Annotated in this window: 68 protein-coding genes and 2 pseudogenes; 26 read left to right on the top strand and 44 right to left on the bottom strand. The window is 55.4% G+C overall.

Going from position 1 to position 89138, the window contains the following annotated elements:
* Positions 1-713: hypothetical protein (locus JAO32_RS13610; protein WP_334241272.1), on the top strand; the 713-nt coding region annotated here is incomplete at its 5' end.
* Between the two features lie 348 nt (positions 714-1061).
* Here JAO32_RS13610 and JAO32_RS13615 read toward each other — a convergent pair.
* Complete coding sequence (locus JAO32_RS13615; RefSeq protein ID WP_334241275.1) at positions 1062-1739, bottom strand: GntR family transcriptional regulator; 678 nt, start codon at positions 1737-1739, stop codon at positions 1062-1064.
* Positions 1740-1789: 50 nt separating this feature from the next.
* Complete coding sequence (locus JAO32_RS13620) at positions 1790-3964, bottom strand: M28 family peptidase (RefSeq protein ID WP_334241277.1); 2175 nt, start codon at positions 3962-3964, stop codon at positions 1790-1792.
* A 244-nt stretch (positions 3965-4208) separates the two neighbouring features.
* On the opposite strand from JAO32_RS13620, the gene JAO32_RS13625 reads away from it, so the two are divergent.
* The 3 genes from JAO32_RS13625 to JAO32_RS13635 all read left to right on the top strand — a co-directional run bounded on the left by JAO32_RS13625 (position 4209) and on the right by JAO32_RS13635 (position 10654).
* Positions 4209-7277, top strand: coding sequence for a TonB-dependent receptor (locus JAO32_RS13625; RefSeq protein ID WP_334241279.1), 3069 nt, complete (start codon positions 4209-4211; stop codon positions 7275-7277).
* Between the two features lie 90 nt (positions 7278-7367).
* Entirely contained in the window at positions 7368-8858 is a 1491-nt protein-coding gene (locus JAO32_RS13630) for a M28 family metallopeptidase (protein ID WP_334241281.1), read from the top strand.
* A gap of 11 nt (positions 8859-8869) precedes the next feature.
* Complete coding sequence (locus tag JAO32_RS13635; RefSeq protein ID WP_334241283.1) at positions 8870-10654, top strand: amidase; 1785 nt, start codon at positions 8870-8872, stop codon at positions 10652-10654.
* A 177-nt stretch (positions 10655-10831) separates the two neighbouring features.
* On the opposite strand, the gene JAO32_RS13640 is transcribed toward JAO32_RS13635, so the two are convergent.
* Entirely contained in the window at positions 10832-11914 is a 1083-nt protein-coding gene (locus JAO32_RS13640) for a LacI family DNA-binding transcriptional regulator (protein ID WP_334241285.1), read from the bottom strand.
* Positions 11915-12313: 399 nt separating this feature from the next.
* On the opposite strand from JAO32_RS13640, the gene JAO32_RS13645 reads away from it, so the two are divergent.
* The 4 genes and pseudogenes from JAO32_RS13645 to JAO32_RS13660 all read left to right on the top strand — a co-directional run bounded on the left by JAO32_RS13645 (position 12314) and on the right by JAO32_RS13660 (position 20043).
* On the top strand, positions 12314-15574 hold the full coding sequence (locus tag JAO32_RS13645) for a TonB-dependent receptor (protein ID WP_334241287.1): 3261 nt from the start codon (positions 12314-12316) through the stop codon (positions 15572-15574).
* A 98-nt stretch (positions 15575-15672) separates the two neighbouring features.
* Positions 15673-16743 (top strand): GRP family sugar transporter, encoded by a 1071-nt coding sequence (locus tag JAO32_RS13650; RefSeq protein WP_334241290.1) that lies wholly within the window; start codon positions 15673-15675, stop codon positions 16741-16743.
* 103 nt (positions 16744-16846) lie between these two features.
* Positions 16847-17727: pseudogene (locus tag JAO32_RS13655) on the top strand (ribokinase).
* An 87-nt stretch (positions 17728-17814) separates the two neighbouring features.
* The gene (locus tag JAO32_RS13660) at positions 17815-20043 is read left to right on the top strand and encodes a formylglycine-generating enzyme family protein (RefSeq protein ID WP_334241295.1); all 2229 of its coding nucleotides are present in this window, start codon (positions 17815-17817) and stop codon (positions 20041-20043) included.
* A 636-nt stretch (positions 20044-20679) separates the two neighbouring features.
* Here JAO32_RS13660 and JAO32_RS13665 read toward each other — a convergent pair.
* The 11 genes from JAO32_RS13665 to JAO32_RS13715 form a co-directional block, all read right to left on the bottom strand.
* Positions 20680-22368 (bottom strand): ParB/RepB/Spo0J family partition protein, encoded by a 1689-nt coding sequence (locus tag JAO32_RS13665; protein WP_334241297.1) that lies wholly within the window; start codon positions 22366-22368, stop codon positions 20680-20682.
* A gap of 83 nt (positions 22369-22451) precedes the next feature.
* The gene (locus tag JAO32_RS13670) at positions 22452-22871 is read right to left on the bottom strand and encodes a DUF6908 domain-containing protein (RefSeq protein WP_334241299.1); all 420 of its coding nucleotides are present in this window, start codon (positions 22869-22871) and stop codon (positions 22452-22454) included.
* Complete coding sequence (locus JAO32_RS13675; protein ID WP_334241301.1) at positions 22871-23767, bottom strand: ArdC family protein; 897 nt, start codon at positions 23765-23767, stop codon at positions 22871-22873. Before JAO32_RS13675 ends, JAO32_RS13670 begins: the two co-directional genes overlap by 1 nt.
* A 749-nt stretch (positions 23768-24516) precedes the next feature.
* Entirely contained in the window at positions 24517-25212 is a 696-nt protein-coding gene (locus tag JAO32_RS13680; protein ID WP_334241303.1) for a hypothetical protein, read from the bottom strand.
* A 267-nt stretch (positions 25213-25479) separates the two neighbouring features.
* Positions 25480-27399: an alpha/beta hydrolase family protein gene (locus JAO32_RS13685; RefSeq protein WP_334241304.1), complete on the bottom strand. Its 1920-nt coding sequence runs from the start codon at positions 27397-27399 to the stop codon at positions 25480-25482.
* Positions 27396-28292: a tetratricopeptide repeat protein gene (locus JAO32_RS13690; RefSeq protein WP_334241306.1), complete on the bottom strand. Its 897-nt coding sequence runs from the start codon at positions 28290-28292 to the stop codon at positions 27396-27398. Before JAO32_RS13690 ends, JAO32_RS13685 begins: the two co-directional genes overlap by 4 nt.
* A gap of 113 nt (positions 28293-28405) precedes the next feature.
* A complete protein-coding gene (locus tag JAO32_RS13695; protein ID WP_334241308.1) occupies positions 28406-29566 on the bottom strand; it encodes an O-antigen ligase family protein in 1161 nt (386 codons plus the stop codon).
* Between the two features lie 109 nt (positions 29567-29675).
* Positions 29676-30692 (bottom strand): tetratricopeptide repeat protein, encoded by a 1017-nt coding sequence (locus JAO32_RS13700; RefSeq protein WP_334241309.1) that lies wholly within the window; start codon positions 30690-30692, stop codon positions 29676-29678.
* Between the two features lie 37 nt (positions 30693-30729).
* Positions 30730-31686, bottom strand: coding sequence for a DsbA family protein (locus JAO32_RS13705; protein WP_334241311.1), 957 nt, complete (start codon positions 31684-31686; stop codon positions 30730-30732).
* 1342 nt (positions 31687-33028) lie between these two features.
* Positions 33029-33718 (bottom strand): hypothetical protein, encoded by a 690-nt coding sequence (locus JAO32_RS13710; RefSeq protein ID WP_334241313.1) that lies wholly within the window; start codon positions 33716-33718, stop codon positions 33029-33031.
* 1354 nt (positions 33719-35072) lie between these two features.
* The gene (locus JAO32_RS13715; protein WP_334241315.1) at positions 35073-35720 is read right to left on the bottom strand and encodes an SOS response-associated peptidase; all 648 of its coding nucleotides are present in this window, start codon (positions 35718-35720) and stop codon (positions 35073-35075) included.
* Between the two features lie 609 nt (positions 35721-36329).
* Between JAO32_RS13715 and JAO32_RS13720 the strand changes: the two genes are divergently transcribed.
* From JAO32_RS13720 to JAO32_RS13755, 8 genes are all read left to right on the top strand, one after another.
* Complete coding sequence (locus JAO32_RS13720) at positions 36330-37262, top strand: recombinase RecA (protein WP_334241317.1); 933 nt, start codon at positions 36330-36332, stop codon at positions 37260-37262.
* Complete coding sequence (locus tag JAO32_RS13725) at positions 37259-38770, top strand: DNA polymerase Y family protein (protein ID WP_334241319.1); 1512 nt, start codon at positions 37259-37261, stop codon at positions 38768-38770. The genes JAO32_RS13720 and JAO32_RS13725 overlap by 4 nt, the downstream gene beginning before the upstream one ends.
* Positions 38763-41996, top strand: coding sequence for a DNA polymerase III subunit alpha (locus tag JAO32_RS13730; RefSeq protein ID WP_334241322.1), 3234 nt, complete (start codon positions 38763-38765; stop codon positions 41994-41996). Before JAO32_RS13725 ends, JAO32_RS13730 begins: the two co-directional genes overlap by 8 nt.
* Positions 41983-42276 carry a hypothetical protein gene (locus JAO32_RS13735; RefSeq protein WP_334241323.1) on the top strand — a complete coding sequence of 98 codons (294 nt, stop codon included), beginning with the start codon at positions 41983-41985 and terminating at the stop codon, positions 42274-42276. Before JAO32_RS13730 ends, JAO32_RS13735 begins: the two co-directional genes overlap by 14 nt.
* A gap of 457 nt (positions 42277-42733) precedes the next feature.
* Positions 42734-43420 carry a hypothetical protein gene (locus JAO32_RS13740; protein ID WP_334241325.1) on the top strand — a complete coding sequence of 229 codons (687 nt, stop codon included), beginning with the start codon at positions 42734-42736 and terminating at the stop codon, positions 43418-43420.
* A 202-nt stretch (positions 43421-43622) separates the two neighbouring features.
* A complete protein-coding gene (locus tag JAO32_RS13745) occupies positions 43623-44645 on the top strand; it encodes a hypothetical protein (RefSeq protein ID WP_334241327.1) in 1023 nt (340 codons plus the stop codon).
* Between the two features lie 411 nt (positions 44646-45056).
* Positions 45057-47639: an ATP-binding protein gene (locus tag JAO32_RS13750; RefSeq protein WP_334241329.1), complete on the top strand. Its 2583-nt coding sequence runs from the start codon at positions 45057-45059 to the stop codon at positions 47637-47639.
* Complete coding sequence (locus tag JAO32_RS13755) at positions 47629-48834, top strand: hypothetical protein (protein WP_334241331.1); 1206 nt, start codon at positions 47629-47631, stop codon at positions 48832-48834. Before JAO32_RS13750 ends, JAO32_RS13755 begins: the two co-directional genes overlap by 11 nt.
* Here JAO32_RS13755 and mobF read toward each other — a convergent pair.
* The 18 genes from mobF to JAO32_RS13845 form a co-directional block, all read right to left on the bottom strand.
* The gene (gene mobF, locus JAO32_RS13760) at positions 48820-51522 is read right to left on the bottom strand and encodes a MobF family relaxase (protein WP_334241333.1); all 2703 of its coding nucleotides are present in this window, start codon (positions 51520-51522) and stop codon (positions 48820-48822) included. The two genes, JAO32_RS13755 and mobF, sit on opposite strands and share 15 nt — an antisense overlap.
* A 2-nt stretch (positions 51523-51524) precedes the next feature.
* A complete protein-coding gene (locus JAO32_RS13765; RefSeq protein ID WP_334241337.1) occupies positions 51525-53459 on the bottom strand; it encodes a type IV secretion system DNA-binding domain-containing protein in 1935 nt (644 codons plus the stop codon).
* A 2-nt stretch (positions 53460-53461) separates the two neighbouring features.
* Positions 53462-53740 (bottom strand): hypothetical protein, encoded by a 279-nt coding sequence (locus tag JAO32_RS13770; protein WP_334241339.1) that lies wholly within the window; start codon positions 53738-53740, stop codon positions 53462-53464.
* A 295-nt stretch (positions 53741-54035) separates the two neighbouring features.
* Positions 54036-54362 carry a hypothetical protein gene (locus tag JAO32_RS13775; protein ID WP_334241341.1) on the bottom strand — a complete coding sequence of 109 codons (327 nt, stop codon included), beginning with the start codon at positions 54360-54362 and terminating at the stop codon, positions 54036-54038.
* 24 nt (positions 54363-54386) lie between these two features.
* The gene (locus tag JAO32_RS13780) at positions 54387-55334 is read right to left on the bottom strand and encodes a RepB family DNA primase (RefSeq protein ID WP_334241342.1); all 948 of its coding nucleotides are present in this window, start codon (positions 55332-55334) and stop codon (positions 54387-54389) included.
* A gap of 102 nt (positions 55335-55436) precedes the next feature.
* Positions 55437-55832, bottom strand: a complete 396-nt coding sequence (locus JAO32_RS13785) for a single-stranded DNA-binding protein (RefSeq protein WP_334241344.1) — start codon at positions 55830-55832, stop codon at positions 55437-55439.
* Between the two features lie 500 nt (positions 55833-56332).
* On the bottom strand, positions 56333-57301 hold the full coding sequence (locus JAO32_RS13790; RefSeq protein WP_334241346.1) for a CpaF family protein: 969 nt from the start codon (positions 57299-57301) through the stop codon (positions 56333-56335).
* Positions 57298-58092, bottom strand: coding sequence for a VirB8/TrbF family protein (locus tag JAO32_RS13795; protein ID WP_334241348.1), 795 nt, complete (start codon positions 58090-58092; stop codon positions 57298-57300). The genes JAO32_RS13790 and JAO32_RS13795 overlap by 4 nt, the downstream gene beginning before the upstream one ends.
* On the bottom strand, positions 58067-58285 hold the full coding sequence (locus JAO32_RS13800) for a hypothetical protein (RefSeq protein WP_334241349.1): 219 nt from the start codon (positions 58283-58285) through the stop codon (positions 58067-58069). The genes JAO32_RS13795 and JAO32_RS13800 overlap by 26 nt, the downstream gene beginning before the upstream one ends.
* Complete coding sequence (locus tag JAO32_RS13805) at positions 58282-59202, bottom strand: hypothetical protein (RefSeq protein WP_334241351.1); 921 nt, start codon at positions 59200-59202, stop codon at positions 58282-58284. The genes JAO32_RS13800 and JAO32_RS13805 overlap by 4 nt, the downstream gene beginning before the upstream one ends.
* A gap of 273 nt (positions 59203-59475) precedes the next feature.
* Positions 59476-60261: a hypothetical protein gene (locus JAO32_RS13810; protein ID WP_334241353.1), complete on the bottom strand. Its 786-nt coding sequence runs from the start codon at positions 60259-60261 to the stop codon at positions 59476-59478.
* A gap of 217 nt (positions 60262-60478) precedes the next feature.
* Positions 60479-60712, bottom strand: a complete 234-nt coding sequence (locus tag JAO32_RS13815) for a hypothetical protein (protein ID WP_334241355.1) — start codon at positions 60710-60712, stop codon at positions 60479-60481.
* 15 nt (positions 60713-60727) lie between these two features.
* Positions 60728-61978, bottom strand: a complete 1251-nt coding sequence (locus JAO32_RS13820; RefSeq protein ID WP_334241357.1) for a TrbI/VirB10 family protein — start codon at positions 61976-61978, stop codon at positions 60728-60730.
* 2 nt (positions 61979-61980) lie between these two features.
* Positions 61981-62814 (bottom strand): TrbG/VirB9 family P-type conjugative transfer protein, encoded by an 834-nt coding sequence (locus tag JAO32_RS13825; RefSeq protein ID WP_334241360.1) that lies wholly within the window; start codon positions 62812-62814, stop codon positions 61981-61983.
* Between the two features lie 23 nt (positions 62815-62837).
* A complete protein-coding gene (locus tag JAO32_RS13830; RefSeq protein ID WP_334241362.1) occupies positions 62838-65207 on the bottom strand; it encodes a VirB4 family type IV secretion system protein in 2370 nt (789 codons plus the stop codon).
* Positions 65188-65451 carry a VirB3 family type IV secretion system protein gene (locus JAO32_RS13835; RefSeq protein WP_334241364.1) on the bottom strand — a complete coding sequence of 88 codons (264 nt, stop codon included), beginning with the start codon at positions 65449-65451 and terminating at the stop codon, positions 65188-65190. Before JAO32_RS13835 ends, JAO32_RS13830 begins: the two co-directional genes overlap by 20 nt.
* A 14-nt stretch (positions 65452-65465) precedes the next feature.
* Positions 65466-65753, bottom strand: coding sequence for a hypothetical protein (locus JAO32_RS13840; RefSeq protein WP_334241366.1), 288 nt, complete (start codon positions 65751-65753; stop codon positions 65466-65468).
* Between the two features lie 209 nt (positions 65754-65962).
* On the bottom strand, positions 65963-66979 hold the full coding sequence (locus JAO32_RS13845; protein WP_334241368.1) for a LysR family transcriptional regulator: 1017 nt from the start codon (positions 66977-66979) through the stop codon (positions 65963-65965).
* Positions 66980-67652: 673 nt separating this feature from the next.
* On the opposite strand from JAO32_RS13845, the gene JAO32_RS13850 reads away from it, so the two are divergent.
* Positions 67653-69185 (top strand): recombinase family protein, encoded by a 1533-nt coding sequence (locus tag JAO32_RS13850; RefSeq protein ID WP_334241370.1) that lies wholly within the window; start codon positions 67653-67655, stop codon positions 69183-69185.
* On the opposite strand, the pseudogene JAO32_RS13855 reads toward JAO32_RS13850, so the two are convergent.
* Positions 69148-70236, bottom strand: a pseudogene (locus JAO32_RS13855) (YifB family Mg chelatase-like AAA ATPase); the annotation flags it as partial. The gene JAO32_RS13850 and the pseudogene JAO32_RS13855 overlap by 38 nt on opposite strands.
* A gap of 207 nt (positions 70237-70443) precedes the next feature.
* On the opposite strand from JAO32_RS13855, the gene JAO32_RS13860 reads away from it, so the two are divergent.
* From JAO32_RS13860 to JAO32_RS13875, 4 genes are all read left to right on the top strand, one after another.
* Positions 70444-71589: an acyltransferase family protein gene (locus JAO32_RS13860; protein ID WP_334241372.1), complete on the top strand. Its 1146-nt coding sequence runs from the start codon at positions 70444-70446 to the stop codon at positions 71587-71589.
* Positions 71590-71662: 73 nt separating this feature from the next.
* On the top strand, positions 71663-72577 hold the full coding sequence (locus JAO32_RS13865; protein ID WP_334241374.1) for a HEAT repeat domain-containing protein: 915 nt from the start codon (positions 71663-71665) through the stop codon (positions 72575-72577).
* Positions 72578-72634: 57 nt separating this feature from the next.
* Positions 72635-74065, top strand: coding sequence for an L-serine ammonia-lyase (locus tag JAO32_RS13870; protein WP_334241376.1), 1431 nt, complete (start codon positions 72635-72637; stop codon positions 74063-74065).
* A gap of 440 nt (positions 74066-74505) precedes the next feature.
* Positions 74506-75228 (top strand): RsmE family RNA methyltransferase, encoded by a 723-nt coding sequence (locus JAO32_RS13875; protein ID WP_334241378.1) that lies wholly within the window; start codon positions 74506-74508, stop codon positions 75226-75228.
* Between the two features lie 9 nt (positions 75229-75237).
* On the opposite strand, the gene JAO32_RS13880 is transcribed toward JAO32_RS13875, so the two are convergent.
* The 7 genes from JAO32_RS13880 to JAO32_RS13910 all read right to left on the bottom strand — a co-directional run bounded on the left by JAO32_RS13880 (position 75238) and on the right by JAO32_RS13910 (position 80346).
* A complete protein-coding gene (locus JAO32_RS13880) occupies positions 75238-75441 on the bottom strand; it encodes a hypothetical protein (protein ID WP_334241380.1) in 204 nt (67 codons plus the stop codon).
* Between the two features lie 2 nt (positions 75442-75443).
* Entirely contained in the window at positions 75444-76595 is a 1152-nt protein-coding gene (gene dnaJ / locus JAO32_RS13885; protein ID WP_334241382.1) for a molecular chaperone DnaJ, read from the bottom strand.
* 37 nt (positions 76596-76632) lie between these two features.
* Positions 76633-77202, bottom strand: coding sequence for a nucleotide exchange factor GrpE (locus tag JAO32_RS13890; RefSeq protein WP_334241383.1), 570 nt, complete (start codon positions 77200-77202; stop codon positions 76633-76635).
* A gap of 71 nt (positions 77203-77273) precedes the next feature.
* On the bottom strand, positions 77274-78353 hold the full coding sequence (gene hrcA / locus JAO32_RS13895; protein WP_334241385.1) for a heat-inducible transcriptional repressor HrcA: 1080 nt from the start codon (positions 78351-78353) through the stop codon (positions 77274-77276).
* A gap of 38 nt (positions 78354-78391) precedes the next feature.
* Positions 78392-78958 (bottom strand): AAA family ATPase, encoded by a 567-nt coding sequence (locus JAO32_RS13900; RefSeq protein WP_334241388.1) that lies wholly within the window; start codon positions 78956-78958, stop codon positions 78392-78394.
* A 7-nt stretch (positions 78959-78965) separates the two neighbouring features.
* A complete protein-coding gene (locus tag JAO32_RS13905) occupies positions 78966-79799 on the bottom strand; it encodes an Mrp/NBP35 family ATP-binding protein (protein WP_334241390.1) in 834 nt (277 codons plus the stop codon).
* Between the two features lie 28 nt (positions 79800-79827).
* Complete coding sequence (locus tag JAO32_RS13910; RefSeq protein ID WP_334241391.1) at positions 79828-80346, bottom strand: acyl-CoA thioesterase; 519 nt, start codon at positions 80344-80346, stop codon at positions 79828-79830.
* Between the two features lie 57 nt (positions 80347-80403).
* Between JAO32_RS13910 and JAO32_RS13915 the strand changes: the two genes are divergently transcribed.
* From JAO32_RS13915 to JAO32_RS13930, 4 genes are all read left to right on the top strand, one after another.
* Positions 80404-80721: a tetratricopeptide repeat protein gene (locus JAO32_RS13915; protein ID WP_334241394.1), complete on the top strand. Its 318-nt coding sequence runs from the start codon at positions 80404-80406 to the stop codon at positions 80719-80721.
* Between the two features lie 76 nt (positions 80722-80797).
* Positions 80798-81451 carry an MgtC/SapB family protein gene (locus JAO32_RS13920; protein ID WP_334241396.1) on the top strand — a complete coding sequence of 218 codons (654 nt, stop codon included), beginning with the start codon at positions 80798-80800 and terminating at the stop codon, positions 81449-81451.
* A gap of 143 nt (positions 81452-81594) precedes the next feature.
* Positions 81595-83133, top strand: coding sequence for a magnesium chelatase (locus JAO32_RS13925; RefSeq protein ID WP_334241398.1), 1539 nt, complete (start codon positions 81595-81597; stop codon positions 83131-83133).
* 82 nt (positions 83134-83215) lie between these two features.
* Positions 83216-84466, top strand: coding sequence for a vWA domain-containing protein (locus tag JAO32_RS13930; protein WP_334241399.1), 1251 nt, complete (start codon positions 83216-83218; stop codon positions 84464-84466).
* On the opposite strand, the gene JAO32_RS13935 is transcribed toward JAO32_RS13930, so the two are convergent.
* The 4 genes from JAO32_RS13935 to JAO32_RS13950 all read right to left on the bottom strand — a co-directional run bounded on the left by JAO32_RS13935 (position 84463) and on the right by JAO32_RS13950 (position 87881).
* A complete protein-coding gene (locus JAO32_RS13935) occupies positions 84463-85023 on the bottom strand; it encodes an NUDIX hydrolase (RefSeq protein ID WP_334241401.1) in 561 nt (186 codons plus the stop codon). The genes JAO32_RS13930 and JAO32_RS13935 overlap by 4 nt on opposite strands.
* A 286-nt stretch (positions 85024-85309) precedes the next feature.
* Positions 85310-86410, bottom strand: a complete 1101-nt coding sequence (locus tag JAO32_RS13940; RefSeq protein ID WP_334241404.1) for a M23 family metallopeptidase — start codon at positions 86408-86410, stop codon at positions 85310-85312.
* 136 nt (positions 86411-86546) lie between these two features.
* Positions 86547-87101 carry a hypothetical protein gene (locus JAO32_RS13945; protein ID WP_334241406.1) on the bottom strand — a complete coding sequence of 185 codons (555 nt, stop codon included), beginning with the start codon at positions 87099-87101 and terminating at the stop codon, positions 86547-86549.
* Positions 87102-87455: 354 nt separating this feature from the next.
* A complete protein-coding gene (locus JAO32_RS13950; protein WP_334241408.1) occupies positions 87456-87881 on the bottom strand; it encodes an ester cyclase in 426 nt (141 codons plus the stop codon).
* Positions 87882-88159: 278 nt separating this feature from the next.
* Here JAO32_RS13950 and JAO32_RS13955 point away from each other — a divergent pair.
* On the top strand, positions 88160-89138 hold a 979-nt coding region (locus JAO32_RS13955; protein ID WP_443082599.1), incomplete at its 3' end, for a S10 family serine carboxypeptidase-like protein.

The raw sequence follows: 89138 nt of genomic DNA on the forward strand, positions 1-89138 counted from the left end.
TGCTTGCAGACGTCAGCTATGTGTTGCGCCTTCTGGGCGACCGTCCAGTTACGCTGGACGCATATGCCGACCGCACATATATGAAGGGCCTAATCCCGGAGAACGCTTCGCGCGGTGAGTTGAGTCTGCTCCACTATCTGCAGGACGCCCAAATTACATCCATGACAGATGCACGTGCCGCCTCGATGCTGACGCAGCTTGCCGGGTCGCTTCACGACAAACTCGTGTTTCGTTCTGCCAAGGAAGTAACCGGGGCGACGATGCTGACGGGCAACTTTATCATCGTAGGCGCAAAGAACTCGAACCCATGGGTGGAACTATACGAACCGCGGATGAACTTCAGGTTCGTCGAGAGTGGCATCCATGGATCGAGATACATTGATAATCGGATACCCAGACCGGGCGAGCAAGCTTTCTACGCGGTACATGAACCTACCGGATACTCCGGCGAAGACTATGCCACCATCTCCGTCTTGCCCAATGTGAACGATCAAGGTTCGACTTTGCTCGTGCAAGGACTTCGACGCGAAGGCACGGAAGCAGCAATCCAGTTTTTGAATAGTGCAAGTCGTCGTGATTCCCTCGAAGCAAAGCTGCGAGCAGCGAACAGGGGCAGGCTGCCAAAGTATTTCGAAGCCTTGATCCAATCACATGCGGTCGCGGGTTCCGCCACTTCCATTGACTGTATAGCCGTACATCCACTGCACCCGTAAGCCAGTTTTGCCGGAACGTCTACTAGGTCCCGCACGATGGCAGTTCGAGGTTTTCCTTCCTCACTGAGCCACATTGACACCAGTTCTGCTGAATTTTTCCAGCCAAGTATTTGGGCAATACTGACCCATCGAATTTCGAACGAGGGCCTTACGATCAACGCCGATACCAGACCATTCTTGCGCCACATCGCTATCGTCGCGCCTAGGAGCAGGGCTGCTCGATCGGTGTCCTTACCGCACAACTTGCATCCGTGCGTGATCAAGTTGATGCGTGCGATCTCTTCGGGTTCGTAGCGAAGATTAGGCGCTGGCTTGTCTCCTCTCTTCGCCGCTTCCTCACGACCCGTCCTACGATAAGTCACCAGGTCTCGTCTGCGTGGACTTCCATGATGCGAGCAAGGTATCGCGAACGAAATGGATATGAGCACATGTCTCACTCCTTGCCAATTCGCGGTCACCACTCGAGATTGCTTCGACGATTTTCTGATGAGCTGATGGAGTATCCGAAGAGGATAGCTGATAGGTCTGATAGCGACACAACAGCAGCTTATCCTGCAAGTTGTTGTAGACGCGTGACAGTTCCTGGTTGCCAATTGCAGCGACGATTGTCTGATGGAAGAAAATGTCTTCGTCAATGTATTTGGTTTTGTCGCCGGCTTGTAGTAATGCATGTGTCCGCTCTACGCTGTGGCGAAGGGTCTCTATCAACTCCGGAGTGGCAACCACCATCGTCGCAGCGAAACTCTCCAGAGCTTCGCGAAGTTGATACAAATCGGCGATTTCTGTATCAGAGAAGGTGTGAACATATGCCCCACGACGCGGCTCAATCCGAACAAGGCCTTCGCTTTGGAGCGAGTTGAGTGCCTCCCGCACAGGTGACTTGCTAATACCAAGTTGTTCTGCAAAAAATGTTTCCGTCAAACGAATCGCTTCGCCTGGATTTTTCGCAAGAATATAGCGTTTGATACTCTCGTGGGCCTGTTCAGTAAGGCTGAGTGAGGTCTGCAATTTTTTCAATGATGACATCGGGATCTTTCGTGCGTTTCCGTTTTCCGGACAAATCCGCCGCTCAAAAACTACCACTCCTTCGCAAGATTCGTAACGATGTCAGTCAATGCTTCCAAATCTCGCATATCGATCACTTCTCCTGGTGAATGCGCGTATCGAAGCGGCCAGCTTAAAGCAACGTCAATTGCTCCATATCGGACAAACGCTGCCCCGTCGTTGCCTCCGCCTGTAACGCCGTACTGCACAGGAACGTTGTGCTTAACTGCGATTCCCTGCACGCGCTGTACAGCACTCCATGGGGCGATATTTGAGTTATCGATGGCGCGGATCACAAAGCCTTCACCCAGCTTTCCTTCCGCGAAACGTCGTGATTCCAAAGGTGAGTCGGACGAAACAAAGGTATCGATTGCGAATACTGTAGCGGGAATGCGCCCCTTGTCATTTGCTTCCCTGGCGAATGCTCCAGCTCCAAGGAGGCCGAGTTCCTCCTGCGTGGACCACACGAACGTCACATCTCTGTGAAAGTCTTTTCCAAGGGCCCATAGAGCTTCCACCATGGCACTGCAACCCACGCGATCATCAAGGCTCCTGACCGAAACGCGCCCATCCTGAAGAGTCCGCAACCGTTTGGGAATCGTAACGAAATCGCCCACTTCGATGCCCATCGCCGAAGCTTCGGCGGCAGAGTCCGCTCCTACGTTCAACGTTGCTGCAATTCGAAAATCTGCAGGAAAGTGGAAGCTCGTAGAGTCAAATCCGTCTGGAAGCGCAACAACAGCTTCCAACATACCGGAATGGGTATGCACCAGTGCAGGATGGCCCCAGAAGAACGCAGGAGCTCCGCCGCCTTTGTTATCAAGTTGCAGGGTGCCGTTTGCATCGATGCTCTCGACCCGGAAACCCAGTTCGTCCGTATGTGCCATGAAAACCATGGATGGTTTATCCCGGTTGCCAAAACGGACAATCAGATTTCCTGCCGAATCGGTCTCCGGTTTTACCCACGGTGGGAGCAGCTGCTCCACGGCCTCGCGCGGCAACTTCTCAACTTCGCTAACGCCATAGGTTTCGGTCAACACTTTGAGTACAGCCGCGGTGTCCGGCTTCGTTGTTGCCTTTGACACAGGTGGATACGCTATTGCCTGAACAGGCGATGGTGACCGCACGGAAGCATCTGTGCCCAGCGCGTGGAGCAAGGTTGTCAACAGCTTTGTGAGATCACGATCATCCAACATTTCTCCAGCGGTCAGCGGGTACTGAATCGGCACTCCAAGATGAATCGACTTAGGTGGAAGCGTTATCGCCGAACCGTAGCCACGAATCAGGAACGGAGCAGCGGGGACATCACGTAAGGACGAGGTATGAAACCATTCAGCATCGGGGGATGCCACCTGACTGAAACGCAGGATGCCCGAGCCAAGAGCAGGTGCAGCCATCACCGATGAGGCAACGTCTTTTCGACCGCGGCCCAGGTAAATGACCTCTTCCGGCTGCGTCATCTGTAAGACCCGCGTAAGTCCTCGTGAACCGGCATACTGCTGCGTTACAAACGCAATGGTCGTGGTACCAATGCCGGGATTCTTTTCCAGGCTCTTCGCCAGTTGAAGCAAGACGGCCGCTCCAAATCGATCACCTATCGCGGTTCCCGCCCAACGGTGCGGACCGACACGCAGTAACGCACGATCGGCGGCCAGAGGGCTAAGTACATCCACGCCACTCTTCTTCACAGCCGCCTCAGACTTTGCCCCGATATCGACATAGAAGTTGTCGATATCATCTGGATCGGGAACATTGTGACGTCCGGGTGTGAGATGGATTGATAGTCCCGCGACCACACCCGGCACAGTTCCACCATCTCTTGCTGTAATGAGCATCTGTTGGGCGTTATGCATCTCGTTATAGTGCGGTGGCATACCAGTCTGTGGTAACCGCTGCACACGCAGATATCCATCAGCTTCAATCCTGCTCACCACATAGCCAGGTTCATCGATAGGAGTTGCGATGAGCCGATGCGGCGCGCCCGTCCCAAACGTCACCACAACGTTGCCCAGACTGTCTCGATGGGGATGTGCATCCTTCAATGCCACTGCTAGCCGCTCGGACAGAGCCGACTCGTAGCCGCTCACGGCCACTATGTTTGTAAGCCATGCAAGGTTCTCCGTTGGCGATGCTATCTGCGCCTTCATCGCCGCGGAGATGCTGCCTACGACGATGGAAGAAACGAGGAGCGAGCGGATCGATAACATAGGCCCTCCCTAAACGCTTCAATTTTGGATGAATGCGTGGATAATATCTGATATATTACGGCTCATCCGCACCGCAAATGAATTTGCCCATAAGGGTGACTCGTTTTGAAGCCGCACGTTCTAGGCCGACTTCGACACCCTGACCTAAATGCACCACCAATAATCCGTTGGTGGAAACGGACACCTGACGTCGCCGGAGGCATTCAATGCCCGGACCGACGCCTTGTTTCACTTAGGAGGCACTATGAAGCACCGCAATTCCCTTCTCGCACTGGCAGCCATCGCAGCGGTTCCTACACTTGTTTTTGCCCAATCGACGGCTACGCTTTCCGGCACGGTCAAAGATCCATCCGGTGCCGCATTGCCTGGCGCGCAGATTGTCATTCGCAATCTTGGAACGGGAGTGGAACGCTCTCTGACGAGCGATGCCGCTGGCCAATATGTGGCTCCCTCGCTTCCTCCCGGAGACTATTCTGTTCGCGCTACCGCGACTGGATTCAGTGCGTTCACGGTACAGCGGCTAACACTGGCAGTGGATGCACACGCAAATCTTGATGTTCCCCTGTCCGTCTCCTCCACGGGTGAAGTAGTGCAGGTAGAAAGTTCCGCTCCGCTGATCGACTCCGAGTCCATCACTGTCGGTCAGGTAATCGATCGGCAGACTGTGCAGGAAGTGCCCCTGAATGGTCGCCACTTCCTTGATCTAACGGTACTCACTCCGGGCGGTGTTACGGCTCCCGCAAATGGTTCGCTCACGGCACCCAGCCGTGGCTTGGGTGCGAACTCGTTTGTCACCGCTGGAAACCGCGAAGACTCCGTAAACTTCCAGATCAACGGCGTGAACCTGAATGACATGGTGCAGAACCAGATCACGTTCCAGCCCTCGATCAACACCACCTCTGAGTTCAAGATCAACAATCAGACCTTCTCTGCTGAATACGGCCGCTCTTCGGGTTCTGTGGTCAACGTCAGTACCCGCTCCGGCACCAATGCGTTTCACGGCGAGGCATTCGACTACATCCGCAACGAAGCGCTGGATGCACGCAATTACTTCAGCCCCAAGGGCACGCGTATGCCTTCGCTGAAGCGCCATAACTTCGGTGCTGCACTGGGTGGACCAATCTGGAAGGACCACACATTCTTCTTCGCCAGCTACGAAGGTCTGCGCCAGTCACAGGGATTGGCCCTGAACAGCGGTGTACTTACCGCTGCTCAGCGTGCCGGGGTCACGGATCCCGTCGCGAAACGCCTCCTTGCTTATATTCCGCTGGCGAATGACAGCACCGGAGCCCGCTTCATCGGCACTGCAGCCGGACCAGTTCAGACGGACCAGGGAACCATCGATATCAGCCACACCTTTAGCCCTATCGATACCATCCATGGCTTCTATGCGCTGCAGAAGGACGTCCGCACAGAACCCACGCTGCAGGGCAATACCATTCCAGGGTTCGGAGATAATCGCGCCGCCACACGACAGATCCTGACGCTGAACGAAACCCACGTATTCTCGCCCAGATTGGTGAACGAGGCTCGCCTTGGCTTCAACCGCATTTCAATCTCGTTCAATCCCAACGTCACGACGGACCCGACAACACTTGGTTTGGGCACTGGAACAACTGGCCCCAACGGTATCCCTCAGATCACCATCACAGGTCCTGGCCTTAACTTTGGCGGACCGTCGGGATTCCCCCAGGGGCGTTTTGACACCCTCGGCATTTTCTCGGATACAGCCACCTATACCCTGGGCAAGCATTCCATCAAATTTGGTGGAGAATTCCGTCGCTTTCTGAACGTGAATTTCTCGCAGGATACAGGCACCATCGGATTCAACACGGTTGCCAACTTCCAGACGGGCAGTGCGAACAGCTTCAGCATCACGCCCACACGTACATCCAACCGCATTTATGTAAATGCCGTAGGTGCGTTCGTTCAGGATTCCTGGAAAATCACGCCGAATCTCACTGCAGAGTTGGGTCTTCGCTACGAGTGGAACGGTTCTCCTGTGGATGGTTCAAACCGTCTGGTTGTGTTTGACACTACCAGCGCCTCCCTTTTCCGCGTAGGAACAAATGGCTATGGCAATAGTCCATACACACAGAATCACAACATCGAACCGCGCCTTGGCTTTGCCTATGATGTGTTCGGCACAAATAAGACTGTGTTACGCGGCGCATACGGCTTCATGGCAGATCAGCCGGAAACCAACGCTGTCAGCGGCCTCAACGGCAACCCACCATTCGCGAATCGCGTTACGTATAGCAACGCTACGACGACGATCCCTCTGTCCAGCCTGTACGCTTCCGCTGGTGCGGCTGGCATCGGTATCTCCGGTGTGCAACGCAATCTGCGCAATGCCTACACTGAGACCTTTAACTTGAACGTGCAGCAGGAACTGCCCTTTGGAGTGGCTGCGTCCATTGGCTACTATGGCTCCGTCGGCAAGCATCTCCGCACGCCACTGAACATCAACCAGCCAAATGCAGCGGGTGTCCGTCCGTTCCTTGCCGTCTCCACGAACAGCCCCATCTCGCCCGGCGCGAACATCAGCAATGTAAATATCACGCAGGTTTCTTCCATTGGCATGTCAAACTACAACGCCATGTGGCTGACGTTGCGTAAGGCGTTCCGGAATGGCCTGAACTTCAACTTCAATTACAACTACTCGAAGTCGATGGACACAGGTTCGCTGAGCGGCACCGTACTTCAGGATGCAACACGCCCGTATCTGAATTATGGCCCGTCGGATTATGACACTGCGAACCGCATCTCCTTCAACGCGATCTACTTACTGCCGTTCAAAGGCAACCGCCTTGTTGAAGGTTGGCAGCTCTCCGGTATTTCGCAATGGCAGACGGGCAATCCCCTGAACGTCACTACCACGTCGACATTTACTGGTACCGCAAATGTCCTGCATCCCAACCTGCTCACGCCCGTACAGTACGGCAAGGTTCGGAGTTCCGCTTCTACGGTACAGTGGTTTACGCCGTCCGTCTGCGCTGCTTCCGCAACCGCAGGTTGCACCTTCCAGATCCCGACGACTGGATTTGGCAACCTGAGCCGCAATGCGCTACGTGGCCCCGGCTTCGCTGATACAGACTTCTCCATCGAGAAAAACACTTCAATCACGGAGCGCGTAAAGTTCCAGGTGCGTGCGGATGCTTTCGACATCTTCAATCACGCAAGCTTCGGCAATCCGGGAACCTCTGCAGTCGCAGGTTCCACCAGCTTCGGTGTCATCTCCTCAACTCGTTTCCCGGTCGGAGATCTTGGCTCGTCACGTCAGCTTCAGATCATCGGCAAGATCATTTTCTAATCCACCAATCACTTAGGAGACACTGCGGCGCTCGACGGTAGAGCGCCGCAATTCGTTTATCCCATCTGGTCTTACGTCTTCAGGAGCCTCATGAACTACGTTCGTTCTTCCCTTGCGCTTGCGTTAGTCCTCATTCCATCTACATTTCGGTTGACCGCTCAGTCTGTCCACACTCCGGTGAGCGGCCGCGTGGACTACACGTCGGTGGGAACCCCGCTCCATACGCCACCTGCTGATCCCGAAATTCGTGCTGCACTGAAGCAGGTCTCCGCAGATCACATCAAAGCGAACATCAGCCACCTGGTGGACTTTCATAACCGTTCGACCATCTCTTCGACAGAAACGGATCTCAAACCGGGGACAGGTGTGTTTGCCGCTGCGGAATGGATCAAGTCACAGTTCGAGGCTTACAGCAAGGACTGCGGTGGATGTCTGCAGGTGCAGTACGACGAGTTCGTTGAACAGCCACAGCCTGGTTTCAACAACAGCAAGCCACGCATCATCAAACCGACCCCTCTGCGCAATGTGTATGCCATCCTCAAGGGCACAGACCCCGTCGCAAGCAAGCGTATGTACCTTGTCACAGGCCATTACGACACACGCGAAACGGACGTAATGAACACGCACGACTTCGCACCCGGTGCGAATGACGATTCCAGCGGCACTGCCGTATCGCTGGAAGCCGCGCGTGTGCTGAGCAAGTATAAATTTCCGGCCACAATTGTCTTTGTGACAGTTGCCGGAGAGGAGCAAGGCCTGAATGGTTCTGGCCATCTGGCAAAGCTGGCAAAGGAACAGGGCTGGCAGTTGGAAGGCGTACTCAATAACGATATCGTTGGCGGCGATACCACCCCGGGCGATACGTTGCAAAGTAAGACACGCGTCCGTGTTTTTTCCCAGGGCATCCTACCGTCCGCTCCCATTGAACAAATCCGTGCAGCGTTGAGCATTGGCGCAGAGAATGAAACGCCATCTCGCCAGCTTGCACGTGCGGTGATGGAAGTAGACCGTACCTACCTGGCTACGTCTGCACCGAAGCCACTGCACAGCGTGATGGAGCTTCGGCTGGATCGATTCCTGCGCGGTGGTGATCACCGTTCGTTCAGCGATCAGGGCTTTGCAGCGGTTCGCTTTACCGAGTGGCGCGAAAACTTTGACCATCAGCACCAGCACGTCCGTACGGAGAATGGGAAAGAATACGGCGATCTTCTCAAGTTCGATGACTTCAATTACATCGCTCAGGTCGCTCGTTTAAATATGGCAACACTTGCAACATTGGCGAAATCGCCGGGCATTCCACAATCGGTCCAGGTCGTCACGTCTAACCTGGATAACGATACGATTCTCACATGGGAGCCGCCCCTCAGCAGCACAGGCACACCGAGCTATCAAATCGTTTGGCGCGAGACCTCAGCAACAGACTGGCAATACGGCGTGGACGCCGCGAAGTTTCCCGGAACCACTCCTAACTCTGTGCGCCTGCCCGTCTCAAAGGACAACGTCTTCTTCGGTGTCCGCGCATGCACTGGTTCCTACTGCAGCCCGGCGGTAGCGCCGGTAGTTGCCCCCAGACAACGCTGACGGAGACAGACATGGACATGAGAACACGTCGCGCATTTCTCGTGCAGGGCGCGGCATCGGCATTTGCAATGGCCTTGCATGCACAGGGCCCACAAAGTACACCAACACCAGGCGCGCCTCCTGCATTTGGCACGGCGCCCGCTGTTGGCCCGAGCATCTCGCCTGCCGATTTTGAACACGCAGAGAAGCTTCTACAAGTAACACTAACGCCCGCCGAACGCACCGAGGCTGCTGGCAACTGGCAGAACAGCATGGCGGCTCTGGTAGAACGCCGCACGGGCCCACGAAAGGTGCCTTTATCGGATGGCCTGGCCCCCGCAACTACATGGCAGCCGACGTCCATAACTCATGCGCAGTTCTCCGGTCCTTCCACGCAGGTCTTCGGCCATGTGGCTGTTTCCCTGCCAACAAATGATGAGGCAATTGCGTTCGCACCGGTGACACACCTTTCTCACTGGATCAAGAGCCGCATGCTGACATCAGAGCGGCTGACCAGAATTTATCTTGCTCGCCTCAAGCGATACGATCCGCAACTCCGTTGCGTCATCACACTCACGGAAGAACATGCACTGCAACAAGCACGTGCTGCTGACACAGAGATTGCTGAGGGCAAGTACCGAGGCGTGCTGCACGGCATTCCCTATGGTGCAAAGGATTTGCTCGACACAGCTGGAATCGCCACCACGTACGGTGCCGAGCCATATCGGAACCGTGTACCGCAGAAAGACAGTGCTGTCATTCACAAGTTGAACGAAGCGGGAGCAGTGCTGGTGGCAAAGCTATCACTAGGCGCGCTGGCGTTAAACGACATCTGGTTCGGTGGCCAGACCATGAATCCTTGGCTGCTGGAAGAAGGTGCATCCGGTTCCAGCGCAGGTCCTGGAGCAGCCGTAGCTGCGGGCCTGGTGGGGTTTGCCATTGGCAGTGAGACGGAAGGCTCTATCGTCTCTCCATCCATGCGCTGCGGTGTCACCGGCCTTCGCCCCACGTACGGTCGCGTGCCACGCACAGGTGCTATGACGTTGGCTTGGTCACTCGATAAACTCGGCCCAATGGCACGCGGTGTTGAAGACACAATGATGGTGCTTCAGGCAATCTCAGGGCAGGATTCTGGCGATGTTGCAAGTGTCGATGCACCTCTGCTGTTTGACGCATCGCAGAATGTCAAAGGACTGCGCCTCGGCTATGTCCCTAAATGGATGAAAGAATCGCCCGCAACGGACGTGGACCGTAATGCTTTGGAGGTAGCAAAGCAGATTGGCATGCTCCCAGTAGAGGTGAATCTGCCGGACTGGCCATACGACAATCTCAATACCATTCTGTTTGCAGAAGCTGCTGCGGCTTTCGAAGAACTTACTCTAACCAACGCTGACGACCAACTCAAGATGCAGGTGCCGGACGCCTGGCCAAACAGCTTCCGCCAGGCACGCTTTCTTTCCGCGGTGGACTTCGTACAGGCAGACCGCATGCGTCGCGCCGTAGCCATGGAGATGGAACGCATCATGGGGCAGGTTGATCTCATCCTTGTACCGTCACTGCGAGACGAGATGCTTACCATCACCAACTTCACCGGGCATCCGTCATTGACACTTCGTGCAGGGTTTGTGCACGTCAATCAGGCACGTAGCGACTGGGCTCCCGATCCTAAACATCCTCCACAGGTATTCACCCCAGGTCGACGCGTCCCACACGGGGTGACGCTCATCGGTAAATTATTCGCAGAAGGCACTATAGTTCAAGCTGGCATCAGTCTTGAAAAAGCTCTGGGCATTATGTCAGAACATCCTCAACTATGACGCAAAGCTGACTTGCGCACACTTCCGGTAGCTATTGCGTCAACCTTTGCCGCTCGTTTGGAGAACAAGACCGGCGTGGCTACCACAGCAAGCAGTAGCAATCCAAGCTCTGCCAGCAAATCTGCATCTTCTGAATCTCACGCAAATCATCAGCAGGACGCCACCGATCACATTGGCTCAATTGAAGGTTGGGGATGCAGCTTGTTTCCCTTTGCTTCTGCGTCTTGCCGTCGATGAGCTTATTTGAAATGTCTGCGACGGGGGCGCCACCGAATGTCTCAACTTCAGCAATGTCTCAAGAACAATATGCTTTGCAGGACTATCGTCGCCTTGTCGACGATCAAGCAATAAGCGCGCTGCAGTCGTACCAAGTTGATAGCCTGACTGAGACACCGAAGAAAGAGACGGATTCGTTGTTTCACCCAGATCCAGATCATCAAAGCCGATGATTGAAACATCCTCCGGGCAACGGAGACCTGAGTCTCGAACAGCAAGCAAAACGCCTAAGGCGATCATGTCATTGCCAGCAAAGATCGCTGTCGGACGGGGAATCAGACGCAACAAAACTTGAGTCTTCGAGTAGCCTCCCTGCTTGTCGAAGCTCGTCTCCTGAGCATATTCCGGAGCAAGTGGAAGTTTCGCTTCTTTCATGGCTCGCCTGAAGCCTTCGAGACGTTCCTTAGCGTTTGTGAGGTGCAAGGGCCCTGTGATCGTTGCGAGCTGGGTATGTCCCAGCTGAATCAAATGGCGGGTTGCGTTATATGCACCGGTTTTGTTATCTGCGGTAACACTGTCACCGCTCCAATGCTTGGGAAGTCGATCAATGCACACGACACCGGTTCCCGCCTTTCGATATGACTCGGCCTGCGCTGTAAGCTCACTGAAGTTCGATGGGATAACAATGAGACCGGCAGGCAGATATGTGCGCAATTCGTTTAGATGGACAGTCTCTTTGGCGTGATCGTTATCGGTGTTGCAGAGAATCAGACGATATCCGTTTGAAAACGCCACGTCTTCGGCACCGCGAACAACCGAAGGGAAAAATGGATTCGTGATATCAGGGATAATCATCCCAATCATGTTGGTCGTATCGCGCCTTAAGCCGCGCGCTAACTGGCTGGGCTGGTAACCCGCTGCTTGCACTGCCTCAAGTACCCGGGTGCGCTTCGGCTCTCGCACTTTAGCGGAATTATTGAGCACATTTGAAACAGTGCCCAAAGAAACACCCGCCCTCTTAGCGATCTCATGCATGTTGGCCATTGGCGCTTTTCTCCGTTAAACCCTAAAAGTCTACTTGAAAGAGCCGCCATCCAAAACTCTGACAAGGCCTCAACTTGAAACATTTCATCCATCTTCACGTTGCTCCATGCCGATTTTACCCATGCTCCCACGACGACTTTATACCGTAAACAAGCTGCATCTAGAACTATCTGAAATAACGGCATTGACAATGACACCTATCAGGTAGTAGCTTCGCGCCTGTCTTTTTGAAAGCTTTCAAACTTGCCGCGGAATACCGCGCCTTTGGCTTTCAAAGGGAAATTGCAGCGTCCAGGAGGTTGCACAATGCATTTGCTACGAAATCGGCGGACACCGCCCACATCAGTCCTCGCTGTACCTCTATTCGCCATCGCCACAACTTGTGTAGGAAATTGTGCGATGGCCCAGGCAACGAATGCTCAAATTGGGGGACGCGTTATGGATCAAACTGGCGCCGTGGTCCCCAATACAACCATCGTTGTCCTGAATGTGGGAACTGGCTTGGAACGCACAGTCGCAGCCTCATCTCTAGGTGAATACACCATCCCTTCCCTTCCGGTGGGCACGTATAAATTGACGGCCACTTCGGCAGGATTCAAGAGCTACGCTCAATCGGGTATCACTCTTGAAAACGGACAGAGTGCCCGACTCGACGTCACTTTGGAAGTTGGAAGTGCGAACGCAACCGTCGAAGTCACATCGTCCGTGGTGCAGGTAGATACGAGTTCCGCGGCTATTCGCACTGAGATCGATAGCACCCAAATCAAAGAGCTTCCGCTCAATACACGTAATACGCTACAACTCATCACGCTTGTACCTGGTGTGGGCAGCGCTTCCCTGCCCGCCGCCGTGATAAATCAGCGTAACGGGCCAACGTTCAGCGTAAATGGGAGCCGCGTGAACGGAAGCCAAGTCTCACTGGACGGCGCGATCTTAGTAACTGGCCTCTATAACCGCCCCGCGAATCTTACGAATCCTGACTCCATTGGCGAATTTTCGCTGCTCACGAATAGCTATGGCGCAGAATTTGGACACGCATCGGGAGGAGCATTTGTAGCGGTCAGCAAAGCAGGAACCAATACATTCCATGGGTCAGCGTGGGAATTCCTGCGTAACGATGCGCTCAATGCAAGAAACTGGTTCGCACCCGCTCCAGCGGCGAAACCGATATTGAAACAAAACCAATTCGGAGTTGCGGGCGGCGGGCGAATCTTGAAAGACAAAGCCTTCTTCTTCGGAACCTATGAGGGATTGCGGATCCATCAGGTCACTCTCGAAAATCTTGCCACGATAACACCTGCTCAACGCAGTGGAGACTTCAGCTCTGTTGCGACGCAGCTTCACGATCCTTACAACACGACATGCAACACGAGCGGTAATTTGCCGGGTACTGGAACCACTGCATGTAATTACACCGCCGCCAATGGATATCCGGGGAGAAATCTAATTCCTCAGAATGAGTGGGACACAATGTCGGTGAACTTCATGAACACCTACATCCCCGCTCCAACTCTGCAGCCTTCTGGACTATGGGCCTATACGGACCAAGTTCCAACACCGACGAGCGGCGATCAATATACCGTCAGGGGAGATTATCGGCTAACGAGAAACGATCAAATGTATGTTCGTTACTTCCACATGGCTACTTCTGCCGTAACTGGACCACCATACTCTTCCATCATTTCTTCAAAGTACTACGACAACTTTACGAACACTAACTGGGGAACTACGGTTAGAGACACGCACACATTCACACCTAACCTGATTGGTGATTTCGGATTCTCAGATACAAATCTCAACACCGTCGGGACTCCCGAGGGACTCATCGTGACGGGTTCGCAGATGGGAGCCAAATACAACACCGGCGGATACAACGTATCACCGCAAGTATCAGTATCTGGCGTGACAAGCTTTGGTTCTGGCAATCCGTGGTATGAAAACACAGCGTTAAAGCAAGCCGATGCCAAGCTTTCATGGGTAAAGGGCAGACATCTATGGCAGTTTGGTGCGATGGGTCTTCGTGAAGCGGAACACATCGAATGGACCAGCACAAACTCTGCAGGCAACCCGACCTTCAGCGGCGTGCAGACGGGAAACAACTGGGCTGATTATCTAATTGGTAAGCCCATCAGCTTCGGACAGTACACGCCCTATTACGGCAACGAGCATTCGGTGGAATCAGGATTCTATGGCCAAGATACCTACAAGGTATCATCTCGACTGACACTGAATCTTGGCTTGCGGTGGGATCTCTTCTATCCCTGGGTCGAGTTTAACCACAACTCTCCTACCGTCACGTTTGATCCCAGCTTCCATTCCACACGATTCCCCACCGCGCCTCCGGGACTTGCATTTCCTGGCGATCCGGGGATTCCGCCTGGAACCATCTTCATGGACAAGGGTGACTTCGCTCCACGGCTTGGGTTTGCCTACGACGTCTTCGGTGATGGAAAGACATCAGTGCGTGGCGGCTATGGCATCTTTTATAACGCGCCCGGAGCCATCACGATGGCTAATGAAATTGAGGCTCCTCCATTCGAGACACAGCTGATATTTACACCAAACACTTTCACCGATCCCTACGGGGGGACGGGCTACACGAATCCATTCCCGTATCCCTACCTTAACCCCGGACCAAATCCACTTTGGCCGTTTCCGGCGCAGTTTTACTCGCCTGATCCACACATCAAGAATGCGTTCACGCAGCAGTACAACTTCAACGTGCAACGTGAATTTCCGAAAGACCTGATGGTGCAGGTTGGCTATGTAGGAAGCCATGGGGATCGGTTGTGGAATGGAAACCAGGCAAATGCAGCGCCGTACTCAGCAGGTGGAACGGCAGCGAACGCGCAGTCGCGGCGTCCCTTCTTGCCGCAGTATTATGCCGGCATTACACGAATCTCCAATTTGGGATCCTCCAACTACAACTCTCTGCAAGTGACCGCACGAAAGCGTTTCTCAGAGGGTTACACCATGCAATTCGCGTACACCTTCGCGAAGTCGCTCGATTCGGGATCTGTTGCGGATGCTGATGGTGGAACCGCACAAAATCCAGCCAGCCCCATTCTAGGTGAGTATGCCAGGTCCGACTTCAATCAAAAGCATCTGCTACGCGTGAACGGCGTGTGGAATCTCCCGAAATTTGAGACCTTGGGCGTTGCGAAGTATGTCGTGGGTGGGTGGATGCTCTCAGGAATTGTCGCCTACAGCAGTGGAACTCCCTTCTCTGTGAGCACTGGCTCCTCGGCACCATGGCTAGGCGGGGGCCGAGACATGGGAGCTCTACGCCTAAACGCAACGGGCATCAATCCCTGCGCAGGGTGCGGCGGAAAAGATTCGTGGGCGCGAACCGGATATTTCAATACCGCCGCCTACGCTTCACCACTCCTCGCTCCCTATACGTACGGTACCTTTGGGAATAGCGGACGCAATAGTCTCACGGGACCCTCGTTATTTGATACCGACATGAGCCTTGCGAAGAACTTTTCATTCTTGCCCCGCGAAGGCTCGAAGATTCAGTTCCGTGCGGACATCTTCAATCTGTTCAATAACGTGTCCTTTAATAATCCAACAACTTCGTTAGCCTCGTCTGTCTTCGGAAAGATCACTTCCGCGGGAAATGCCAGACAGATTCAGCTTGCGTTACGGTTAGATTTCTAATCTCTAACCATTCCTGAGTGCTAGAAGGAATGACGTTTGAAACTGGCTCGTAAGATCACAGGCAGCAGCCGTCGCAAGCTGCTGCTTAATGAAAGCAATTGAAAGCCAGTTGTAGCCGGATCATCCTACCCGGCAGCAGGATCGACTTACTCGTCTCATTAAAAAGGACACGTTCAATGTATCAGCCTGAAACATACGGTATTGCACTTCTTTTCATGATCCTCAGCATGCTGTGCTGGGGATCATGGGCAAATTCGATGAAGCTTTGCCCTGGCTACAGATTCCAGCTCTTTTACTGGGACTACGTGATTGGCCTGATTGCGGGAGCAATCGTGTGGGGCGCAACGCTCGGAAGTCATGGAGCAGCAGGACGTCCGTTTTTCGCAGATATTGCTCACTCCGGGCAGTATCCGATTCTTCTCGCTATGACGGGCGGTGCGATCTTCAATATTGCTAATTTGTTGCTGGTGGCGGCGATCGATATCGCAGGACTGGCGGTGGCGTTTCCTGTTGGCATTGGTCTTGCGCTGATTGTGGGTGCAGTAAGTACCTACATCATTTCGCCTAAGGGAAATCCTGTACTTCTGTTTGCTGGTATCGCACTGGTGACAGCGGCCATCGTGTTCGATGCAATCGCTTATCGGCTTCGCGAAACTAAGCACGCGGCCATGAGCCGTCGCGGCATCATCATTAGTTTGATAGCCGGACTCTTGATGGGCACCTTCTATCCCTTCGTTTCAAAAGCTATGACGATCGAAGATGGTCCCGGACCTTATGCAGCGCTCTTCTTCTTCGCGCTTGGTGTAGCGATTTGCGCTATCCCCGTGAACTATTTCTTCATGCGCTTTCCTCTTGATGGCCGCGAGCCCGCGCCGATGCGGGGTTATTGGGAGGCGAGCGGTTCGTGGCACGTTTGGGGTGTGCTGGGAGGAGCTATCTGGTGCACAGGCGCAATGGCGAATTTTGTAGCCTCGCGCGCCAACATCGTAGGTCCCACTGTTTCTTATTCCATTGGTCAAGGCGCCACCATGATCTCTGCCTGCTGGGGCGTATTTGTCTGGCATGAATTCCGTGCTGCTCCGGCCCGTTCAAGAATCATTTTGAGATGGATGTTTGTGTTTTTCCTGTGCGGCTTAACGGCGGTCGCCTGCGCTCCGCTGTTTTCGTAGAAACCTTCATCGCTATTTTTTGAGGAGAAACGCAATGTCCGCGCAAAAACCTATTGTTGTGGTCGGCAGTATCAATACCGACCTAGTCGCAGTGACAAAGAGAATGCCCACTACCGGAGAGACGGTCATTGCATACGACTTCCAAACCCACCCTGGTGGCAAAGGCGCAAACCAAGCCGTTGCCGTGGCACGTCTCGGATATCCGGTGCGTCTGATAGGGCGGTTGGGGAACGATGCATTCGGTGGAGAGCTACGAACCGAGCTACAAACTGCGGGTGTTGACATAACAGGCGTCTCAACGAGCAATGGCGTTTCCGGCGTTGCAATCATCGTTGTCTCAGAGAGCGGAGACAACAGCATTCTGGTAGCGCCGGGTGCAAATTACAAAGTCACACCTGAGGATCTTGACGCAAACATCTCTATCCTCAGAGACGCAGGCATGGTTCTTACTCAGCTTGAAGTACCGCTTGAAACGGTAGAACATCTGGCACACATTTGCGCGAAAGAGAATGTGCCCTTAGTTCTTGACCCTGCCCCCGCGATGGAACTGCCACCAGGACTCTTCAAGCACATCGCGTGGCTGACTCCCAATCAGACGGAAGCAGCCTTCTACCTGGGGAATCAAAATTCTGAATCCAATCCACCTTCGCCTGCGAAGACGGCAGACATGTTTCTATCCAAGGGTTGTCGCGGAGTGGTGCTGAAGATGGGAGCAGATGGAAGCTACATGGCCACGCAGGATGGACTCAACAGGTTGGTTCCTGCGTGGCGGCCAAAGCAATCGACACCACAGCCGCAGGTGATGCCTTCAATGCAGGCTTTGCCACAGCGCTCATGTTAGGAAAATCTCCCTTGGAAAGTGCGAGTTTTGCAGCTGCCGTTGCTGCTATCTCGGTAACGCGCAGAGGAGCTCAGCCCTCAATGCCCAGCATGAAAGAAGTAGAGGCATTTCTGGAAGCATCAAGTGACCAGGTACGTCGTTAGTTTTTGGGTTACGCCGGACTTAGCGATTTCCTTATTCGCATCGGCCTATAAAGATTCTGAACCTATCCGAACGAAAGGAACTACGACATGAAAGCTCAACTTAGAACGATGTGGAGTGCTGCAACCCTTTCTCTTCTTGCTGTTCTCTGCACTGCCCAGGCCAATGCGCAGTTTGGAAATCCTCAAGGCCAGCTCATTCTTGCGCCACAATGTTTGACGACCGGTCCCATCATGAGGCCAGGGGCTACGGCATGTACTCCATCAACGCATCGGGATTGGCTTGCCGATAACATTCATTGGCGCACGGAACGCCGCATTCGTATCGGATACGATGGGTCACGTTATGCCCAGCCTCAACTTCAATGGGCACAACATAGCTTTATTCAGCCCCAAATGATGGTGCATGATCGCTATTTGTACGACCCTGTAACGGGGAAATACACCGTGGATCGTTATCTGGATGATCTTGAGAAGCGGTACGGCGGCATCGATGCCGTCCTCGTCTGGGCGGTCTATCCGAATGTAGGCATCGACGATCGGAACCAACATGACATCACACGCACGATGCCCGGCGGTGTGGAAGGTTTGAAACAAATGGTGGCAGACTTTCACAAGCGTGGTGTGAAGGTGCTGTTTCCCATGATGATGTGGGACCAGGGGACAAGAGACCCGGGAACAGACTGGCCAACGGCCTTTGCGCAGTTCCTGAAAGAGATTGACGCCGACGGCGTAAATGGTGATACGCAGGATGGTGTCCCGCTGGCTTTCTCGCTCGCTGCTGAGAAGGCTGGCCACCCATTAGCGTTTGAGCCGGAAAGCGGTCCCAGCGACGAAGCTCTTGCATGGAATGTTCTCACCTGGGGCCAGTACCAATACACATTTGCGCCTGGAGTGGACAGATATCGGTGGCTTGAACCGCGTCATCAGGTGAACATCCAAGGCCGATGGGATCGCGATAAAACCAATGCTCTTCAATACGCATTCTTCAACGGCGAAGGCTGGGAGAGTTGGGAGAACGTCTGGGGCATCTGGAACGGTGTGACTCCACGAGATGCAGAAGCGACGCGCCGTGTAGCGACGATCGAACGCGCAGTGGCTCCATTCTTTGCAAGCGAGGGATGGGAGCCCTACTATCCGACGTTGCGTTATGGTGTCTTCGCGAGCCGTTGGCCGCTAGCAGACCAGACAGTGTGGACCATCGTGAACCGCAATGAATACAACGTTGACGGAAATCAAATGACCATACCTCACAAGCAAGGCTTGCGTTACTTCGACCTCTATCACGGCGTCGAACTCAAGCCTGAAATCGAGGGCGAGCAGGCAGTGCTCACGTTTTCAACCGAAGCCCACGGCTATGGAGCGATTGCCACTACCAATGGAGAGCCGGACCCCAAGCTGAAAGAGCTGATGGGAAGGATGAAGGAGATGACCGCCAAACCTCTTTCCAGCTACTCGCACGAGTGGCACTTCCTGCCGCAACAGATGGTAGAGACCGCATCTTCAACACGCGCTACATCCGCACCCCAGGGGATGGTTCGCGTCGAAGGTGCTGATTACCAGTTCCGCGTACAGGGAATCGAGATTGAAGGAAGCGACGATGTTGGAGTCGATGTTCAGTATGGATGGGAAGATAGCCCCCGCCGTTTTCATGAGCACCCTATCCAGATCAAGCCGTTCTTCATGGATAAGTATCCGGTGACCAATGCTGAATTTAAGAAGTTCTTGGAGGCGACACATTATCAACCGAAGGACAGCCTCAACTTTTTGAAGGATTGGAAGAACGGCTCTTATCCAGAAGGCTGGGCGAACAAACCGGTTACGTGGGTATCGATAGAGGATGCTCGTGAATATGCAAAGTGGGCCGGCAAGCGGCTGCCGCATGAGTGGGAATGGCAGTACGCCGCACAAGGTAATGATGGCCGCACGTTTCCCTGGGGGAACTGCGATTGGCTCGGAGGATCACGCGGAGGCGGAGGTTCACTTGGCTGCCCTGCAGATAGCAAGTCCCTGGCGCCCGTTCAAGACAGCGGTCGCGTGCTACCCCCTCCCAGTGACGTCGATGCACATCCCAAGGGAGCAAGCCCTTTCGGCGTGATGGATATGGTGGGAAATGTATGGCAGTGGACTGACGAATATCGGGATGATCACACCCGTGCCGCTATTATTCGTGGCGGGAGTCACTATCGCCCAGCGGGTTCGCTCTGGTATTTCCCGGAAGCATACAGGAACGATCAGCATGGCAAGCTGCTGTTGATGGCTCCGAGTATCGACCGCTCCGGCACGCTTGGCTTCCGATGCGTGAAAGATACACAATGAAATAGGTACGAGCAGATCTTATTTCTTATGGTTAGTGCAAGACGATGCTCCGTGGATATGCAGGTGCATGTCCACGGAGTGAGCCGCTTAAGCGATCTTGTATCTACAGCTGCTCTTCAGAAGAAGAGTCGAGGAGGATAAACACTCCCCAGAGATAACCGACGATGCCAACAAAACTGTCTCAGTTGCCGCGTCATCAGATATCAGTTTCTGCACAGCTCCGGGGTCGAGCAGCGCGTGCAGTGCGCCAGAGATGTCTTGCACGGACGCTGGGCGATCTCAGAGCGCGTGGCAACAGGTGACTTGTGACGAACGGTGAGTTCCTGACGAGTGGACATGATGTTCCTTTCTGTTGGGCGGAGAACTTTAAAGTTACGAGCGGGAGAACGGCTTACGTGCAGGATGCGGCCCTCACGTACTGAACCGGCCACGAGATCTCGCGGTGGAGCTGATGCAAGGGGAAGGTGCAGGAGGGGGAACGTCTTCTGCCGCGCAGCCCGGCGAGCGCAGGCCGGAGACCAAGCGGGATGAGAGTCCGGGAGAAACCGAAGAGGGTTCTCCCGGCGCGCCGCGCGGGCAAAAGAAAGGCCACCCCGGACAGATGCCGGGATGGCCACGAATAGAAGCAGTAACGCGTTAGGCAGCGGCTTTCTTTGTCGTCCTGCGTTTGCCGTTGGAGGTTGTAGCGATTGCGGCTCCCTTCTGCTCCTTCGCCGTGGAGCGCACCGGCTTGGCTGGTGTGGGAACAAACATCGCCGCAGCCTTCTCCAGCCAGTCGATCTGTTCTCCCAACGGCAGCGACCGATGCTCGGAGAGGATCAGCCGCAGGAGGAATGCGGTCAACTTCTCATCCACGCAAAGGCCGAGCGCCTCGGTGAGCAGTTCGTCCAAAGTCTTCCCGTCGTCTCCGTCTTCCGGCGTATAGAACTCCGCGGCCTCTTCGAACAGACCATAGGGTGCGTCGTTAAGAAGGATTTGCAGGAGGAGGCGCAGCTGGTCGCCAGTGAAGACCAGCGGAGCATGTTCGACGATCTTCTCCAAGGTGGTCTTACGGGCCTGCCGCGCCTTCTCACGCTGCCGGGTTTCCGCCTCGCACTGCTTCTGCTGGCGTTCGAACTCTTCCTGCCGTTCCACACGCCGCCGCTCCTGTTCCGCGGCATAGGCCTGCTGCTGTTGTTCGTTGGCAGCTTCCCGTGCCTCCCGTTCTTCGTCCGTCTCATCGACGTCCGGCGGGATGGTAACCGGCGCGGGATGCTCGGCCTGTTCCCGCGCGACACGTGCAGCCGTAGCAGGATCATGCACCGGACAGTCGTCGTCGGTGCAGATCATGACGGTCTTCCCGGCATCGCGACCATAGACGATCAGAGCGGTACGGGTGGTGTTGCAGGGCAAGTCGGCATCGGGGTTATCGGGGATGTCCAACAGGCGATAGCTGTTCTTGGAGAGTGCGCCGGGAGCCTGTTCCTGTGGTGGACGCCAGAGGGTTTCGATCTGGACGAGACCGGGACGATCCACCAACACAGCGGCAATGTGCGCTGAGACCTTGGACTGGTAGCAGGCACCATCAAAGCACTGGTCGCCTTGCACGTCTGGGAAGAGACAGGTGTTGAAGCCACTGCGTTTGGGACAGGCCAGACACGCACCGGCCTCCGGGTTGAGGGTGGGGTCTTCCCGATCAAAGGGCGCATCGGCAAGGTCGAGAAAGAGATTGGTTTCGATCCACGCGTCCAGATGCTTCACCGGTAAGAGGTGCGCCTCCTTATCTTGCCAGTCCTTGCGCCAGCAGTTCTCAAAGGCATCGGCCTGATGCTCCTGCGGCAGACGAGCGATGGTGTTGGCATGACTCGCGGTAATGCGTTCTTCCAGAAACGCCGTGGCGACTTCGGGGATGAGCTTCAGCAGGGAGAGACGCGCATAGACATGGCTCTCACTCTTGCCGGTCTTGGCAGCGACGGCGGCAACATCATAGCCGGGCATCTCCAACAAGCGCCGGAAGCCTTGCGCTTCTTCATAGGGATGCACATCGACACGCTGGGCATTCTCGACAACCTGCCACTCGATGGCCTGGGTGTCGGTGAGTTCCTTGATGTGTGCGGGGATGGTGCACTGTTCCGCGAGGAGCGAACTGCGGAAGCGGCGCGCACCGGCCACGAGTTCGAAGCGGCCATTCCTGGGACGGACGACAACGGGCTGGATAAGACCATGTTCCCGGATGGAAGCGGCGAGTTCTTCGAGCTTGATCGGGTCGAAGGTCTGACGCGGGTTGGTCGTGGACTCATCAATGAGGTCGAGGGCGATGTATTGATACGGGCTGCTGTTCTGCATGATGCGGCTCCTTGGATGTTGGGCATGAGGGGTCGATGGCGCAGACACGCACAGTTCCGCGCCGTGGGCGGAGAAGTCTGCGGTTACCTGCGAACGTGTCGGGCCGGATCGAACGCATCGACGAAGCCCTGATGACGGAGGTTGGTGTCCCACGTCTTCGCAAACGGCTCGTGCTGCCTGTGCAGTGCGAAGACACAGAGGTAGTGATCGTCGACGATACGACGACTCCACTGCTCGATGCCGACGTAGTCGTTGCGCCAGTAGAAGGGATCGAGTCGGGCCACACCACCGGCGAAGCCAAGCTCAAACAGCATCTCTGGATCACGCATGGCGTCGCCATGCTGTTCGCCATAGTGGGCAACGGAGAGAGCCATCAGACCGAGCGGGCCGGATTCATCGGTGGCTTCGATCACTAACGGCAGATAGGGCGGGTTGTCGATGTGAAGGTGAAGGCCGTGGTGCCAACCTCCGGCCTTGGTGAGGATGTCAAGGAGGGTCTGCATTACGCGGCCTCCTCGAAGGAACGGGTTCCCTCCTCCGTCACCACCGGTTCCAGTGCAGAGAGGATGAGACTGGACGCCTGCTGAACGACTTCGAGCGATTCGGCCAACAGGGATGCGTTGCCCTGATAGAGGTGGATATAGTCCGCCGATGCGGACTCATTCACCAGACCAACCGCCTTCCCCACGGCGAAGGCGATGGCCTCGGCTTCCATCTCGCGAATGGTGCGGGTGATCGCGGTACGCCGTTCGGTCTGATGCAACAGTTCATGAGCCGTCTCATGCACCAAGGTTGCGAACTCTTCGGCTTTCGACTGTCCGGGTAGAAGGGCGATGCGACCGCCATAGCTGGTGCCCAGCGCGGGTGCAATCCGATCGGTGTAGGTGACCGCAATTCCCTTCCCTTTGAGAAATGCAATCAGGTGCGCGATGTTCTTGCCGGGATCACCGGAGACTTCGTGCAGGCTGGGCAGGTCGACGCCTTCGGTCTGCGAGATATCGAAGACGTAGAGGTTACGGAAGCCAAGGATGACGCGTTCATTCTGCGTGGTGATGTCCTTCTCGGCTTCACTGTCCTTCTTGCGACGCACACCGACGATGGGGCCAAGGATGCGGATGCCTCTCGCACCTGCTTTGACGGAACGGCCAAGGTTCTTCCACGTCCAGAAGCCAGCCACGCGGGTGGCGGTGGGCATCTGGCGTGCGATCTCCAGCACGTTTCCAAAGCTGTAGTTATGGAAGCGGCTCATGGCCGTGAGGTAGTTGGTGAGCGCTTCGGAGTGTCCGTCTTCCAACCGCTCAATCAGCAGCTTGACGTTGGCGGCGATCAACTCCTGTTTGGTGGTCGGCTTCTTGCTGTCGATGGTAGTGAGGTTGTTCGTGGTGGCTATGTTGCTCATGATGTCTTCGCTCCTTGGCTTTTGCTGTTGCAGTTCCGCGTAGAAACGCGGCATGCATATGCCGAACGCCCACGTGGCGAACGGCGGGGCGGCAAGGCGCAAGGGGAGGGGTATCTCCCACCCTTGCAGAGCAGCGAAGCGGAACGGAAAGGGCGAAGCGCAGCGGAGGTCTGCACAAGCGCGAGCGCGGAAGACTGCGGGACACCCCTTGCGCCGCGCCAGGGCGGAGCCCTCAGTCGGTACCGGGGACATGGTTTTCATCCAGTACCGGAGACAGGATGTATAGATGTGGGAGGAGTAGCTCTTCAGCGAGGAACGAGACGCAAGAAGATGCGTTTATGACTTTGGAAAAAGGTCGCATCGATCAGCAACGCATGCAGTGTTTATCGAGCTAGCAGAAGGACGAGATGTCGCTCACAGACTTATGTCACGAGTACGGCATCACCCGCCCAATCGGATACAAGTGGATTAAGAGTTACAACGAATTCGGGCAGAGCATTCCGCAGATAGTGCGTGCAAGTGTTGACAGACTGTTACGGGAGCCTCGTTTTGCAAGCCGCGGGGCAGAGCTTGGACGCAACCGTGAGATCTCAGCACGGAACCCGGGAAGCCTGCAACGCAGTTGAGACGGCCATGCATCCGTCCTTATAAGCCGGCTTCGTGTCTTTGATTCGCAAGAGACCCGAAGAGCGTTTATCGGCACAAACGTCCTGATCCGCGATGCACTTAAGGAGGCAAACCGCGGTAGCCTAGATGCTGCCTTGATCCGAGAGAGAACCCGCGGGCTTCAGTTGCTGAACAAGAGTGACAATGGCACCCCAGCCTCCGAGCAAAATGAGCCAGAACGCCACCGTAGGCCAACGATGACGATTTTGAACGTACAGATTCCAGTAGGAGTGCTGATCTTGGTGAACGGTGTCCTGTTGACTTATGAAGTCACCCGCAACGTTTGTGTCCGATGTCTGAATGGACTCATCCCTTGTATCCAACACGAAGTTCCTAACGTGACCGGTGCCTTGTGGCTGGAACTGCGACTTCGAGTCTAAATAAGTGCCGATGAATCGCCCGTCGCGTAACTCCAGGTCGATGATTCCGCGAACGTACCCACGACCGATCCAAGGAATATCTGTGTCCACTCCCGGAGCATGAACATAGCCAGAGTAGGTGTTCAGGCTTCCGACCACATAGCCGTTCGGTAGAGTGACGTAAGGGTCAGGGCTGTAGCCAACGCTCTGATGAGCGATGTGATTCGAGATGTAGCTGTGGGTGATAAATGTCGCGACTAGCCATCCTAAAGCTAGAAATGGCGCTATCGCATTAAATATGCGATAGCGTCTGGCAGCATGGGTTGAATCGGGGAAAGAGCGCTTTGTGAGCCGAAACAGGATGATAGAGAGAGCAATGCTACCGATCGCGAGAATGAGTCCCCACGTTAGAAATGTCATCACAACTGCGAATCCGGCCATCGTAGCATTCTATTTGTTGGCACCCAATTGGCCACGCTAGGAATTCAGTCTCTATAGCTACCGATAAGTCTGCGTATCGTAAGGAATCAATTCATCTGGATGAGCGACTCGGCGATTTGGCACTCATCGAGATCACAACTGACTACAAGAGCGTTTCCCGTTACTAATCCTGTCTGCAACACTTGGGCGAGTACTCGGTGAGCGCATTGCTCGGTTGGCACTAAAGCCATCCGCAAGACTCTCGCTTCAGTACGTCGGGCGGCGATTCTGTGATCCGTTGCCTAAGACAGCGGCCGTTGCGAAGAACGAAAGCATCTCCTTCACGGAGTCGGGCCTCACAAACAATCCATTACCAGGCAGCCAGACGGTTTCGACCTTTACTTGCGACCGAGCGGCTTCCCGCTCCAACAAAAGCGCCGCTTCGGCAGGAGAGTGTGCATCAGTTCTCCCTTGCACCACTCGAAGCGGGATCTTCTTTAATTCGGCTAGACGCAGAAGCGCATTAGCAGCGTCTCTTCTGGAGAAGGTACGAGCGACGTTCATTCCTGTACCAGGCGCAATCGTGCTGATCGCTGCGTACTCGGATGGGTGCTCTTCAGCGAGGAGAATAGCGCTTCTTCCGCCCGCACATTCTCCTGCAAGGTAGACCTTCTCTGGGCCGAGTCCGAACTGAGTCAGAACTGCAGTCCGTACATCTTCAGAATCTGCCTCGGCGGCTGAGGATGGTATCTGTAATCCGCGGTTATAGGGGAATGCCAATGCGAGATGGTATTCCTCACCAAATGATAAGTACTTTTCCAGGGCTCCAGAGGTTGCGGGATAGCTTTCAAAGAAGGGCTTGTCGGATGTGTTGTAAGGCTGAACGATAACCAGGGGAGGTCGATGACTTCGCCCACCTGAAGGGAGAAACAAAAAATAATACTGACGGCTGCCGTTTAAGCGCGATTGAAATGCCATTAAGAACTTCAGTGGGGGGGCATCAGGCAAGCGAGAACCAGGCCGAATGTCATGAAGAGCAAATTCGAACTGCTCCATAAACGACAAGATGACTTTTTCTTTGTCCAGCCGCAGAAAAGCGCCATCCTCTTGGATAAGCTTTATGAGTTCTGTCAGAGAATCACACGGCAAGGGTGCATTCGGGCGCGAACAGAGTCGTCGGTAGTCGTCCACTGCGTCCTTCGGATCACCAAGATAAAACATTTCGCGTGCTCGGGCGATACTCGAACCGACAGAGATGTAGTAGAGACCCGGCGGTCCACTGATTGGAATCGGTGAACGAAAATCTTTCTCAGCTAGCTCGCCTTCACGCACTACATTGCCCGTGATATCCCGGATAACGTATTGCTGTGAGTTCTCTCCGAAGAGACGAAGAGCAGGATTAACGGTGATACCTGCAGTGCGCGGTACAAGTATTCGCGTGAGGACGTCGAACATGCCGCCATGATCGCGGATGAAATTTCTAGCGCCTGTCGGCGTAGTCACCCATACCGCAAAGTCATTTCGTTTTGGAAACCAGAATGCTTTGATCAATACGTGATTTAAGCCGCGTTTGAGAGGAACGAGCACATTGCCGTTCGTGTACCAATCGGCACCTACTGATCCCGAATATGACTGATATGCGACAGCGCCGTTGACTCGGAGTTGAACCGGACTATTCGCACCTATAAGCAGGACGACTTTCTGTTCCAACGCTGAATCTATATCGACATGCGCATATACGACCTTAAATTCATGATGTGTCCCCCAGAACAGAAGTTGCGAGCTCACATCTGCCACGCCGAACTCCACATTCTGGTTGAGGGTGACTTCTGGCGCAGGGATGGTTTCCGGTTCTTTCGATATATCTCTGGTCAGGTCTATGGAGATGTTTGTTGTCTGCATTGGTAGCCGCTCGTCTGTTTCACTACCACCTAGAGGCCGCAGAAAATCCTTATTGAAGATTTGAGCTTCCATATCAGGCAGATATTTCCAACGATTCGCAGGATCGAGATAAGGGCCAGATATTCTCCACTGGGTCACTGGTAACACATCACTATCTTCAACTCTGCCAAGATGGATTGTCGGCGGAAGATTGTGTTCTGCTGTAACCCCAACCAGATACCACAAACCACCACCCACGGCCAATAGCAGTGTCAAAGCTATTAACCTGCCTTTGTTCACGGTCACTCGTCCTCCTCTCTTGCGGGTTCTCTCAAATACGAAAGAAGATTGGAGGGCATCAGATCGTTAGTGATGACAGGAAATTCGCGGTACTGTGCGGGCAGTCTTCTGGCATGGGGAGAGACAAATTCATCAACCCAATGAATTGATCCGTGGACGATCCTTAGTTCCTGCCCAAGAAGGTAGCGCGCCTTCTTTCGTTCGCCCACTGACGCCTCTAGACGTGCTTGCTTCAGATCCGCCTCAGAAAGCGTCTCCCATGCACCCCCCAAGTTAGGAAGCTCACTAAGGCTTGCAACTGCAAGCTCTCGCGCATGATCGACATTTCCAAGAGAAAGTTGAATTCTGGCGAGCCGCGCCTTCACCAGGGGATTTGAGGCGGTCTGCGATAGTTCTTGTATAGCTAGACGCACCGACTCCAACGCTAGTTCATGATCTCGTTCGGATAGATCGAGATAAAACTTGGATTCAATACTGCGAGGCATCAACGAAATGAATCTTCCATATGACTTGGCTGCTGAATCCCGATCGCTCCTCTCTTCGAAGATTCCTAGTGATGCACGGTAGATCGGATCTTCTGGTTCTAGAGCGATAGCTCGTTGAAGGGCCTGTATGGCCTTGGCATCATCGCCTTGGATCTTGTACGCCCAGGCGAGATTGTGCCAGCAAGCGTCTTCTAATGGGTCAATTCGGACCGCGGTTTCCAATAGAGAGACAACTGGAACTAAGCCGTTCGACGCTGCAGCTGAACGACTTTCAAAAACGTCTTCGAGCCACTCCTGATCGCTTTTTTGAGATATCCATACAGCGCGCGTGGCATAGATCTGGACGTCGCGAGGAGATCGAGTCATCACCTCTTCGAACTTTGGATCGAACGCGCGAGCATCTTCTTGCCCCATGCCAACTTTCCTTTCAAGGCTTTCACTCATTTCATGTCGAAAAGCTTGCGGAATGAAGCATGCCACGGAGAGCACCAGCCCTAAACGACAGAGTCTTGCATTGGCCCAGCATCTCATCCGCACTTCTCGTTCGCTCTAAAAGACATCCAGATCGCCGCAAGATCACATATCCTTCGATGTTCCGTGATCGCAGACTGCGTCAGCAGGAAGATGAAAATGGCCCCGAACGCTGCTATGTCCTCAAGAGCGCGACCTGAAACGTCACGCTTCAGACTCGGGAGAACCAGTGCGGCAACCAGCGCCGCAATCGCAATTCCGATGAGTCCTTGTTCAGCAATGAGTTCGACCAAGGAGTTGAATGCGGCAGGCGAATACCGGTCGGGGTTATCGCGGCGATCGCCTCTATCTGCATGGGTGAAATTTCCAATGCCTACTCCTGTTAATGGTCGGCTCTTGAAGATATTGATTCCATCAAAGACCATCTCATTTCGCCCTTTAGCGCTCCGAACCTGAGAGACGTTCTGATAGATTTCGACGGTCCTTAGGACGGGCTGCGGAAACCAAAGAGCAACTAAGAGAGTTGTGGTCAGAAGGATCGGTTTTTCGGAAGACATAGATGCGTCGCGGAGGGGCTGTCTCACTCGATAGAACTCCACAACCAAGAGCGGAAGGAGCGCTATATACATTCCCCTTTGAAAGCTTAGGAGGCAGCAGGAAGCATTGAGAGCAATTGCGGTAACGAGCAGGATTTGGCCATAAACGCCCTTCACTGATCTTCGGGACGTTAGAGCGAAGATCACGGAGATCAAGAAATACAGACTCCTTGCGCCTGAATAGGACGGGATCGAGAACAACTGAACCTGTCTCTTGAAAAGGGTTAAGTCGGAGAAACCCAATACTCTCCACGATCCATACCTAGAGGCGAAAGTGCTGAGACTGGACAGCGCGACCGTACTATTGACCAGATTTACTGCATTCAGAAAATTCTGGGTGAAATCGAGTCGGATACTCCGGACCAGATGGTAGAGCAGAACCGACTCCAGAATTGCCAACACGGACAACAGGCTCGTAGGTCGATATTGGCTGACAGCATACGAGAAAATCGCTGCGACGACCACGAGACCACTGGCCACATCCCACATGCACGACCGGCGTCCATGGGGTGGATCCCATAGAGTCAGCACTGCCACGCCCGTGACGAGGGCCGTTAAAGTCACTGAGAATGGCGCAACTTCGCTGAGGGCAACGATGCACAGCAGGGGAATGACAGCCAAGCTCCAGAGTGCGGACAATTCACGTCGAAACGCCTGGAATTGGTTGAACCAGACTCCACTTCCCAGTCGAGGCATGCATTCCCGAAGCGTCATCGCAATCCAGTTCCGCTTAGTAAAGGCGCCTAGCCTTCTTGAAGAAATCGTCTAGGTGATCAGCCCAGTGGTCAGCTTGGGCGAGTTCTCCTGCATCCATTTGAGCTCTCATGACCCCGCTCGCAGCCCTTGCGGGCTCGTAGCCGATTCTGGCGGCAAGTGATTCCCAGACGAGGGCTGCAGACCGGTCTCGCGTTACACCAGTTCCCCACCAGTACATTTCTCCCAACGCTTTCATGGCGGGCGCATAACGCTTCAGTGCTGCACGGTGAAAGAAAATTGCAGCAAGAGGGATATTCTTGGCAGTACCAACACCTTCTTGATACATCCAGCCCAATCGCCATTGGGCTTTGGTATTGCCCAACTCTGCGGCTTTCTCGTATAGCGCGAAGGCCGTAACAGGGGCTTTGGTTTGATTTCTTCCGACGAGAAATTCATCAGCATACCGGACTTGAGCACGGTCATCTCCCAACGCTACTGCGCGTTCGTGCCAACTCCGAGCTAGGTTGAGGTCGACACCTACTCCCTCGCCCTCGTGATACATCGCCGATAACCATTCGGCCGCCTGAGGATTGCCTTTTTGGGCGGCCTCGCGCATCAGAGCGGCGGCTTTCACTAAGTCTCGGGGGCCACCCCATCCGCGGTAGAAAGCAAGGGCTCGATAGGCCATAGCTGTTGTGTCGCCGGCTTCCGACGCTTCGCTAAGCGTCGCAATCCCCTTGTTCACGTCCCGTCTAACTCCTGCTCCAACAAGATATTGAAATGCGATTAGCGTCCGGGCCTCGCTAGAGCCTTGCCCCTCGGCTTTGCTCAGCCAGAAAAATGCCGCCTTCCGATCCTCATCCACGATCGAGCCTGAAAGATACGCTTTGCCCACGTACAACTCGGCTTCCGTACTGCCTGCTTTCGCGAACGAAAGCTGTCGTTGAAACGTCGAATCCCAAGTAGGATATTGCGACGACGCAACGTGGGCATAGAAGAAGGTCACTCCAAACATCACGCGTAGAACGAGGCCTCGAGCTGATCGTTTCATGGAAATCCCCAATATCCTTGCTACTACATCCTTGCTACTACATCCGTGCCGGGTGGGCGTCTGGTTTCATTGAATGGTTGATCAGATCTACGTAGATGCTCTGATCTCTTGCTCCGACGATACGGTTGCCATTAATGAACACCGCTGGCGTTCCGCTGACACCATATTCCTGCCCCAGCTTGATGTCTTGGTCAACCGCATAAGACATTTGGTGGCGTTCCACACACACACGAATCTCTTTTACATCCGCTTTCGTATGAGCCTGCAGATACTTCAACGCGTCCTCCTGCGTTGCATCTGAGACCGTGGTCGAGGACGCGAAAAGATAATCGTGCAGAGCCCAAAAAGCAGTGTTTCCTTGTAGACCCGTACAGGCGGCCAACTCCGCCTCTCGGCGAGCGAATTTATGCATCGGAAGTGGAAACTCCCGGAATACGAGATGCACGTTGCCGACCTCTTTGGGAAGCACGTCTTCTTGCAGTGTCTTCGCCAGCCGCTTACAGAAGGGACACTGAAAATCTGAGAACTCAACTATCGTCACTGGAGCTTTGGAACTTCCCCAGGAGGGTCTGTCGTCCGCGATCAGTTTTCCCATATCGACAACCGAATCAGATTGCCCCAGAACATCATCTTTTTTGTGTGTGGCCCCGGCAAGATTCGACAGGTCCAGTGCTTGCGTAAAGAGATATCTGCCGTCGTTCGATACGAGGTAGATTGACGGCTTATCACCTTTTCCTGTTAAGGCCGCTATTCGCTGGACGCAAGTACCAGGGAGGAAGCCAGCGCGGAAAACACCCAACTCTCTGCTCTCCGCGATTCCCAGACGGGCGCGGAGGTACGTCGTAATTTTAGAGAGCTCTCCATCATCAATGACCTTGCATCTCGAATCAGGGTGGACATGCTGAAACCAAACTACTGTACCGATTGCGGCCAACAGAGGAATCGCCAAAAGGTACATCCGCGTGAAGGTGACCTGAAATTTACCTAGGATCATCGGATTCGTCTCCTTCTACACCGAATGATCTTCTCCTTCGGATATTGACGACTGCCGGCAGGATCACTGCAAGCGAAATTCCCGTGGGGAGATAGCGTTGGAATATGGGGGTATGCGGTAGGCCGAAGTTGGCCCCTTCGCACAGACCATCGTCAGGATCCCAGGTACCGCCACATAGTCCGCAATCGAATGTGCTGCAACTTGGATCGCAAGAATCACACTCTGGCTGACAACTTGGAGAGTCCGGAGAACAGGTGCAAAGGTCATATCCCGAACACGTGTCACTGGAACACGGATTCTGTGCACAGGAGTCGCAGGTGCTCGTATCCCATACTCCATCTCCGACGCAGATGGCACTCCCACACGGAGGTGTTCCGTCGCACTGAGCTGTTGAAACTGTGGGGCACGTTAGGGTGCCGTTGTAGCAAGTGGACTCAGAACCGTCCGAACAGAGATAGCTGGATCCGCTACACGCGCACTGGTATTGGCCTGTTGTTTGATCGCAGTAGCAACTATCATTCGCAGGCGCACCCACACAATTCGGGTCTTGGGATGGATCGCCCCCTGCATCTGAGCCTTCTCCAAGGGCGGTGCCGTTGCTGACCCCACCGGCACCGGGTGTCTTCACTGCATTGCTATCGCACGATGTCAGCGTCGCAGGCAACTTAGATGTGTACTGGCCGGATCCTCGATCGTTTGTGCCACACTGGCCCACCATCATCGAGGGCTGTCCCGAGAAAGTACACGCATTCTCTTTGCCGTTGCTATCTAGATTAGGAATGTCACCTACGCCAAGATGATGAAGTAGCTCGTGCTCGGAGGCTCCTTTGAAATATGTCTGGACAGAGCCATCTTGTGCACTTCTGTCGTATTGCAGTACACCATTCGAAACGAAATTGAAGTTCCAGAAAGTGTTCCCACCGGCAATCGTCGTTGAGTTAGCGCCGTTTATTTGCGTATAGCCGTTGACGCTATTGGCTTCTTTGTTGCCACTGTTTGCAGGGTCGAGATAGAACGAGATTAGATTTTGCGTTAGGGCTTCATTTGTCGGGGGCGGAGCACTGCTGAGGCTCAAAACAATGTCGTGGCTCTTCAGGCCATCTGCTCCGTTCAGATCGGCAATGGCAGCAGATACCGCTTGTCTTTCAGTGTCATTGAAGTTCGGGTCGAGTTCCACAGTAATTCGGGAGTGGTCGGGCCACTTCACCGTTGCTCCACTGTTGGTCCCGAGGCTCGGAGGAGTCGTGCAGCCTTGGGCATGAACGATCCGGGCGGCAACACCCACCAAGCAGAACAGTACAAATAAGAATGAAACAGTATGTCTCATGACTGCGTCTCTCTTCTATTGCTGGTGGTGAGTGCTGAGCTGTTTGATTTTCGCAATGAAGTCCGCTGTCGTTCCTGAATGGCGGATCGCGCTATTTCTGGACGAGAGAATCTTTGTTGGATTGCTAACGTCGATCGCATCGTCAGCGCCGACTTTGTACTCCGAGCTTCCCCGCAGGCGATGAAGAAAAAATACGTACTCCTTTCCTCGCTCAATCGGAAGCGCGTCCGGGTCCATCGCAATGACTGAGACGCCGGAGTCGTGGATTACTCCGCCCGGATGGACGATACGCAAGTGATCACCGTCGGCAATCGGTCTGTCCTGTTTCATGACGTCATCGACTTGAACGACAAACGCGCTGTAGACGAAAGATCCGTCTGCGGTGAGAGCACAAGACCGTTGCAGCACGTGGCCGACGACGACTGCGTCCGAGTTCGCGATGGAATCACGCACCTGAGCATCGCGATCCGTAGGAGTTGCCCCCTCTAAATGAGTGCTTCTCTCCTTCCGTACGATAGTTATCTGCTTTTGGTTCGTCCTCTTCGCGGCAAGAATCAGGTCCGAGATCTTGCCCATCGATGCGTAGGAGCCAAACGCCAACGCTTCAGCAGGCGGTGCTTGTGCATTTGCAGGAAAACCTAAAGTAAATACCTCTGTCGCCGAGAAAAGGAGGAGAACGAGGGTGATCGTATTGACAGGGCGCATAGAGACTCCGGCGTAAATCGAAAATTCTAGTTTGAAGGACGTCGTTGCCAGATTCGCAATCCCATATCCGAACCTGGAAAGCCAACGATGAGTATTCATATTGCCTAGCTGTTCAGTTATCGAGTCGGGGCAAGCGTAGTAACGGTGCCAATTTGAGGCAACCGCCGGGAACGCCACGAGCAAATCGTTTCAGAGAATGAGACACGAGAGCGAAGGGAAACAAAAAACAGACTTCGACATGTTCTTTGCAGTTTGACTTCGCTGGTTGACTGAAAGTGTCAAACAGTCCTCGTTGAGGGAAAGTCTCTTTAGCACTCACAATCACATACTAAGGAACCCATTTTTCATCGGCTATCTACCTCCGTTAATGGGAGATAGGCGCCGCTCGCCTTTGGCGATACATATAGCCTCTCGCGTAGGCCTATTTTCCCAGCGGCAGCCGACCTCTGACCACTGTTTAGCGGTCTCCTTGTGAATACTCGAAAAGCTTGGGAACCCTTTTCACACGGTGCTTCGGCGATTTGCAATATACCCTTTCATGTTTCACATCGTGAGAATCAGTTTCGCAACGGGGAACGGTCCTGTCACGAAACTCACCGACCATTTTCGAGCCGCGTAAACAATCATCTTGCCCATGGGAAGATCACGTGGGTCCGCAGTCATGCCATGGCACGCACGCTATTACAGATACAATCCGCTCATAAGCGGGAAGGGAAAATACAGCGATGTACATGATGTACATTCTGTAACTGCCTTTAAGCTGACGAAGGCATCGGTCTCCGCGAGACTTACGACGCGACCATTGGTGTCCACAGCACGTCGAAGAACTTCAGTGACAATCGGTCGGGACCGCCTTTCTCACAGGCGGATATCGCTTGGGCTTGGTCGTACACAAGAAGAGACCGCGATCAAAACCCAGCAACTGCCTAGCTTACTGATTCACTTTGCGCGTACGCCGGATCAATCAAAACTACGCTGGCTGGTCGACAGCTTAGCCGAAGGTTCCAATCTCCCCAAGCTAGATGGGTTTTAGTAACGCAGCACCTTGCGCAACTTATCTTCGTTCAAACCATGCGCGCTTGTATGGAATCGCAGCAGGAAAACCTTTCCGGTTGGTTGCGAGCATTGACTGACCCGAGCATGAGTAAGGCACTCAACTGCATGTACGAGAAACAAAAAAACAAATAGACGTGAATATCATGGACGCGCGCTGCGGAATAGTCTCGCAAACGAGAAGAAGCCAAAGAGAAACAGCAGAAAGAAAACGTCTCCTAAGAAATCCGCAACAAAGAAGGCTGCCTAGACGGAGTCAGTTCCAAATAGCGTAGGTTCAGAACCGACTTCGATACGATGCTCACTGGCTGTCAAAAAGGCTCACTTGCCGGTTGCTTATGGGAGTTGCGTCGACGAGCTTGGCTTTCATCTTCGAGGCGGGCAAGATGCGTAGGAGATGGATGGGTGGACGCGCACACGGAGCGAGATACTCATCGTAATCGCGCGGCTCAAGAAAGGTGGTCATGCGATCGTGGATTGGCGCCATCAATTCATTTGGCTCGCCGGTAAGGACGGCGAAGGTCTTCTCCCATTGCTCCGTCTTCGGGTTCTTCCAAAGCTTCCAAACTGCTGCCATGCCGAACGGTTGTTGGCCTGGAATAGTGAATTCATACTTCGGCTTCTTCTTACCCTTTTCGACCACCTGCCACTCATAGATGGCGTCGCCCGGCAAGATACAGCGCCCAGTCTGAAACGCATCTTTCCAGAACTTCGCATGGTCAATGCCTTCCGAACGTGCATTGAATAGCAAGCGATCTGGCAGCTTAAACGCCCAACGCATCAATTCCAGTTGGCGCTCCCCTGCATCGTTCGTATAGATGACAGGCTGCATGGATTGGGGACGCAGGTCGTCTCCTTCGTCAAAGACCGTCTCATCAAGACCGGCTGTGACCTTGAAGACTTTGGCAACGCGCTGCTTGTCCGAACCACGTTTGAACCGTCCACACATAACTAGGTCCCTCTGACGACTTTCTTTGGATCTTTGTCGTCTCGCATCGCGACGAACTTCGTGTGCCTCAGATGGCCCGCTCCCTTCCATTCAAGAAGCCGATGCGAGCGACAACTTCCGGGCAAAGTCAGATGCACTCTTTCATTTTCTCCGCAGTGAGACCCTGTCCCCATCCCATCGACCAGCCTGCTTCTCGGGCAAGTTCGCAAACGGGCATTTCGTTATTGTGAGCTCTTTGATCTTCCGAAGACCTCACGAAGGGTGGCCGAGGAAGAAGCCGGCGCGGACCCTCGCTGAATAGCGAAGCTCTTGCCTGCGTAGAAACTGCCAGAACGGCCCGTGAACTGTGGCAAGCAGGGCGTGCTGGCTACCGACATTCGAAAGTCTCTTGGAAAGTAATTTTCCTCATTTGTTTGTGAGAGATAAGTCGTATCTGCACAGAAAACTGTGCGACCACCTGTTGACACGCCCGGAGGCAGATAGGCGAATATAAGGCGAATAAGCTTTGCCATGCCATCCGCCTCCACAATCCGAATTCAGGTCGAATCCGCGCTCGCGCACAAGATTCCGTCAGCATTGACGCCTCCTGTCCGAATGGTGCGTCCCGTTATGCAGACCGGGATTGGCCCATTGGATGAGTTGGTTCAAGGCGGCTTTCCGGTCGGTGCGATGACCGAGCTGGTGGGAGAGACTTGTTCGGGAAGGATGTCCCTTGCCCTCTCGTTCCTCTCGCGTGTGACGGCAGCGGAAAAGGTCTGCGCGTGGGTCGACGCGTCCAACACCTTCAATCCGACAGCGGCAGCGGCGGTGGGAGTCGATCTCCGCCGCCTTCTATGGGTGCGCTGCGGCGCGACCGAGATAGTCTCCGAACAGGAGGCGCGAAAGTTTACCCTCCCCTCCGCCTGCTTCATGCCAAGACCGGTTACTAAGGGTCTTCACGGTGGAGGGCATGGCACCCACCCGCGGGACGAGGTCAAGGGTCTCTCTGCGGCCGTCGGCAAGTTCCTCAGCGATGAGACGATCAAAGCACGATGCGCAGAACCGATCTCGAAGCCTCGGCGCATCCAGGCGAGCTTCGAATCAAATCTCATGTCGTCGTCAACAAAGGTCCGTACGGCAAAGCGGACTCGATCCTACGACGCCGTAGAGCAAGCGCTACGCAGCGCGGACCTCCTCATCCAGACGGGCGGCTTCAGCGCCATCATTCTCGATTTCGGAGAAATCGCAAGCGAGATTGTCTCGCGCATCGACCTGTCGACTTGGCACCGCTACCGTGTGGCTGCGGAGCAGACACAGGCGAGCATCGTTCTGCTGTCCCAATACGCCTGCGCGAAGAGTAGCTCGGAACTGCAACTGCGCCTGTCGCAACTCGAAGATACCTGCGAAGAGCGAACAGTCTTCACTGGACTGAGTGCGCACGTGGAAGTGCTGCGCCAGCGATTCACGCAGACGCCGAGCAATGTCGTGCCGATGCGGAAGCCTCCGCAAAGCGTGCGCGAAGCAAGGTGGAGTCACCGTGCCAGTTGGGTGGGACCACTATGAGCCACCCGGTAGAACTCTACGCGTGTATCTACGTCCGGGAGCTTCCGGCACAGGCCTTACTGCGCTTGCGACCCGAGCTGCACGACAAGCCGTGCGTGGTGATGGAAGGTGAGCCACCTGCGGAGATGGTGTGCGCGTTGAACACGCGAGCCCGCCTTCTCGGTTTCCGTCGCGGCATGACGAAGGTGGAAGTCGAGACCTTTGAGAACGTCATAGCGTTGCAGCGATCGCCAAAGACTGAAGCAATGGTCAGCAGGATTCTTCTGGAATGCGCAGGCGCTTTCTCTCCGCGCATTGAAGATCGAAGCACCAACGGGCTATTCGTGTGCGGGGTGGATGTTGCGGGAACAGAATCACTGTTCGGTCTACCCTTGATGCTTGCAAAGCAAATACGACAACGCATTCGCTCCGTAGGCATTGTCGCTGCCGTCACGATCAGCGCGAACCTGCATACGTCGGTCTGCCTGGCACGCGGTCTAAGTGGCGGTGTGGCGTTACGAGTTGTGCCCCGTGGCGAGGAGGCGAAGGCTCTGGCCTCCTTGCCAGTGACAGTTCTCGATGTTACCCAAGCGCAGTCAGAGACCTTCTCGACGTGGGGTATTCGTTCCGTTGGCGCGATTGCGGCGTTGCCAGAGCGTGCCCTCATCGCTCGTCTAGGGCAGGATGCAAAGCGATTGTTACAACTCGCGCAAGGCAAGCATCCCCATCTGCTGCAGCCCATCGATGTGCCGTTCGTCCTCGAAGAGCAAGCCGAGCTCGATTCGCCTCTGGATGATCTTGATTCCCTGCTCTTCGGTGTTTCCACGATGCTGGAACAACTGATCCTCCGTGCGCGGTCACGCGTGTTCGCGCTGGCGTCGGTCACGATCACTTTGCGTCTGGATGGCGGTGGTACACATGCGCGCACCGTAAATCCTCGCGTCCCCACGAACGATAAAAAGCTCTGGCTGAAGCTGCTCCATCTCGATCTCCAGAATCATCCCCCGCAGGCTTCCATCCTTGCCGTTCATCTTCAGGCCGAACCGGGCGAAACGAGCAAGGTGCAGCTCGGACTCTTCTCACCGCAACTGCCTGAGCCCGGCAAGCTCGATGTTGTGCTGGCGAAGATCACGGCCATTGTTGGCGAAGGCAATGTCGGCATGGCGGTGCTCGACGATACGCGACGGTTAGGCGATTTCCATATGGAGCCATTTGCGATCACGACTGCTGAGCCGCCTCTGCCGAACGAAAACTCTACATTGTGTCTCAGGCTTCTTCGCCCCCCAGAGCGAACACGTGTCGAGTTGCGGTGCGGCCAGCCGTGCGCTATCCACTTCCGTTCCCGTTGCTACATGGTGGACCGACTCTATGGGCCCTGGCTGAAGGGCGGCGATTGGTGGAATGAGTCGATCTGGGGCAATGAGCAATGGGACGTGATCGGGAAGACGACAGACGGCTCGTTGCTGGTCTGCCGGCTCTCTCATGACTTCATCCTGAAAGACTGGTGCATCGTGGGGCTCTATGACTGATCGTTATATCGAGCTCCACGCCAATAGCGCGTTCTCCTTTCTGGAAGGCGGTTCCCAGCCGGAAAAGCTCGCGGAACGGGCGTTTGAAATCGGGATGCCCGCACTCGCGCTGATGGATCGCAATGGCTTCTATGGCTCCGCGCGGTTTCATAAGACCGCGTCTGAGAATGGCATCAAGGCACACGTCGGCGCGGAAGTCTCAGTCACCGGTCTGGGCTATCGACTCGCTCCCCCAGTGTGGTTACCCCATCAACATCTCGCGGAACCTGCTCGTCTTCCTCTCTTATGTGAGAACCAGGAGGGATATCAGAACCTCTGCCAGATGATTACTCGTTTCAAGATGCGCGAGGCCACGAAGCAGGAAGGCTCGGCGAAGCTCGCGGATATCGAAGAATTCAGTCGTGGCCTTGTCTGCCTCACTGGCGGCGACGAAGGTCCACTCGCTGCGGCACTGATGCGCGGTGGCGAGGCAGCAGGCCGCGAGATTGTGGAGCGGTTGGTACGCATCTTTGGTCCCCAAAATGTCTTCGTCGAACTGCAACGTCACCGGGAGCGGGCCGAAGAGTGGCGCAACCAGGCGGCCATCCGTATCGCTCAATCCCTACAGTTGCCGCTGTTGGCGACAAACGGAGTGCGCTACGCCACGAAGTATGACCGGGAAATTGCCGACCTGTTCACCGCAGTGCGGAACCATACGAGACTGGACGACGCGGGGCGTCTGCTCGCACTCAACAATCAAAGACATCTGCGACCAGCGGGCACGATGGCGGCATTGTTCCGTGATGTGCCAGGTTCCATCGCCAATACCGTCGAGTTGTCCTCGCGCTTGAACTTTCAACTCTGCGATCTTGGGTACGAGTTTCCACGTTATCCGGTGCCGGATGGGGAAACGATGGACAGTTTCCTTGCCAAGCGCGTGGAGGAAGGGGTACGACGGCGCTACGGACCAAAGCAAGATGCGGGACTTCTCGAACGAGCAAAGAAGCAAGTGCAACATGAACTGCAATTGATTGCAAAGCTTGGCTTCGCGGGATACTTCCTCATCGTCTGGGACATCGTCGAGTTTTGCAAACGACAAGGCATCCTCATCCAAGGTAGAGGAAGTGCCGCGAATTCGGCTGTCTGTTATGCATTGGAGATTACGGCGATTGATCCTGTTGGGATGGAACTGCTCTTTGAGCGCTTCCTGTCCGAGAGTCGCGGCAAATGCGAGTGGCCGGATATTGATCTCGATCTGCCTTCCGAAGAGAAGCGCGAACAAGCGATCCAGTATGTGTACCAGCGCTATGGAGAGTTGGGCGCAGCCATGACCGCCAATGTCATTACCTATCGCGGGAAGTCTGCGGCACGCGAAGTCGGGAAAGCACTCGGTTTCGATCCTAATTCGTTGCAGCGTCTCTCAGGCCTGGTTGCGAACTACGAATGGAAAGGCCCTAACGATACCATGGCCCGTTCCTTCCAGAACGCAGGCTTTGATGTGCAGCATCCGCGCATCGCGAAGTACCTGGAGCTGTGCATGCGCGTGCAGGATCTTCCGCGCCATCTGGGCCAGCACTCCGGGGGCATGGTGATTTGCCAGGGTGCGCTCGACAAAGTCGTTCCGCTGGAACGTGCCTCGATGCCAGGACGCACTGTTGTGCAGTGGGACAAGGAAGACTGCGCGAATCTGCACATCATCAAGGTAGACCTGCTCGGCCTTGGCATGATGGCCGTGCTGAAAGATTGCCTCACGCTCGTGCCCCAGCACTACGGCGAGTCAATCGACCTCGCCCAACTCCCGGAAGATCAAGAGGTCTACCGGACGTTGCAGCGTGCGGACACCATCGGTATGTTCCAGGTCGAGAGCCGCGCGCAGATGGCCTCATTACCCCGGAATCGCCCGGAGAAGTTCTATGACTTGGTGGTACAAGTAGCCATCATCCGGCCGGGGCCCATCGTCGGCAAGATGATGCACCCATACATGCGTCGTCGCCAAAAGCAGGAAGACGTCATCTATCCTCATCCATCGTTGGAATCGACGTTGAAACGGACTCTGGGTGTGCCGCTCTTCCAGGAGCAACTGTTGCGCATGGCGATGGTCGTCGCCAACTTCTCAGGTTCCGAAGCCGACGAGCTTCGGCGGGCCGTGGGGATGCGTCGTTCCTGGGAGCGCATGAAAAATCTCGAAGGCAGACTTCGCGCCGGCATGACTGCGAACGATCTGGATGCGGAGACGCAAGAGACCATCATTCAGAACATCAGCTCGTTTGCTCTGTACGGCTTTCCAGAAAGCCACGCCGCCAGCTTCGCGCTGATCGCATATGCATCTGCGTACATCAAGGTAAAGTACCTCGCGGCATTTACTTGCGCCATGCTGAATAACCAACCGATGGGCTTCTACAGCCCGTCTGTCATTATCGAAGACGCGCGACGCCACGGCCTTCGCGTTAAGCCCATCGACGTGCAGGTGTCGGAATGGTCGTGCTCTGTTGAGCGCGAGGAAGACTTCTCTCTTTCGCTGCGGCTCGGTCTCGGGTATGTACGTGGCCTGAGAAAGCAAAGTGCAGAAGCGATCGTCTCGTCTCGTACCGAAGGCAGATTCCATTCCGTCGATGATCTCGTGTTGAGAGTTCCCAACCTCAATCGTAAGGAGCTGGCGCTGCTTGCGAACGTGGGCGCGCTGAATAGCCTCAACGGTGTCGCGCACCGCAGGGATGCTCTCTGGCAGGTAGAACGGGCGGGCAAGCTGGAGGGGCCGCTGCTGATGCAACAGAGCGATTGGCTGCGTGAAGACTCTGCTGATTCGCCATTGCTCTTAATGACTCCAGAGGAACGGCTTGTGGCGGACTATGCAGTCAGCAGCGTGACGACCGGTCCACATCCCATGTGGTTTCGACGGAAGGAACTGGATCGCAGAGGCTATCTGCGGGCGGCAGACCTCGCAAAGCGAGCAGATGGCTCGTATGTCAAAACTGCCGGGCTTGCTATCGTCAAGCAGCGACCGGGCACAGCTTCAGGCGTGGTCTTCCTTTCCGTATCCGACGAAACAGGTGTCTTCAATGTCTTCGTGTCTCCAGAGTTTTTCGAGAAACACCGTCTTGCGGTCACAAGGTCCAAGTTCGTCGAGGTGGAGGGGCCACTGCAGAAACAAGGCCCAATCATCCATGTGATGGCATCTTCATTCCGCGAATTTCAGCATGAAAGAGGGGCGGGCAGCCTCCAGGTGACATCCCATGACTTCCACTAAGAACGGATCACAGGTGGGAGGCTATCGCTCTGAGGTCGACCAGCAGAAACTTGGTCCGGCGCTCGTCATAGCTTCCAGTTTGATTTTGGCGATTCGGACTGCTCGTTGGCCGACCACGCACAGCGACGGCCTGGCCAACATGGAATGGGAGAAAGAAGTGGAGCATAGTGTTCGCATCGGTCGGCTGGTGCTTTCTCACCTCACCGCTCGATATCCTGACTTCTTTCAGTCCAAACAGGTGCCTTGGTACGTAGCGACAGATGAGGATTGCCCGAACTGAACACGACGATGCACGATGCCGATACAGTGGCGTCGGATGACCGAAGAGCTAGCCAAAGAAGCCGAGCTGCTCATCACCTGGGCTATGGTGACAAATGCCCGTATGTCCCAAGGCCCCGACGCGATGATTGGCCATTGTGCGACCCTAAAGGCTTGCCCGTCGCAGAAGGCAGAGCGATTCGGGATGAAATCAAAGCCAAAGCCAAATTGATTGCGTCGGAGTAACTGGCCTGACGACGATCCCGCCCTTTGAGTTCCAAACCACGTTGTACACCACCCGCTGAGACTCCTCTGCAGGATTCTTTTGCGCCAAACAGATCAGGAGTTTCGTAACAGTCACGAACAGACCCACCGGAGGAGGAGCAAAGACGCGAATGCAGCCGAAACGCGGAACGAGAATTCCTCCCGGAAGTCGGCGACAATAGTGCTCAAACACTAGGTGATCGACTGGATCGAGAATGACGCTGACGAAGAAATTCTTACGACGCTACAGCAATCTGCCTTCTCTCATACACCTGCTCACGAAGCAGTCTCTTACCTTCCTGGACCCTGGGAACTGGGACGACAAGAACGATTCGCTGTATATGCGGCTCTACAAGGAAAACAAGAAGCTAGGTACGCTGCTCGCGGTGTGCTTCTCCCAACAAACCGAGACATACCACCATTGGAGCGTGTTCGCATCAGGTTCCAGTGGGGTCTGCATTAGCTTCAGAAAAGAAGAACTGCTCTCTAACCTGAATCAGTGGGAAGGTATTCGTGGCCGCAGAGTCACATACATTCCACTTGACCAGTTAAATGAGACACCCAAAAAGGTTCGCGACCTGCCGTTTATGAAACGAGCACCGTTCAAACCGGAATCAGAATATCGAGTGATCTATGAAGAGCGAGACAAATCTAGGTCCTACGTCAACATCGAAGTTCCGCTGGACTGCATCGATCGTATCTATCTGAGTCCGTGGATGCCTCGATCTATTGCGGATTCTGTCAAATCCGCCCTCAAAAGCATCGACGCAGCCGCAGATATCGAGATTGTCAGGTCAACCTTGATCGACAACGATCGATGGGCAAAATTCGGTAAGTCTGTCGTCGGTGAGATCGAAACATCCTCGCACCGTCCGACAAGAAAAAAGAGTGAGAACCCTTGATCTTGGCTATTCAGATACTACGAGTACGGCGATGCTAGAGAAAATGTGGTTCGCCGTCATGGGCAGATGACGTTTTCAAAGTGTTTATGCGGACTACGATAATTCACTTGGACATTTTGCCTTTTGGCAATACCGCAACTCGACGTGATCGGAAGCGGATTCAAGCTCACGACCTAAGCAATCGACAGAAGAGAAGAAAACGATGAGCGCCATCACGTTTGACGAATTGAAGAAATTGCCATATCTCGATGTGACTGCCCTAGACGGTAGAACTGTAAACCTGATGCCTCTTTGGGACGGAACAAGTTGGCGTATGTGGTTTAACACTCCCGTAGGGCTTATCGAAGGCAAGATCGTAGACACAACCGAAGGTGATTATGTCGCAAAATCTGCGGCCAAACCATCAGATCTGTTCATCCCCTTCGTACATATCATGTGGCAAAAAGCAAGTTGGCATGAGATTTGTCCGCTTATTAGTGCGATACGTGATGACTTCCACAATATGGGGACATCTGTCACGAAGCTCAAGCATTTCCATCAGTCCAAGGAACGGTTAGGAGATCGAGGAACTCATAGGTTTGCATTAACCGAACTCGAATATCTTGTGACGCTATGCCGCACAACATTTGACCTTTTGCAGGAGATGATTGCCTGGATTTGGAAGACGAAGATTCAACTGCATGACGAAAAGGCTGAAGCATTCCGCCGCGGCCATCCCCTCCGCAAGACTTTCTCTTATATGGTGCTGAACGAAAATGAAAAGCCGCGAAGTGCTGCTGAGATCGAAGAAAAGTTCGGTCTTCCCACGCCGATGGCTGAACAATATGCAAGCATCGCACCCTTCTTTTCAGAACTGAGGAGGACCAGGGACAAGATCGTACACAGCGGAGGCGCTTTTGGGATGATCTTTGACACGGAGCGGGGCTTCTGTGTTGATCCGAAAAGCTCACCATTCAGCACATTCGAGGGGTGGCGCGAAGAACACTTCTACAACGAAAACATAGCTTCGGTCTTGCCGTGGCTCGCAGATATGGTTTTGAAGACGATTGACGCTTGCAATAGCTTGGTGGGCACCTTTGTTTCGGTCGTGCAGCTTCCGCCCGATATCGCGCCTGGATATGGGGTCTTTGTTCGTGGCTATCACAATGAGACGTTTGTGGAACTGCTCTCCATTCATTCCGGAGGTTCTGCTTGGTGGGACGACCCTCTTCCCAACAAGAACTGATCGGTGCTGTTTGTGAATGCGCGATAGCGATTCTTTCACTGCGGGTCGAAGATGCTGACTTGCGCATTACAGATCGGGATTTTTATGGTCGTGCACGGATGAATGGCCGCGACCAGTTCGTTCGGATCGCTGCTGGGAATAGCGAACGTCCTTTCCTGCTCATAGGTCTTTGATTGTTCCGGAGTTTCTACACCGCTGCATACCAAAGGGGCCGTCCGGGGATTGTAATTCCATACTTAGGCTTCTTCTGCCTTTGCAGGCACCTCCTTTGACTTCATTCGCTTGAGGAGAACCAAATCTCACATCTCTAGGGCATCAGCGCACAAACACAGCGATTCAGCCGATCAACGTCGATTATGCTAACCTACAAAGCCGTCTAAAATGTTGTTGTCACGAATCAGAGCGAGCGAGATGCCATCTTCCAACCAAACGTCCGACACGAATGGCCACATTAGCGGTACGGCAACCATCGAACACTCCTCTGTCGCGGATACAGGAAGCGCGGTTCTATCTGCCAAGCTGGAAGGGCTTCCGAAGCTCACGGACGTTCAGGTTTTGATTTCCAACGAGATCGTTCATCTGCTTTCTGATCAGCTCTATCAATCACCTTTGAAGGCAATAGAAGAGTTGGTGGTCAATTCCTGGGATGCTGAGGCAGAGACATGCCGTCTCTATGTACCTAGCAGTGATCAACTTAAGGCAGGCACCGAAGAACAGATGGCGATCTTCGACACTGGAGTGGGAATGACTTCCTCCCAGATGAGAGATCTTTGGCACATCGGAAACAGTAAGAAGCGCCTCAGTGAAACGAACAGCACCAGCGCGCGGAAACAGATTGGAAAGTTCGGTATCGGCAAGCTGGCGACCTTTACGGTGGGGTCGCAGTTAACTTACGTCTCTAAGTCATCTGAAGGCATTTGCAGCGCGAGCTTAGATTTCAGCCTCTTTTCGTCGCAGCCTGATGCTGCGCCGACTCCTGTCAACATAGTGATACGCAGGATAGATAACTGGGATGGTCTTGCAGGGAGCGAGCAGTTCGCTGACCTTATTAAGAAATGCGGAATCACAAGCCAAGATTTTAGCAAGCCGACATGGACCTTGGCCATCATAGAGAAGTTGAAGCCTAAAGCGGCCGACATCACACTGGGGCGTTTGAGATGGGTCTTGTCAACGGCCATGCCCATGAGCACCGGCTTCCATCTGTATCTGAATGGAACTGAAATTGAGAGTTCGAAAGACGGCTACAAGAGCCTAGTCGACTTCGATCTGAAGGATCTACCTCCTGAACGCCTTAAGTCCCTAAATGAGAAGACTGGTGACAATTTCCGCATTGATGGCGATTTGATCGTTTCGGACACACTGAAGCTAGGAGTGAGGGGGCATGTCCGGGTAACCGAGAGAACACTTCCGGGAAAGAGTGACGACCTGCTTCGAAGCCACGGCTTTTTCGTTCGAGTTAGAGGGCGGCTGATAAACGAAGAAGAACCGTTCTTCGGGATGGTTCACCTGCACCACGGTACAGAAAATCGCTTCAACGCTCAGATTTTTGCGGATGACCTCGACGAGGTCATTACGGCGCCGCGTGAAGGCGTAGGACGATCTGTGCTCAAGGAAAAGTTCGAAACACTCCTTCAAGAGATCTTCCTCTATGCCCGCAGCGAGTACGACAAGGCCCTCGATGAGGAAGAGGACGAGGAGACAAACAAGAAAGAGGTTGATCGATCCTTCGTGAGCCCAAATCTTCTGGAGAAGCCAGTGGCCGCCGCACTATTGCGAAGCTCACAAAGCCCCGGAGCTGACGCAGACGGTTCTTGGTTCTACACAGAATTGCCGTCCGAAGACAGGCTCTCTGAGGTGATCGAGCAACTTTACACAGCACCGCGTTCTGGCTTCTCTTATAACTATTCTGGCTCCGGGGCGAATTCTCGGTTGGTCAAGTTCGACCCTGCACAGTCGACTTACACGATCAATGCCGATCATCCATTCGTAGCTGCTCATGTTGATGATCCGCGAGCCAAAATTCTCCTAGAAGACATTCTGACCGCCGAAACGATGCTGGAGACGCAACTAAGAACTTTCGGCGTATCGCCACAAATCATTGGAGAGGTACTCGAAGAGAGAAATAAGCTGCTAATCAGTTTGGTGAAAGACCATCCTTTCTCTCACAACGGAATTGCTCAGTCATTGATAGATTCTTCCGCGGACGAACATGATCTTGAGCTCGCGCTCGTCGCAGCCGCCCGCGCTCTGGGATTCGTGGCCAAACACATTTCAGGCTCGGACGAACCCGATGGAATCGCGAGATACATCGCGTATCCGGGCAGATCGAGCGCAATAACCCTGGAGGCAAAGTCTTCCGCTAAAGTCCCTAGTCTTTCTGCCATCGATTTTGCCGGATTGGCGCGCCACCGGACAGATCACAAAGCGGATGGTGTGTTGCTAGTAGCACCGTCGTATCCTGGCTCAACCCGCGAAGAAGATGCAGCAGCAGCGAAAACCGCCACCGAGTTGAAGATCTCTTGCTGGACTGTCTCGCAACTCGCGCAAGTCGTAAAGGCTGCCGAATCGAGGCACTTTAACGCTCAGACCGTCATAGAAATCGTGATGACTGCATTCTCCCCCAACAGTGTCAAAAAAGCGATCGATGATCTTTTCGCTAAACCCGCATGGAATATGCAAGCGCTATGCGCTGCAATAATTGATCAACTTGAAGAGATTTCGTCGTTGCTTCCCGATATGGAGCGTACAGTAGAGACCATCGCTCCAGGAATCGCACGACGGGCAGAGTTCACTGGTATTTTAATGGACGCAATCGTCAAGGCTTCTTTAGACTTAGCGTCTGCCAGTCAGGGGGCTCTGCGTTTTGACGGAAAGTCATACGTTATTTTGGCATCCTTCGATGAGTTGCGTCGTAGAAGTTCTGCACTCTTAGGTGACAATATCCGTCCTCTGCGATCAAGCACGTTCAGAACAGAGGTCAAAGATGAAGCCTAGCTCCATCTCTAGCGGCCGCTTTTCGGTTCACCCATTTCCCGCCAGAATGGCTCCGGAGCTTGCTTTCGACAGTCTGAAACGGCTCAATCACAAATCAGTAATCCTTGATCCGATGTCCGGCTCGGGCACCGTCTTGCGGCAAGCAAACGATTTGGGGTTATCGGCAATCGGATTCGACATGGACCCGTTAGCGGTTCTCATGTCCAAGGTTTGGACGACGCCTGTTTCGTTGGAACGGGTCATTGACCTCGGGACATTTGTCCTCAATGAGGCGAAGCAACTCAGAGATCGTGACGTCCATCTTGATTGGATGGATGACGATCCGGAGACGAAAGCTTTCGTTGAATTTTGGTTCGGAACAAAGCAGTTGAACCAATTGCGGAAGCTGGCATACGTACTTTCTTGCGTCCGACTAGCGAATCCGCGTAAACAGCGTGCAGAACGAAATGTTCTTAGCCTTGCGCTCAGCCGAATCATCATAACCAAAGAACAGTGCGCCTCATTGGCGCGAGACACATCGCACTCTAGACCGCATAGAGTGGCTACCTCTTCTGACTACTGCTGCTTTGAAGGATTCGAGAGATCCATCAAAAATCTGTGCTCAAGATTACAGAAAGCTCCGCCGAGCGGTGGAACGAAAGTTGCGCTTGGAGATGCTCGAAAACTTCGACTCGAAGACCGCTCGGTAGATGCGGTCGTAACGTCTCCGCCTTACCTGAATGCCATTGACTATATGAGAGGTCATCGCTTGTCTCTTGTTTGGCTCGGCTATCGGTTATCGACGCTTCGAGATATTCGTTCGAATACTCTCGGCGCAGAGCGAGCCTCAGGTGCTGCTCATGTCGATGTCGTTGCTTCGCGAATGGCGATGGGCGAAGTTGGTATGCTTCCGTCTCGATATCAACGGATGATCGATCGTTACATCAGCGATGTACATGGGACTGTTGGCGAGATTGCACGAGTCCTAGCTAAAGGGGGGACGGCAACCATGGTGGTCGGAAACTCGTGCCTGCGGGGCATCTATATCAGCAATTCAGGATTGGTAAGACACGCAGCGATTGAAGCTGGTATGTCATGCAAGAGTCAGAGAGAGCGGCTGTTGCCTGAGTCCAGTCGATATCTACCGACCAACGGTGATGGCTCTCTTAGCAAACGCATGCGAACTGAAACTGTCCTGACACTAGTTTCCCAGTGAAGTAATCTGATCGAGTGCGAGCGCAGAAGTCTTCGAGACTTGTTGGCTAAGGCCTTCGTATATCGCTGCCACGTTGTTAGTGAATACCTGCGCGTCGTGCGAAGCGCGGGAGACTGACACATATCCAAACCGTCCGTTGATCAACTCGGGGTGCACGTCTGTATCTATGTTGACTAGAACACGTGCGGAGGTTACTCCCTGAGCACTGTGCGATGTCATTGCGTAGCCATGATCGAAATGCCGCATGGTGGTTGCGTCTAAAGAAACCTCCTTGCCATTATCCATTCGAACCGAGAGCTGCTTGTTAGCTCGTATCTGCTCTATCGTGCCAAGGTCGCGATTGACCACCCCCAGCTCACGATTCGTGGCCGTGAACTGCAGCCGATCGCCCACTGCAAACTGGCGTTCGATCTCACGGTAGGCACTGATTCCGTGTAGTCGAGCGGGGTTATAAGTCACCTGTTCGCCGTCCGATTTTTCTACGGTTAGCAGATTGTCTTTGGGATTGACAGACGTGACTATGGCGTAGCTGTGTCTATCGATACCAAGGTCTTTGCTGCCACGTGTGTAATACACTACATCTTCCACGGCGTAACGTGCTGCCCAGGTGCGATCAGCTCCGGTCATATCGGAGCGCGGCACGAGCACACGCAAGGTTTGTTCCTCGATCTGCACGATGCCGGTTGCTTGCAGCTCCATGCGCACAGCCTGATTGATCTCGCGGCGTGAAGCATTGTCGGGCGAGACGACGATCGTGTCTTCGGGGCTGGCGGCATAGTTGCGGGCGATCGCCGTAATGCGCCGCTGAGGGTCGGAAATCTCCCTCACCCGCCCTTGCCGCTCCAAGAGGGCGACGCCTTCGGCCACCTCACCTCGCGACAAGTGCTCGACCGCGCGCAGGAGTTCGGGATCTTTTTGCCGGACGATCTGATCCAATTCGGTAGTGCGCATCCCGGCCTGCACCAACTGCTCGAAGGGCTTTCCGGCCTCAACGCCCTGGTGCTGGCGCGTATCTCCGATAAGGAGCACACGATCTTCTGGACTCATCTTTTGGAGAAAGTCTCGCATCTGCTTGGTGCTTGCAAGACTTGATTCATCGATCATGTAGAGATGCCGCGTGTAGGCGGGAGCATACGAACGCACAAGGAAACCTTGCAGCGTATCGGCAGAGATGCCGGCGTCGCGAAGCTGCTGTGCGGCACGAGATGTGGGCGTGAATCCTTCGACGACATATCCCTCCTGTTCGGCACCTTCGCGGATACTCCGGAGCACACTGGTTTTCCCCGAGCCAGCCCGGCCCTGTAACCCTTGTACAGTGTCGCGCGAAGTCAGCACCTCTTCGATGGCGCGACGTTGTGTGGTATTCAATTGTTCGTTCGATTGCGTCAGCCGGACTGCGTTCTGAATCGACGTGATGGGCGCGGCTCTATTCTGTCCTTGTTCCATACGCCGGATCACTTCGCGTTCTGCCTGAATCGTCTCGGTGGTTGTTAGCAGCCGGCCCGTAGCGTGCTTCAGTCTCGGCAGAGCTTGGAACTCGCCCGATGCAATGCGGGCGTCGAAGCTGACGCGTACTTCGGCATAGGTGGTTTCGCTCATGCCACGTCGCAATGCATCGCGGTACAGGTCACGTTCGTCCGTGACCGCTTCGCGCTCAAAGCTGCGGTCGCGAGCATAAGTGACCGCCTGGTGAGCCATCCGTTGGGAGCCCTTGTGGTCACTTCTGTGACCGTGTACCAGGGCGCGCTCCCGCGCTTCCGCAACAACTCTGTCAGCCTGATTACCGAACTCAGCGGCGATCTGCCGATGTGCGGCCAACACCTCGGCGGGCGAGTGAATCTCTTTCCGGTCACGGGTGGAGTGCGCAGCGATCTGTGCGGCTTCCGGTCCCTGATAGCCGGTCTTTTCCAGATGTTCTCGTATCTGCTGGCTTCGTGGACTTGAGGCGTCAAGATATTCCTGGCTGAACCCTTTTATCTCTGGTGCTCCACTGCGGCCAGCTTCGATTTCGTAGCCGAGATTGCGGAGACGAAACGTCAATTCCGACTGATAGACAGCGGTCGCAAACTGCTGCGACTCGAACAGGCCACGCTCCTGCAAAGCGCGCGTCTGTCCGTTCTCCCGCTCGGTGACATTGAAGATGACGGTATGGGTATGAAGCTGGGGCGCAGCATAACCGTCGACGGGACGGGCGGTGTCATGCTCGAACTTCGCGGCGATGAACTGGCCGGTAGTCTCCGCTGGACTGTTGCCGCCGATCCGAGCCTGCGTGTATCGCTCCAGCTCATTCAGCGCGATATTCACTGCCTGCCGATGGGCGTCCCGTACTCGGTCATCGCCGCCTACCAGTGCGGTGAGTGATACTGACTTCGGCGCAGAAAAGGTTGCGTCCCAACCGGCGCGATGCTCGACGGGTGCAACCGTCTTCCCATCCGCGCCCTCGTATTCCTGGACGAGGCGGTGACGTACAAGCTGCTCGCCAGTGATCGGATTCTGCCCGTCTGCGAGTCGTGCAAAGTGCTCCTCCTCGACGCCTCCGACCAGCCCAAACCTATCGGCCAGCTTGCCATGCCATTCGCCCAGGGCTCGGTCATCCTGTTTCCAGTAGTTCTGCTCGGCGGACGTGAATTCTTTCGCGTGGTACGTCTGGGCCTGTGATGCCGACAGCGGTTTAGAGATAGTGAGCATGGTCAGTCACCCAGAGAGAACCCGGTTTCGATCGGCTCATCTTCGCCGACGTTGGTGCTGGCAAGAGGCATCGTCGTTGTAGCCTTCGCAGGCTTCTTCGCAAGCGTGGTCGGTTCGAATGTAAGGTCGTCATCTTCTAGCGGACGTGGGACGAACGCTGGCTGCGTAGCTGGGATATTCCAGTGGTCGAAGGCGAAGCGGGCGACGTGGTTTCCGAGTTTGAGGAAAGCATGCCGGTCTGGCAAGCCTGCCACCTCGGAATCCAACACCAGCGGTTCGACCTGACGTTCCACGCTGAAGTTATTGCCCGCGCGGAGGCCCGTAGAGTGCGTTTCGCGTAGACGCTCGATTTCAATTTTGCCGATGGCGTTCGAGACCCATTCTGCAGCTTTCGGCTCCGTAGTTCGCAGGAAAATCTTGGTCGTCGGTTGCGACAGCATCACCTCAGCCAAGTGGCCGTAGATCATTTCGAGCTGGGCTTTGCCCTGGAAGCCGAGCACCAGAGGGTTCCTCGATTTCCGGTTCTCGGTGATGGCTGTATGTAGCTGCGGCAACCGTTGTAGGCTGGCCAATTCGTCCAGTACAAACCACACCGGATGCTGATTCTCCTTCGGTTCATTCAAGAGACGCAAGACGAGCAAGTCGATCCATAGACTGTGCAGTGGCCGCAGGGCCTCACGTTCACTGGGCTTCGAGGTAAGGAAGATCCAGCCCTTGCGATCTTCCGCCCATTCGGTCGCACTCCAGCGGTTATGCGCAGTCTCCTTGCTGGGCAGCATTCGCAGGCTGTCCGCAATGAGTCCCAGTGACGCCAGGACGCCGTTGCGCTGCTGTTGCGCACCCTTGGCAATCATCATGGCCATCTCCGTGTTCTGGACACGACGGTCGATCTCGTCGGGGTTTGCCATCCACTCGACCAGCTCCTGCGGGCTGGGGCCGAAAGTCAGCAGATGGGCAAAGATCTTCTGCGGCGTCTCGGTAAAGAACTCGCCCTTCTTGTCGGTCGTCGGCTGGTAGAGCGAAGCAGCAATGGCCTTCGCTTCAGCCCGGCGACGCAGTTCCTCGGACGGTCCCCAATATGGGCATCGAGCGTCCAGAGGATTAAGGATGGTGTCGTTTTTAGGATCGTAAAACCGTTGCACGAACTCGCAGGCGGGGTCGTACACGATGGCGGAATGGCCGCGTTCTCTGATTTGGACGAGGAGCTGCATGATGAGTCGAGTTTTACCCGTGCCGGTATCGCCCATCAGTTCGATGTGCTGGCCTTCGGCCAGCTGGGGAATGCGCATGAGGTCTTTGGATTCTGTTGTTCGTAAGCCAACCCCATCGCCCTTGATGGCCCGATTAAACGCCTTCGGCGAGACCATGACGGGGCCTTTCAAGAGGCGTCCGTACTTCATCTCTTTCAACCGGCGAACATCTTTTCGAACGGTGAATGGGAGCTGCAAAAGGAAGACCGCCAGACCTGACCCCAGCGGCACTTGGAAGATCGCAAGGAAGCTCTCACCGTCGTAGACGAGACGCTGTAGGTAATCATGGAGCGGTCGATTTTGATAGCCCACCTTAGCTCCCCGATAGAGCAAAACGAGTCCCGACGAGCGGGCTGCTTGCGAGAGCGCCAGCGGGATCGGCTTACCGTTCGGTTGTGGTGTGAAGCCGGGCTGGACGTCGGCTTCAGTGACGGGCCGGGCATGATGTTGGCGGTCGGTTACTGTGACGAGTTGATACTTACTGCTTTGCCTCATGGTTCCGAGAAAGCCAGTTTCGAGGTAACACGGAAGGTAGTAACGCTGGAGCGGAGTCATCACGAAAGCGAAGTGAAGATAGATGCAGAGCGCAGTGACAAACTGCGCGACGACGACCGCTCCGAAGCTAAACACGGGATAGTGAGGCGGGCGAACGATAGTCTCTTTGCGTCCCCATTGTGTGTCAGTCATGGCTATTCCGTGGCCCCTTCTGCATAGCTGGCGAGCATGTCCGCTGCCGCTTTACGCTTGTTGTTTTTCACGTACCGAAGCATCTCTTTGAACTGCTCCGCCGTCATCTCGTCGCCACGAAGAAGCGGTTCCAGAGTGTTGATGAGCAAAAGGCGGAGCGCCTGTATTTCGGCAAATGTAGCGATGCCATCTCCACGCTGTTTTCCTCTGGCCGCATACAGGAGAGCGTCGCGCGCCCATTCGCTGGGCGCTTTTCCCTGGGACTCTGCGGCGGCCAACACCTCTTTCTCCTCTTGCGGCGTGAGCTTCGTACTGACGCTTTGCGACCTTCGAGTGCGGCCTCTAAGCCGCGCTGATCTGCTTGCATGTTCATCTCGATTTATCTGCATCTTTGCCTCACAGAGAGCCAATTAGTGCGGTTCCTTACAGGGAACCGGTTTCATGCAAATGCCTCTTATTTCGTGGGTTCCCCGCAAGGAACAAAAGTTCCTTGGCAGCACCCTATAAGGGATGGAGTGTCAAGATTCTTCCGGTGCGCAGCACCGCAGTGGCTTTGCCACGGATATTCCAACGGGATCATGCCTTTGATCCCGCCACGATCGCAGTTGTTTGTGCTGGCGAAGATGCCGAGGAAACAGGCTTGCGTGCAGGCCGCTCTGACGCATCGCTTCCATTGCCGCGACGCACCCGCAGTGTCGGCGTAATCCGCTGGGCTTCTGGAGTGCGAAGGAACTCCTGGAACTCGCGGTCTTTGGAGAAGACATACGCGAGTGCCTGCTCGACAACATCGTTGGCCGAAGCCTTGATAAAGGCGGCGTACTGATCGACCTGCATCGCGGTCGAATCAGTCAACCGGATCGAGGCGCTGAGGTGTTTGGTTTGGACTACTTCGAGTAGTGGCATTTGGTTCTCCTTTTCGTGACAAGATCAGGCAAACTTTTTGCGTGAGATCATGCGCTGTGCCGTACCTGCAATCTCCCGCGCACGAGCGGAGCAAAGTGCGGCGGGCAGCTGGAAGCGGCGAAGGCTTTCAAGCATCGTGATTACGTCATCCATCGGTGCGCCTTCGAGGAACCATTGACGAGCAGAAGCGACGTCAATCGTCCTCTGTGCGTAGTAGAGGGGATTGGGCTTGTCGGTGCGTCGTGCTGCCAGCTCATGGGTCAATTTGCCGGCGTCTTTGCCATGGGCAAGCTGATGACATGCCCAAGCCCAATCGCGTTCCGAATGCGTGTCTTTACGACAAGACTTGGGCCGCGCGTTCCCGCGCAGCGGCAGCGTGGCAAAGCGTGTCTCATCCGGCAAGCGGAAGTCCGCAGGACTGTAGGTTGCATCGGAGGGGTATTCGACCGCTACGGAGTGAGCGGGAGAATACTTCCGATTGAAGAAGCCGGGGACGCGCAGCACCCGGTTGCAATCGGTGCAAGCGGGATCGCCGCCGAAGGCGGACGCGAGCCGCTTGAGCATGATCTCCTGCGTGCCGAAGTCGAAGCCATCGACACGCCATAGCACCTGGTACTTGCCGGGGGACGTGGAGAGAATGGCGGATGGAGTAGGCACACAATCCGACGCCCGGAGCGCAGCGAGCCGAGCATCGCCATCCTCGTCGATATCGAGGTAGAGATGACGGACGGCAGCGATGCACTCTTTGGTGCGCTTCCGGCTGCCAGAGCGAAGCGGATTGGTAGCCACATACACGTTTGCGCCGTGATGGTTTTGGTAAGCGAGCCAGCCGAGGTAACGAGGAGCGAGCGCCTGCTGCAGCGTGACAACCCGCTGCGTTGTTTTCAAAGGGCTCTCCGTGCGCAGCAGGAGAGCAATCGTCGAGCCAGGAGCGAAGCTCCGAACGAGAAAGTCTTTTGCAACTTCGATCATCGAACCACCTCCATTCCGTCTTTCCTTGCCAGCGCGATGCCACGGGGTTTAGCAGCCGAGGAGGCCGGGCGATACCGGCCTCCTGCGGCGGAAACGACATCCCTAGTAAGGAATGTCGTCGTCGTGCAGCTCCTGTTCGGAGGTCGCGTCTTCTGCCTCTTCCGCCGCAGCTTTCGCTGCGCGATCCAGCTTCAGAATCGAGTTCACCCGAATCTCCCACACAGTCTGCTCCGTGTCGGTCTTCGTGCTGGTGAACTTGCGGCTGCGATACTCGCCCTCGACGAGGATGTGTGCGCCCTTCTGGAGCTTGGCGGCGAACTCTCCGAGCTTGCCGAAGACGACGCAACGGTGCCAGTCGGTGTGCTCGATGTACTTGCCGTCCTTCTTGTAGGACGACTTGGTTGCGAGTGAAAGAGTCGTGAGGCTGCGGTCGTTGTTGGTGCGAACTTCTGCGTCGTTGCCGATGAAGCCGATGAGGGTGACTTTGTTCTGGTACATGGTGGTGATCTCCGTTTCGTTGTATTTCCCGTTAGCTGCTCGGGTCACCCTTCGCGAAGCGAGCGAGTGGCCCATGCTCCCAAGGCCGAAGCTCTGCATTTACGGAGGGTCCGGCGAAGCTGGAAACCGTAACCCGGAGGGCTGCGCAGCGGAAGCAGAAGAGCGAGCCTGCCGCAGGGCGCAGGATAGTCCCGAAGCGTGAACCCGAGCAGAGGACGGGATACAAGACGGAAGGAACCCAAATGAGCACAAGTCACCCAATCGATTCCCGCGACGGAAAGCTCCACCTACCGCAGCTTCGCTTGATCTCGCAACGGCCTCCGATGCGGACGGCATCGAGCCCACGGATGCGAGCGGCCAACGCTGCTCGTCGCAAGCCGGGATTGCCATGCTGGGCGCGTTCAGGGATGAGTTGGGCTGTGCAGCTACATGAGCCGCATGAAAGACCATCGGAGTGACCTCGGTTCGGGTTGGGATTCTGTTAGCTGGACGCTCGCGTATCAGGCGTCGGAGGCACGATAGACCTCCTGGGTATTGAACGACTGTTCCGGATGGCTGTAGCCGGAGACGGTAATCAGCTCCCGGACTCTTCGGCGGCCCCGTGCATCGCGCTCGCAATGCAGCGCAAAGTCCACGGCCTTTCCGGTCTGCGACCGGACAAATGCCTGGTCCAAATTGGTTCTTGCACTTAAGGCCATGTCCGCTAGTCTGTCGAGCGCATCGAGCGCGGAGTCTGCGTGCAATGTCGAGAGCGTTCCGCCGTGTCCCGTATTCATGGCCTGGAGCAAGTCATAACCACATTCGTCGCGGATTTCCCCCATGATGATGCGGTCAGGACGATGACGCAATGCAGCAGCCACGAGCTGGCTAGGCGTGATAGCGATCTGACCCGGAATCGCTGCGACAGCTTCCCAGCGAACGGCATTCGGATGCGCGATCTTCAATTCCGCAGGTTGCTCAATCACGACCAGCCGTTCATAGAGCGGAACATGATCAAGGAGCGCCTTCATGAGCGTAGACTTGCCCGAGCCAGTTCCGCCGCTGATGATGCCGTTCTTCCGCTGCTGAATCAGACCGACAACGGCATCACGAACGTGGACTGGGAAGCTGCCCGCCTGCACGAGTTCATCGCTGGTGTACCAGCGATTGAATTTTCGGACGGTGAGTGTCGGCCCATTGATCGAAGATGGCGGACCGACGACCGCCACGCGCGAGCCGTCCGGCAAGCGCGTGTTGAGGATGGGATTCTGACCGTTGAGGTCTTGTCCAAGCAGGCGAGCAACGCGCTCAATGGCCGCCGTGAGGCGGTCGTTGGTGTAGGGCGTGGAGAGCGGAACATGTTCGACCACGCCCGCACGATCCGCAAACACTCCCGTTGTCCCGTTAATCATCAGATCTGAGATCGACGGGTCCAGCAGAAGAGCGCGAAGCTCTTCTGGAAAGAACGGAAGTATCAACTCGAAACTCATCGCACTGTCTCCATTGCTGAGGGAGCCAGTGCGAGGGACTTCACCGGGGTCATCGGCTGCACCGAGACACGGTTCTCATGGAACTCCGTGATGGTCAGCCCAAGCGGATTGATGAACTCATACTGCGGGAAGATTTTCGCCTGGTCATTGACTTGCTTCGGGTCGAGGTAATAAGTGACGGACAGCATCCAATGCTCGGTGCGGGGGGTGCGGGAACTTTGTTGTGAGTACACCTTGTCGAGCGTCACCAACGCCGTGCCACGCGCGATCCTCACGCCCTGCACCATCTCCTCCGACATGGACGTGATGGTCACATCGCGCACCTGCACATCGCTCGACTCGACCTGACCGGAGACCACCTGCGAAGCAAGGTGGCTCTGGTTGTCATCGGCCATCAAACGCGATGCCAAACCTTGCGACAGGAAGTAGTAGTTCAGCGGATACTTCTTCGCGATCGTGTCGCGGCCGACCGTGTAGCGATAGTTCGCCCATTCGGTGAGGTAGGTACGCACTTCGCCTTCGCGTGGACTGTAGCTCAAATCGCTGTACTGGATAGCCTGAGCGCGGCCCACCTCATCGATGCGGACATAGCGATTGGCAATCGGACGATGTGCCAGAGCGAAGTTCAGGCCCATCGAGCCAAGCAGCAATACCGTGCCGCAACCGATGATGATGCGGTAGGCTTTCCGCTCGGCATAATGGGACGAATAGACCTCGTTGCCGATCTCATCGGCCAGCATCGCTTGCCGGGGCGTAAGGGAGTGTTCAATGGCTGGGCTGTGTGTGGACATGGGACGGCTTGCTCCTTTCTTTGAGTGCTTGGTTGTAGACCGCGTTGAACATCAGGTAAGCGTAGATAAGACCGCAAATGAGAACACCCACCAGAACAAGCGCCATCACGATCCGACCGACGCGACGCGCGGTGGATGATTCACTCAGCGCACCACCGATGAAGAATGCTGTAAGGAAGTTCCACCACATCACCTCGCCCCCGCTTTCCGAAAGAGCATCATTCCACCCACACTGCCTGCGATTCCGGGAGCCGCTGCGGTGAGTCCCGCTGCGCCGCCAAAGATGCTTTGTGTCATCGATGGGATGAAGAGCATGTTGACGTAAAACGCGACATAGACCATCGTGCAGGGGATGAGATTGGCGAGCCACATCCCAATCGAATAATCGCCATTGAAGGTGCGCTGCAAGAACGTCATCATGAATCCGGACCAGACGAAGATGAATGCGGCGGCGACGGCACGAATCATCGCAAATCCAATCAAGACATCCAGAAAGTGCAGGAACTTCGCACGGAAGGTCTGGGTCATGAGGAGCGGAACGAAGACCGGACCAAACAATGCGGTTACACCGTACAGGATGAACGAGCTGCAATTGATCAAGAACAACATGGCGGAAGTCACGCCGAGCAGTGCCTGCACGTAGAAATAGCAAAAGATCTCCGTAGGAGCGAGCATCGACGGCATCGGTGTGTTGTCGCCCGCCGTTTTGATGCACTGGAGCAGTTGGTTCAAGGAACTTTGATCGAAGGCCACAACCATTGCCTGTGCGATGTAGCTGAAGAAGTGATTGATGCCAAAGCTCGCGCCAGGGAACGGGTTCACCCAATAGTGCAGCAGAAGACTGCACAGTATCAGCCGCATCAGGAAGCTGACCAACTCTCCGGCGCGGACCGGATGGGTATGAAAGCGCAGCGTCATACCAGACGTGCTCCAGTTGACGACCATGCTCACAAGGGTGAAGAGCGCGATGCAACTCAGCTCGACCTCACCAAGCTGCGACAGAGCGTCTCCATTTTGTGTCGTGAGATCCGTGAGATTGTTTGTGAACTGGTAGAGCCAGTCCATGCCGCCGCTCGCGCTTGGTAATGTCTGCATCAGCATCATCGTCATCCGGTCACCCCTTTACGGGAGATAGTCCAGCCAGGTCTTGCCTTCATTGCCTGCGGCCATGCTGTGGTGTTTCTTCCGCTCTTCCACTTGCTGCCGCAAGGCGTCGTCATGCCGCTTCTGCTCTTGGAGTTGCTCTTGAAGCAGCGCGGCGGTCCTAGCGGCCTCCGCGGTGTGCCTCATGGGCGCGATAAATCTCGGCGCTGGCAATGACCGCCAGCACCGCAAAGATTGCAACGAGCAACTTCGTCTGAAGCAGTTTCAACATCTTCGCTCCTACGGAAGGTACGTCTGCCAGGTATTGCCTTCGTTGGCCGCACTCATATCGTTGGTTGAGCGTTGGACCTGTACGAAGGCAGCAGTGTTGAGGTCTGCAGCAGCGGCGTTACGCTGCTGCATGTTTGTGAGCATCATCTGAGAGGCCACGCAGGTAGCGAGGGCGCCCTGCGTTTGCATCTCGGACATTTTCTGGGCTTCAGCGGCATTCAACAGGTTGAGCTGCTGAACCTCGCTGTTGGTTGCGGTAGAACCGTCAAGTTGGTTAGCGGCAAGTGTGCTGTTGGCTGTGGCGTTCGCCGCTCGGGCTGCACGGTACTGGCCTACTGCGGTCATGCAGTCGGGCGACGCCGCATCGGACGCCTCGATCATGGCGAGTTGGGAGAACTGCGGACTGCCAACGGATTGCATCTGGAGATAGCCCGTCGTACTGCTCGACAACGGCACCGAGGCCGCCGTCCATGCAGTATTCGAAGCCGATGGCGAGTTGGTATTCAGCGCCGCCGTCATCCCGTTCGTCTCTCCAAAGAGGTTCCGAACGTTGACGTTCTCCAGAGCGTGCAGTGTGGTTTGCCACTGCGACTTGAGGGAAAAGTGCTCGATATTGTTCTTGAGCATCGTGTACTGCGTTTGCAACGTCGTGAGCTGCGAGACCAGGCTCCCGTAACTCGTGGGATCAAAGACTATATCGCCAAGCCCGAAGAGTGCGAAGCTCGGCGTGGCGGTGAGCAGCAAGGCTGCGCCACCGATCCACCATTTCTTCCGTTTGGTCAGGACCACTTTCATGAGACACCTCCTGTTATGGCCTAGATAGTGTTAGGGCACGGATAGAGGGTGAAGCATCTATCCAGTGGGCGCGTTGTCGGTTCATTCACCTCCTCGACAGCTCGCAGGGAGGTGGATACGAGCCATGTGTAAACGGCAGGACGCGTCACGATAACCGCAGTGACGAGGGTGGCGGCGAAAACCAGAACGGTACGAAGTCGGTGCGATTTCATGGCATTCAATCCTCTTCATTCAGTTGCCGGGCGATACGAGGCGTCGCGGCAACCCACTCCATCCCGCTGCGCTCGATGGCTTCCGCGATGGTGTAGCCCATCGCAGTGAGCCAATCGGCGCGATTCAGTACCAATGCCACAGCAACTTTCTCGCCGGTGGATTGCACGGCCCACGCTTGCTCTCCGCTATGCTTCACCTCGCGTGCTTTACGGAGAAGATGTTCGTATCGGCTCGACATGGCTCTGTCCTTTCGTTACAGCGTTGGGTCTACGCGATGGTCTGCGTAGGAAGGCACGAGCAGGTCACGACCGATGTACACACGGGCACGGGAGCCTTCCTTGAGCGTGATCACAGGCAGACGGTTCAGGAAGTGGTTCAAGACCTGTTCACCCTCCATCGAGGTCTGTGACGAGATGCCGTTACGTATCTGCGTGGAAGGATCGAAGACCGTGCCGTTATTGCCGATCTGCGCCAGACCGCCCAGTCCACCGATGGCCGCCGCAGCACCAAAGGCCAGGAGATAGCCATGATCGACCTTGGTTGCGAGGCCGGTAGTTCCGATCGGATCGAGGCCGAGATACTTGTCGAAGTCAATGGAGAAGCCATCAGGACACACGGCGCGGTGGAAGCTGACGAAGATCTTCCGCTGCTGAGCGTTGCCGACGCTCTGCACAGATCCAATGAGGCGTGTCCCCTGAGGCATGAGAAGCTGCTGGTGGTCGTGCGAGTAGTAGTCGGTCGCCAGCATAACCATGATCGGACCTGCGAAGCCGCCGTCGATATGGTTGGTGACTACACCCTCCAGCACCGTTCCTTCGAAGATCCGGTACAGGCGACCGTCGTAGGAATCGAAGCTGTACTTGTCCATTGCGGCGGTATCGCCGGCAGGCGAAGCCTGCCGCACCGCGGCGTCATTGGCCGAGACAACAGGCTTCGTCTGTGTTGCGGCTGTCTGCATAACCTGCGGAGCAGGGGTGGAACCAGCAGTCGAAAAATCAATCGCGACGGTATTGCTGTTGAGCGCATCCTGTTTCTGCTTTTCGGCGGCAAGCCGCTTCTGCTTTACCTCGGCCTGTGCCTCCGAGACGTTCGAGGTGTGCTGCGGCGCATTGCTGCTGTTGCCATAAATGGAATCCCGCTGGGCCTTGGTCATCGGCGGTGCGGTGTCGCTTTCTGGACCGGGGATATCCTGCGACGCCTGTAACTGCTGCATCGCGGTGGCAAGCTCCTGTTGGTGGCGTAAGGCATCGGCGTCGCGCTGCGCCTGCAACTGCTGCTGCGCCGTGAAGCTACTTACCTGTTGCGCGTTCGGAGCGGAAGGCCGCATAGCCAATGCGCTCTGCAGTGCAACTTTCTTATTACCGCTCACGAGGCTGGAAAGGTTGGCGATGCCGACGACTCCCACGATCACCACCAGCGCGATGACGAGGGGCATACTCCTCTTGAGCGGCGGTTTGGCTTCCGGCTGTTCAGGGACTGTCGCGGTTTCGTTGATCTCTGCCATGACTACCGGCCTCCCGCCCGATGGAACTCCACCTTCTGCTTGCCGATGGCCAGGTACCCGTTATCCAGTTGCTTTGGCACCGTGTATAGGCCATTGACGAAATCGAAGTTAATGAGCGAGGGTTTGCCATCCTTCACTTCGTAGAGCGCTGGCGTCTCCTGAAACTGGCCACGCAGATACGTGAACTTGTCGTCGCGCCATATCTGCTGCAGGCCGAGCGCACGGCCTTTGCTGGAGTCCCAGGTGTAATCGAAGTGCAGCGAGCCGGGATACTGGCTGCGGTAGGAATCTTCCTTGGCCTGCTCCGCCTTCAGTTCCGCAGCCTGCGCAGCTTTTGCGGCAATGGCTTCCTGCTTGGCCTTTTCCAGATCGGCGGCAGGCACGAAGACAGGCATCTGCGCGAGACGTTCCTTGGCTGCCTTGTCATTCGGTGCGATCAGCACCTTGGAGTCATAGTGATCGTCGGTTTCCGCAGAGACCTCATGCAACTGCAAGGTGTACTCATTGCCGTGGTCGGAGACGATGTGAACACCCGTTGACGCGTTGGCGATCTTCGGTTTTACGCTGATGAAGCGCGAAGCGACATGGCCCGCATCGAAGACCCAGCCTACGGTATCTCCGGCATAGACGTTGGCGACCTTCTCCTGATCGGGCAGGACGATGAGCGTCGATTGCAACAGCCCAGCCCGCACGACAGGCGGCGTCTCGGTTTCTGAGACGGCAACGGTGCGCGGTGCGCTGGGCTGGAGGGGATGACTGACAGGAGCCGACGCACGGAGCGGCAACACCGCCAGTGTAAGGCTGTAGCCGACGACAATGGGAATAAGTGGCTTCACGGTTTCACGTCCTTTCGTTGTGGTTACAAACTCTCTCCGTAAGCGAAGCGGTCGATGCCTTCGGCCAGACCGTATTTCTCGATCAGCTTCGCGCGGCGCACGCGGTCCTTCGGCTTGGTGGAAACTGCTGCATGCGTGCGCTTGTCGAGATTGAGCCGAATCACCTTGCTCAACCCATCGCGGCGCATGAACAGCGCCTCCCGGTCTTGCAGGCTCTCAAAGAGTGCGAGCTGCTGCTCGTTCATCTTGAACAACTCCGCATACCGTTTGCGGTTGAAGGTCGCATCCTTCAGGAACAGGAACGACGAGCAGGAGTTCACGATGCTGTCAGCGTTCTCGCCCAGGTCTTCCGCAGACTGGCCGATCATGGTGACGCCGCCGAGATTCTTCCGAACCGTCTTGATGGACGACAGCGCTGCATCGAGCAACTGCTTGTTCTTCATGCTGGAGAACAGTTCTTCGATCAGGATGTGCTTGGGTACACCGAGGTTCGCTGGATTGAAAAGGACCTCATTGATGCGCCGCAGAAGCCACACCATCAGAGGCTCGATCAGGTCGGCGTACTGCGCGTTATTCACGCCCTGGAAGTCAAAGCACTGGATACGAGACAGGGATAAGCTGTCTTCTACGTTGTCGAAGATGGCGCTATAGACGCCACGTCCAACCCACTTCGACAGATAACGGTCGAGCTTCTTCGGCAGATAGAGGTTTGAGAGGCGACGGTTCGCCGCGTCGAGCAAGTACATATCCTGCAGGGCCTTGTGGATCACATCATCGTCTTCCGGCTCAAGCTCCGCGCCGCCGTTCGTGAGCAACAGCTTCACAAACGAATACAAGAACTGGACGTTGCTCTCGGTCGGCTCCAGCGTGAACGGGTTCACGCGAGGACCGTCCTTGCCGATGTGGTCTACGCGTCCACCATACAGCTCGACCACGCTCTCATAGCTGCCGCCGATGTCGAAGATGTAGGTGAAGCCGCCGTACTTCTGCTCGTGCGCTAGGGTGACGTTACCTAAGACCGATTTGCCACTGCCGGTAGGCCCGAGAATGAGCTGTACGCGGACGCCATCCACATACGCATCCTGAAAGAACGGCGTGCCGGTTCGTGTCTCGAAGATATTCAGGTACTCCGCATCGAGGTCCTCCGCGTGCGGATGGCCGAGATGTGGGGCGAAGATCGAGGACAAGCGTGCATGATGGTCTTCCGCCAGCCATAACGGGAAGACATTGAACTTGCCGTTGCCAGGAAACATTGCATAGAACGCCGAGAGATTGCCCAGCGTCTCTTCCATCACCTGGGCGCGAGCCTCCACGAAGACGCGATGCACGGAGGGAGCTACGCTACGCAGTGCGTCAGAGCTGCGCGCGGCGACTAGCAGGCGTAGCGAGTATTCTCCCTGTGCTTTCTTGTCCAGTGATCGGACAACTTCACTCAGGTCATCGACCTGAAGATTCGCCGCGCGTGCGCTCGCGCCCTCGTCCAACGAATCCGTATCACGGCCAGCCATCACGCGCGTGAGCACGCCCACCTTGAAGAAGCTGATGAACTTCTCCTGATTGTCGATCTCCTTCCGAATGGTACTCGCAGCCTTGGGTCTCCATGTGGAGCACAGCACGCTGTCCCAGTCCAGGCGTGCAAGGTCAGTGAATAGGCATGGCCGCGAGGCTTCGGGCGTGGCCTTCAAGGAATACATCTGCACATACCGCTTGCCGATGCGGAGATGATCTTCCTTCCATGCGACCGGAGCCTGCACAATCTGGCGGTCTACACCTGTATCACTGCGAAGCTGTCCCTGTTCTGCCCAGTCTTCAAGGTTGAAGAGATACGAGAAGAACTGGAACGTGCGTTGCTTATCGAGCAACTGAAGGCCAAGCGTGTTGCCAAGGTTGCCGATCAGCAAGGATGCCGCCTTCTCCAACTCCGCCAGCATCCGCGTCGTAGATGCGGCATTCTCTTCTGGCTTGCGCTCGAATGCTTTCAGCTTCTCCGGTTCGACGGTCAGGCACCAGTGCAGATCAACGCGACGGAACTGCGCAGATGTTTCAAGGAAGCGCAGACGGTCCTCCACAAACACCTGCGTTACGGGATTTGCATATGTCTTCTGGCGTGGCAGTTCATATCCCGAGCGGACGCGCGTGTACTGGTACAGGCAAGAGCCTTCTGGCAGGCCACGCAATGCGCCTTCGAGCAAGCGACACTGCGCCTCCAGTTGCTGCTCCGTCATGTTTTCTTCATCCACTCCCGTAAGCGTGAACAGGCATCCATAGCCGCCGCCCTTGAGTGCGAAGATGTGGTCATTCACAAACCGCGCGATTGGCACGATGCTGCACGCTGCGCCAGCCTTCGCGAACCACGGAACGGGTTTCATCTGCTCAGTATTTGCGCGGGTCATAGTAGCTCTTCTGCGTGAGGCTCAGGCCCCACAGTTGGAACATCTTCGGGTGTTTACGGACGATCAGCCATGCACCTGCTGCAAGCGCTGGAAACGCGAGCATGGCCGGCAGTCGAAACCCAACGAGGAAAACCGCAGCGCAGACGAATACGATCGCCATCCATGCTGTGAGGTCCAATCCGAGCTTGGCTCGGGGACGATTCAGCGCCTGACTGATTGCCTGTGGTTTTCCCCTTCGGGTCATAGCAGATGCACCTCCTACATCTGCTGGCCAGTCAGCGAGCCGATCCATCCAGCACCCCAACCGAGCACTCCAGCACCGAACAGAGCGCCGAAGAGTCCAGGAACGGCCTCGCTGAAGCGACCGCTCATCATGCGAATGCCCGCGAAGATCAGACCGCCAAGACAGATGACCGCCCCTGCATACATCGCGAAAGTTCGAAAAGTAGCCATGAGCGTGGTTGCGCCAGAGAAGTCCATCGTTCCCTGGGCGTGCGCAACCGGAACAAGAATGAGCGCGAGAATGAACGGGTTTATGGCACGCACGACACGGCTTGTGCGCGCCGGATGAAATTTCGTATGCCTTCTTCGAACAGGACAGGACGTAGCATCGACAACATGTAACGATCTGCAAAACATCGGCACCTCCAGCGACTGAATTCAGTCGGGTATGCCGTGATCATGAGGGAGCGTCCCAACTCGGTCTAATACGTAATTCGTATCGGGTGATCGTCCACAGCTATCAGAGGCGCAAGTCACCGCATGTTTGCTTGTGATTTGCGGTGAGACCCGTACGTGAATTCGCTTGAACTGGCCGGCTTTGGTGGCCGCTTAGGCGGGACAGAACTATCGAACTCCCCGCGATGAAATGCCTCCGCATTGAGAGCATGACGGCGCTTGAGACTCTTCATGACAATCGGGAGCGTCTTCGGATACCGATCCTTCCGATAAATGACGGCCGTATCTACAGTCCAAGAGACACCGGCGATCGGCCTCGTTGTGAGTTCGCTATCGGTGACACTTCCCTCGCGTACGAGTGCAACACCGTGACCTTCTCGCACAAGCATTTGCAGCTCAAATGGGTTTGACGCACGCGAGTGCTCATAGATGTTCACCCCTTGCTCTGCGAGCATTTGCATCAGGCGATCATGGGCATCTGGATGCCGTCGAGGGTGGTAGAGCACGCGTAATCTTCCATCGAGTTCCGCCGCACGTATGGACGCCTTTTGCGCGAGCGGATCATCCGTGCGCAAACATACGACCAGTCGGTCCTGGCGAATGACTTCAAGATGCAGCTCGGGATTCTCCAAGGGAAGCGTAACGATTGCGGCGTCCACGATGCCTGTTAGAACGTCTTCGGCGAGCTGAGATGTATCGTCATGGGTCGGGTGAATCGCACACGACGGAAGCATTTCTTTGTGCAGAGCGCAGAGCTCTCGGAACAACGCTGCGTCCACCCAGGGACTACATCCGAGTTGTATGGAACGGATCTCGCCACGTTCAATCGCTTGCAGGACATCGACGACTTCGTTGCGCATGGTGAGCAGGAATTTCGCCAGCGCGATGAAAGCAATCCCAGTTTCGGTCGGCCTAATGCGACCATTACGCAATCTACGAAAGAGGCGAATCGATGCGTTCTCTTGGAACTGGCGAGCCTGAACGGTGAGATTGGGTTGCGAAGCGTTCAACTCTTCAGCTGCAAGCCGGAACCCCTGTTTTTCTAGGATTGCCAATAAATAACGAAAATGACGAAACTCGGCCCAATCGTACATAGTCTCTGCCTGCGTTAGTAGAGCTACTATCGTTTCGGATCAAGAACTAACGAATAAGGATCGCCTCAGCGATTCTGGCAGACACATTGCACAACAAGCAATGCAGATAGATTTCTTTGGCCAAATTTACGCACGACCGACAACTCTGACTCATGCTTGAGCTTTAACAGCTCTGTTCAAGTGATAACTGGGAACGATCACCTGATAGTTCAAACGTATTGGACTGCGCTTTGCTCGCACTGGAAGGTAATTCAAGAGTGGAAGCCGAGGTAACCAATGATGAAAGCGAATCTCATCCCACCCGTTGGCTCAAGTGGCGTGCCTGAACCACTGAGACAGCATTGTGCCCGAAGCTCGAGCAGAAACAGGAAGAGCTCCGATCCTTACGGAAGCATTTCTGACGCCGAGCACGTGGGTTCCGTGGCGATACAGCACGTTCGAGACAGCGCGAGACTGCGGCGCAGAAAGGCCCTTCCCGAACCGCACGAAGAGCTGGATTATAGAAACAGAGCCAACGATCTCGGTTCTGCTGCAGGGCTAGGTGGACTCCTGCGTACCGCCATCGAAATCGCTGCCCAGCGTCGGACGCTACTTGGAACAATCAGGGCGGCACTGGAGCGCCGCGATCACGCGGAAGTTATTCGCTTGGTCAGCCGGCTCTGTGGAGCGAACAATGAAGAAAGTAGTGGAACTGATTCGGGTTTCAACGGAAGGACAGGCCGCCGAGACAAGCGCCAGCATCCCCGCGCAGCGTAATGTCAATCGCCAGACCGCAGCAGCGTTTGCCTTGACGGTCGTCCGCAGCATCGAGATGTCAGATGTCTCTGGCGCAGCAGTACTGTTCGCGCCTGAAATGAAGGAACTGCTCCGCTTGATCCAGTCGCCTGACATCCATGGGGTGGTGACGAAAGAGTTTTCCCGACTGATGCGTCCGGAAAACTTCTCGGACTACGCTCTGTTGCAGGCATTCGCCGAGAGCAACACGGTGCTCTACCTGCCCGAGGGCCCTCTTGATCTTTCTACGAAGGAGGGGCGTCTCATCGCGCCAATCCGCGCGGCAATCGCCGGACTCGAAAGAACCGAGATTCTTGAACGGGTATGGCATGCCAAGGAAGCAAAGCGGCGCGCGGGAGAGATGCCCCAAAGCGATATCACCCTACCGTTCGGGGTGGGTTACGACCGCGGCACCAATACGTGGTTCTACAAGCCCGAGGCAGAAAAAGTTGGCATCGCGTTTCAAGCATTTCTTGCTGGGGAGACAAGCTACCACTCCATAGGCAAGCGTGTAGGAATTAGTCCTTATGGACTCCGGGTCATGCTTCGAAATCCGATTTATACGGGTTGGCGAGTCATCGACAAGCGCCGTGACCCGTCTGTTGGCGCGCACAAGGCCGGAAAGGACGGCCGACAAGCAGATCGGCGAAAGGTCCGTCGGCGCCCAGAGGACATCATCCGAATCAAAGTCATTGACGAGCCGCTCGTCACGGACACCGACTTCAAGCGCGTTCAGCAAATCATGGACCTAAAGAAAGTGAAACATTGGCGAACTAGGACCGACTACCAGCACCGTTTCACGTACAACAACTTCCTCGTTTGCGATGAGTGCGGATGCGTGATCTACACCCATTTTCGGCGGCGCGACTACTACATATGCTCGGGGAGACAGAAGAAACTCGGCTGCACCTCTCGATACGTCCGGAGAGAACTGATCGAACCGCAACTCGACGAACTATTTTCCATGCGACTGACGGATAAGACCTTTCTGGAAACGATCATCCGTGAATGGAGTTCCCTTACGTCGTCTTCGATCGACGCAAATTCCAGGGAGCGAGTGGAATCTCAAGTGACACATCTGCAGCGCAAACGTGATCGGATCGTTGATTTGTTTGTGGAAGGACTGATTGACCACGAGGAACGGAATCGGAGGCTGGCCTCCGCGGAACGCGATTTAAATCTTTGTATTGAACAACTTGGAAAACTTTCGTCAAAGCAGACGATTGACGCTCGCCAACTCGCCGCTGTGTTCGAGCCATTTTTTGAGTTTCCCTATCTGTCCCGTGATCAGAAGCGAATGATGTTGAGTTCTATTGTTCCTGAGATTCGGATTAAGGGCGGGCAAGCCGTCGGGTTCAAGCTGCTAACTGGCAGCTTTGTCGGCAGTGACGTAAGCCGCACGGGCACGGATTCATTGCCGCCAGCAACATGAACCGCGCCGGGAAACTCAGACTCATCGCCGCACGCGAGATGGTCACCGTGCCGTCTTCCAGCGGCTGACGAAGAACTTCCAACACGTTACGCGGGAACTCCGGCAGTTCGTCCAGAAAGAGCAAGCCGTTGTGTGCAAGCGAAACTTCACCCGGGCGAGGCACCATACCGCCACCGATCAATCCGGCGTCGCTAATAGTGTGGTGCGGCGAACGGAATGGACGATGCGCCACCAACCCTTCGCTGGGTTCGAGTACCCCCGCGACTGAATGAATCTTTGTGGTCTCCAGCGCTTCATTAAACGTGAGTGGAGCAAGAATGGAAGGCAGACGCTTTGCCAGCATGGTCTTGCCGCTGCCGGGGGGTCCAATCATCAGCAGATTATGTCCACCTGCCGCCGCCACTTCCATGGCCCGCTTCGCCGTGTGCTGACCGCGGACATCTTTGAAGTCCAATGGGAAGTGCTGCAGCTCATTCAATACTTCGCCGGGTTGAATCTTCAACGGCTGGGCATGCTTGCCACCAAAGGCAAAGCTGTTCAGCAGTTCGCGAACTTCCGCCAGCGTTCGCACGGGATACACATCCACACCATCGACTACGGCAGCTTCACGCGCGTTTGCTTCCGGCAAAATTACATTGCGGATGCCAAGCTCACGCGCCATCACCGCCATGGGCAGAACACCCGGAACAGCGCGAAGGTTTCCTTCCAATCCGAGTTCTCCCACCAACAGAAAGTCAGACAAATCCTTGATCTGCAGCGAACCGTAAGCGCCGAGAATGCCAATGGCAATGGGAAGGTCAAACCCGGAGCCTTCCTTCTTCAGATCGGCAGGTGCAAGATTGATCGTGATGCGTGTGGGTGGGAGATCGAATCCAGAATTCTTGATGGCAGCCCGGACGCGATCACGGCTTTCGCGCACGGCAGCATCCGGCAATCCGACCGTGCTGAAGGTGGCGTCCTTCATGCTCATCACACCGGAAAAATCTACTTCTACATCAATGGGGTGGGCATCAATGCCATACACGGCTGCGCTGCGCGATTTGAACAACATGATTGTTTGGGGATGTCTCCGACTGGCAGTGTACTTGGAGCCATAGGATTCCGTTGGCAGAAACCGCAACAGGCATCCGCAGAAGCATCACGCCGTGAGCACTCATTCTGATTGTGCCCCGGTTACATTTGTTCTCTATAGTGGAGAAACACGCGCAACGCGGTAGCGTCGAGCCGTTTCCCGAATCGGGACGCGAAGGAGCAATCGTTGTCGGACCTATCGACTTCAAAGAGTACCGCGGAAATTGTTGCCCCTTCCGTTGGCCCACAGGAAACGAAGCAGAAGATCTATTCCATCCAGCACCTGCGTTGGTTTGCGGCCACGCTGGTAGTGATGCGTCATACGCTGGGACATTTTCCGGATGAGTTGACCTTCCGCCATTACCTCACGCGTTCCGGTGAGTTTGGCGTGGACATCTTCTTTGTCATCTCCGGCTTCATCCTTTGGTACATCTCCGCGCAGTCGCGGCCACGGCCTGTTCCTTTTCTGCTGAATCGCATCACGCGTATCTATCCTCCGTACTGGTTCTTTACGATTGCCATGGTTGCTACGGCGATCGTGCTTCCGAAGGCATTTCGCTTTGCCTATGTGAAGCCGCTCTTCGTGGTGAAATCGCTGCTTCTGTTTCCTGCGTGGCATCCGATACTGCACGACATCAATCCGGTGCTCCCGATTGGATGGACGCTTCAGTATGAGGCGTTCTTTTATCTGCTATTCGCAGTGTTGCTCTTGTTGCCTCCTTCACGACGTCTTCTAGGGAACCTTGCAGCGCTTGTTCTGCTGGTCACGCTGGGACGGTTGATTCACTTCAATAGTCCGCCATTGCATGTGTATACCGACTTGCCTCTGCTGGAGTTTGGAGCGGGTATGGTCATCGGGGCGCTCTATGAGAAACGCCGCCTGGTTCCATCCTCAGTGGGTGTCGCCATGGCAGGTATCGCTCTTATCTGGATGTATCCCATGACAAAATTCGTTGGCACCAGTTACCGCCCCCTGGCGTGGGGACCGCCTGCAGCGCTGCTGGTCTACGGCATCCTCAGCGCAGAGTACGGTACGCGCACGGCCTGGAACCTGCGGTTGCTGGAGCTACTGGGAGATGCCTCGTATTCCCTCTATCTCTGTCACCTTTTTGCACTCGGCGCACTGCGAATGGTCTGGAAGCCTTTCCCGCAATTCGGAACAACATCATGTGTGCTGTATGTTTTGGCGGGTATATCGCTGTCAACCATCCTGGGATTGTTAAGTCACATCTATCTGGAAAAGCCATTGGTGAACGCGATGCGTCGTGCTGTGGAACCCCTTCTTAAGAAAGAGAAGTCCACGAAAGTTTTTTCTGTTGCGACGCGCGCCTGAGGGTGCACCATCTTAGGTGTCTATGAAACGCTTACTGCCGCACTCGCAATCCATGAATGACGGAAAGGATTCCATGCCTCGGTTTTATATTCCTGCCTTACTTGCCTTCGCCCTCCTATCAGCGACACATCCAATCCATGCACAGTCATCCTCCGCAGACGGGAGCGTTGTGGGAGCATCTGATGAAAGCAGCCCACAGATGTTACGGGATGCCGCATGGTCACGACTGGAAGATGGCGTTACAGGCACAAAGAACACCGATACGCGCATCGCCGCCATCTCTGCGCTGTCCATGCTCGGTGGACAACAGCGCGCAGAGAAACTAATCGGCAACTGTCTGCACGATCCGGATAGTGATGTTCGACTGGCTGCGATTGTGGCCGCTGGAGAACTCATGAAGAACGGTAGCGCAAATGTATTTTCCAATGAACTGCGCGGACAGTTGAACGATCAGGACCCCAAAATCGTCTTCACAACAGCCAGCACACTATGGAAGCTGGGCGATCCTTCGGGAGAAGACATTCTATTGGCCGTCTCAGAAGGCGAACGTTCGGGCGATTACAACTTCTGGAAGGGCAGCACACACCAGGCGAACCGGACATTACACAATCCCATCGCACTCATGAAGATTGCAGCGCAACAAAGCGTCGCCATCCTGGTGCCCCCGGTTGGTATCGGAATGGGTGCCTATAACTACCTCAAAGGGTCCGGAGGCGTCTCTCCGCAGATCACTGCGATCACTGAGATTGGCAAGGCTCACACAGATCCCGCCAAAATCGCGCTGATTGAAGCCACCAAAACGAAGGATCCTGGCGCACGCCTGAGCGCCGCCGAAGCACTGGCAAACTATCGCGGGGCCGACGTCACCGCCGCGCTTCACAACCTGCTGAACGATGACAAGGAAAACGTACGTTTCATCGCGAACGCCGCCTACATCCGTCAGACCACGACGCCCGGCGCCACATCGCCGACAAAGCACAAGAAATAACTCCAGCCCATCGGAGCGGAACAAAAGAGACTGGCCCGCAGCGCCTAGAATAGCGCTGTGACCAGTCTCTTTGAACTTTTCAAGATCGGTATCGGCCCTTCCAGTTCGCACACCGTCGCCCCCATGCGCGCAGCCCAGGCATTTCTTCGTGGCTTGCAACGAGCAAATGCGTTTGACGATGTGCAACGCGTACAGATTGATCTGTACGGCTCGTTGGCTTTGACTGGCATAGGACACGGAACTGATTCCGCAGTACTGACAGGCCTTGCAGGCGAGATGCCGGACACCATTGACCCGGAACACCACAAAACCATACTGCTTGAAGCTGGGGAAGGCGTCCTGCTGTTTGGTGGGACGAGGCGCATTCCCTTTCAACGTGAGCGCGATCTGCTCTTTCACAAAAACCAGATGTATCCCGATGCCGATGTGATCACACATCCGAACGGCGTACGCTTCAGCGCATTCGATGAGGCGGGTAACAAGCTGGCCGATGAAGTTTTCTATTCCATCGGTGGTGGCTTCATCGTGACGGCAGAACGATTCTCGGCAAGCGGCGCAGCTACTCCCGAATCGTCGCGCGATATTCCCTACAATTTTCGCAGCGCAGCAGAGTTGTTGGCGTCCGCGGCTACAGCAAACATCACCATTGCAGAGTTGGTCTTCGCAAATGAAGTCGCGATGGTCGACGATCGGAAAATTCTGCGGCCACGTGTAGAGAGCACCGGCGACGCAACGACCGATGTACGTAACGGCATACTCGCTCTATGGGCTGTGATGGACGACACCATTCAACGCGGCATGCTGAACGAAGGCACACTACCCGGAGGCCTGCAGGTACGCCGACGTGCGCCACGCCTCTCTGCACGTCTACACGAGAAGGGTTCATCCGATCCGTTGGCACCGCTGGATTGGGTCACCGTCTTCGCGATGGCTGTGAATGAAGAGAACGCCGCTGGTGGACGCGTGGTAACAGCACCCACGAATGGAGCCGCTGGTGTAGTGCCAGCAGTTGCTCGCTACTATCAAGACTTTATCCCTGGAGCCAATGAGGACGGGCTCCTGCGTTACTTCCTTACGGCTGCAGCCATCGGGATTTTATACAAGGAGAATGCATCGATCTCCGGTGCGGAAGTTGGATGCCAGGGCGAAGTCGGTGTAGCGTGCAGCATGGCTGCAGGTGGACTCGTCGCAGCGTTGAATGGAACCAACGCTCAGGTGGAACACGCCGCCGAGATTGCCATGGAACACAACCTGGGCATGACCTGCGACCCCATCGGTGGCCTTGTGCAAATCCCGTGCATTGAGCGAAACGGCATGGGCGCCGTGAAGGCCGTAAACGCCGCACGCATGTCCATGAACGAACTCGACGAACACAAGGTTTCGCTCGATCAGGTGATCCGCACCATGTACCAGACCGGACTCGATATGCAGTCGCGCTACAAAGAAACGTCACTCGCCGGACTCGCGTTGAACGTCATTGAATGCTAACGAAAGCCGCATGGATATTGGGCGAAATGAATATCATTTACGATGAATAATCTCTGAGTGCGATGTTTTTGCATCGCACTCAGCATGTAATTTCGTAAACGAAACGAAGCATCGCAACAGGCTTTCAAGTCACGATCCCTCTCTTCCTTTTGTTCAACGCATGCACACGAGACGCTGCAAAGGAACTTTTCCGTCTCAGCTTTATAAACTTTTTTGTTGACACTCTTCGCACGTGCTTCTATACATTCGTTAGCTGCAACATTTGAGTGCGGCGCGCAGTCTTCTCACTCAGGGAGAGTAGGCAAGACGGCAAGACAATGCGAAGCGGTGGCAAAGGCCGCAACGCAACAAGGCAAAGCAACTTCAAGCGGGGAGCGCGAAAGCGCTCCCCGCGTTGCGTTTACGCATGAATTTGCATCACTCGCTACACTGAAACAGTTATGACTCGTCGCCGATGGATTGCCGATACATGGAACAAAGAACGCACCGAAGCCGCACTTACTGGCGATCAAGCCGCGCATCTTGCGCGTGTGCTCCGTGCACAGCCCGGACAGATTTTTGATGTCGTAGCGGATGGTTTTTTGCATCGCGCCGAAGTAAAGAGTGTTCGTGACGACGAAGTCACTTTCACGCTCCATGAAGAACAGGAAGCAGAAGTCGCTCTCCCCGTTCATCTGCTGCTTGCCGTCTTCAAGTTCGATCACCTGGAATGGGCGATTGAAAAGGCTACAGAGCTTGGTGCGGCTCGCATTACGCCTGTGCTTGCACGACGCACGGAAAAGCATCTGTCACAGGCTGCGGCAAAACGTGTGGAGCGCTGGAGACGCATCGTTCGCGAAGCATCGCAGCAATCGCGGCGCACGGATATCCCCGAAGTCGATGATCCCGTAACGCTGAAGCAGTTTCTCCCCTCGGTGGATGCAAACGTGAAGTTGCTACTGGCAGAGACAGAAGAAGAGAACACCATCCGCGCTGCTCTTGAAGCAGCGCCCTCCAACGCAAGCATTGCGCTGGCGATTGGGCCCGAAGGCGGATGGACTGCCGATGAGATGCAACTCTTCCGCGACAGCGGATGGCAGCATGTGACGCTGGGGCCACGCATTCTGCGCGCAGAAACAGCAGCGATCGCGGGACTCGCGATCGCTGCGGCATTACGTTCCTGATGTGAGTGGTTATTCGCGGCCAAGTAAGGCCATAAGGACAAAAGTGACGAGCAGACAGAAGATGCCTGCTCCAAGCGCTGGCCAATGAATGGTCCAGATGACGGGATGCAGCGAACTCGTTTCACCCCAGCCCGGATCACGCGTGATGCCGAAATGCAGGATCAACGCCATGCCGAGTACTGCCACCGCCATCTGTCCCACGCGTAGCAACATGGTTAGCTGAACATCTCCTTCATGCGATCCATGAAACTGTGCGATTGCGGAGCGTTGTCCGTGGTCATGGTCTGACTAAGTTCCTTCAGCAGTTCTTTCTGCTTCTTCGTCAGCTTGTTCGGCGTTTGCACGCGAACCTCTACGATCAGGTCGCCCTTACCGTGGCTGTTCAGGTGTGGCACGCCTTTGCCCTTGATGCGGAAGCTCTTGCCACTCTGCGTTCCTTCCGGAACCTTCAGTACAGCCACACCTTCCAGCGTTTCAATCTCAAGCTCGTCACCCAACGCAGCCTGCGGGAAGCTGACCGGCACCACGCAGTGCAGATCGTCACCATCGCGCTGGAAGAACTTGTGCGCCTTTACGTGCAGTTCCACGTAGAGGTCTCCAGCAGGACCACCCAGCTTTCCTGCTTCGCCTTCACCCTGATAGCGAATACGCGTGCCATCTTCAACACCCGCGGGAACCTTCACATTAATGGTGTGCTCGCGACCTACGCGGCTTTCGCCGCGGCAGGTCTGGCATGGGTCGGTGACATTAACGCCGCTGCCTTCGCATTTGGGGCACGGACGCGCAACGGAGAAGAAGCCCTGCTGGTAACGCACCTGTCCTGCGCCACGGCACTGCGAACATGTCACAGGCTGCTTGCCATTCGCAGAGCCGGTACCGCTGCAGTCTTCGCAGGTTTCCTGACGTCTGATCTTGATCTCCTGCTCTTTGCCGAAGACCGCTTCTTCAAACTCCATGGTCATGTCGTACTTCAGATCGCGGCCACGCTGCGCACGCGACTGACGACGACCACCACCACCGCCGCCGAACATCTCGCCAAAGATATCGCCGAAGATGTCGCCCAAATCTTGCGGGTCGCCGCTGAAGCCACCAAAGCCTCCAGGGAATCCGCCACCCTGCGATGCGGCACCGCCAAAGCCTGCGTGACCATAACGGTCATACGCCGCACGCTTCTGCGGGTCACTCAGGATGCCGTAGGCCTCACTGCATTCCTTGAACTTCTCTTCTGCCGACTTATCGCCGGGGTTGCGGTCTGGATGAAACTGCATGGCCAGCTTGCGATAGGAAGTTTTAATCTCCTGATCCGTTGCCGTCCTTGTGACCTGCAATACCTCGTAATAATCAGCTTTCACCGTGGCTCCTGCCAAAGTTCCCTCTCAATCCTTACTGCAACAACAGCAATGCTTACGCCTGATGCGTCTGAGTATTTTTTGCTACACGCACCAGTGCGGGGCGCAGCAGGCGCTCCTTGATGCGGTAGCCCTTACGGATTTCGTCCACCACAGCATCGTCCGGATGCTCAGCCGTTTCCACGGAACCGAGCGCCTCCATCGTGCGCGGGTCAAACTGCTGGCCAACGGTCTCCACTGCCGTCACGCCAAGATTGCGGACGGCATCATCCAACTGCTTGGCGATGAGTTCAATGCCCGCACGAAATTGCTCCGGAGATCCTGTCGACTTCAGCGCGAGTTGGAAATTATCCAGCACGCCGAGAAATCCTTCTGCAGCGTTCCCCACGGCGTAATCGCGAAACTCGGCGCGCTCCTTGGCTTCACGCTTGCGGGCGTTGTCAAACTCTGCCTGCAGACGCGCCAGGCGATCGGCATACTGATCGCGCTCGCCTTTGATCTGATCGTATTCGCTCTGCAACACGGTAACCGCCTCCGCTTCTGCGGCAGTGTTGCTCTCTTCCGCTTCCGCCGCGCTTACCATCTCCTGATCCGTTGCTGCAGTTGTTTCTTCTGATCCCTTCATGCCTATCCACTTCCTATATCGATCTGCAAACATCTCAAAGCCTGTCTTAACACGGTGCGCAAATGCGTTCGTTATGACGGATTGCCAGTGTCGTTTCCGGCCTGCGCAAACATCTGCGCCACGTACCCCACGGCGTTGATGGTGTTCTCGTAATGCATGCGCTGCGTCGCCAGCACACCTACCGTGCCGCGCACCGTGCCATCCACCACGGCAGGCGCGGCAACCAGCACCATGCCCTGCATCTCTGGCACGCACTCTTCCATATTGAAGATCACGCGCACGCTGCGCTCTTCCGAATTCACATACGCCGTTAGCAGGGCGACGACGCGTTCCTTCGCTTCCAGCGCTGCCAGCATCTCGCGCAACCGCACACCGTCCTTATCGGCAGCGCCCAGCAGGTTTGAGACACCTTCCACATAGACGCTCTGTCCCAACGATCGGTCGTCCGGCACTGCGCGCGACCACAACTCCTCCGCGGCCTGCAACAGTCGCTGATACTCGCTGCGTTCACGTTCGGCACGCGCGGCAATCTCTGCACGCACACGCTCTACATCCCATCCACGGAAGTTCTCGTTCAGATACCGCGACGCAGTTTCCAGATCACTCATGGAAAGATCGCGCTCCAGCAAAAGCACACGATCCCGCACCGCGCCGCTACGCGTGACAACAACTGCAAGCACCTTCTTCAATGCCAACCGCTGAAAGTGAACATGCTCCAAAAGATCACCAGGCTGCGCAGTTGCCAACGCCAGTCCCACACCACTGGACAACGCAGCAAGTACCTGCGGCGTGCGTTCAAAGAACGCTCCAATGCCACCAAGACCCTGCAACTGCGCGTCAATCTGTGTGCGCGATTCCACTGGAAGCCAACGAGGCGCAATACGGTTCGCTCCGCGAATCTGTTCCACATGCAAGCGAAACGCTCGAGCCGTGGGAATGCGTCCTGCTGATGTGTGCGGCTGTTCCAACATGCCCGCATCGGCCAGCTCCGACATCACATTGCGAACCGTAGCCGAACTCAATCCACTAACAGTCGCAATCGCCTGCGATGCCACCGGTTCACCGGTCTGCACGTACAGTTCAATGGCGGCAGCCAGAATCGCCTGCTGCCGCGCATGCAAACCCCAGCCGGTTTCGCGCAGATCCGCCATCGATTTTTATTTTACCGTGTCCGCAGCCCAAATATGAGTCAAAGAGACGCAACCTTGACGCGTGAAATATCGGCCAGGTGATTCAGCACGAATTCCGCTCTTTGCTTAACGTCTGTAAGCGGTAGGAAAGTGATCTCGTAACCACATTCCTCGTAAATACTTAACATCAATTCCGAAGTCCGTACAGCTTCTGCAAATTCCTGTCGCCGCTCATCGTCAGCCGCATAAATCTCCTCCCAAGCGGGCGCAAAGAAGACGGTACGGGAATACCGATACTGTCTGCATGCGGCAGCAACCGCGGTTTCCTCAAACCCGCATAACCGCGCATAACAGAGTGTGTCCGGAATGCCACGGTCGCAGACTGCAGCACCGGAATCCATCTCGTTCTCAAACGAACGGATGGAGCGCTCCAGCATCAACTCTGTATAAGCCTCACGGTCAGCCCACGGAAGAGCAGTCCCTCCGGAAGCCACCTCCTCCTGAATGATCTGACGAGCAACTTCAGGAACCGTGCGCATGCCGCGATGTTCCAGTTCCTTCAGCAGAGTTGTCTTCCCTGCTCCGGGACCACCTGTCAAAACGAAGAGATGCGGTTTGGAAATCATGCTGGAGCTAGTTGATCTCCAGCACGTCCTGCGATTCTTCCTGCACTTCCTCGACACGCTCCATTACCTCGCGAGCGATATCGAAGTAAGCCTTCGCGCGTGCATCATCTTCACCAGCGAGCGATACAGGCAAACCGCGATCACCACCAGCGCGAATCGCCGGATCAAGATCAACCGAGCCGAGGAACGGCAGGTTGTACTGGCGTGCTGTGCTCGCGGTGCCGCCTGCGCCAAAGACGTCGATAACTTCGCCGTTGGGCAAACGCATCTGAGACATATTCTCAACCAGGCCAAGTACTTCAACGTTCACCTGGTGGAACATCTCCAGCGCCTTGCGAGCATCCTGCAGTGCGACACCTGACCCCGTCGATACAACAACTGCGCCTGTCAGCGGCACTGTCTGCACCAGCGAGATCACAACATCGCCTGTTCCCGGAGGCAGATCGACGATCAGGTAATCCAGCTCGCCCCACTTCACCTGCTGCAAAAACTGGCGGATGATCTGATGGAGCATAGGTCCACGCATGACCAGGGGCTTATCGCCGGGCGAAATCAGCCCCACAGAGATAAACTTCACACCGAAGCTCTCCAACGGTTCCATCATGGAGTCTTCTGTGACCGACGGCTGGCGCGTCTGGCCCATCATCGTCGGCACATTCGGGCCGTAGATGTCGGCGTCAATCAATCCAACGCGCTTGCCCAGTTTGGCCAGTGCAATCGCCAGATTCACACTGACGGTGGTTTTGCCCACGCCGCCCTTGCCGCTGCCTACTGCCACCACTGCGCCGATTCCCGGCAACGCCTGCGGCCCCTGCGGCGCGCCCTGTCCCATGTGTCCCATCGTTCTTCCTGTCTAAAAATCGTTCTGACTAAACGTGCCAGTCACTGGTAAGAATCTTGCGCAAATCGCGCTTCCGTTGCGTCTCGTCCGCGCGACTTTCGCGACGACGCAGAGCATCTTCGTAGCGCCGTTTCTGGTGCTCCGTCTCCGGTATCACCGGATCGACCACGACCGGCGTTCCTGTCTGATCCACGGCGACATACGTGATGTATGCCGTGGACACATGGCGCAGAAGCCGCGTCTTCGGATCTTCCACCATGGCTTTCACGCCTACTTCCATGCTGCTCTTAAAGGCGCGATTCACACTGGCCTTCAGGATAAGCAAATCGCCGACATGAACAGGCGCGACAAAATCCAGATGATCCATGCTCGCGGTGACAACAGCCGTGGAACGCGCATGACGATACGCAGCCACCGCACCGACAAGGTCGATAAACTGCATCAGCCTCCCGCCAAAGAGATTGCCGAGCGAGTTTGCATCGCCGGGAAAGATAATCTCGCTGCGTTCTGCCTGAGACTCCGCTACCGTCCTGTGCCGATCTTCCATCGTTTACCAGTGTACGACCGCTTGCCGTGCTGTGCTGTTCCAGCGTCCAATAGGAACATGGACAAGATTGCAATGCTCACCGAAATTCTGCAGGCCAACCCAGCCGATAGCTTTGCCCGTTACGGCCTGGCCATGGAGCACCTTTCGCAGAACAACCCGGAAAAGGCGCTGGAAGAGTTTACCGCCACCATCCAGCACAACCCCGATTACGTTCCCGCCTACCAGATGAGCGGACAGACGCTGGCCAAGCTACATCGCACAGACGAAGCAAAACAGCGCCTGCAGGATGGACTCGCGGCAGCGCAACGCACCGGCAATCGTCACGCCTCTTCGGAAATGGGTGCTCTGCTGGATGAATTAGAGCTGGGCTACTGATCTCTCCCTGCACTAAACTTTCGTGACCACGATGCCACTCCACATCACGCCTTCTCAAATTGCCATCAGACTGCTGTTGGCGACTGTGGCCAGTATGCTGATTGGCCTGAACCGCGATGAACACAGTCGCCCCGCGGGCATGCGCACCACCATGCTGGTCACCATTGCGGCCACGCTGATGATGTTGCAGGTCAATTTACTGCTGCCTATGGACAACCGCTCGTCCACCTCTTATATCGGACTGGACCTGATGCGCCTTCCGCTTGGTGTCCTCTCCGGCATTGGTTTCATTGGTGCGGGTGCGATCCTGAAAAAAGAGAACACTGCCATCGGCGTCACCACTGCGGCCACACTTTGGTACAGCACCATACTGGGGCTTCTCTTCGGCGGCGGTCAGCTTGTGCTGGGCATTGTGGGGACAATGCTGGCAGCGTTCATCCTGATTGTGCTGCGCCCTCTTGAAGCGTCCATCCCCCGCAGCCACACCGGCATCCTCACGCTGATCTGCGCAGACGCCGGCCCTTCCGAACAGCAATTGCGTTCGGCTATAGAAGCGGCTCATTGCCAAGTCATCAGTTGGGCATCAGAGTACGATTCGCCCACTCACCTGGCGCAGGTGCGCGTGGAGTTGATGTGGCACGCACCAAACACCGGCAACATCCTTCGTCCCATTGGGTTGGATGCCTTGCGTGCCATCCCTGGCGTCATGGGCTTCCGCTGGCAGAGATAGGCTAACGCACTGAATCGCTATGACGTGCGTAGTTTTCGCTAGCCCGAATACGCTGTGCGCTACGGCTATAGTTATCGATTACCTTGCGGCAGGGAGAACCGCTGCGACCAAATGATGTGTATCGGAGTCCTATACTTACTCCGATGGCCACACAACACACAATTCCGTCGCATCTTCCGCAGACACTTGGCGAACTTCGCAACAGCGAGTGGACCATCGACCGAGTATCGCGTTCCGTCAAAGACGAACTACGCGACAACCTGATTGCAAAGCTGCGCGCCAAGGAAACTATCTTTCCGGGCATCGTCGGTTATGAAGACACTGTGCTGCCGCAGATCGTGAATGCAGTTCTGTCGCGTCACAACTTCATCCTGTTGGGTTTACGAGGACAGGCGAAGAGCCGCATCCTGCGCGGCCTTACTACGCTGCTCGATCCTGTTGTGCCTTACGTTGCAGGTTCTGAGATTCGTGACAATCCGTACGTTCCACTCTCGGCGTATGCAAAGCTACTGATCGCTGAGAAGGGCGATGCAACTCCGATTGCGTGGCTTACTCCAGATGAACGCTACGTGGAGAAACTGGCGACTCCAGATGTTACGGTTGCAGATCTTATCGGCGATGTTGATCCCATCAAAGCCGCTAAGTCCGGCGAGTTGCTGAGCAGTGAACTCACCATGCATTACGGCCTGCTGCCACGTGCCAATCGCGGCATCTTCGCAGTCAATGAAATACCTGACCTTGCTGGCAAGATTCAGGTGGCACTGTTCAACATCATGCAGGAAGGCGACGTGCAGATTAAGGGTTATCCCGTACGCCTGCAGTTGGATGTTGCACTTACCTTCTCTGCCAATCCGGAAGACTACACGGCACGCGGCAAGATTGTGACACCGCTCAAAGACCGCATCGGTTCCGAGATTCGCACGCACTATCTTGATTCACTGGAACAAGCCGTCTCCGTGACGGAACAGGAAGCGTGGAGCACACGCGCTGCTCTCGATCTACACATTCCGCGATACATCCGCGAAGTAGTCGAGCAGATCGCATTCGTTGCCCGTGAAGACAAGCGCGTGGACAAGCGCAGTGGTGTATCGCAACGGCTGCCTATCTCTGTGATGGAGCTTGCGCTGTCCAACGCAGAACGGCGTGCATTGCAGCATGGTGAGACGGTTGCGGTGCCACGCATTGGCGACATCTACACGGCAATGCCAGGTATCACTGGCAAGATCGAGCTGGAATATGAAGGCGAGATGCGCGGCGCTGACACTGTTGTGCGTGATGTGATTCGTACCGCAGTACAACGCACCTTCGATGGCTACTTCGCTGAGGCCAACACGCAGCAGATTGAACAGTGGTTCAATCTTGGTGGAACGGTACAACTCTCCGATGCAGTAGCAGCAGAGGATTCGCTGAAGGAGTTACAGCAGATTCAGGGGCTCTTCGACAAGCTGAAGCCGTTGTCGCTACCGAATCGTGCATCCGCCGAAGTGCTTGTGTCTGCTGCAGAGTTCCTGCTGGAAGGCATGACAGCGCACAAGCGCATTAGCCGTACAGAGGAGCGCAGCTTTACCGCCGCGGAGAAACAGACACGCAAGGAACGAGCACAGAACTTCCACGAAGAGGTTCGCGAGCGTGAACGCGAAGACTGGCAAAACCGCAACCGCAGCAAGCGCGGCTTCAACTAAACCCTTGCGTCTTTCCTTGACGCACCAACGAATGGCTGCCTAAACCACACGCGCGGAGCGCGTCGAGAACGGCACGAAGTGCATGAAGCGTACGCGCTACACGAAGTTCCAGGGCGACTTTGCCGGAGGCATTGGTCTTGATGACCTGATGGAAGCTCTCGGAGACTTTCTGCTGGATAGCGGATTCCATGATCCGTGGTCAGAGTTCCAGGAGCTCAATGGCGATCACACGATGGAGAACCTGCGCGAAGCCATCAAGCAGGTGATGGAGTCCGGCGACTTCCTCGATGAAGAGATGCAGCAGCAGTACGACGAAATGAATCAAGAGCAGCGCGAAGAAATGCTGGATTCACTCGTGGAGCGGATGCAGCAGGGGGACTACATCCAGAAGCAGGAGGGGGAGGCTACGGAGATGCAGGGGCAGGCGGGGCCGGGGGAGATTGCACAGCCTGCACCGCCGCAGGGGGAAGCTCGCTTCCACGTCACCGACAAGAGCATGGACTTCCTCAGCTACAAGTCCCTGCGGGACCTGCTGGGTGGAATGGGACGCTCGATCAGCGGGCGGCATGACACTCGGTATGAGGCCAGCGGTATTGAGGCGAGTGGATCGTCCAAGCCGTATGAGTTCGGCGATGTGATGAACCTGGATGTGAATGCCACGTTGTCCAGCGCCCTGCAGCGCGAGGGTCTGAGCGTGCCGCTGAATGTGGAGTACAGCGACCTGGTGATCCATCAGAGCGAATACCAGTCGTCGTGCGCGACGGTAGTGATGCTGGATTGTTCGCACTCCATGATCCTGTATGGCGAGGATCGGTTTACGCCGGCCAAGCGTGTGGCGATGGCGTTGTCGCACCTGATCCGTACGCAGTTCCCCGGTGACTCGCTGCACCTGGTGCTGTTCCACGACTCCGCAGAGGAGTTGCCGATACAGGCAGTCGCGCGTGTGAAGGTTGGGCCTTACTACACGAACACGCGCGAGGGTCTGCGGCTAGCGCGGCGCATCCTTGCACGCAGCAACAAGGACATGAAGCAGATCGTGATGATCACGGATGGCAAGCCGTCCGCGCTTACGCTGGACGATGGCCGCATCTACCGCAACGCCTTCGGCCTTGATCCCATGGTGATTGCCGAGACTCTGGAAGAGGTGAACCGCTGCAAGCGCAGCAACATCGTGATCAACACCTTCATGCTGGCGCAGGACTTTGCCCTGATGCAGTTTGTGCAGAAGGTCAGCGCGATGTGCAAGGGCAAGGCTTACTTCACCAGTCCGGATCGCTTAGGCAGCTATGTGTTGCAGGACTTCATGAACCGGCGGATGAAGACGATTCACTAACCGCGGCGCTTCCACACAAGATATGTTGCCCACGCTGCGAGTGTGCAATTGTCTTCCACGCGACCGTCGAAGATCATTTGTTCGAACTCGTCGACGTTGACCCGGTGTACGGTCAGGCCGTCTTCCTCGGCCTCCAGTTCCGCCTCGCCCTGTGTCAACTCCTCTGCCAGCCAGACGTGGTGGCGCTGGCGCATAGCGCCGTAGGCGATCCAGTTGGCTGCGAGGCGGGTCATCTTCCCTGCGCGGAGGCCGGTCTCTTCGCGGAGTTCGCCGCGGGCGAGGGCCTCAATGTCCACGTCTTCGCCCTGCTCCCAACCGCCCTGCGGGAACTCGTAGTAGCTGCCTTCGACCGTGTAGCGGTATTGATGTACCAGCGTCAGGAAGTCACCTTGGGGAGTGTGCTCCAGCGGGATGATGATGCAGGCAGGATCCTTATCCAGAACGCCGTAGATGCCACGCTGACCGTTGGATCGTTCAATGCTGTCCTCACGGACACGAGACCATTTGTTCTGGTAAACGATGCGACTATCGAGCGTGCGGATTGGCTTTTGCTGCATATCCCCTAGGGTACCCCCCTCCCCCTGTTTTTCTAAAATCGTCTTTCTAAACGGTTTACGGATCTAGTGGCTGTAAAATCGTCTTGCTATTGGGGTTAGGGGCAAAATCGTCTTTCTAAAGCCTTTAGCTGTTGGCTGTTGGCTTTTAGCTATTTCCCTTGTTTCTATTTTAGTTGTTCTACGGAAATAGCATGCCAACTCTATTTCTTTTGGTTTGTTGGGGTTGAGTGGTTGTGGGGCTTGACAGCTTTCACTCTAAGCACTCTGCAGCGGACATATGCATCGGCTACGGAAATTGGACAACATCACCGTCCAACGGCATCTGGCCGTGGTGCGTTCCCGGAGGAACTGGTTCAAGAGGAACAGGCACCTGCGGGTCAAATGTAGTCTCGATTTTTGTCTTTCCCAGAAGCTTGAATGTCGTGATGGTGAATGGCAAACCTTCCGATTCTTCGAAAGTGGTTTTGTCGCTTACCTGAAAATGCAAATGGGGCGCGCCCGCAGAACCGGTTTGTCCAAGCCGTCCGATCACAGCCCCGCGTCGGATGTGCTGCCCCGGTCTAACAGTAACGCTTCCTTTGCGCAGATGAGCATAGTGCGCGTATATGCCGGGCGCGATTTCCAATACAACATAGTTGCCATACAAGCTGCGCGCGGTCAGGTCTTCAGGGACTTCCTGCGGCGTCAAGGGAGTACCATCTGGAGCGTCATTGCGAATGTCTCGCACTACCCCATCCGCTATCGCTAGTACTTCCCTGTTAAAGCCAAACCAGTCCGGGTCAAGAGTTGCACCTAATGATGCGTGCTGGCCCCGTATGGAGTGATTGGATTCATCCAAGCCAAACCAATCAATTGCGAACCTTTGCGGAATGGTTACCTCTCCATTCACGGCTACCAAGCTTCCCCAATGATGTGAGCGCGCATTGCCCGGTCCTTCAGTTGCGAGCCATCTTCCACCCCTCAAGGGCGGTCCAACCTCCACCACAGGCCTACTCGAAACCGGAATCGTAATATTTGCTTGCTGTAACTCACCTGCCGGTCCACAGAAGTCCAACTGCTGCCGAAGCGGCTTGTTTGTTGCTCCCTCAGGCAGCGTTAGCCATAGGTAAAGAACTTTGCGACGGCCTTGCTCTATTGGTATTCCATCCGAGTTGATTTCCTGCGGATGCACCAGCAGAGCACCCAGTGCATGCCCTTTCCATTGAAACAACGGCTGCGATGCTCTGTTCGCAAATACCGAAATGCGCTCGAGCGTTATAGGAGACGCTTCCGAGTTGAAGTTGGTGATATGTAGCTCATAAGCCAGGTGACGCCGACCATCACTTGCAAGTACAGGCTGTATCTGTGGAGGCATTTGAACTTCCACCTGGGCTTGATGAATCTTCACGTCCTTTGCCCCAACGGCATTACAGTGTTGCTCCGCAAACAGAGAAGCATTCCAAACCAGCAAAGCAGCGAGTACAGTTACGCACTCCTTCATGACTTTCCTCGTCTCCAGAAGTGAATTGGAGTTTACCTACCAGTCATGCCGACTGGTTTTCTTGTAGATGAAACCGTTGCGCTGATGAGTTCACTCCAACGTCTGACCGCCCATAGTCCAACAGCGACAGGAAGAATGTTCCCACGCCGTATGCGGCGCTGATGGCTATGAGTCCACGATCCTGTGCGTGCAGGGCGCTTTTCATTAACTCTATGACGCCGTACGAGCACAGGAGTGCAGAGAGTGCATAGGGATGCCTCAACGTTGTTCCTACAAACTTCGCAATGCCGGAGCGTGATGCGGAAAGGCGTTGGCCAAGCCGACGCAATTCATTCTGGAAACCTACGACTGCGGCTGCGGGGATGTAGCCGAGAGGGGTTCTTACTCGATTCCAGTCGACATTGCCCGCATGGAGACCGCTTGCGGAAAGTAGAAGGCTTCCGAGGATGACTCCTGCAGCGTTGAGTCTTGGTGCAGCGATGGGATGACGCGATTTTTGTCGAAGCGCGTAATCGGACGCGATCCATAGAAAGCCCACGGCGGTTTCGAGATTTGGATGGAGACCTCGTCGCAGGAGAAGACCGGCGTTTCCGGCCATCAAGCTTATGGCTGTGATGGTTGGCGCGGCGATGATGAGACGGGTTCGGATAGAGGTCAACAAAGAGCGGGCCTTTGTTGATTGTAGGTGAGTGGTTTTGCTTTCCATTCGGCGTTGGAGAGGGTTGAGAGGAAAGCAGGTCCTTCAGCTACGCTTCGCTTCGTTCAGGATGACGGTCTTTGACCATACGAGCTTCGCTGGGAAGACCGTGGTGAAGGTGAATTCCCTCAGGGGCTGAAGCCCCTTTTCTCGTGGTGCTTTTACGGCAGGGCTGAAGCCCTGCCCTTCCGAAGACGTACGCGTTATGCGTATGAGCTTCGCTGGCATCAATTATCGACCGTTAGTGTTTGTCCGCTAGGGTGTGGGTGAGGCGGGCAGGACACCTAACTGGGTCATGAGGCCGATGGTGTCCATGATGATGCGGGTGTCTTTGATGCGGCCTTCTTCCAAACGATCAATGACAATTCCCCATACTCGTACGGGCCGTTCCGTGGGAGGGATGCCGAGGAAGTTGCCACGGTGCGTGCCCGTCCATTCAAAGCGGCTGACGACTTTGTCGCCTTCACTTACCTGCTCGTAAATGGAGAAGACGATGTCCGGAAAACCGGTTCGCATGGCGCGGATGACATCCTTCAAACCTTCCAAGCCGGGTCCCTGGCCGGGAAGTGGAACCTGCTCGACAACATCTTCCCAAGCGTATCTGGAAGCCGCTTCAATGTTTCCGTTCGAGATAACTTCCTGTACAAATTCACGGACGATCTTTGCATTGTCCTGTGGCATTTGTTTCCCTTTCTTTTTCGGCGCAATTATAACGACAGGCCGCTGCGCTTTCGCGAAGCTGGTTTGCATTTGTGACTGAAATGGATCAGCAGCATTGGTGCGATGAAGTGTGGCGGGATTCTTTCCCTTCGCCAGGCTCAGAGCCAGAATGACTACCTTTGAACTCTGTTGATGACGGCCTTTGAAGCTTGTTGCGGAATTTGTCGCGCCGGAGGTATGGGTTGTCGTCTACTCTCTGATTATCGATAAAACAGTTTCTGTAACGGAGGACCTTCCCTTTGGACCCGCGCGCTCGACTTATTGCTTTATCCGCGCTTTCGTTTTTGCTGCTGCCCTTCTCGCTCTGCGCGCAGGAAGCCACATCTGCTGCGAAGCCTGACGCACCTGCGGCGAATGCGACTGCGACTCCGCAGCGTGGTCGTGCGGGGAATGCTGCTGCACCTGCTGCGAATGCTGCGGAAGGTGAGTTGCCGATTCCGGCTGAGACCACCTCTGTGACTCATCATGAGTGGACTGCGGGCTCACGTCCTGTGCACTACACCGCAACGGTTGGCGTTCTGCTGATCAATGGTGAGGGACAGGATTCCAAGCCTATCGGCACGATGTCTTACGTGGCTTACACCGAGGACGGTGTGCCTGCAAAGTCGCGTCCGGTGACGTTCTTTTACAACGGTGGGCCTGGTTCGGCGACGATCTGGTTGCACATGGGTTCGATGGGGCCGATTCGCGTTCTTACCAAGAGCCCCGAAGCTTCCGGTGCGCCGCCGTATGAGTGGGTGCAGAACCAGTACAGCCTGATCGATAAGAGCGATCTCGTATTTATCGATGCGCCTTTGACGGGTTATTCGCGTCTGGTGGGCAAGGGTAAGGCTGCGGACTTCCAGGGTGTGGATCAGGACGTACGCGCGTTCAACAAGTTCATTACGCGCTACATCACGGTGAATCAGCGCTGGGCTTCGCCGAAGTATTTGTTTGGCGAGAGCTATGGCACGCCACGTTCGGCTGCGCTGGTGGCTTCGCTGAACAATGATGGCATTGCTTTCAATGGCGTGACGCTGCTGTCGTCAGTGCTGAACTACTTTGTGAACTCGCCGGGCTATGACCTGGATACGAAGCGTTATATCCCCAGCTATGCAGCGATCGCCTGGTATCACAACAAGGTTCCGCATACCGGCACGATGCAGGACTTTGTGCAGAAGGCACGCGAGTTTACGCGTGGCGAGTATGCGATTGCGCTGGATCAGGGCGATATGCTGC

The organism is Terriglobus sp. ADX1, assembly GCF_036877645.1.
Classification (GTDB): domain Bacteria; phylum Acidobacteriota; class Terriglobia; order Terriglobales; family Acidobacteriaceae; genus Terriglobus.

Excerpts from the sequence above, each read along its gene's own strand:
- JAO32_RS13615 (WP_334241275.1), bottom strand. The coding sequence starts at position 1,739 with ATGTCATCATTGAAAAAATTGCAGACCTCACTCAGCCTTACTGAACAG.
- JAO32_RS13620 (WP_334241277.1), bottom strand. The coding sequence starts at position 3,964 with ATGTTATCGATCCGCTCGCTCCTCGTTTCTTCCATCGTCGTAGGCAGC.
- JAO32_RS13625 (WP_334241279.1), top strand. The coding sequence starts at position 4,209 with ATGAAGCACCGCAATTCCCTTCTCGCACTGGCAGCCATCGCAGCGGTT.
- JAO32_RS13630 (WP_334241281.1), top strand. The coding sequence starts at position 7,368 with ATGAACTACGTTCGTTCTTCCCTTGCGCTTGCGTTAGTCCTCATTCCA.
- JAO32_RS13635 (WP_334241283.1), top strand. The coding sequence starts at position 8,870 with ATGGACATGAGAACACGTCGCGCATTTCTCGTGCAGGGCGCGGCATCG.
- JAO32_RS13640 (WP_334241285.1), bottom strand. The coding sequence starts at position 11,914 with ATGGCCAACATGCATGAGATCGCTAAGAGGGCGGGTGTTTCTTTGGGC.
- JAO32_RS13645 (WP_334241287.1), top strand. The coding sequence starts at position 12,314 with ATGGCCCAGGCAACGAATGCTCAAATTGGGGGACGCGTTATGGATCAA.
- JAO32_RS13660 (WP_334241295.1), top strand. The coding sequence starts at position 17,815 with ATGAAAGCTCAACTTAGAACGATGTGGAGTGCTGCAACCCTTTCTCTT.
- JAO32_RS13665 (WP_334241297.1), bottom strand. The coding sequence starts at position 22,368 with ATGCAGAACAGCAGCCCGTATCAATACATCGCCCTCGACCTCATTGAT.
- JAO32_RS13670 (WP_334241299.1), bottom strand. The coding sequence starts at position 22,871 with ATGCAGACCCTCCTTGACATCCTCACCAAGGCCGGAGGTTGGCACCAC.
- JAO32_RS13675 (WP_334241301.1), bottom strand. The coding sequence starts at position 23,767 with ATGAGCAACATAGCCACCACGAACAACCTCACTACCATCGACAGCAAG.
- JAO32_RS13680 (WP_334241303.1), bottom strand. The coding sequence starts at position 25,212 with ATGACATTTCTAACGTGGGGACTCATTCTCGCGATCGGTAGCATTGCT.
- JAO32_RS13690 (WP_334241306.1), bottom strand. The coding sequence starts at position 28,292 with ATGGGGCAAGAAGATGCTCGCGCGTTCGATCCAAAGTTCGAAGAGGTG.
- JAO32_RS13700 (WP_334241309.1), bottom strand. The coding sequence starts at position 30,692 with ATGAAACGATCAGCTCGAGGCCTCGTTCTACGCGTGATGTTTGGAGTG.
- JAO32_RS13705 (WP_334241311.1), bottom strand. The coding sequence starts at position 31,686 with ATGATCCTAGGTAAATTTCAGGTCACCTTCACGCGGATGTACCTTTTG.
- JAO32_RS13710 (WP_334241313.1), bottom strand. The coding sequence starts at position 33,718 with ATGCGCCCTGTCAATACGATCACCCTCGTTCTCCTCCTTTTCTCGGCG.
- JAO32_RS13715 (WP_334241315.1), bottom strand. The coding sequence starts at position 35,720 with ATGTGTGGACGGTTCAAACGTGGTTCGGACAAGCAGCGCGTTGCCAAA.
- JAO32_RS13720 (WP_334241317.1), top strand. The coding sequence starts at position 36,330 with ATGCAGACCGGGATTGGCCCATTGGATGAGTTGGTTCAAGGCGGCTTT.
- JAO32_RS13725 (WP_334241319.1), top strand. The coding sequence starts at position 37,259 with ATGAGCCACCCGGTAGAACTCTACGCGTGTATCTACGTCCGGGAGCTT.
- JAO32_RS13730 (WP_334241322.1), top strand. The coding sequence starts at position 38,763 with ATGACTGATCGTTATATCGAGCTCCACGCCAATAGCGCGTTCTCCTTT.
- JAO32_RS13735 (WP_334241323.1), top strand. The coding sequence starts at position 41,983 with ATGACTTCCACTAAGAACGGATCACAGGTGGGAGGCTATCGCTCTGAG.
- JAO32_RS13740 (WP_334241325.1), top strand. The coding sequence starts at position 42,734 with ATGACGCTGACGAAGAAATTCTTACGACGCTACAGCAATCTGCCTTCT.
- JAO32_RS13745 (WP_334241327.1), top strand. The coding sequence starts at position 43,623 with ATGAGCGCCATCACGTTTGACGAATTGAAGAAATTGCCATATCTCGAT.
- JAO32_RS13750 (WP_334241329.1), top strand. The coding sequence starts at position 45,057 with ATGCCATCTTCCAACCAAACGTCCGACACGAATGGCCACATTAGCGGT.
- JAO32_RS13755 (WP_334241331.1), top strand. The coding sequence starts at position 47,629 with ATGAAGCCTAGCTCCATCTCTAGCGGCCGCTTTTCGGTTCACCCATTT.
- mobF (WP_334241333.1), bottom strand. The coding sequence starts at position 51,522 with ATGCTCACTATCTCTAAACCGCTGTCGGCATCACAGGCCCAGACGTAC.
- JAO32_RS13765 (WP_334241337.1), bottom strand. The coding sequence starts at position 53,459 with ATGACTGACACACAATGGGGACGCAAAGAGACTATCGTTCGCCCGCCT.
- JAO32_RS13775 (WP_334241341.1), bottom strand. The coding sequence starts at position 54,362 with ATGCCACTACTCGAAGTAGTCCAAACCAAACACCTCAGCGCCTCGATC.
- JAO32_RS13780 (WP_334241342.1), bottom strand. The coding sequence starts at position 55,334 with ATGATCGAAGTTGCAAAAGACTTTCTCGTTCGGAGCTTCGCTCCTGGC.
- JAO32_RS13785 (WP_334241344.1), bottom strand. The coding sequence starts at position 55,832 with ATGTACCAGAACAAAGTCACCCTCATCGGCTTCATCGGCAACGACGCA.
- JAO32_RS13790 (WP_334241346.1), bottom strand. The coding sequence starts at position 57,301 with ATGAGTTTCGAGTTGATACTTCCGTTCTTTCCAGAAGAGCTTCGCGCT.
- JAO32_RS13795 (WP_334241348.1), bottom strand. The coding sequence starts at position 58,092 with ATGTCCACACACAGCCCAGCCATTGAACACTCCCTTACGCCCCGGCAA.
- JAO32_RS13805 (WP_334241351.1), bottom strand. The coding sequence starts at position 59,202 with ATGACGATGATGCTGATGCAGACATTACCAAGCGCGAGCGGCGGCATG.
- JAO32_RS13810 (WP_334241353.1), bottom strand. The coding sequence starts at position 60,261 with ATGAAAGTGGTCCTGACCAAACGGAAGAAATGGTGGATCGGTGGCGCA.
- JAO32_RS13815 (WP_334241355.1), bottom strand. The coding sequence starts at position 60,712 with ATGTCGAGCCGATACGAACATCTTCTCCGTAAAGCACGCGAGGTGAAG.
- JAO32_RS13820 (WP_334241357.1), bottom strand. The coding sequence starts at position 61,978 with ATGGCAGAGATCAACGAAACCGCGACAGTCCCTGAACAGCCGGAAGCC.
- JAO32_RS13830 (WP_334241362.1), bottom strand. The coding sequence starts at position 65,207 with ATGACCCGCGCAAATACTGAGCAGATGAAACCCGTTCCGTGGTTCGCG.
- JAO32_RS13835 (WP_334241364.1), bottom strand. The coding sequence starts at position 65,451 with ATGACCCGAAGGGGAAAACCACAGGCAATCAGTCAGGCGCTGAATCGT.
- JAO32_RS13845 (WP_334241368.1), bottom strand. The coding sequence starts at position 66,979 with ATGTACGATTGGGCCGAGTTTCGTCATTTTCGTTATTTATTGGCAATC.
- JAO32_RS13850 (WP_334241370.1), top strand. The coding sequence starts at position 67,653 with ATGAAGAAAGTAGTGGAACTGATTCGGGTTTCAACGGAAGGACAGGCC.
- JAO32_RS13865 (WP_334241374.1), top strand. The coding sequence starts at position 71,663 with ATGCCTCGGTTTTATATTCCTGCCTTACTTGCCTTCGCCCTCCTATCA.
- JAO32_RS13875 (WP_334241378.1), top strand. The coding sequence starts at position 74,506 with ATGACTCGTCGCCGATGGATTGCCGATACATGGAACAAAGAACGCACC.
- JAO32_RS13880 (WP_334241380.1), bottom strand. The coding sequence starts at position 75,441 with ATGTTGCTACGCGTGGGACAGATGGCGGTGGCAGTACTCGGCATGGCG.
- JAO32_RS13890 (WP_334241383.1), bottom strand. The coding sequence starts at position 77,202 with ATGAAGGGATCAGAAGAAACAACTGCAGCAACGGATCAGGAGATGGTA.
- hrcA (WP_334241385.1), bottom strand. The coding sequence starts at position 78,353 with ATGGCGGATCTGCGCGAAACCGGCTGGGGTTTGCATGCGCGGCAGCAG.
- JAO32_RS13900 (WP_334241388.1), bottom strand. The coding sequence starts at position 78,958 with ATGATTTCCAAACCGCATCTCTTCGTTTTGACAGGTGGTCCCGGAGCA.
- JAO32_RS13905 (WP_334241390.1), bottom strand. The coding sequence starts at position 79,799 with ATGGGACACATGGGACAGGGCGCGCCGCAGGGGCCGCAGGCGTTGCCG.
- JAO32_RS13910 (WP_334241391.1), bottom strand. The coding sequence starts at position 80,346 with ATGGAAGATCGGCACAGGACGGTAGCGGAGTCTCAGGCAGAACGCAGC.
- JAO32_RS13915 (WP_334241394.1), top strand. The coding sequence starts at position 80,404 with ATGGACAAGATTGCAATGCTCACCGAAATTCTGCAGGCCAACCCAGCC.
- JAO32_RS13925 (WP_334241398.1), top strand. The coding sequence starts at position 81,595 with ATGGCCACACAACACACAATTCCGTCGCATCTTCCGCAGACACTTGGC.
- JAO32_RS13930 (WP_334241399.1), top strand. The coding sequence starts at position 83,216 with ATGAAGCGTACGCGCTACACGAAGTTCCAGGGCGACTTTGCCGGAGGC.
- JAO32_RS13935 (WP_334241401.1), bottom strand. The coding sequence starts at position 85,023 with ATGCAGCAAAAGCCAATCCGCACGCTCGATAGTCGCATCGTTTACCAG.
- JAO32_RS13945 (WP_334241406.1), bottom strand. The coding sequence starts at position 87,101 with ATGGCCGGAAACGCCGGTCTTCTCCTGCGACGAGGTCTCCATCCAAAT.
- JAO32_RS13950 (WP_334241408.1), bottom strand. The coding sequence starts at position 87,881 with ATGCCACAGGACAATGCAAAGATCGTCCGTGAATTTGTACAGGAAGTT.